Source organism: Curtobacterium sp. MCPF17_046 (assembly GCF_003224295.1).
Lineage (GTDB): Bacteria > Actinomycetota > Actinomycetes > Actinomycetales > Microbacteriaceae > Curtobacterium.
In genome coordinates this window covers 1-114,114 of the sequence record NZ_QKLB01000007.1, presented here as the reverse complement: position 1 = coordinate 114,114, position 114,114 = coordinate 1, and the positions used below count along the sequence as shown (strand labels likewise).

Annotated in this window: 104 protein-coding genes, 3 tRNA genes and 1 pseudogene (1 of these 108 only partly in view); 75 read left to right on the top strand and 33 right to left on the bottom strand. The window is 72.0% G+C overall.

The annotated features are described in order from the left end of the window. The 6 genes from DEJ32_RS08600 to DEJ32_RS08570 all read left to right on the top strand — a co-directional run. Positions 1-4,509, top strand: partial view of a DUF6531 domain-containing protein gene (locus DEJ32_RS08600; RefSeq protein WP_110900962.1) — the 3' portion only. It extends 936 nt beyond the left edge of the window; 4,509 of the gene's 5,445 nt are visible here — the last part of the coding sequence; the start codon falls outside the window, past its left edge; its stop codon occupies positions 4,507-4,509. A 67-nt stretch (positions 4,510-4,576) separates the two neighbouring features. Further along, positions 4,577-5,296 carry a hypothetical protein gene (locus DEJ32_RS08595; protein WP_110891088.1) on the top strand — a complete coding sequence of 240 codons (720 nt, stop codon included), beginning with the start codon at positions 4,577-4,579 and terminating at the stop codon, positions 5,294-5,296. A 763-nt stretch (positions 5,297-6,059) separates the two neighbouring features. After that, positions 6,060-6,290: a hypothetical protein gene (locus DEJ32_RS08585; protein ID WP_110891086.1), complete on the top strand. Its 231-nt coding sequence runs from the start codon at positions 6,060-6,062 to the stop codon at positions 6,288-6,290. A 294-nt stretch (positions 6,291-6,584) separates the two neighbouring features. Then, on the top strand, positions 6,585-9,263 hold the full coding sequence (locus tag DEJ32_RS08580; RefSeq protein WP_110900961.1) for a hypothetical protein: 2,679 nt from the start codon (positions 6,585-6,587) through the stop codon (positions 9,261-9,263). After that, positions 9,260-10,612 (top strand): amino acid ABC transporter substrate-binding protein, encoded by a 1,353-nt coding sequence (locus tag DEJ32_RS08575; protein WP_110900960.1) that lies wholly within the window; start codon positions 9,260-9,262, stop codon positions 10,610-10,612. Before DEJ32_RS08580 ends, DEJ32_RS08575 begins: the two co-directional genes overlap by 4 nt. A 92-nt stretch (positions 10,613-10,704) precedes the next feature. Next, complete coding sequence (locus DEJ32_RS08570; protein ID WP_110900959.1) at positions 10,705-14,994, top strand: FtsK/SpoIIIE domain-containing protein; 4,290 nt, start codon at positions 10,705-10,707, stop codon at positions 14,992-14,994. Positions 14,995-15,300: 306 nt separating this feature from the next. On the opposite strand, the gene DEJ32_RS08565 is transcribed toward DEJ32_RS08570, so the two are convergent. The 3 genes from DEJ32_RS08565 to DEJ32_RS08555 are packed head-to-tail and all read right to left on the bottom strand — an operon-like array spanning position 15,301 to position 19,021. Beyond that, the gene (locus DEJ32_RS08565; protein WP_110900958.1) at positions 15,301-17,469 is read right to left on the bottom strand and encodes a serine/threonine-protein kinase; all 2,169 of its coding nucleotides are present in this window, start codon (positions 17,467-17,469) and stop codon (positions 15,301-15,303) included. Positions 17,470-17,516: 47 nt separating this feature from the next. Next, entirely contained in the window at positions 17,517-18,341 is an 825-nt protein-coding gene (gene mshD, locus DEJ32_RS08560) for a mycothiol synthase (RefSeq protein WP_110891081.1), read from the bottom strand. Beyond that, on the bottom strand, positions 18,341-19,021 hold the full coding sequence (locus DEJ32_RS08555; RefSeq protein ID WP_110824120.1) for a response regulator transcription factor: 681 nt from the start codon (positions 19,019-19,021) through the stop codon (positions 18,341-18,343). The genes mshD and DEJ32_RS08555 overlap by 1 nt, the downstream gene beginning before the upstream one ends. Positions 19,022-19,119: 98 nt before the next feature. On the opposite strand from DEJ32_RS08555, the gene DEJ32_RS08550 reads away from it, so the two are divergent. The 3 genes from DEJ32_RS08550 (at position 19,120) to DEJ32_RS08540 (ending at position 21,257) form a co-directional block, all read left to right on the top strand. Then, positions 19,120-19,425, top strand: a complete 306-nt coding sequence (locus DEJ32_RS08550; protein ID WP_110824119.1) for a hypothetical protein — start codon at positions 19,120-19,122, stop codon at positions 19,423-19,425. A 153-nt stretch (positions 19,426-19,578) separates the two neighbouring features. Next, positions 19,579-20,181: an FABP family protein gene (locus DEJ32_RS08545; RefSeq protein ID WP_110891080.1), complete on the top strand. Its 603-nt coding sequence runs from the start codon at positions 19,579-19,581 to the stop codon at positions 20,179-20,181. After that, positions 20,181-21,257 (top strand): folate-binding protein YgfZ, encoded by a 1,077-nt coding sequence (locus DEJ32_RS08540; RefSeq protein WP_110900957.1) that lies wholly within the window; start codon positions 20,181-20,183, stop codon positions 21,255-21,257. The genes DEJ32_RS08545 and DEJ32_RS08540 overlap by 1 nt, the downstream gene beginning before the upstream one ends. A 119-nt stretch (positions 21,258-21,376) precedes the next feature. Here DEJ32_RS08540 and DEJ32_RS08535 read toward each other — a convergent pair whose 3' ends face one another. Continuing rightward, complete coding sequence (locus DEJ32_RS08535; RefSeq protein ID WP_110900956.1) at positions 21,377-22,165, bottom strand: class I SAM-dependent methyltransferase; 789 nt, start codon at positions 22,163-22,165, stop codon at positions 21,377-21,379. 43 nt (positions 22,166-22,208) lie between these two features. On the opposite strand from DEJ32_RS08535, the gene DEJ32_RS08530 reads away from it, so the two are divergent. Next, the gene (locus DEJ32_RS08530; protein ID WP_110824115.1) at positions 22,209-22,955 is read left to right on the top strand and encodes a phosphoglyceromutase; all 747 of its coding nucleotides are present in this window, start codon (positions 22,209-22,211) and stop codon (positions 22,953-22,955) included. Between the two features lie 71 nt (positions 22,956-23,026). On the opposite strand, the gene DEJ32_RS08525 is transcribed toward DEJ32_RS08530, so the two are convergent. After that, on the bottom strand, positions 23,027-23,569 hold the full coding sequence (locus DEJ32_RS08525) for an AAA family ATPase (protein ID WP_110900955.1): 543 nt from the start codon (positions 23,567-23,569) through the stop codon (positions 23,027-23,029). A 102-nt stretch (positions 23,570-23,671) separates the two neighbouring features. Next, on the bottom strand, positions 23,672-24,343 hold the full coding sequence (phoU, locus tag DEJ32_RS08520) for a phosphate signaling complex protein PhoU (protein WP_110824113.1): 672 nt from the start codon (positions 24,341-24,343) through the stop codon (positions 23,672-23,674). 146 nt (positions 24,344-24,489) lie between these two features. Here phoU and DEJ32_RS08515 point away from each other — a divergent pair, with 146 nt between their 5' ends. Beyond that, positions 24,490-25,656: a cell wall metabolism sensor histidine kinase WalK gene (locus tag DEJ32_RS08515; protein ID WP_110891076.1), complete on the top strand. Its 1,167-nt coding sequence runs from the start codon at positions 24,490-24,492 to the stop codon at positions 25,654-25,656. After that, positions 25,653-26,333 (top strand): response regulator transcription factor, encoded by a 681-nt coding sequence (locus DEJ32_RS08510; RefSeq protein ID WP_110824111.1) that lies wholly within the window; start codon positions 25,653-25,655, stop codon positions 26,331-26,333. The genes DEJ32_RS08515 and DEJ32_RS08510 overlap by 4 nt, the downstream gene beginning before the upstream one ends. 74 nt (positions 26,334-26,407) lie before the next feature. Here the strand turns inward: DEJ32_RS08510 and DEJ32_RS08505 are convergent, their stop codons facing one another. Next, positions 26,408-26,995, bottom strand: a complete 588-nt coding sequence (locus DEJ32_RS08505; protein WP_110900954.1) for a hypothetical protein — start codon at positions 26,993-26,995, stop codon at positions 26,408-26,410. A 185-nt stretch (positions 26,996-27,180) separates the two neighbouring features. Between DEJ32_RS08505 and DEJ32_RS08500 the strand changes: the two genes are divergently transcribed. The 4 genes from DEJ32_RS08500 to rlmB all read left to right on the top strand — a co-directional run bounded on the left by DEJ32_RS08500 (position 27,181) and on the right by rlmB (position 31,409). Continuing rightward, positions 27,181-27,663 (top strand): CarD family transcriptional regulator, encoded by a 483-nt coding sequence (locus DEJ32_RS08500; RefSeq protein ID WP_017888066.1) that lies wholly within the window; start codon positions 27,181-27,183, stop codon positions 27,661-27,663. Positions 27,664-27,714: 51 nt separating this feature from the next. Next, the gene (ispD, locus tag DEJ32_RS08495) at positions 27,715-28,890 is read left to right on the top strand and encodes a 2-C-methyl-D-erythritol 4-phosphate cytidylyltransferase (RefSeq protein WP_110891074.1); all 1,176 of its coding nucleotides are present in this window, start codon (positions 27,715-27,717) and stop codon (positions 28,888-28,890) included. A gap of 61 nt (positions 28,891-28,951) precedes the next feature. Beyond that, positions 28,952-30,361: a cysteine--tRNA ligase gene (gene cysS, locus DEJ32_RS08490; RefSeq protein WP_110900953.1), complete on the top strand. Its 1,410-nt coding sequence runs from the start codon at positions 28,952-28,954 to the stop codon at positions 30,359-30,361. A gap of 28 nt (positions 30,362-30,389) precedes the next feature. Next, the gene (gene rlmB, locus DEJ32_RS08485) at positions 30,390-31,409 is read left to right on the top strand and encodes a 23S rRNA (guanosine(2251)-2'-O)-methyltransferase RlmB (RefSeq protein WP_110824107.1); all 1,020 of its coding nucleotides are present in this window, start codon (positions 30,390-30,392) and stop codon (positions 31,407-31,409) included. Positions 31,410-31,636: 227 nt separating this feature from the next. Here the strand turns inward: rlmB and DEJ32_RS08480 are convergent, their stop codons facing one another. Beyond that, positions 31,637-32,923 (bottom strand): DUF4032 domain-containing protein, encoded by a 1,287-nt coding sequence (locus tag DEJ32_RS08480; RefSeq protein ID WP_110890963.1) that lies wholly within the window; start codon positions 32,921-32,923, stop codon positions 31,637-31,639. Between the two features lie 145 nt (positions 32,924-33,068). Next, entirely contained in the window at positions 33,069-34,169 is a 1,101-nt protein-coding gene (locus DEJ32_RS08475) for an ABC transporter ATP-binding protein (RefSeq protein WP_110890964.1), read from the bottom strand. Between the two features lie 262 nt (positions 34,170-34,431). Between DEJ32_RS08475 and DEJ32_RS08470 the strand changes: the two genes are divergently transcribed. Further along, positions 34,432-35,376, top strand: coding sequence for a thioredoxin domain-containing protein (locus tag DEJ32_RS08470; protein WP_181420620.1), 945 nt, complete (start codon positions 34,432-34,434; stop codon positions 35,374-35,376). Positions 35,377-35,467: 91 nt separating this feature from the next. Here the strand turns inward: DEJ32_RS08470 and DEJ32_RS08465 are convergent, their stop codons facing one another. Then, on the bottom strand, positions 35,468-36,364 hold the full coding sequence (locus DEJ32_RS08465; protein ID WP_110900951.1) for a neutral zinc metallopeptidase: 897 nt from the start codon (positions 36,362-36,364) through the stop codon (positions 35,468-35,470). Positions 36,365-36,443: 79 nt separating this feature from the next. On the opposite strand from DEJ32_RS08465, the gene DEJ32_RS08460 reads away from it, so the two are divergent. Next, positions 36,444-37,385: a 2-deoxy-5-keto-D-gluconate 6-phosphate aldolase domain-containing protein gene (locus DEJ32_RS08460; RefSeq protein ID WP_110900950.1), complete on the top strand. Its 942-nt coding sequence runs from the start codon at positions 36,444-36,446 to the stop codon at positions 37,383-37,385. 29 nt (positions 37,386-37,414) lie between these two features. On the opposite strand, the gene DEJ32_RS08455 is transcribed toward DEJ32_RS08460, so the two are convergent. After that, the gene (locus DEJ32_RS08455; protein ID WP_110900949.1) at positions 37,415-38,179 is read right to left on the bottom strand and encodes an NAD(P)H-hydrate epimerase; all 765 of its coding nucleotides are present in this window, start codon (positions 38,177-38,179) and stop codon (positions 37,415-37,417) included. A gap of 35 nt (positions 38,180-38,214) precedes the next feature. On the opposite strand from DEJ32_RS08455, the gene DEJ32_RS08450 reads away from it, so the two are divergent. From DEJ32_RS08450 to DEJ32_RS08440, 3 genes are all read left to right on the top strand, one after another. Continuing rightward, complete coding sequence (locus tag DEJ32_RS08450; RefSeq protein ID WP_110900948.1) at positions 38,215-39,000, top strand: alpha/beta fold hydrolase; 786 nt, start codon at positions 38,215-38,217, stop codon at positions 38,998-39,000. Positions 39,001-39,176: 176 nt separating this feature from the next. After that, positions 39,177-40,208, top strand: a complete 1,032-nt coding sequence (locus tag DEJ32_RS08445) for an aldo/keto reductase (protein WP_110900947.1) — start codon at positions 39,177-39,179, stop codon at positions 40,206-40,208. 137 nt (positions 40,209-40,345) lie between these two features. Further along, the gene (locus DEJ32_RS08440; RefSeq protein ID WP_110900946.1) at positions 40,346-41,923 is read left to right on the top strand and encodes a glycosyltransferase family 39 protein; all 1,578 of its coding nucleotides are present in this window, start codon (positions 40,346-40,348) and stop codon (positions 41,921-41,923) included. A 70-nt stretch (positions 41,924-41,993) separates the two neighbouring features. Here the strand turns inward: DEJ32_RS08440 and DEJ32_RS08435 are convergent. Both DEJ32_RS08435 and msrB read right to left on the bottom strand, forming a co-directional pair. Beyond that, positions 41,994-42,069, bottom strand: a tRNA-Thr gene (locus tag DEJ32_RS08435). Between the two features lie 71 nt (positions 42,070-42,140). After that, complete coding sequence (msrB, locus tag DEJ32_RS08430) at positions 42,141-42,542, bottom strand: peptide-methionine (R)-S-oxide reductase MsrB (RefSeq protein WP_110900945.1); 402 nt, start codon at positions 42,540-42,542, stop codon at positions 42,141-42,143. A 73-nt stretch (positions 42,543-42,615) separates the two neighbouring features. Here msrB and DEJ32_RS08425 point away from each other — a divergent pair, with 73 nt between their 5' ends. The 7 genes from DEJ32_RS08425 (at position 42,616) to DEJ32_RS08395 (ending at position 48,761) form a co-directional block, all read left to right on the top strand. Then, positions 42,616-43,092 (top strand): GNAT family N-acetyltransferase, encoded by a 477-nt coding sequence (locus tag DEJ32_RS08425; RefSeq protein WP_110900944.1) that lies wholly within the window; start codon positions 42,616-42,618, stop codon positions 43,090-43,092. Continuing rightward, positions 43,092-44,210: a DUF2332 family protein gene (locus DEJ32_RS08420; RefSeq protein ID WP_110900943.1), complete on the top strand. Its 1,119-nt coding sequence runs from the start codon at positions 43,092-43,094 to the stop codon at positions 44,208-44,210. The genes DEJ32_RS08425 and DEJ32_RS08420 overlap by 1 nt, the downstream gene beginning before the upstream one ends. Before the next feature lie 97 nt (positions 44,211-44,307). Then, positions 44,308-44,607: a DUF3263 domain-containing protein gene (locus tag DEJ32_RS08415; protein ID WP_220032726.1), complete on the top strand. Its 300-nt coding sequence runs from the start codon at positions 44,308-44,310 to the stop codon at positions 44,605-44,607. After that, on the top strand, positions 44,604-45,233 hold the full coding sequence (locus DEJ32_RS08410; RefSeq protein WP_110824094.1) for a LytR C-terminal domain-containing protein: 630 nt from the start codon (positions 44,604-44,606) through the stop codon (positions 45,231-45,233). The genes DEJ32_RS08415 and DEJ32_RS08410 overlap by 4 nt, the downstream gene beginning before the upstream one ends. Before the next feature lie 257 nt (positions 45,234-45,490). Beyond that, a complete protein-coding gene (locus DEJ32_RS08405) occupies positions 45,491-45,694 on the top strand; it encodes a cold-shock protein (protein WP_022903461.1) in 204 nt (67 codons plus the stop codon). Positions 45,695-45,906: 212 nt separating this feature from the next. Further along, entirely contained in the window at positions 45,907-47,529 is a 1,623-nt protein-coding gene (groL, locus tag DEJ32_RS08400) for a chaperonin GroEL (protein ID WP_110824093.1), read from the top strand. 305 nt (positions 47,530-47,834) lie between these two features. Then, the gene (locus DEJ32_RS08395; protein ID WP_146234111.1) at positions 47,835-48,761 is read left to right on the top strand and encodes a hypothetical protein; all 927 of its coding nucleotides are present in this window, start codon (positions 47,835-47,837) and stop codon (positions 48,759-48,761) included. 109 nt (positions 48,762-48,870) lie between these two features. Here DEJ32_RS08395 and DEJ32_RS08390 read toward each other — a convergent pair whose 3' ends face one another. The 5 genes from DEJ32_RS08390 to DEJ32_RS08370 form a co-directional block, all read right to left on the bottom strand. Next, positions 48,871-50,577, bottom strand: coding sequence for a cell wall metabolism sensor histidine kinase WalK (locus DEJ32_RS08390; protein WP_110824091.1), 1,707 nt, complete (start codon positions 50,575-50,577; stop codon positions 48,871-48,873). A gap of 83 nt (positions 50,578-50,660) precedes the next feature. After that, a complete protein-coding gene (locus tag DEJ32_RS08385) occupies positions 50,661-51,356 on the bottom strand; it encodes a response regulator transcription factor (RefSeq protein ID WP_058740468.1) in 696 nt (231 codons plus the stop codon). Positions 51,357-51,436: 80 nt separating this feature from the next. Next, a complete protein-coding gene (locus tag DEJ32_RS08380) occupies positions 51,437-53,134 on the bottom strand; it encodes a DNA repair helicase XPB (RefSeq protein WP_110900941.1) in 1,698 nt (565 codons plus the stop codon). A gap of 58 nt (positions 53,135-53,192) precedes the next feature. Next, complete coding sequence (locus DEJ32_RS08375) at positions 53,193-54,977, bottom strand: helicase-associated domain-containing protein (RefSeq protein WP_110900940.1); 1,785 nt, start codon at positions 54,975-54,977, stop codon at positions 53,193-53,195. A 28-nt stretch (positions 54,978-55,005) separates the two neighbouring features. After that, on the bottom strand, positions 55,006-55,218 hold the full coding sequence (locus tag DEJ32_RS08370; protein WP_110824087.1) for a hypothetical protein: 213 nt from the start codon (positions 55,216-55,218) through the stop codon (positions 55,006-55,008). Positions 55,219-55,361: 143 nt separating this feature from the next. Here DEJ32_RS08370 and DEJ32_RS08365 point away from each other — a divergent pair, with 143 nt between their 5' ends. After that, positions 55,362-55,739 (top strand): cold-shock protein, encoded by a 378-nt coding sequence (locus tag DEJ32_RS08365; protein WP_110824086.1) that lies wholly within the window; start codon positions 55,362-55,364, stop codon positions 55,737-55,739. A 2-nt stretch (positions 55,740-55,741) separates the two neighbouring features. After that, the gene (locus tag DEJ32_RS08360; protein ID WP_110900939.1) at positions 55,742-56,344 is read left to right on the top strand and encodes a DUF3027 domain-containing protein; all 603 of its coding nucleotides are present in this window, start codon (positions 55,742-55,744) and stop codon (positions 56,342-56,344) included. A gap of 91 nt (positions 56,345-56,435) precedes the next feature. Here DEJ32_RS08360 and serC read toward each other — a convergent pair whose 3' ends face one another. After that, the gene (gene serC, locus DEJ32_RS08355; RefSeq protein ID WP_110900938.1) at positions 56,436-57,554 is read right to left on the bottom strand and encodes a phosphoserine transaminase; all 1,119 of its coding nucleotides are present in this window, start codon (positions 57,552-57,554) and stop codon (positions 56,436-56,438) included. A 173-nt stretch (positions 57,555-57,727) separates the two neighbouring features. On the opposite strand from serC, the gene DEJ32_RS08350 reads away from it, so the two are divergent. The 7 genes from DEJ32_RS08350 to DEJ32_RS08325 all read left to right on the top strand — a co-directional run bounded on the left by DEJ32_RS08350 (position 57,728) and on the right by DEJ32_RS08325 (position 62,356). Further along, entirely contained in the window at positions 57,728-58,423 is a 696-nt protein-coding gene (locus DEJ32_RS08350; protein ID WP_110824083.1) for a metal-dependent transcriptional regulator, read from the top strand. Between the two features lie 52 nt (positions 58,424-58,475). Further along, positions 58,476-58,613 carry a hypothetical protein gene (locus DEJ32_RS16200; protein WP_181419630.1) on the top strand — a complete coding sequence of 46 codons (138 nt, stop codon included), beginning with the start codon at positions 58,476-58,478 and terminating at the stop codon, positions 58,611-58,613. Between the two features lie 191 nt (positions 58,614-58,804). Next, positions 58,805-59,182, top strand: a complete 378-nt coding sequence (locus tag DEJ32_RS08345) for a hypothetical protein (protein ID WP_110900937.1) — start codon at positions 58,805-58,807, stop codon at positions 59,180-59,182. A 140-nt stretch (positions 59,183-59,322) separates the two neighbouring features. Further along, complete coding sequence (locus tag DEJ32_RS08340) at positions 59,323-59,721, top strand: hypothetical protein (RefSeq protein WP_146234110.1); 399 nt, start codon at positions 59,323-59,325, stop codon at positions 59,719-59,721. 502 nt (positions 59,722-60,223) lie between these two features. Continuing rightward, on the top strand, positions 60,224-61,270 hold the full coding sequence (locus DEJ32_RS16615; protein ID WP_110900935.1) for a C40 family peptidase: 1,047 nt from the start codon (positions 60,224-60,226) through the stop codon (positions 61,268-61,270). A gap of 434 nt (positions 61,271-61,704) precedes the next feature. Continuing rightward, positions 61,705-62,199, top strand: coding sequence for an HNH endonuclease (locus DEJ32_RS08330; protein ID WP_110824428.1), 495 nt, complete (start codon positions 61,705-61,707; stop codon positions 62,197-62,199). A gap of 85 nt (positions 62,200-62,284) precedes the next feature. Next, positions 62,285-62,356, top strand: a tRNA-Arg gene (locus DEJ32_RS08325). A gap of 90 nt (positions 62,357-62,446) precedes the next feature. Here the strand turns inward: DEJ32_RS08325 and DEJ32_RS08320 are convergent. After that, positions 62,447-63,370, bottom strand: a complete 924-nt coding sequence (locus DEJ32_RS08320; RefSeq protein ID WP_258368946.1) for a DMT family transporter — start codon at positions 63,368-63,370, stop codon at positions 62,447-62,449. Between the two features lie 115 nt (positions 63,371-63,485). Here DEJ32_RS08320 and nadE point away from each other — a divergent pair, with 115 nt between their 5' ends. Further along, positions 63,486-64,307, top strand: coding sequence for an ammonia-dependent NAD(+) synthetase (nadE, locus tag DEJ32_RS08315; protein WP_110900933.1), 822 nt, complete (start codon positions 63,486-63,488; stop codon positions 64,305-64,307). A gap of 90 nt (positions 64,308-64,397) precedes the next feature. Here nadE and DEJ32_RS08310 read toward each other — a convergent pair whose 3' ends face one another. The 3 genes from DEJ32_RS08310 to DEJ32_RS08300 all read right to left on the bottom strand — a co-directional run bounded on the left by DEJ32_RS08310 (position 64,398) and on the right by DEJ32_RS08300 (position 65,598). Continuing rightward, positions 64,398-64,802 (bottom strand): hypothetical protein, encoded by a 405-nt coding sequence (locus DEJ32_RS08310; RefSeq protein ID WP_110900932.1) that lies wholly within the window; start codon positions 64,800-64,802, stop codon positions 64,398-64,400. 130 nt (positions 64,803-64,932) lie between these two features. Then, positions 64,933-65,217 carry a GlsB/YeaQ/YmgE family stress response membrane protein gene (locus DEJ32_RS08305; protein WP_110900931.1) on the bottom strand — a complete coding sequence of 95 codons (285 nt, stop codon included), beginning with the start codon at positions 65,215-65,217 and terminating at the stop codon, positions 64,933-64,935. Between the two features lie 117 nt (positions 65,218-65,334). Next, the gene (locus tag DEJ32_RS08300; RefSeq protein ID WP_110900930.1) at positions 65,335-65,598 is read right to left on the bottom strand and encodes a glutaredoxin domain-containing protein; all 264 of its coding nucleotides are present in this window, start codon (positions 65,596-65,598) and stop codon (positions 65,335-65,337) included. Between the two features lie 75 nt (positions 65,599-65,673). Here DEJ32_RS08300 and DEJ32_RS08295 point away from each other — a divergent pair, with 75 nt between their 5' ends. The 8 genes from DEJ32_RS08295 to DEJ32_RS08260 all read left to right on the top strand — a co-directional run bounded on the left by DEJ32_RS08295 (position 65,674) and on the right by DEJ32_RS08260 (position 73,307). Further along, positions 65,674-66,678, top strand: a complete 1,005-nt coding sequence (locus DEJ32_RS08295) for a PrsW family intramembrane metalloprotease (protein ID WP_258366022.1) — start codon at positions 65,674-65,676, stop codon at positions 66,676-66,678. A gap of 94 nt (positions 66,679-66,772) precedes the next feature. Beyond that, positions 66,773-68,512, top strand: a complete 1,740-nt coding sequence (locus DEJ32_RS08290; RefSeq protein WP_146234109.1) for an adenosylhomocysteinase — start codon at positions 66,773-66,775, stop codon at positions 68,510-68,512. Between the two features lie 62 nt (positions 68,513-68,574). Next, on the top strand, positions 68,575-69,906 hold the full coding sequence (locus tag DEJ32_RS08285) for an amidohydrolase family protein (protein WP_110900994.1): 1,332 nt from the start codon (positions 68,575-68,577) through the stop codon (positions 69,904-69,906). Next, positions 69,903-70,400, top strand: a complete 498-nt coding sequence (locus DEJ32_RS08280; protein WP_258368944.1) for a cupin domain-containing protein — start codon at positions 69,903-69,905, stop codon at positions 70,398-70,400. The genes DEJ32_RS08285 and DEJ32_RS08280 overlap by 4 nt, the downstream gene beginning before the upstream one ends. An 86-nt stretch (positions 70,401-70,486) precedes the next feature. Then, positions 70,487-70,729 (top strand): hypothetical protein, encoded by a 243-nt coding sequence (locus tag DEJ32_RS08275; protein ID WP_110900928.1) that lies wholly within the window; start codon positions 70,487-70,489, stop codon positions 70,727-70,729. A 106-nt stretch (positions 70,730-70,835) separates the two neighbouring features. After that, complete coding sequence (locus tag DEJ32_RS08270; protein ID WP_110900927.1) at positions 70,836-71,660, top strand: ABC transporter substrate-binding protein; 825 nt, start codon at positions 70,836-70,838, stop codon at positions 71,658-71,660. A gap of 7 nt (positions 71,661-71,667) precedes the next feature. After that, entirely contained in the window at positions 71,668-72,564 is an 897-nt protein-coding gene (locus DEJ32_RS08265) for an amino acid ABC transporter permease (protein ID WP_110824070.1), read from the top strand. Continuing rightward, entirely contained in the window at positions 72,561-73,307 is a 747-nt protein-coding gene (locus DEJ32_RS08260) for an amino acid ABC transporter ATP-binding protein (RefSeq protein WP_110900926.1), read from the top strand. Before DEJ32_RS08265 ends, DEJ32_RS08260 begins: the two co-directional genes overlap by 4 nt. 41 nt (positions 73,308-73,348) lie before the next feature. Here DEJ32_RS08260 and DEJ32_RS08255 read toward each other — a convergent pair whose 3' ends face one another. Next, positions 73,349-74,326, bottom strand: coding sequence for an NAD(P)H-quinone oxidoreductase (locus DEJ32_RS08255; RefSeq protein ID WP_110900925.1), 978 nt, complete (start codon positions 74,324-74,326; stop codon positions 73,349-73,351). A 153-nt stretch (positions 74,327-74,479) separates the two neighbouring features. Between DEJ32_RS08255 and DEJ32_RS08250 the strand changes: the two genes are divergently transcribed. After that, positions 74,480-74,983 carry a hypothetical protein gene (locus DEJ32_RS08250; RefSeq protein WP_110824067.1) on the top strand — a complete coding sequence of 168 codons (504 nt, stop codon included), beginning with the start codon at positions 74,480-74,482 and terminating at the stop codon, positions 74,981-74,983. A gap of 101 nt (positions 74,984-75,084) precedes the next feature. Here the strand turns inward: DEJ32_RS08250 and DEJ32_RS08245 are convergent, their stop codons facing one another. The 3 genes from DEJ32_RS08245 to DEJ32_RS08235 are packed head-to-tail and all read right to left on the bottom strand — an operon-like array spanning position 75,085 to position 77,400. Beyond that, on the bottom strand, positions 75,085-75,966 hold the full coding sequence (locus DEJ32_RS08245) for an aldo/keto reductase (protein WP_110900924.1): 882 nt from the start codon (positions 75,964-75,966) through the stop codon (positions 75,085-75,087). Between the two features lie 56 nt (positions 75,967-76,022). Continuing rightward, entirely contained in the window at positions 76,023-76,517 is a 495-nt protein-coding gene (locus tag DEJ32_RS08240; RefSeq protein ID WP_110900923.1) for a DUF6264 family protein, read from the bottom strand. A gap of 10 nt (positions 76,518-76,527) precedes the next feature. Beyond that, positions 76,528-77,400 (bottom strand): CoA ester lyase, encoded by an 873-nt coding sequence (locus DEJ32_RS08235; RefSeq protein ID WP_181420440.1) that lies wholly within the window; start codon positions 77,398-77,400, stop codon positions 76,528-76,530. 180 nt (positions 77,401-77,580) lie between these two features. Between DEJ32_RS08235 and DEJ32_RS08230 the strand changes: the two genes are divergently transcribed. Both DEJ32_RS08230 and DEJ32_RS08220 read left to right on the top strand, forming a co-directional pair. Beyond that, positions 77,581-81,333 (top strand): AAA family ATPase, encoded by a 3,753-nt coding sequence (locus tag DEJ32_RS08230; protein ID WP_375342315.1) that lies wholly within the window; start codon positions 77,581-77,583, stop codon positions 81,331-81,333. Positions 81,334-81,759: 426 nt separating this feature from the next. Further along, positions 81,760-82,347 (top strand): CDP-alcohol phosphatidyltransferase family protein, encoded by a 588-nt coding sequence (locus DEJ32_RS08220; protein WP_110900921.1) that lies wholly within the window; start codon positions 81,760-81,762, stop codon positions 82,345-82,347. A 41-nt stretch (positions 82,348-82,388) separates the two neighbouring features. Here the strand turns inward: DEJ32_RS08220 and mscL are convergent, their stop codons facing one another. Continuing rightward, positions 82,389-82,892 (bottom strand): large conductance mechanosensitive channel protein MscL, encoded by a 504-nt coding sequence (mscL, locus tag DEJ32_RS08215; RefSeq protein ID WP_110824060.1) that lies wholly within the window; start codon positions 82,890-82,892, stop codon positions 82,389-82,391. A 17-nt stretch (positions 82,893-82,909) separates the two neighbouring features. Between mscL and DEJ32_RS16610 the strand changes: the two genes are divergently transcribed. Then, positions 82,910-83,188, top strand: a complete 279-nt coding sequence (locus tag DEJ32_RS16610; protein ID WP_309146429.1) for a hypothetical protein — start codon at positions 82,910-82,912, stop codon at positions 83,186-83,188. A 14-nt stretch (positions 83,189-83,202) separates the two neighbouring features. Here DEJ32_RS16610 and DEJ32_RS16605 read toward each other — a convergent pair. Together DEJ32_RS16605 and DEJ32_RS08205 are read right to left on the bottom strand one after the other, a co-directional pair. Next, positions 83,203-83,454 (bottom strand): annotated as a pseudogene (locus DEJ32_RS16605) (FmdB family zinc ribbon protein); the annotation flags it as partial. Then, positions 83,345-83,929 carry a 5-formyltetrahydrofolate cyclo-ligase gene (locus DEJ32_RS08205; protein WP_110900919.1) on the bottom strand — a complete coding sequence of 195 codons (585 nt, stop codon included), beginning with the start codon at positions 83,927-83,929 and terminating at the stop codon, positions 83,345-83,347. The pseudogene DEJ32_RS16605 and the gene DEJ32_RS08205, both read right to left, overlap by 110 nt. A gap of 103 nt (positions 83,930-84,032) precedes the next feature. Between DEJ32_RS08205 and galU the strand changes: the two genes are divergently transcribed. The 8 genes from galU (at position 84,033) to DEJ32_RS08165 (ending at position 90,739) form a co-directional block, all read left to right on the top strand. Then, complete coding sequence (galU, locus tag DEJ32_RS08200) at positions 84,033-84,923, top strand: UTP--glucose-1-phosphate uridylyltransferase GalU (RefSeq protein WP_110890996.1); 891 nt, start codon at positions 84,033-84,035, stop codon at positions 84,921-84,923. A gap of 89 nt (positions 84,924-85,012) precedes the next feature. Further along, a complete protein-coding gene (locus tag DEJ32_RS08195; protein WP_110824056.1) occupies positions 85,013-85,672 on the top strand; it encodes a GNAT family N-acetyltransferase in 660 nt (219 codons plus the stop codon). Between the two features lie 146 nt (positions 85,673-85,818). Further along, positions 85,819-86,967, top strand: coding sequence for a hypothetical protein (locus DEJ32_RS08190; RefSeq protein ID WP_110900918.1), 1,149 nt, complete (start codon positions 85,819-85,821; stop codon positions 86,965-86,967). Positions 86,968-87,041: 74 nt separating this feature from the next. Beyond that, positions 87,042-87,114, top strand: a tRNA-Ala gene (locus DEJ32_RS08185). Between the two features lie 265 nt (positions 87,115-87,379). Then, on the top strand, positions 87,380-88,207 hold the full coding sequence (locus DEJ32_RS08180; RefSeq protein ID WP_110900917.1) for a hypothetical protein: 828 nt from the start codon (positions 87,380-87,382) through the stop codon (positions 88,205-88,207). A gap of 61 nt (positions 88,208-88,268) precedes the next feature. Next, positions 88,269-88,691 carry a VOC family protein gene (locus DEJ32_RS08175; RefSeq protein WP_110824053.1) on the top strand — a complete coding sequence of 141 codons (423 nt, stop codon included), beginning with the start codon at positions 88,269-88,271 and terminating at the stop codon, positions 88,689-88,691. Positions 88,692-88,783: 92 nt separating this feature from the next. Next, on the top strand, positions 88,784-89,854 hold the full coding sequence (locus DEJ32_RS08170) for an amidase domain-containing protein (RefSeq protein ID WP_110900916.1): 1,071 nt from the start codon (positions 88,784-88,786) through the stop codon (positions 89,852-89,854). An 84-nt stretch (positions 89,855-89,938) separates the two neighbouring features. Then, the gene (locus DEJ32_RS08165; RefSeq protein WP_110900915.1) at positions 89,939-90,739 is read left to right on the top strand and encodes a CPBP family intramembrane glutamic endopeptidase; all 801 of its coding nucleotides are present in this window, start codon (positions 89,939-89,941) and stop codon (positions 90,737-90,739) included. A 42-nt stretch (positions 90,740-90,781) separates the two neighbouring features. On the opposite strand, the gene DEJ32_RS08160 is transcribed toward DEJ32_RS08165, so the two are convergent. Further along, a complete protein-coding gene (locus tag DEJ32_RS08160; protein ID WP_258368943.1) occupies positions 90,782-91,978 on the bottom strand; it encodes a hypothetical protein in 1,197 nt (398 codons plus the stop codon). A 171-nt stretch (positions 91,979-92,149) separates the two neighbouring features. Between DEJ32_RS08160 and DEJ32_RS08155 the strand changes: the two genes are divergently transcribed. After that, entirely contained in the window at positions 92,150-93,001 is an 852-nt protein-coding gene (locus DEJ32_RS08155) for an alpha/beta fold hydrolase (RefSeq protein ID WP_110900914.1), read from the top strand. 121 nt (positions 93,002-93,122) lie between these two features. Here the strand turns inward: DEJ32_RS08155 and DEJ32_RS08150 are convergent, their stop codons facing one another. Next, positions 93,123-94,994 (bottom strand): glycoside hydrolase family 2 protein, encoded by a 1,872-nt coding sequence (locus DEJ32_RS08150; protein ID WP_110900913.1) that lies wholly within the window; start codon positions 94,992-94,994, stop codon positions 93,123-93,125. 137 nt (positions 94,995-95,131) lie between these two features. Between DEJ32_RS08150 and DEJ32_RS08145 the strand changes: the two genes are divergently transcribed. Next, the gene (locus tag DEJ32_RS08145) at positions 95,132-96,451 is read left to right on the top strand and encodes a phosphotransferase (RefSeq protein WP_110900912.1); all 1,320 of its coding nucleotides are present in this window, start codon (positions 95,132-95,134) and stop codon (positions 96,449-96,451) included. Between the two features lie 106 nt (positions 96,452-96,557). Here DEJ32_RS08145 and DEJ32_RS08140 read toward each other — a convergent pair whose 3' ends face one another. Continuing rightward, complete coding sequence (locus DEJ32_RS08140) at positions 96,558-96,938, bottom strand: DUF1844 domain-containing protein (protein WP_110824047.1); 381 nt, start codon at positions 96,936-96,938, stop codon at positions 96,558-96,560. Between the two features lie 280 nt (positions 96,939-97,218). Here DEJ32_RS08140 and infC point away from each other — a divergent pair, with 280 nt between their 5' ends. The 15 genes from infC to tyrS all read left to right on the top strand — a co-directional run bounded on the left by infC (position 97,219) and on the right by tyrS (position 113,664). Beyond that, positions 97,219-97,890, top strand: coding sequence for a translation initiation factor IF-3 (infC, locus tag DEJ32_RS08135; protein WP_110824046.1), 672 nt, complete (start codon positions 97,219-97,221; stop codon positions 97,888-97,890). Positions 97,891-97,950: 60 nt separating this feature from the next. After that, positions 97,951-98,145, top strand: a complete 195-nt coding sequence (gene rpmI / locus DEJ32_RS08130) for a 50S ribosomal protein L35 (RefSeq protein ID WP_110824045.1) — start codon at positions 97,951-97,953, stop codon at positions 98,143-98,145. A gap of 29 nt (positions 98,146-98,174) precedes the next feature. Continuing rightward, the gene (gene rplT / locus DEJ32_RS08125) at positions 98,175-98,558 is read left to right on the top strand and encodes a 50S ribosomal protein L20 (RefSeq protein WP_110824044.1); all 384 of its coding nucleotides are present in this window, start codon (positions 98,175-98,177) and stop codon (positions 98,556-98,558) included. Between the two features lie 86 nt (positions 98,559-98,644). Next, positions 98,645-99,502, top strand: coding sequence for an RNA methyltransferase (locus DEJ32_RS08120; RefSeq protein WP_110900911.1), 858 nt, complete (start codon positions 98,645-98,647; stop codon positions 99,500-99,502). 60 nt (positions 99,503-99,562) lie between these two features. Continuing rightward, on the top strand, positions 99,563-100,603 hold the full coding sequence (gene pheS, locus DEJ32_RS08115; RefSeq protein ID WP_110824424.1) for a phenylalanine--tRNA ligase subunit alpha: 1,041 nt from the start codon (positions 99,563-99,565) through the stop codon (positions 100,601-100,603). Further along, on the top strand, positions 100,603-103,095 hold the full coding sequence (gene pheT, locus DEJ32_RS08110; protein ID WP_110900910.1) for a phenylalanine--tRNA ligase subunit beta: 2,493 nt from the start codon (positions 100,603-100,605) through the stop codon (positions 103,093-103,095). The genes pheS and pheT overlap by 1 nt, the downstream gene beginning before the upstream one ends. A 73-nt stretch (positions 103,096-103,168) precedes the next feature. Beyond that, positions 103,169-104,266, top strand: coding sequence for an N-acetyl-gamma-glutamyl-phosphate reductase (locus DEJ32_RS08105; protein WP_110891005.1), 1,098 nt, complete (start codon positions 103,169-103,171; stop codon positions 104,264-104,266). Positions 104,267-104,322: 56 nt separating this feature from the next. Then, positions 104,323-105,483 (top strand): bifunctional glutamate N-acetyltransferase/amino-acid acetyltransferase ArgJ, encoded by a 1,161-nt coding sequence (gene argJ / locus DEJ32_RS08100; RefSeq protein ID WP_110900991.1) that lies wholly within the window; start codon positions 104,323-104,325, stop codon positions 105,481-105,483. Next, the gene (gene argB / locus DEJ32_RS08095; protein WP_258367615.1) at positions 105,483-106,559 is read left to right on the top strand and encodes an acetylglutamate kinase; all 1,077 of its coding nucleotides are present in this window, start codon (positions 105,483-105,485) and stop codon (positions 106,557-106,559) included. The genes argJ and argB overlap by 1 nt, the downstream gene beginning before the upstream one ends. Next, positions 106,556-107,782, top strand: a complete 1,227-nt coding sequence (locus DEJ32_RS08090) for an acetylornithine transaminase (protein WP_110900909.1) — start codon at positions 106,556-106,558, stop codon at positions 107,780-107,782. The genes argB and DEJ32_RS08090 overlap by 4 nt, the downstream gene beginning before the upstream one ends. Then, positions 107,779-108,774, top strand: a complete 996-nt coding sequence (gene argF, locus DEJ32_RS08085) for an ornithine carbamoyltransferase (protein WP_110900908.1) — start codon at positions 107,779-107,781, stop codon at positions 108,772-108,774. Before DEJ32_RS08090 ends, argF begins: the two co-directional genes overlap by 4 nt. Before the next feature lie 27 nt (positions 108,775-108,801). Then, positions 108,802-109,998, top strand: coding sequence for an argininosuccinate synthase (locus DEJ32_RS08080; RefSeq protein ID WP_110900907.1), 1,197 nt, complete (start codon positions 108,802-108,804; stop codon positions 109,996-109,998). 148 nt (positions 109,999-110,146) lie between these two features. Continuing rightward, positions 110,147-111,616, top strand: a complete 1,470-nt coding sequence (gene argH / locus DEJ32_RS08075) for an argininosuccinate lyase (protein ID WP_110900906.1) — start codon at positions 110,147-110,149, stop codon at positions 111,614-111,616. A 3-nt stretch (positions 111,617-111,619) separates the two neighbouring features. After that, positions 111,620-112,318, top strand: coding sequence for a DNA-3-methyladenine glycosylase (locus DEJ32_RS08070; protein ID WP_309146427.1), 699 nt, complete (start codon positions 111,620-111,622; stop codon positions 112,316-112,318). Positions 112,319-112,350: 32 nt separating this feature from the next. Continuing rightward, positions 112,351-113,664, top strand: coding sequence for a tyrosine--tRNA ligase (tyrS, locus tag DEJ32_RS08065; protein WP_110900905.1), 1,314 nt, complete (start codon positions 112,351-112,353; stop codon positions 113,662-113,664). Positions 113,665-114,114: the final 450 nt, after the last annotated feature.

Here is a 114,114-nt window from a genome sequence, read left to right as displayed (position 1 = left end):
TCCCTCAGGGTCTCGCGCATGTACAACTCCCTCGACCAGCGGGTCGGGGTCTTCGGCCCGGGGTGGGCGTCCGTCCTCGAGACCCGCCTGCTCCTCGACGACGAGGGCGCGTCCTTCGTCGGTGCCGACGGCCGGCTCGTCCGCTTCCCCCGGGCCGGCACCGGTTGGGCGCGCGGCGTCGGCGAGAACCGGTGGCTCACGACGGAGGCAGACCTCCTGGTCGTGCGGGACAACGAGGGTGGTCGTATCGACTTCACCCCGACTGGTCTCTGGGTCGGCGAGAGCGCCGGACCCGGAACAGCCGTGGCGGTGGAACGGGACGCTTCCGACGCCGTCGTGCGTCTCCGCCACGAACGCGGTCGCTTCGTGGACGTCGAGTACGTCGACGGTCGTGTCGCCGTGCTGCGGGCCTCCGACGGACGTCGGGTGGAGTACGGGTACGACGACCGAGGGCGCCTGGTCTCGGCCGCGACCCCGCTCGGGACCAGGACGTACGGCTGGGACGAGGACGACCTCATCGTGACGGTCACGAGTGCCGACGGCGTGCTCGAGGTCGACAACGTGTACGACGCGCAGCGTCGTGTCGTCGAGCAGACCAGCCCGCACGGCCGCCGAGTCCGGTTCGCCTACCTCCCCGGCCGCGTGACCGTGGTCTCCGACCAGGACGGGACGCGTTCGAACGCCTGGATCGCGGACCCGAAGGGTCGACTCGTCGGGATCATCGACTCGGATGACCGTCGACAGTCGATGAGCTACGACCCGCACGGCAACCTCGTGTCAGCGACGGAACGCGACGGTGCGGTCACCGTGCACGCCTACGACGCGCGAGGCCGCCGTACGCGGACGGTCACGCCGACCGGTGGGGACCTGACGTACGGCTACGACGACGCCGACCGCGTCACGACCGTGGTCACGGAGAGCGGCAGCGTCGTCACGTACGAGTACGACGGTGACGAGCGTGACCCGTCGGTCGTCATCGACCCGATGGGCGGACGAACCGAACTCACGTGGGACCACGGCCTGCTCCTCCGGGTCGTCGACCCCACCGGTGTCACGCTCAGCCTCGACCACGACGCGTCGGGCGAGCTCGTCGCCGTGACCAACGCTGCCGGGCACGTCGCACGGATCGAGCGGGACGCCGCCGGTCACGCCGTCGCGACCATCAGCCCCACCGGCGCCCGCACGGAGTACCGATACGGTGCCGCCGGTCAGGTCGTCGCTCGCCGTGACCCCGACGGCGCGATGTGGACGGTCGAGTACACCGCGGGTGGACGCGTCAGCGCCGTGACCGACCCGATCGATGCGCGGACCGTCCTCGCCTACGGGGCGGACGGTGAACTCGCCTCCACGACCGACGCGCTCGGACGGACCACCCGCCGGACCTACGACGACCAGGCCAACCCGCTGCAGGTCACCCTGCCGAGCGGCGCGTCCTGGACCTTCGCGCACGACGCCTTGTCGCGCCTCCAGTCCGTCGTCGACCCCACCGGCGCAGTGTGGCGCCGGGAGTACGGGGTCAACGGCGACCTGCACGCCGTGACCGACCCCACCGGAGTCCGCAAGGAGTTCTCGGAGGACCCGGCCACTGGCATCTCCACGTTGTCGGACGCGTTCGCGACGACCACCGTCCGGTCAGACGAGTTCGGACGGCCCGTCGAGGTGACGTCCGACGAGACCGGTTCCGAACTCGTGACGTACGACGCTTGTGGCCGACCGGTCGAGCTGGTGGACGGTGAGGGTGGCCTCACCCGTATCGAGCGCGACCCGAGTGGCCGGATCAGCGCGATCACGTCGCCGAGCGGTGGGCGGACGACCTACGAGTACGACGCCTGTGGCCGGCCTTCGGCCGCCACCGACCCACTCGGGGCGCGGACGACGATCACCTACGACGCAGACTCACGGGTCGTCGCGCGGATCTTGCCGACGGGTGACGTCGAGCGCATCGAGTACGACGTCGTCGGACGCGTCGTCGCGCGGACCGCACCCGGAGAAGGAACGGCTCGCTACCGCTGGGACGCGGCCGGGAGGCTCGTCTCCGTCCACGACGCACGTCACGGTCGACGTCGGTTCCGCTACGACGCCGCGGGCCAGCTCACTGAGGCCGAGAACGGCGTCGGTGGAGTGACCGCGTACACGTACGACGTCGACGGGCGCCTGACCAGCGCGACCGACCCGGTGGGTGGCATCACCCGGTACACCTACGACGGCGCCGGACGGCTGACCGCCATCACGGATCCGCTCGGCAGGACGACCACAGCACGACTCGACGCCGCGGGCCGCCGCATCCAGCAGACGGACCCCGACGGCGGGGTGGTCGAATGGGCGTACGACGCTGCAGGACGTGAGCGGCGGCTCTCGGTGGACGGTGCTCTCGTGGCGGAGACCATGCACGACAGGGCTCGACGGACCGTGGTCGTCACCGACCACACGCGCGGCCTCGGACGGGCAATCGAGCACGAGCTGTGCTTCGACCGGCGAGGTCTGCTCGTCCGGCGGAGCCGGGGTGGGCGGGCGATGTCGTGGGAGTACGACGCCGACGGACGTCGTACGGCGCGCACGGACCCCGACGGCAATCGCACGACCTGGCGCAGGGACGCCGCAGGCCGCGTCGTCGGCGTCGAACGGGAAGGACTCACGCCCGCCGCGTTCACCCTGGACACCCTCGGGCGCATTGTCCAGGCCTCGACCGGTGACGTCGTCCAGTCGTGGTCCTACGAGCGCGGGGCGCTCGTCGAACACACCGTGACCACGCCGGAAGGCGGCACGACGACCCGCATCGACCGCGACGAGGACGACCGCATCGCGGGGATCACCGGCGCGGACGGCCGGAGGACCTACACCCATGACGCCGCGGCGCAGCTGGTCAGTGCGCTCGACGACAGCGGCCGTGGGCGGACCTGGCGGTACGACGCCGCGGGACGCCTCGTCGCCGAGACCGTCGGCGGTGCCGAACTCCGACACGAGTACGACGCTGCCGGGCAACTCGTCGCCACCACCGGTGCTGACGGTGCGCGGACCGAGTACGTGCACGACGGACTCGGACGGCGCGTCCGGCGGACTGCTCCGGACGGTTCGACCACCGAGTACGCATGGTCGGACCTCGGGTTCCTGGCCGGCGTCGTCGAACGAGACGCGACGTACGACGAGACCGGCCGACTCGAGGTGTGGACCGACGCCCTGGGCGAGGTCGCGGAGGTCGGAGGATCCGTCACCTGGTGGGACACCGCTGCGGGTGTCCCAGTTCTGGCCTCCGTCGGCGCGACGCCTGTCCTGGAGGCTCCGGGCGGGATCGTGGCCATCGACGGGAACTGGACGGCATCGACCTGGCGCGGGGCGCGTGCGACCGATGCGACCGACCCCTGGGCGCTCCTCGCATCGACGAACGGGATCGGCGGCGGAGCTGCCCTGCCGTCCGGCGTCGGGCTGACCCCGGGCGGCAGCCTGAGCATCGCGGGGATGGAGTGGCTCGGGGCCCGGGTGTACGACCCCGTGGCGAAGGGCTTCCTGTCGACGGACCCGCTCGCTCCGGTCGTCGGAGCTGGGTGGTCGGGGAACCCCTACTCGTACGCGGGGAACGATCCGCTGCACGCGGTCGACCCACTCGGGCTGCGGCCGGCGACGGACAAGGACCTGCAGGCGTACCGGGATGCGCACCAGGGCGGTCTGAAGACGTTGATGAATGACAATGCATACCTGGTCGGTGGTGGCGCCGTTGCTCTCGGGGTACTGGCAATGGCCACCGGATTCGGTGGACCGCTCGGCATGATGCTCATCAGCGGAGGCGCGGACGTCATATACCAGAAGGCAACCACTGGCACTGTCAATTGGGTTGAGGCTGGCGCTATGACAGTCATGGGCGGAGTAGGTGCGGGGATGGGCACGTTGCTCAAAGGCGCTCGTTTCGGCGGACCAGCCACGCAGTTCGTCGCTCAGCGAGTGGCGCCCACCAGTCAGGTCGTGAAGTCCCTCGCGACGAACATGGCGGTGAACGGGGGTATTTCATCGGGCATGTCCACGGCGGTCTATGCAGGGACATCGGTTGCCAAGGGCGAGCAGGTGACCGGTCGGGGTCTTGTGGCCTCCTCAGTCGGTGGATTCGTCAGCGGCTCGCTGGGCGGCCTGAGTGGTCCCGCTGGCGGTACCATCGCGGAAACCTTGGGGCGTCCTGTGGAGGGCTTCGTGGCGAAGGGAGCAAGTTCATTGATCGGCTCGGCGAGTTCGGTCGGCGGTGCCGGCATTTCGTCCATGATCGACGGGCATGACATGACTTGGCAGGACATGGCCTTCAGTACCATCTCGGGCGGCGGGTCGGTTCACCTGCCAGCGGTACGCCCACAATTCGAACAGACGAACATGGAAGTCTTGAGGAAGATGCCCTACACACAGCCCCGAACCGCTGACGGGCTGTTCAGCTCCCAGCAGAACAGCGTTGCTCTCTGGGGTTCGACCGCGTCGGGTGCCACTGTCGGGGGCATCGGCGACGCTGTCTGGGAGATGTTCAGTGGCTAAGTCCGAACGGCGTCGGCAGAGAATGACGCCGATGTCCCGGACGACGGCAATATGGAACTCAGGGATCATGGTCGTCTTCCTCGCCCTGGCCCTTGCCTCAGCGATGCGTGGCTTCACACCGACTCACCTGGTGTTGTCAAGCGTCGTGCTCCCGTTCGTCGTCGGCGCCGTGTTTGCAGCAATGGGACGCGGATGGCTCTTGGGAGTGCTCATGCTCGTGGCGGTTGGCATTCCTCTCCTCGACGTGGCCGGGCTGACGAACTTCCCTCTTGCGAGGGCAGCGTGGTTCTTGTCTGTCCTGGCGGGGTGGTTCGCCGGCGCCATGATCGGGCAACTACGTGGCCAGCGGGGAACGGAACCAGAGGCCAAGCAGCACCACCTCGATTGGGACGTGAGGGGCAAGTCCTTCCGCGAATGGTCCCCGACTGTCCCTCAAGTTGAAGCCAAGATCCGCGCTCTTGACGGCCAGGAGCGCACATTGGTCTCGTTGGTTAAGGGCCACGGGCGCCTGGATGTTTGTCATGGAGCTGCCGGGCGATTCGTGCTCTTCGAAGCGGGAGACGTGCGTGACGATGCGTCCTGGCGAATGCCAGCGAAACCAACTGACGTCGGAGAAGTTGAAGTGCGGCTGGGAAACGTCGTCGCGCCCGTGAATCGGGGCTTGCTCATCGATGTCGAGAAAGCCGTCACGATTGCGACGGCATTCGAGCTCGGCAAATCCGTACGGCCGGAGCCTGACTGGTGGGAGGGTGCGCAGGTGCTGACAGTGCGTCCGTCGTTTGATTGAGCGGTTGCGGCGTCACCAGGACGAGGGCGGTCATCCGCCGAGGTTGAGGTCACGACTTCCGACTGCGGTCGGATTCCCGTCAGTCCGGCCGAGCCGGAGGGAGGTAAGCCGGGGATGGCGTGTGATTTCGATGTCGGCGCGGGCTCGTACTGTCTGCACCCGTTTCTCAACAGCAACCGCCAAGCTTTGTACGTCAAGGACTTTCATCGCATCTGAGCGCTGACGCCCGTGCCGATCAGGGCTCAACTCGCCGCCAGTGATCGTGTCCGCTTCGTCAGCGTGAAGTCACCGAAGGCAACAGCAACCGGGTCCCTACCGAAGATGTCGAAGGCCAAGGCGTGGGTGTTGTTCCTCGTGTGGGCCTTCGCGATCGTCTTCGCGAGTGCGTTCCTCCTCGCAGGCTCTGCGGTATTCCAGTCGTGCGACGTTGCACATCGCGTCCGTTTGTCGTGTTTCATCTCCTCAGCGGAGGCGGTTAGGGGGTCCACGCGCTCGGCTAGCGGCGTCGGAGCATCGGTTCCTCAAGAGCTCATCGAACAGGGCGGTTGCGGGCGGTTCGTGCTGCGCGAGGGCGTCACGGTGGACAACCGAGGTGACATCGCATCAGCTTCGAGACCGGAGAGGAGTACATTCTTGATGCCGGTGGCGGCTCCCTCGAGGTGAGGGCTTCGTCGCGGGTGTTCGGTGCCGCGCCGGAACTCCTCGGATACCGTCGTTCTCGAGTTCGGCGCTCGGTCGGCGCAGGCGCGACTGGAGGGACGACATGAGCTTGCTCGACCTGATCGACACCCTGGACGATCGCGGTGCTGAAGACGCGGCCTCTGACGAACAGATCCACGCGGTGCAGTCCGTCCTCACCCGGGCTCTGGTGCAGGAACACGGGAGCCCCGTGTCCCGGTCGTTGGTGCGGGAGGCCGGACGGCTGGTCGCGGATTCCTGGCCTGTCGGAAGCGAGCTCGGGGCGCTGGTGCTGACCTTCGCGCAGTCGGTGTAGCTCGGGTCTCGGTGATCGCTGCACCGAACGCCGAACGCCGAACGGCCCGCGAGTCATCGCCGTTGGTCGTGTCGCCCGAACGGGGGACCCGGGCGCCTGTGCACAGTCGTCCCTCCGCGGCGCAGCCCCGTTAGGATCGAGTCGCTTGTCGGTTCTTGAGGGGGACGGTCGCCAATGTCGTTGCGCACGCTGCATCCAGGGGTACGAACGAGGAACAGCCGCGCGCTCGCGGTGGTCGCGATGGCGGGCGCTGCTGCGGTTGTCCTGGCGGGGTGCACATCGACGGATCGCGCGGTGGAGAACCCGTCCCGTGTCCTGCAGACCGTGGACACGCGCCTCGCGGCGGACGGATCGATCACCACGATCTCCGACACCGCCATCTCGGTCGGCAAGGACGATTCGTCGTCCTCGGTCACGGAGCACGAGGCGGCGAAGGCCGCGGGTGACCTGCCGCTGCGCGTGACCACGCAGTACACGACGGCGAAGAAGAGCGGGACCGACCTCGCAGACCTGGCGGGCTACTCCGGTCGGGTCGAGATCGACCTGACCGTCGAGAACCTGACCGTCCGGTCGCGGAACCTGACCTACGACGTGGCTGGGACCTCCCGGACGACGCCGGCGCTCGTCGGTGCTCCCTTCAGCATCGCCGCGTCGACCGTGCTGCCGGGCACCCGGCCGAACAGTGTCGTCACCGAGACCGCTGACGACCGGACCGCGACCGACGGCGTCGTCAGCGCGAACGGGAACGGCGATGCCGTCGTGCAGTGGGGACGCCTGCTCGCCCCGCCCACGTCGGGTGCGAGCACGACCCTGCACCTGGTGGCGAACGTCGACGACTTCGCAGCGCCCTCCTTCGACCTGGCCGCGCAGCCGGGCATCTCGACCGACCTGTCCTCGACCGGAGTGGTGAACGCGGCCTTCGGGTCCGACACGGACTCTGAACTGGCGCTCCAGCGGCGCACCATCGACCTGATCTCGCAGGTGAACGAGGTCCTCGCGCGCGCCGGGAGCACGATCACCGAGGTCCGGTCGAACCTCGAGACGACGTCGTCCACACTCGGAGTCCGGACGGCTGACCGGCTCAAGGAGAGCAGCACGTCGCTCGCCAGCACGATGAAGTCGTTGTCCGGCCAGCTCGGTTCGCTCAAGTCCGACCTCGGTTCGACGGTCAGTGCGACGCAGTCCACGGTGTTGCAGCAGCTGCAGGAGACGACCACGAGCCTCGACGCGTTGCTCGGTGACACCTCCGCCACCGCTCCCAGTCCGGCGATCGACGGCGAGGGCTGTGCGGCAGCTCCGCAGCAGGCGGATGGTGGCGCGAGCGTCTACGGCAACCTCCTGCGGGTGTCGTCGCAGTTGGAGGGGTACGCGACGGCGAGCGAGGAGTGCAAGCAGCAGGTCAGTGTGCAGCTCGCATCGTCCGTCGGGCCCAGTGAGCCGACAGCGGAGAAGTGCGCCGCCGACGACGCGAAGTCATCTCTGACGTGCGCACTCTTCGCCTCGTCCACGACGATCACGACGGCGCTCACCGGACTCGTGTCGACCGGGGACGACCTGGCGGCCAGCCTGCAGCCGGAATTGGCGCAGCAGGCGATCGACAGCTACGACGCACTCGATTCCCAGTTGGCTGGCATCGACCAGGTCCTCGACGAGCTGGCGTCCGAGGCGTCCGGCGGGGTCGACGAGCGCGAGGTCGCGCTGACCGCACTCCGCGAGCGTATCCAGGACGCACTCAAGACGGTCGATCCGCTCGTCCGCGCGATCAGCGCGGTCCACGATCGTGCGGTCGGCGCCCGGGGCGTCATCGGCGAACTCGACGCTTCCGCCGGAGACCGGTCGTTGCAGGGGCAGAACGCCGCCCTCGCCGAGCGCATCTGCCGGTTGATCGCGCCCACTGACCCGACCGGGTTGCTCCCCACCCTGCCCGGCCTCACCGAGCAGCAGGCTGACGAACTCCGGTCGTACCTGACTCGGACGCCGTGCGTGGACGACGGTGACGGCAGGACCCTGAGCCCGCCGCTCGGGTACTCCGACCCGATGGACGAGCGGCTCGACGCGCAGGCGAGCGACTGGGACGCCGTGATCGACAGCACGGACCTCACGAAGTCGGAGAACGGGATCAGTGCGGTCATCGCGGACCTGCAGGATGCCCTCAACCGGGCGGAGAGCGCTCGCGTGGAGGCCGTGGACAAGATCGACGACAACGACACCAGCACGAGTGGGACCCTCGACGAACTGCGTGCGGCGTCCGCCGCGGCGAACACGGCGGGTGATGACATCAGCGCCAAGCTCGACACCCTCAAGACCGAGCAGGACGCTCTCGGCAAGAAGGTGAAGGACGCCTTCGCCGAGGCGAACGACGAGACAGCGAAGAAGATCGACGCCCTCATCGACCAGCAGGTCCGCGACGTGTCGAAGCAGGCCGGGACCAGCAACGCCGCCGTGCTCAAGGCGTTCGACCAGTCGATCGCCGGCCTCCGCTCCACGTCGAAGCAGGTGACGTCCGGAGCCAAGGGCACGATCGACGAGCAGCGCGGCAAGCTCGAGCGGGAGAACTCGGCCCTCGCGAGCGCAGTGGACGAGCAGACGAAGCAGAGCCTGGCGCGGATCGACGCGAGCACCACGGCGTCGACCCGCGACGTCGAGGGCGCGAGCACGCTGCTGACCGGAGACCTCAACCGCGTGATGCTCGACCTGGGTGACCGCAAGGTCAACGGCTCCGGCATCCTCGGCGCGATGGCGACGAGCGCGGCGAAGTCCGACTCCGCCGACTACCAGCTCGCCTTGGCCTCGCAGAACGCAGCTGGGTACGCCAACGTGCGCGCCGAGGACGTGGCGGGCATCCTCCTCCAGCAGGAGCAGTTCCGCGCATCGCTCGACGCGGCGACCACTCTGCCGGCGTTCCGGATGGACGTGCCGGAGAGCGCGACCTCGACGACGCTGTACACCTTCACCATCGGGGGCACACGATGACGCACGCCGTCGACGACATGCAGCACGACCGGCGGCCGCGCCAGCCGCTCGTGATCGTCGCGATCGCGGTGCTCGTCATCGCGGTGGTCCTCGCGGTCGTGGTGTTCGTGGTGGACCGGAACACGCCCGCGGCCGAGGCCGTCCCGGCGACCGTGCCGGTCCCGATCCGGGTCGCCCATGTGCCCGAGGGCACGAAGATCGGTGTGGTCGTCACGCTCGGCGACGGCGAGGGGGCCGACTGGGACGAAGCGGCGCAAGGTGCCCTCGTCGCGGAACGTCGTCTCACGCTGGGCGGGACGGACGTCGAACTCGTGACGCGGAACGACGGCGGCAGCGCCGGCGGTGGGGAGCGTGCCGTCGAGGCACTCGTCGACAGCGGCGTCTCGGGAATCGTGGTCGCCTCGTCCGGTGCACACGTCTCCGGCGCACTCGAGGCGGCCGCCGACGCCGGGGTGCCGGTCGTCCTCCCGTACGCATCCAGTGGCAGCGACTCGTGGTCGACCGCGCCGTCGCCGGCCTCCACGAGCGCCGCCATGGAACGCGCGCTCCGAGGCGCTGACTCCCCGCTGCTGGTCGACCTCGGCGGCGGTGCGCCCTCCGGGCTGGAGGTCGCCCACGTGCTCACCGCGGATGCCGCCGCCGACGACACCGCGCTCGCGACGACCGTCGCCGAGCGGACCGGTGCCGTGACGGCGGATGCCACGCCCGCGGCCGGCGACGACCAGGCCGATGCCCCCGCTCCGGCGGACTCGGACGCGGTCGTCGTCAGCGGCTCGGCGGCTCGACAGGGGGCGTTCGTCGCCGCCCTGCAGTCCGCGGACGTGACGGTGCCCGTCGTCCTCACCCCGCAGGCGACCAGTCCGGCGTTCGGCACCGCGCTCGCCGACGCGAACGGCAGCCTGTCGGGCACGTTCGTCTCCGCGGGCGTCGCGACCGACGACGCGCGTGCGCTCACCTCCGACGAGCAGGGCCGTGCGATGTCGGCGTTCCTCGGCGGCGTCCGGGTGCTCGCTGACGACCCGGATGCGCAGAACCTCACCGCGGACCAGCCGTTCTCCGCGGTGGCCTGGGCCGCTGACTCGCGGAGCCACGACGCGGTCGTGGCCTTGGTGCGAGCCGTCGGCTCGGCTCGCAGCGACGACCCGTCCGAGGTGACCGACGCGCTCGCCACACTGCGTCTGGACGCCGGCGACGGGATCGCAGGACCTGCGCTCGACTTCCGCCAGCAGCAGGCACTCCGCACGGATGCGACGGTCCTCGCAGCCTCGTCGCAGACCCTCGGGCTCCGACCGGCGACCACGGAACCGACCGCGTCGCTCGTGTGGTTCCAGGACTCCACCGCTCGCTGACCACGCACCGGCGCACGAGTCGCCGGCACCTCAGACGACGGGCAACCGGACCGCCGGTACCCGCCCCACCGCACGGACCAGGAGGAGCGAGCATGCGACTGTTGATCGAGCTCGACGACCGACGTGAAGCGGTCGAGGTCGACGGGTGGGCAGCCACGTCGTGCCTCGGCGAACTCGTCCGGTCCGCCGTGGGCATCAGCCTCGAGCCCGGCACGACCCTGGCGGTCGACGGTCACCGGACGAGCGTGGACACCCCGATCCGCGACCTCGTCCTGCTCGAGGGCTCCCGCATCGCCCGGACGCCCGAGGAACGCCCCCAGCTGGTCGACGGCTGGACCGTCACCTTGGCCGGCGGTCTCGACACCGGGGCAGTCGTCCCGATCCCCCGGTCCAGGAGGCTCGTGGTCGGTCGGGCGCCGCAGGCCGACCTGGTCCTGCCCACCGAGAGCGCCTCGTGGGAGCACTGCACGCTCGAGCTCGAGGACGACGGGGTCCGGATCCGCGACGCCGGGTCGACGAACGGCACTGTGGTGGCGGGGGAGCGACTCGACGAGGAGGGCGTCCTCGTCGAGGTCGGCACGAGCGTCATCGTGGGTGGCGCCGTGTTGCTCGTGCGCCCGGACCTGCACGAGACGCCGGTTCCTGCTCCGGGTTCGCTCCCGAACCTCACCCCCGCGGCCACGGCGCCGTTCAACCGTCCTCCGCGGCCGGGGCGCAACCGGGACGTGGAGCCCGTGTCGCCGCCGAGCAAGCGGGACGTGCCGCCGGCGTCGAAGTTCAGCTGGATCACGGTCGCCGCACCGCTGGTCCTCGCCGGTGCGATGGTCGCACTGCTCGGTGACGCCCGGTTCGCGCTCTTCGCCCTGCTCAGCCCCGTCACGGCGATCGGCATGTGGTTCGAGCAGAAGCACCGGCGCGCGAAGAACCTGAAGGAGGAGGACGAGCGCTTCGCGGAGGCGGTCCGCGACTTCAGCGGGGAGATCACCGCTGCCGCCGCGATCGAGGCCGCCCGTCGCCAGGAACTCGTCCCCGACCCGGCGACCGTGGTCCGACGCGCGTTGTTGCCCGCGACGACCCTCTGGCAGCGCCGGGCCGACGACGTCGACTTCCTCAGCCTGCACGCCGGCACGGGCGACGCGCCCTGGCGTCCCCAGCTCGACTCCCGCGCGACCCAGATGAAGCTCGAGGAAGCGGCGAAGACCGCCATCGAGGAGAGCAAGCTGACGGCGGCCCCGGTCGTCGCGGACCTCAGCGACGCCGGCGTCGTGGGCATCGTCGGCGACCGCGAGGGTGCCCTCGCACTGGCCCGGAGCCTCCTGGTCCAGGCGACGGTGCACTGCGGACCCGCCGACCTGACCGTCGGTGTGTTCTGCGACAGGGGCCGCGAGGACGACTGGTCCTGGGCCTCCTGGCTGCCGCACACCCGCGTCGCGGGGAGCAGCACCGGCCAGCGGTGGATGTCCGCGCAGCGTGACCAGGGCGCCGCGGTGCTCCGCGGCCTGCGCGAGTCCATCGACGAGCTACCGACTCCGGAGCTCCTCGTGCTCATCGACTCCGAGGTCCTCACCGAGGGGCGCGACGCCCCGGCCCGGAGCCTGCTCGGCCATGGTCGGGCAGCGCTCGGCCAGGTGCGTCGTCCGGGCGAGCGGCCCCGCCGGGTGAGCGGGATCGTCATCGCGACGAACGAGCAGCAACTCCCCGCCGCGTGCACGACGATCATCACGGTGGGGGCCGACGCGGCCGCGACGGTGTACCGCCCGGAGGACCGCACGCGCGTCGACGACGTCGTGCTCGCCGGTCTCAGCCCGGCGGACGCCGAGCAGTGCGCCCGGCACGTCTCGCACTTCGACGACCCGGAACTCCTGGTGCCGGGGGCCTCGCTGCCGTCGCTCGTGCGGCTGCCCGACCTGCTCGCGAGCGCCGCCCCCGACTCTGCTTCCGAGCCGAGCGGTCCCGCGGCCATCCGTGCCGCCTGGGAGGCCCGGACCGGCTTCTCGACGCCGATCGGGTCGTCGGAGAGCGGCGTCCTCGAGATCGACCTGGTCCGCGACGGCCCACACGGCCTGGTCGGTGGGACGACGGGTTCCGGCAAGAGCGAGTTCCTGCGCTCCTTCGTCGCCGGGCTCGCCGCGCGCAACGACCCGACGCGCCTGAACTTCCTGCTCGTGGACTTCAAGGGCGGCGCCGCCTTCGCCGCGTGTGAGCGTCTGCCGCACACGATCGGCACGATCTCGAACCTCGACGAGCAGCTGGCCGACCGCGCCATCCGGGCGCTCGAGGCCGAGCTCGGGCGACGCCAGCGGGTGTTCGCCGCCGCCGGTGCCGACATCGACAACCTCGACGCCTACCTGGCGACCAAGCCGTCCGAGCCGATACCCCGACTGCTCTTCGTGGTCGACGAGTTCGCGATGCTGGCGAAGGACTTCCCGGACGTCCTGACGTCCCTCGTGGCGATCGCCGCGGTGGGTCGTACCCTCGGCGTGCACATGGTCCTCGCCACGCAGCGGCCGGCCGGTGTCGTCAGCGAGGACATCCTCGCCAACACGAACATGCGCGTGGCCCTGCGCGTGCAGAGTCGTGAGGACTCGACGAACGTCATCGGCGTGCCGTCGGCCGCCGGCATCGGACGGCAGCAGACCGGTCGTGCCTACGTGAAGCTCGGCCAGGACGACATCACGCCGGTGCAGACCGCGCTCGTCACCGGTCGCGCCCGCGACGCCCGCGCCGAGCAGCCCGTCACGGTCCGCCCCACCGACGTCTTCGGCGTCCCCGCGCCCGTGGCGTTCTCCGCACCGGCGTCGAACGACCTCACCGACCTCGACGTCCTCATCGACGCGATCCGCACGGCCAACGACGAGGCCGGCTACGCACCGCCACGGCCGATCTGGCCGGAAGCGCTCGGCACGTCCGTCCCGCTCGACGCGCTCCTGCCGGCACCCGACACGACACAGCAGACGTCCGCACCGACCCGCGTCCCGGTGGCCCTGGCGGACGACCCCGACAACCAGCGCCAGGTCCGGACCGGGTGGGACCTCGCCGAGGGCAACCTCATGCTCATGGGCATCCCCGGCAGCGGGACGAGCACGGCCCTCGCGTCGATCGCGCTGCAGCTGGCCCGCACGACGAGCCCCGACGACCTCGACCTGCTCGTCCTCGACATGGGTGCCGGCGACCTCGCGCCCCTGGCGGACCTCCCGCACACGAGCGCCTACGTCGGGTCCGGTGCCGGTGCTGCCGAGCTGCAGACCCGCATGCTCCGACACCTCCGCACCGAGCTCGACCGCCGCCGTGCTGCGCCGGGTGGTCGTCGTGCCGTCGTGCTCCTCGACGGTCTGGCGGCGCTCCGCGACGAGTACCAGGACTTCGAGGGACAGCAGCTGCTCGACGCGCTCTACCGCGTCTACGCCGAGGGGCCGGCGCTCGGCATCTCGTTCGCCGTGTCCACCACCCGGGCGAAGGCCGTCCCCTCGGCGATGGACGAGGTGACGACGCAGAAGTGGCTCTTCCGCCTCGCGGACCCGTACGACTACGCGACCATCGGCGTCCGACCGAAGGACGTGCCGCCGCCCGTCCCCGGCCGGTTCATCGACTCGACGGCGAAGCTGCAGTCGCACGTGGGCACGCCGACGGGCTCCCTCGCCGAGGCGGTCCGCGCGGTCCGCGCGCAGTGGGGCGACGTCACGCCGAAGGCCAGCGCGGTCGGTCGGCTCCCGGGCTCGGTCGCGGTCACCGACCTCGCCGTCCCCGCCCGCTTCGACACCGAGCCGTGGCAGCTCCCGGTCGGCATCGCGGAGGACGACCTCGGCACCGCCGTGCTCGAGGTGTACGACGGCGAGCACGTCCTCGTCGCCGGACCTGCGCGCTCCGGCAAGTCCTCGGTGCTCCTCGCCCTGGCCGCAGCCGCACGGAGCGCGGAGGGCACCCGACCCGCCGTGTGGGCCGTCTGCGACCGACGCTCACCGCTCGCGAGCGCGCTCGACACCGGGGCGGTCGACCGTCTCGCCGTCGGCGCGGACGAGGTCCCGGCGCTGCTCGCCGGCCTCCGGCTCGAGCGTGGACCGGTGCTGCTGCTCATCGACGACGCCGAACGGTTCGACGACGGCGACCAGAGCATCGCGTCGCTCCTGACGTCCGAGCGCCCCGGGCTCTGCGTGGTCGCGGCCGGGCGGTCGGCGGACCTCCGCTCGATGTACAGCCACTGGACCCGAGCGGTCCGGAAGGCCCGTTGCGGGGTCCTCCTGCAGCCCGACGTCGACTACGACGGCGAGCTCCTCGGCGTCACGCTGCCTCGACGTTCCCCGGTCGCGCTGACGACCGGGCGCGGGTACGCGGCCTCGGGAGGCGCGGTGCGGCTCGTGCAGACGGCGTCCGCCGCGAGCTGACCCGCTCCACCTCTCGAGCTGCTCTCCGGCTCAGGCCAGCACGGCCCGGCACGGCCCGGCACGGCCCGGCCCGGCGCGGCCCGGCCCGGCTCGGCCCGGCGCGGTTCGGCCCGGCGCGCAGCCGCGGCCGAGGCCAGAGCCGGACTCAGGCATCGAACCGACAGATCACCGCGAGGGTTCCGCGGCGATCTGTCGGTTCCGCGCCCAGACCGACCGGGCGGCTCCCGCCGAGGCCGCTGAGGCCGCCGAGACCGCCGACACCGCCGGCCGCCGCCGTCCGCGCCCGCCGAGACCGCGGCCGGCCGGTCAGTCGCGCGTGGTGATCCCGAACGGCTGGCTCTCGAGGTTCGTGAAGTTCCCCACGGTTGCCCGCACCGTGCACGACGGCGCGACCGACAGCGCGGTCACGACGAGCCCGTCCGACGACACCGCGAGCGCCCCCGAGCAGCCGTCGGCGAACCGCACGCCGGACTCTCCACCCGCGACGTCGGTCAGCATCTCCGAGGGCTTCCCGGCGCTCGGGCTGCGGTACAGCGGGTTCAGCTCGTCCGCACCGCTCGGCCACACGGGCACGAGCGTCACGGGCAGCGTGGTCTGGCTGACGGTGCGGTCGGGGGTGCGGACGTCGACACCCTGGAGGCGCTGCACCGGGTACGCGGTACCGGTCACCTCCTGGTCGGTCACCGCTGCGGTGGTCGCCTCGCCGACGGCGTCGAGCCACTCCTGCAGACCGGAACCGCCAGACCCGGAACCGCCAGACCCGGAACCGCCAGACCCGGAACCGCCAGACCCGGAACCGCCAGCCCCCGTGACGCCCGCCTCCGAGTCACCGGCCGCCACGACGTCCTGCGGCACGGATGCCTGCACGGTGACGGAGCCTCCCGCCTCGATCTCGACCCCGGTCAGGCTCCACGCGCACGCGGTGTCGACCCCGGTCAGGGACGGCTGGTTCCGTTTGACCGTCACACCCTCGCCGTTCCACGTCACTGCCGGGCACTCGGCGTCCTCGTCCGCGCCGGGGAGGACCTCGAGCAGGGGGCCGCTGAGCGGTGCGGTCTGCGCGCTGTACGTGATCGAGACCTCGACGGTGCCGGCCTGGGGGTCGACGACGGCCTTGCGCGTGGTCGTCAGCCCGGTGGGGAGCGGTCGGTCCTGCTGGTACGCGCTCGCCGCCTGCGCGGTGCCGGTGCCCGCGCCGGGTTCCTCCCGACCGGAGCCGGGCAGCCACACGACGGCGGCGACGACGAGCACCACGACGAGGACGACCCCGACGACGCCGAGGGCGAGCATCCGGTTCGTCAGCCAGTCCGGTCGGCGGAAGCGGCGTCGGGGCGGCTCGGGTTCGGCGGCGGCGACGGCGACCGGCGGGCGGGCGAGGGGCCGGATGACGGTCTGCGAACCAGCTTGCCCGAGCTCGGGTTCGGGGCCGGCGTCGACGGCTGCGAGCGCGCTGCCCGCGTCCCCGTCACCCGCACCGGCCGTGGATGCACCCGCCGAGAGAGCGCCGCCGCCGACACCACCGGCGCCACCCGCAGTGCCGGACCCACCGCGCACCACCGTCGCCGGCCGCTCGACCTCGTCGAACGAGTCGGGGTCGTCCGCCCGCGGCAGGGCCGGCGCGTCCCGGAGCGAGCGTGCCAGCCGGCGGAGGGTGGCCGCGGCGTCGACCGCGGAGGGTCGCGCTGCCGGGTCCTTGGCCAGGAGCGACGAGAGCGTCGACCACAGCGCGTCGGGCACGTCGAGCCGCGGCGGGGTCGAGGTCACGTGCCGGTAGGCGACGGCGAAGTCGGTGCCCGGTCCGGCGAACGGTGTCCGCCCGGACAGGAGTTCGTAGAGCATGACGCCGGCGCCGTACACGTCCGAAGCCGGACCGGACCGGCCCTGGCTGATCGACTCCGGCGCCATGTACTGCGGCGTGCCGAGGAGCCCGGTCGTCTTGCGGTCCCGTTCGGCCACGACCGAGGCGATGCCGAAGTCCGACACCCGCACGTCGCCGGTCCTGCCCGCGGTCCACGCGGAGTCGAGGAGCACGTTGTCCGGCTTGACGTCGCGGTGGCTGACGTCCTGCTCGTGTGCGGCGGCGAGGGCGTCGAGTGTCTCCGCGGTGATCGTCAGCGCGTCGGCCGGCGGGAGCGTGCCGACGGCGAGCAGCAGGTCCCGGGCCGAACCCCCACGGACCAGGTCCATGACGATCGCGAGCCGGTCACCCTCGACGACGAGGTCACGGACCCGGACGATCGAGGGGTGTCGGAGGGCGAGGAGCACCGAGCGCTCACGGACGAACCGCTCGACGACGTCGGGCTCTGCGGCGAGTTCTGCGCGCAGGAGCTTCGCGGCGAACTGCTCGCCGGTCGCGGTGTGCTCGGTCCGCCAGACCTCGCCGGACGCTCCGGTCCCGAGCAGCTCGACCAGGCGGTAGGACGCACCGAGCGGCTCACCACGGCCGTACTGCGCGTGCTGTCCGTCCTCCGCCACAGATCCCCCAGACCCACGATCACCGGCGCGTCACCGGCCGCCCCATGTTACCGGCCGGACCCCGGCGCCGCGTACTGGACGTCGATCGTGTGGGCGACGAACCCCTGCCGTCGGTAGAGCGCCAGCGCGGGGGTGTTGTCGCCCTCGACGTACAGGGCGACGGCGTCGAGCCCGCGGCCGACGAGCCGGGCGGACCCCGCACGCATGAGCACGCCGCCGAGGCCCTGCCCCTGCAGGTCGGGGCGGACGGCGACCGCGTAGAACTCGCCGACGCCGTCCTCCACCTTGAGCCAGCACGAGCCGGCCAGGCGTCCGTCGGCGTCGCGCAGCAGCACGAGGTCGTCGCCGGAGAACCAGGCGTCGGACTCGCGGGCCCGCAGGTCCTCGAGCGTCATCCGGCCCTGCTCCGGGTGCGTGGCGAAGGCGGCCGCGTTGAGCGCGAGCCAGTCGGTCTCGTCCTCCGTGGAGCCCGCGCGGAAGGCGTCGAGTCGGTAGCCGTCCGGGAGGCCCGTCTCCGGTGCCGCGGTCGGCACCGGTGCGCGCAACTGCAGCAGCGTCCGCTCCGCGGACCAGCCGTACCGGGCCGCGAGGGCGCGTGCGGCCGGGTGGTCGCCGTGCGCCCACGCGCGGACCGGGGCGTCGTCGCCGAGGGCGAGCACCTGCTCGACGAGGCCGGTCCCGATGCCGCGCCCCCGGGCCTCCCGGCGGACGACGACCTCGACCTCGTCGTCCCGGACGACGGCGACGCCGGAGTCGTCACCGAGCACCCGCGCCCGGCCTGCCCGCAGGTCCACGAGCGTCTGGTCGGAGAACGGGGGAGCCTCGCCGTCCGCGACCGCGGCGTCGGCCAGTTGCTCGACGACGGCGAGCATCACTGCCCCTGCAGCCGTTCGTCGTCGTCGTGGACGTTGAAGCGGTACCCGACGTTGCGGACGGTGCCGATGAGCGACTCGAGGTCGCCGAGCTTGGCGCGCAGGCGTCGGACGTGCACGTCGACCGTCCGGGTGCCGCCGAAGTAGTCGTACCCCCAGACCTCGCTGAGCAGCTGCTCGCGGGTGAAGACCCGGGCGGGGTGCGACGCGAAGAACCGGAGGAGCTCGAACTCCTTGAACGTCAGGTCGAGCGGCCGGCCACGCACCTTGGCGGAGTAGCTCGCCTCGTCGATGACGACGCCGGAGGCCTGGATCTTCGACCCGGTCGGGTTCTTCGACGCGCGACCGGCGTTCAGGCGGATGCGGGCGTCGACCTCCGCGGGGCCGGCGGACTCGAGCACGACGTCGTCGATGTTCCACTCGGTCGTCACCGCGGTGAGGCCGCCCTCGGTGACCACGAGGACGACGGGGGTGGTCGAGCCGCTCGTGGCGAGGATCTTGCACAGGGCCTTGGCACTGACCAGGTCGGTGCGGGCGTCGACGAACATGAGGTCGCTCTGCGGTGCGTTCACCAGCTGCGCGGCCTCGGCCGGGACGTGGCGGATCCGGTGGCTCAGCAGGCCGAGGCTCGGGAGGACGTCGCCGGGCGCGGCCGAGGTGAGTACCAGGAGCTGTGCCACAGGACCTCCAGAGGGAGAAGACGTCGTTGCGCCATCCTAGTGAGCCCGCAGAACCCACCCGGACGGACGGTCCAGCGCGTGCCTGTCATGATGGGGACGTGAGCGAGACGAGCGACCCCGCGACGGCCGAGCCGCCCGTCGGGCCGAGCCAGCGCCGACTGCGGCTGGCGTCCGTCGTGCCGGTCTGGTTGCTCGCGGTGGTCGGGGCGGTGCTCGTGCTCACCCTGACGGCGAAGGACTCGTTCGCCTGGCTCCTGCTCGTGTTCGTCGCGGCGGTGTTCGTCAGCTTCGTGCTCCAGCTCGCGACGCAGACGAAGGACGGTCTGGTCGAGCGGATCAGCATCGCCTCGTCCGGGTCGTTCGTGGTCGTGCTCGTCACCGCGCTCGTCCTGCTGGCTCGCTGAGCGTCCTGCGCTGTCGGTGCCGGCCGCGTAGAGTTGCGGCATGGATTCGCTGCTTGCGCTCGAGCTCTTCTACGTGGGCCTGCTCGGCCTGGCGTCGCTCGCCATCGCGTTCATCTCGGTGACGGTCATCGTCAAGCTCTTCAAGGGCCAGCGGTGATCGAACTGCCGGAGGGCCTCTCGGCCGAACTCGTCCCGCTGTCGTGGCTGGTCGGCGTGTGGGAGGGCACCGGGGTGGTCGAGTACCCCGTGGGCGAGGACGACACCGTCCGCACGTACGAGTTCGGCCAGCGCGTGAGCTTCAGCCACGACGGTCTGCCGTACCTCAACTACTCGTCCACGACGTGGCTGCTCGACGAGGACCGCACGCCGCTCGCCGCCGAGATGGGCTACTGGCGACTCGACCGTCCGTCCGAGCCCGGTGACCGCGGTCCGGCGATGCTGCTCGGCGACGGACCGGTGCCGTTCTCGACCACGCAGAGCGTCGAGACGCTGCGCAACCAGACCGACGGGTTCGACGTCGAAGCGGCGATCATCCACCCCACCGGGGTCAACGAGCTCTACGTGGGCCGGGTGAAGCAGGGCCGCATCGACCTCGCCACCGACGCCGTGATGCGCTCCGCCAACGCCAAGGAGTACTCGGCGGCGACGCGCATGTACGGCCTCGTCGAGGGCAAGCTGTTCTGGGCGTGGGACATCGCCGCGCTCGGCCGTGAGCTCACCTCGCACGCCTCGGGGCAGCTCGCGAAGGTCGACTGATGCCGTCCCCGTTCGCCGGACACGACGGCTTCGTGGCGTCCGGGGCCGGTCCGGCCGCGCACCTCGGCAACCCGCTCGGCGAGCAGCGCCTGCTCGCCCGGGGCCGCGCGGTCGTGGAACTCGGGCTCGGGGTCGTCACGGTGTCGGGCCCGGACCGGCTGTCCTGGCTGAACTCGATCACGTCGCAGTTGCTGCTCGGCCTGGCGCCGGGCGTCAGCACCGAGACGCTCGTGCTCGACGCGTCCGGTCGGGTCGAACACGCCGCCCGTGTCGTCGACGACGGCGAGACGACCTGGCTCCTCACCGAGCCGGACGACGCCGCGCCGCTCGCCGCGTGGCTGTCGTCGATGCGGTTCATGCTCCGCGTCGAGGTCACCGACCGCTCGGCCGACCTCGCCACGCTCGGCTGGTTCGCGGGTGCGGACCCGCTCGGTGGCGCCGCTCCGCTCGCGACCTGGGTCGACCCGTGGTCGTCCGTCACGCCGGGCGGCTGGGGCTACGCCGACCTGGAGGCCCACCCCGGCTCCGACTGGACCCTCCGCATCGCCGTGGTCACCCCCGACACCGCCGCTGCCGTCGCGGCCTCGGACGTGCCGGTCGCCGGCCTCCTCGCGCTCGAGGCCCTGCGGATCGCCGCCTGGCGCCCGGCGCTCACCGACGTCGACGAGCGGACGATCCCGCACGAGCTCGACTGGCTCCGCTCCGCCGTGCACCTGTCGAAGGGCTGCTACCGCGGGCAGGAGACCGTCGCGAAGGTGCACAACCTCGGGCGTCCGCCGCGGCGGCTCGTGATGCTGCACCTCGACGGATCCGACGGCGTGGTCCCCGCGCCGGGCACCCCCGTCACGCTCGACGGCACCGAGGTCGGGCGGCTCGTCGCCTCGGCCACGCACCACGAGCTCGGGCCGGTGGGGCTCGCCGTGGTCAAGCGTTCGCTGGACCCGTCGGCGGTGCTGACCCTTCCGGCCGACGACGTCGTGGTGACCGCCGCGCAGGAGGTCATCGTGCCTCCCGGGGCCGGTGCGACCGCCGACGTGCCGCGCCTCCCGCGGCTCGGGGCCGTCCGCCGCGGCTGACGACCCGTCGGCGCCGAGCGCCGCACACCCATCGCGCCCCGTTCCGCTCATCGCGCCCCGTCCCGACGGGGCACGATGTCCGTCGAGGGGCGCAACGCCGAGGCCGACGCCGGCGTCGCTCAGGCCGGGGCGACCGCCGACCACGGGACGCTGAGCTCACCGAGCCGCCACCGGGCGACCCCGTGCAGCACGGGCCACCCGCGGTCGCGCATGCCACGCACCGCCGCGATCCATCGTTGCCGCGGGCCGTACGTGCCGAGCGGGGCCGCGACCGCCCAGGCCAGGTCGAGGTCGCGGAGGAACGCGTGCACCCGCTCCCCGGGGACGTTCCGGTGGATGAGCGCCTTCGGCAGGCGTTCCGCCACGATGCTCGGGACGTCGAGCCCGGCCAACCGCAGGGCGACCGTGAAGGTGTGCGGGGCCTCCCGGTCGAGCGTGACCCACGAGGCGACGCGACCGACCTCGTTGCAGGTGCCCTCGACGAGCTGGCCGCCGGGCTGGAGCCGGTCCTGCATGATCCGCCACGAATCGAGGACCGCTGACTCGTCGTACTGCCGCAGCACGTTGAACGCGCGGATCACGGCCGGCCGCCGTCCGCCCGGCGTCGGGGTCTCGAAGCCGCCGAGCCGGAAGGTGACGCCGTCACGGGTGCCGGCGTTCGCGAGGGCCACGCGCGATGGCTCGATCTCGATGCCGGTGACCTCGACGTCCGGTCGGACGCGGGCCAGCCGGTCGCGGAGCTCGAGCGTCGTCGTCGGGCTCGCGCCGTAGCCGACGTCGGCGACGAGCGGGTCGTCGGTCCGGCGGAGCACCGGGAGCGTGGCGATCCACCGGTCGACGCGGCGGAGGCGGTTGTGGCCGGTCGTCCCGCGTGTGACGGTGCCGATCGGCGAGGCGTTCCCGGGCATGGGACCAGGGTACGGGTGGAGCGCCGCTCGGTAGACTCGGCGCATGACCTCCACGCTCGTCCTGCTGCGTCACGGCAACAGTGACTGGAACCAGAAGAACCTGTTCACCGGTTGGGTCGACGTCCGGCTCTCCGAGCTCGGCGAGAAGGAGGCGAAGCGCGCCGGCGAGCTCATCGCCGAGTCGGGCATCGTGCCCGACGTCCTGTACACGTCGCTCCTGACCCGTGCGATCCAGACGGCCGACATCGCCCTGCTCGAGGCGGACCTCGCCTGGCTGCCGGTGAAGCGCGACTGGCGCCTCAACGAGCGCCACTACGGCGACCTGCAGGGCAAGGACAAGGCGCAGACCCTCGAGCAGTACGGCGAGGAGCAGTTCATGGAGTGGCGCCGCTCGTTCGACGTGCCGCCGCCGCCCATCGCCGACGACGCCGAGTGGTCGCAGGCCGGTGACCGCCGCTACGCCGGACTCGGCGACCAGCTGCCCCGCACCGAGTCGCTCAAGCTCGTCATCGAGCGCCTGCTGCCGTACTGGGAGTCCGACATCACGCAGGACCTCGCCGCGGGGAAGACCGTCCTCGTCACCGCGCACGGCAACTCGCTGCGCGCGCTCGTGAAGCACCTCGACGGCATCTCGGACGACGACATCGCGGGGCTGAACATCCCGACGGGCATCCCGCTCGTGTACGAGCTCGACGACGACCACCGTCCGACGAAGCCCGCGGTGTACCTCGACCCCGAGGCCGCCGCTGCCGGCGCCGCGGCCGTCGCCGCGCAGGGCGCGAAGAAGTAGGACCACCCGGGGCGACGTGCGTCGCGTCCGGACAGGAGGCCCGTCCCCGGCCGGGGCGGGCCTCCTCGCCGTCAGGCGAAGTGCGCGGCGATCTCCTGCACGAGCATGCCCACGTCGTAGGGGCGGGCGGTGTCGACCCGGACGACGGGCGTCACCCCGACCGGACCGGCCGCGTCGCCGTGCTCGTCCCAGAAGGCGAGCACCGACGCGAGGTCGCCGTGCACGTCGTGGCGCACCGGCAGCGTGCCCGGGTCGTACCGGTCGCGGAGGCGCTCCTCGGCCGTGGCGCGGTCGACGTCGCACCACACCTCGACCGCGCGCGGCGACCCGGCGGTGGTGAGTCCGGCCTCCAGGAGACCGCGGTCGCGGGACGGCAGCCAGACGGCGTCGACGACGACCCCGTTCTCGACCGCACCGGCCATCGACCACATCGTGTCCAGGGCGACACCGCCGAGCGTGCGCGAGGCGATCATCGGACCGGCGATGTCGGCCAGGGGCTCCTTGATCCGGTCCTTCGACAGGAAGGGGCAGCCGAGCACCTCGGCGAGGGCTGCCCCCACCGTGCTCTTGCCGGAACCGGGCATGCCGTTGACGATGATCGCGACCTGGGCCATGCCCTGATCCTCCCAGGTCTCCGACCGCAGCACACCGCCGGGACAGGCGTGAGCGGCAGCCGGAGCTGACGGGCAGCCGGAGTCGCCCGGCAGCCGGAGTCGTCAGGCCGGCGAGGTCGTGACCGCCGCGGCGCCGGCCCAGTCGCCGGTCGCCAGGTACTCGACCTTCTTCGCGATGGAGACCGCGTGGTCGGCGAAGCGCTCGTGGTAGCGGGAGGCCAGGGTGGCGTCGACCGTGTCGACCGGCCCGCCCTTCCAGGCCTCGCCGAGCACGAAGTCGAAGACGCTCGCGTGCAGCTCGTCGACGGCGTCGTCCTCGTCGCGGATCTCGGCAGCGAGGGCGATGTCCTCGGTCGCGAGCAGGCGCGTGAGCTTCTGCGACATCGCGACGTCGTGTGCGCCCATCTGCTTGAAGGTGCCACGCAGGCCCTTCGGGACGACCTTCTCGGGGAAGCGCTGGCGCGTGAGCTGCGCGATGTGCTCGGCCATGTCGCCCATGCGCTCGAGCGAGGAGCTCACGCGGAGGGCGGTCACGACGACACGGAGGTCGCGCGCGACCGGGGCCTGGCGGGCGAGGATGTCGATCGCGACCTCGTCGAGGTTCGAGGCCGCCTCGTCGATCTTCTGGTCGTCGGCGATCACCTCCTCGGCGAGTGCGACGTCGGAGTCGCTGAACGCCTGGGTCGCTCGGGTGATCGCGGACTCGACGAGTCCGGCGATCTCGGTCAGACGCTCTTGGACGTCCTGCAGCTCCTGCTGGAACACTTCGCGCATGGGGGAGAACCTCTCTCTGCGTACCGGACGAGTGTCGTCAGCCCAGGTGAACGATCGGTGACCTGCGGCTGAACGGTTCGCGTTCCGGCCCGGAGAGGGCGGTGAACGGGATCGGAACCGCGTGTGACCACTCCTACACTGACGGCATGGACAACGCGTGGCTCGTGCCACTGTCGATGCTCCTCGGCGGTGTGTTCGGAGCGGGCGTCGTGGTGCTGATCATCACCGCCGAGCGCACGGCACGGGCTGCCGACGTGGCGGAACGGACCCTCCCCGACGGCGTCGCCGCAGTGATCGCCACGATGCACAACCCCGCCGTCGTCGTCGACCCGTCGAACACCGTCGTCGCCGCCTCCCCGCAGGCGCTCGCGGTCGGACTGGTGGTCCGGCGCAAGCTCGTGCACGCCGAGCTCGCCGAACTCGTGGACCAGGTGCGGCGCAGCGGGGAGATGGGGTCGGAGGACCTCGAACTCCCGCGCGGGGGACGGGGCGACGTCATCGGCTACCTCAGCTTCCGCGCGGCACAGCTCGGCAACCGGTACGTGCTCGTCACGGCCGACGACCTCACCGAGAGCAGGCGGATCGACGAGGTCCGACGGGACTTCCTCGCCAACATCTCGCACGAGCTGAAGACCCCGATCGGCGCGATCGGCCTGCTCTCCGAGACCCTGGTGCTCGCCGCCGACGACCCCGCGCACGTGCGGAAGTTCGCCGCGCAGCTCGTCTCCGAGTCGGAGCGGCTCGGCGCCCTGACCAAGGACATCATCGAGCTGTCCCGCCTGCAGTCCGTCGACGCGCTCGAGGCCAGCGAGGAGACCGCGATCGACGCGGTCGTGCAGGCCGCGATCGACGGCAACGAGGTCGTCGCCCGGGCCCGCGACATCGAGCTCGTCCGTGCGAAGCGGTCCAAGCTGCGGGTGATCGGCGACCCCGGCCTGCTCCAGGTGGCGGTGTCGAACCTCATCGCGAACGCGGTGAAGTACTCCCCGGACCACACCCGCGTCGGCGTCGGCGTCCGGCGGGTGAAGGGCTTCGTGGAGATCGCGGTCACCGACCAGGGCGTCGGCATCCCGCAGTCCGACCTCGACCGCGTGTTCGAGCGGTTCTACCGCGTCGACCCCGCGCGGTCCCGCGCGACCGGCGGGACCGGCCTCGGGCTCGCGATCGTGAAGCACATCGTGAGCAACCACGGCGGTGACGTCCGCGTGTGGTCGCAGCCCGGCAAGGGCTCGACGTTCACCATCCGTCTCCCCGAAGCAGACCCCGAACTGACCACAGCACTCGAAGAGCAACTGGAAGAGCAGCCATCGTGACCAAGATCCTCATCGTCGACGACGAGCCGGCCCTGAGCGAACCCCTGGAGTTCCTGCTGCAGCGCGAGGGGTACGACACCTCCGTCGCTGCCGACGGCGTCACCGCGCTGTCGAAGTTCGACACGGACGACCCCGACCTCGTCCTGCTGGACCTCATGCTCCCCGGCCTGAGCGGCACCGAGGTGTGCCGGCAGATCCGCACGCGGTCGAACGTCCCCATCATCATGCTCACCGCGAAGGACTCCGAGGTGGACATCGTCGTCGGGCTGGAGCTCGGCGCGGACGACTACGTGACGAAGCCGTACTCGACGCGGGAGCTCCTGGCCCGGCTCCGTGCCGTCCTCCGTCGTCGCACCGAGGACGACCCGGGCGACGTCGGCATCCTGCAGGTGGGCGGCATCCGGATGGACGTCGAGCGCCACACGGTGTCGGTCGACGGGTCGGAGACGCCGATGCCGCTCAAGGAGTTCGAGCTCCTCGAGCTGCTGCTGCGCAACGCGGGCCGCGTGCTCACCCGCGGGCAGCTCATCGACCGGGTGTGGGGGTCGGACTACTTCGGCGATACGAAGACGCTCGACGTGCACATCAAGCGCATCCGCTCGAAGATCGAGCGCGTTCCGAGCACCCCGGAGGTCCTCGTGACGGTCCGCGGGCTCGGCTACCGCATCGAGGCGTAGTCGCGGACGGACAGACAGGAGGCCCGGAGCCGGTCCTGCGGGACCAGCCCCGGGCCTCCCGGGTGTCTGCTGCGTCAGTTCGTGCCGTTGTCGCCCTCGGACGAGTCGGTCTGCGAACCCTCCTGCGTGCCGGGGGCGTCGGCGCCACCGGTCGGCTGCGTGCCGCTGACGGAGGGGGAGGTCTCGGTCGGCGTCGGCGTGGGGGTCGGCGCGAGGGTCTGGTACTCCTCCTGCGCGCTCGTGAGGACCGGCACGGTGGCCGACGCGCCCTCGGCGCCCTGGTACGAGAAGTACATCTTCACGAGCGAGCCCGGCTTCGCGGTGACGTCGTCGAAGTCGACCGTGTCGTGCTGCTCGTCGTCGGCGAGCACGACGGTCGAGTTGCTCGGGACCTCGACGGTCTGGTCGGTGCCGTCGAGCTCGAGCGTGACGGTGCGGTCGCGCTCCCCGGTGTTGACCAGGGTGCCGACGAAGCGGGCGTCCTCGCCGGTGTCCGTGATGAGCAGGGCGTTGCGCACGTCGATGCTGCCCGTCGACACGTCCACGCCGTCGGTGATCTGGCGGATCTCCTTGGTGCGCGCCGGCGACAAGAACTCGCAGCCGGTGGCGCCGAGGGCGATGGACGCGGCGACGGCGACGGAAACGAGTACCCGAGCTCGCAAGAGGTTCCTCCGGAAGTCAACGATGGCGGACCGTGCGGCCCTGGCGATCATCCTACCCAGGCCCCGGCACGGCCGGAGGTCAGGGTCGGCGGTGCCCCGCGCGCCCCGGCCCGTCGCCGCCGGCCCGGCCCATTACCCGAACGGGCCTTGTGGTAAACTGAAGGTCTGGGAACGGAGCCTGATACATGCAATTCGAGGTCGGCGAGACCGTCGTCTACCCCCATCACGGGGCGGCAACCATCTCTGAAGTCAAGACTCGCGTCATCAAGGGCGAGGAGAAGGTCTACCTGAAGCTGCGCGTCACGCAGGGTGACCTCACGATCGAGGTCCCGGCGGACAACGTCGACCTGGTCGGCGTCCGCGACGTGATCGGCAAGGAAGGCCTCGACAAGGTCTTCGAGGTCCTGCGGGCACCGTTCACCGAGGAGCCGACCAACTGGTCGCGCCGCTACAAGGCGAACCTCGAGAAGCTCGCTTCGGGGGACGTCATCAAGGTGTCCGAGGTCGTGCGTGACCTCTGGCGCCGCGACCAGGACCGCGGACTCTCCGCGGGCGAGAAGCGGATGCTGGCCAAGGCTCGGCAGATCCTCATCTCCGAGCTGGCCCTGGCCGAGAAGACCGACGAGGACAAGGCGTCGACCGTCCTCGACGAGGTCCTCGCCTCCTAGCGCGAACCGCAGCTGGACCACACGACGACGACCGTCCTGCTCCCCGATCGGGTGAGCAGGGCGGTCGTCGTCGTCGCGGCGGGTTCCGGCACCCGCCTCGGGCTCGGGACGGCCAAGGCGTTCGTCCCCGTCGCCGGTGAACGCATGCTCGTCCGCGCACTGCGGACGGTGCTCGCGCTGACCGAGCCGACGTTCGTCGCGGTCGTGGCACCGGCGGACCGGCTCGACGAGTGCCGGGAACTCGTCGCCTCCGTCGCGGGCGCCGCGGTCGCGTACACGGCGGTCGTGCCGGGAGGCGCGGACCGCCACGCGTCGGTCGAGGCCGGCCTGGCAGCCCTGCCGGACTCCGTCGTCACGGTCCTCGTGCACGACGCCGCGCGGTGCCTCACCCCGGCGAGCCAGTTCGAGCGGGTCTTCGCCGCGGTGCTGGCGTCGGGCGCCGGTGTCGTCCCGGGCCTGCCGGTCACCGACACCGTGAAGCGTGTCGACGGGGACACCGTGGTCGAGACCGTCGACCGTTCGGCGCTGGTCGGGGTGCAGACGCCGCAGGGCTTCCCGCTCGCGGACCTCCGCCGCGCGTACGCCGGGGCCGCCCGCGCCGAGACCGACGACGCCGGGGTGTTCCAGGCGGCCGGCGGGACGGTCCGGACCGTGCCCGGTGACGCCGACGCGTTCAAGATCACCACGCGGTGGGACCTCGGTCGTGCCGAGGCCGTCGTCGCCGAGCGTGCGGCGGCCGCGTCGACGCCTCCGTCGCTCGACCTCAGGGTCGGGCTCGGTGTCGACGTGCACGCCTTCGACGCCGCGAGCCCCTGCCGCGTCGGTCTGCTCGACTTCCCGGGTGAAGCGGGCCTCTCCGGACACAGCGACGGGGACGCCGTCGCGCACGCGGTGTGCGACGCGCTGCTCTCCGCAGGCGGCCTCGGGGACATCGGCGGGCGGTTCGGCACGTCCGACCCGCGGTACGCCGGAGCGACCGGGGACGTCTTCGTCCGCGGGGCCGTCGAGCTGCTCCGCGCGGAGGGCCTCGTCCCCGTCCGTGTCACGGTCCAGGTCGTCGGGAACCGCCCGCGCATCGGGGCTCGTCGCGAGGAGATGCAGGACGCCCTCGCCGCGGTCGTCGGCGCTCCCGTCGCGGTCTCCGGCACGACGACCGACGGGCTCGGCTTCACCGGGCGGGGCGAGGGGCTCACCGCGATCGCCACGGCCGTCGTCCGGGCCGTCTGAACACTCCACAGGCCCTGCCCTGTTCCGTCGCGGTGGGGGCGTCCCCCTCTAGGCTTGTCCTGTGACCGTTCGCCTGTACGACTCCCGCGCCGCCGACGTCGTCGACCTCGTGCCCCTGGTCGACGGACAGGTCAGCATGTACGTGTGTGGGCCGACCGTGCAGTCCTCCCCGCACATCGGACACCTCCGGTCCGCGCTCGTCTACGACATCTGGCGTCGCTGGTTGAGTCACCGCGGGTACCGGGTCACCCTCGTGCGGAACGTCACCGACATCGACGACAAGGTGCTCGACCTCGCCGCGGGCACCGACGAGGCGTGGTGGGCGCGGGCCTACCGCGTCGAACTCGAGTTCACCGCCGCCTACGCCGCGCTCGGCATCCTGCCGCCGACGTACGAGCCCCGCGCGACGGCGAGCATCCCGCAGATGCAGGACATCATCACGAGCCTCATCGAGCGCGGGCACGCCTACCCGGCAGCGGACGGCAGCGGTGACGTGTACTTCGACACCGCGAGCTGGCCGGAGTACGGCGCCCTGACCCGTCAGCGACGCGACGACATGGTCGACGCCACCGACGCCGACCCCCGGGGCAAGCGGGACGCCCGCGACTTCGCCCTGTGGAAGGGCAGCAAGGCGGGGGAGCCGTCCACCGCCAGCTGGGACTCGCCGTGGGGTGCTGGCCGCCCGGGGTGGCACATCGAGTGCTCGGCGATGTCCCGGCGCTACCTCGGCCCGGCGTTCGACATCCACGGCGGCGGCCTCGACCTGCGGTTCCCGCACCACGAGAACGAACTCGCACAGTCCAGCGCGGCGGGGGACGCCTTCGCCTCGTACTGGCTGCACAACGGGCTCGTGACCGTCGGGGGGCAGAAGATGTCCAAGTCCCTCGGCAACTCGATCTTCGCCGCGGACTTCCTGGCGGCCGCACGCCCCGTCGTCGTCCGCTACTTCCTCGGCGCCGCTCACTACCGGTCCACGATCGACCACCACGAGGGCTCCCTCGCCGAGGCCGAGGCCGCACTCGACCGCATCGAGGGCTTCCTCGAGCGCGGTGCCGCACGACTCGAAGGGGTCCGGCTCGCCGACGCCCCGACCGTGCCGCAGGCGTTCGCCGACGCCATGGACGACGACCTCGCGGTGCCCCAGGCGCTGGCCGTCCTGCACGAGACCGTCCGGTCCGGGAACGCAGCGCTCGACGCCGACGATGCGGAAGCGCTCGGTGTCGCGTACCATCAGGTGGCCGCGATGGTGGAGGTGCTCGGCATCGACCCGCGGGCGCCGCACTGGTCGGGTGGTGCGCACGACACCGCCGCAGCACCGCTCGCCGCCCTCGTCGAACGCCTCGTGCAGGAACGCGCCGACGCCAGGGCCGCACGGGACTTCGCCACGGCCGACCGCGTCCGGGACGACCTCGCAGGCGCGGGCATCACGATCGAGGACACACCGTCCGGAACACGCTGGAGCATCGCCTGAACACGGCAGTGCCGAACAGGAGAACTGCATGAAGAACGTCTCGGGGAGCAAGAAGGGTCGTCCGGGCGCCGTCCGGACCGGCCGCAAGGGCAACAAGCAGGTCGGTTCCGGCGGGCAGGGCGCGCAGGCGCTCGAGGGCCGCAAGCCGACGCCGAAGGCCGAGGACCGCCCGTACCACCCGGCCGGCAAGCGCAAGGCCGCCAAGGAGCGCTTCGAGGCCGCGCGTGCCCGTCGTGGCGGCAGCAGCGCCTCGGCGCCGCAGACCCGCTCGGGTGGTCGACCGCCCGCCCGCAAGACCGACGACAGCGAGCTGGTGACCGGCCGCAACTCGGTGCTCGAGGCGCTCCGGACGAAGACGCCGTCGACGACGCTCTACATCGCCGCCCGGATCGAGGTCGACGACCGCGTCAAGGAGATCCTGGCGCTCGCCAACCACCGCGGCGTGCCGATCATGGAGATCATGCGTCCGGAGCTCGACCGCATCACGGGGCACGACAGCGTGCACCAGGGTGTCGCGCTCAAGGTGCCGGCGTACGAGTACGCGGTCGCCGAGGACCTCGTCGAGCGGGCGTTCTCGCGCGACCAGGTCCCGCTCATCGTCGCGCTCGACGGCATCACCGACCCGCGCAACCTCGGTGCGATCATCCGGTCGACGGCCGCGTTCGGTGGGCACGGGGTCATCGTGCCGCAGCGTCGCTCCGTCGGCGTGACCGCGTCGGCGTGGAAGACGTCCGCGGGTGCCGCTGCCCGGACCCCCGTCGCGATGGCACCGAACCTGACGCAGACCCTCAAATCGCTGAAGTCGATGGGGCTGTTCGTCCTCGGTCTCGACGGTGGTGGGGACGTCGAGCTGGACGCCCTCGAGCTCGCCGACCGGCCGATCGTCATCGTCGTCGGCTCGGAGGGCAAGGGCCTCTCCCGCCTCGTCACCGAGACGTGCGACGCGATCGTCTCCATCCCGATCTCGAGCGCGACCGAGTCCCTCAACGCGGGCATCGCCGCGAGCGTGACCCTGTGGGAGGTCGCTCGGCGCCGACGCGCCGAGTAGCGCCGCACCAGCGACATCCGGGAGGCCCGGTGCCGGTCCACGCGACCGGCGCCGGGCCTCCCGTCCGTCTGCCTGGAGGGCGCCGCCCCGCCCAGCCCGCTCACCGCGCCCGACCGCGTCTGCCGAGGTCGCACGACCTGCCGCTCACGTCCGCCGTGGTTCCGCGATCGCGGGATCTCGACGCGCGAGATGCGCGAATTCCGGAACCGGGGGGGGAGGGGGACAGCTCAGACGGACGCGCGCCAGTCCTCGTCGTCCTCGTCCTCGCCGTCGAGCGGCAGCGCGATCGACGACGTCGGCGGGTTGATGAGCGTGCGCTCGTCCCGCCGGTGCCGCAGCACGTCGTTGATGTAGGCGGTCGTGGCCTCGGGGAGCGACACCGAGCGCTCCTCCTGCTGCGACATGAACCAGCGGTGCTCGAGCAACTCGTGGAACACCTCGGCGGGTTCGAGCCGGCCGCGCAGGTCCCGCGGGATCGCCCGCACGACGGGCTCGAACACCCGCGAGACCCACTCGTGCGCGACCATCTCCTCGTCGAGCTCCTCGCGGCCGTTGCGGGCACGGTACGCGTCCAGGTCGTTGAGCAGTCGTCGGGCCTGGTTCTCCTCGGCGTCGAGGCCGGTCAGACGCAGCAGACGGCGCTGGTGGTGTCCGGCGTCGACGACCTTCGGCTGGATGCGGACCTGTGCGCCGGACTCCGCGGTGCGGATCGACAGCTCCTCGATGTCGAAGCCGAGCGCGTTGAGCCGCTCCACGCGGTCGTTGATGCGCCAGCGCTCCGCCGCGTCGAACTGCTCCGTGCCGGTGAGCTCCGTCCAGAGGGTCCGGTACTGCGCCACGATGCGGTTCGACACGTCCACGGGGTCGGCGTTCTCGTCGAGACGTCCGCCGGCCTCCAGGTCGAGGAGCTCGCCGGCGATGTTGACGCGGGCGACCTCGAGGTCGTTCTCCCGCTGCCCGTTCGACAGCCCGCCCGGGTAGAGCTTCCCGGTCTCGGCGTCCACCAGGTACGCGGCGAACGAGCCGGCGTCGCGGCGGAACAGCGTGTTCGAGAGCGAGACGTCGCCCCAGTAGAAGCCGATGACGTGCAGCCGGACGAGCAGGAGCGCCAGGGCGTCCACCAGGCGGGTGGCCGTGTCCGGGCGCAGCGTCTGCGAGTACAGCGCGCGGTAGGGCAGCGAGAAGCGGAGGTGGCGGGTGACGAGGACGGGCTGGAGCTCCTCGCCCTCGCGACCGACGCGGTTCGTGATGACCGCGACGGGGTCCACGCACGGCACGTCCATGCGCTGCAGGGTCCGGAGCATGTCGTACTCGGAGCGCGCGAGTTCGGCGCTCGTCTCCTTGACCGCGACGACGTAGCCGCTGAGGTGCACGAACCGCACCAGGTGCCGCGAGATGCCCTTCGGCAGCGCGACGATCGTCTCGTCGGGCCAGGCCTCGAGCGGCAGGTCCCAGGGAAGGTCGAGCAGGCCGGGGTCGACGGTGGCGGCGGTGATGGTCATGGAGTCGGGCACGACGGGTCCTCAGGTGCTCGGCGGTGGGTCTGGAGGACGGGAGGCTCGGTGCGGGCCCGCACCGAGCCTCCCGTCCCGCAGGTGGGAACGACGGGAGCCCGCCAGGCGCCGAGGACGGCGGATGACGGGCTCCCGGGGGTGGTGATCAGGCGCTGACGACGGCCTTGTCGTCGAGGCGCTCGCCCGACTCGGCGTCGAACACGTGCACGTGACCCTGCTTCGGGCTCACGACGATCGTGTCACCGATCGAGGGGTGGTTGCGACCGTCGACGCGCGTGACGATGTCGGTGCGCGTGCCGTTCACGTCGGCGTGGCCGTAGAGGTAGCCGTCCGCGCCGAGCTCCTCGACGACGTCGACCGTGACGGGCAGGCCCTCGCCGGACTGGGACACGATGATGTCCTCGGGGCGGACGCCCACCGTGACGGCACCCGAGCGGGCGTTCGACAGGGTGTCGCGGTCGATCGGGTGGTTGAGCGACCCGAAGCTGATGCCGCCTTCGAGCACCGACGCCGGCAGGAGGTTCATGGCCGGCGAGCCGATGAAGCCGGCGACGAACACGTTGTTCGGCTTCTCGTAGAGGTCGCGCGGGGTGCCGACCTGCTGCAGGATGCCGTCCTTGAGCACCGCGATGCGGTCGCCCATCGTCAGCGCCTCGGTCTGGTCGTGCGTGACGTAGACCGTGGTGACGCCGAGACGACGCTGCAGCGACGCGATCTGGGTACGGGTCTGGACGCGGAGCTTGGCGTCGAGGTTCGACAGCGGCTCGTCCATGAGGAACACCTGCGGCTGACGGACGATCGCACGGCCCATCGCGACGCGCTGACGCTGACCACCGGAGAGCGCCTTCGGCTTGCGACCGAGGTACTGCTCGAGGTCGAGGAGCTTGGCGGCCTCCTGCACGCGGGTGGCGCGCTCCTCCTTGCCGACGCCGGCGATCTTGAGCGCGAAGCCCATGTTCTCGGCGACGGTCATGTGCGGGTACAGCGCGTAGTTCTGGAACACCATCGCGATGTCGCGGTCCTTCGGCGGGACGTCGGTGACGTCACGGTCGCCGATGCGGATGGCGCCGGAGTTGACCTCTTCGAGGCCGGCGAGCATGCGCAGGGACGTGGACTTGCCACAGCCCGACGGGCCGACGAGGACGAGGAACTCGCCGTCGGCGACGTCCAGGTCGAGGGAGTCCACCGCGGGGCGGTTGCCCCCGGGGTAGAGACGGGTTGCCTTGTCATAGGTGACGGACGCCATGAGCGTTCGGTCCTCTCCACCGGCAGGTACGTGCCGGACGATCCGTGGTGAAGCGGCGGCCCAGTCGGGCCCCGGACGGTCGCCGTCGACCGTCACGCCTCATACAACACGAGTTCTCCGGCTGGCGCCAGTGCGGGGGGCACGCGGGCTCCGGGCGTCGTCTGCTGGTTGGCTGGTTCCCATCGGCCGCCACTACAATCGCCGGGTCCGTCCGCCGACCGGGGGGAGGCCGGCGGACACCGACCAGGAGGACGACCGCACGATGACCAACCGCCCCGAAGGCGACGCCCGCGCCGAGCGCAACGCGCGTCGTGCCGCCGCGCGCGAGCGAGCTCAGCGAACCCGTACCCAGCAGAGGCGACGCCAGCGGGGTGTCCGCATCGGGCTCCAGGTCGGACTGGGCGTCGTGCTGATCGCCGCCGCCGCCATCGTCACGCTGGTGCTCGTGAACTCCTCGCGTCCGGCCGGCCCCGGGCCGGACACCATGGCCGACGGCGGGATCACGATCGGCGCCGGGCTGAAGGCCGTCGAGCCCGGCGCTGCGTCCACGCCGTCGCCGAGCTCGACCGCCTCGGCCGAACAGGTCCGGATCACCCTCTACGTGGACTACCTCTGCCCGATCTGCGGTTCGTTCGAGCAGACGAACAGCGAGTACATCGAGGGGCTCGTCGACTCCGGTGCCGCGACCCTCGACGTGCACCCCGTCGCGATCCTGACGAACCGCTCCCAGGGCACGAAGTACTCCCTCCGTGCCGCGAACGCGGCGGCCTGCGTCGCGCAGGAGTCCCCGGACTCGTTCTTCGCCGTGAACCGCGCACTGTTCGCCGCGCAGCCGGAGGAAGGCACGCCGGGCCTCACCGACGAGCAGCTCGCCGACGTCGTCACGACCGTGCCCGGTGTGCGCAAGGGCTCGACGATCGAGCAGTGCATCGAGGACCAGCGGTACGGCAAGTGGGTCGACGAGCGCACCACCGCCGTGACGGGCGGGGACATCCCCGGCTCGGACCTCACGACCTTCCCGGGGACCCCGCTCGTGCTCGTCAACGGCCAGCAGTACCCGTACTCCACCGCCTCGACGAACGACGAGTTCCGGACCTTCGTCGTCAGCGCCGCGGGCAGCACCGAGACGACCCCCACGCCGACCCCGAGCGCGACACCCACCGCGTCCGCGACGCCGTCCGGGTCCGCGTCGCCGACCGCCGGCTGACACCGCACACGAGCTGACCAGCACGACCGACCACGTGTCGGACGCGCACGACGGCCGGGACGCCTCCACGAGGCATCCCGGCCGTTGCCGTTCAGAGGGCCGACGCGGGCACGGTGAGCGTGTCGCAGCTCGTCGCACCCCGCTCGTATCCCCGCTCGAACCAGTCCTGACGCTGCTCGCTCGTGCCGTGCGTGAACGAGTCGGGGTCGACCCGGCCGGTGGCGCGCTCCTGGATGCTGTCGTCGCCGACCGCGCTCGCCGCCGACAGCGCGTCCGCGACCTGGGCTCGGGTGACGGGCTCGAAGAACGTCTCCCCGTTCGCCGACTCCGTGGTCGCCGCGTCACCGACCCAGGCGCCGGCGTAGCAGTCCGCCTGGAGCTCGACGCGGACGCTGTCCGACGCGGCCCCGCTGCCGCTGCGGTCGGTCTCGGCGAAGGTGCCCTCGAGCTGCTGGACGTGGTGGCCCCACTCGTGCGCGACCACGTACATCTCGGCGAGCGGTCCGCCGGACGCCCCGTACGTGGAGCGGAGCTCGTCGTAGAAGTCCGTGTCGACGTAGAGGGCACGGTCGGGCGGACAGTAGAACGGCCCCGTCGACGCCGAGGCCGTCCCGCACCCGGTGTCGGTCGACCCGGTGAACAGGAAGAACTCCGGCGTCGAGTAGCTGACCCCGAGCTGCTCGGCCTCGGCGGACCAGTACGCGTCGAGGGACTCCGCAGCGCCCTCCATGCGGCAGTCGATGCTCGCGTTCGCGTCGCGACCGGTGCGGCACTCGGCGACCGGCGAGGCCTCCGCGCCGCCCTGCTGGATGGTCGTCAGTCCGCCGCCACCGCCGACGACGCCGCTGAGGTCGACCCCGGTGAACTGTGCGATGAGGAACACCACGATCACGGTGCCGATGGACCCGCCACCGATCGCCACACCACGACCGGGGCCGCGCCGCTTGACCTTGCCGCCACTGAGCTGCGAGTCGTCGTTGAACGTCATGGCGTCGAACCTACGGACGTGCAGCGGGGGACGTGTGCACCGGCGCGACCGTCGGGCGTGGCGCGAGTAGACCGGGGGCATGCCGATCCTCGACGAGACCCACCCCCTGTTCCTGCTCGCGATGGACCAACGGTCCTCGCTCCTCGAGCACACCTACGACGAGGACTCCGGAGAGCCCGCGGACGAGGCCGAGGCCCAGCGCGTCCGTGCCGGCAAGCAGCTCGTCTACCGTGGCCTGCTCACCGCCCTCGCCGCCGGTGCAGCGCGCGAGCACACGGGTGTCCTCGTCGACGAGCGGTACGGCGCCGACGTGGCCCGGCTCGTCAAGGAGGCCGGGCTGCAGCTCGCGATGCCGGTCGAGCGCTCCGGCCGCGAGTGGTTCGAGCTCGAGTACGGCGACGACTGGGTCGCCCACGTCGACACGTTCGACCCGGACTGGGTGAAGGTGCTCGTGCGGGACAACCCGGCGTTCGACGCCGAGCACCGCGCGCAGCAGGCCGCCGCGCTCGCCGACGTCGCGGCGACCCTGCACGACGCGGGCCGGCCGTTCCTCGTGGAACTGCTCGTCCCGGCGACCGACGAGCAGCGCGACGCGGTGGAGGACTACGACCGCGACCTCCGCCCGGACCTCGTCGTGCAGGTCCTCGAGTACCTGCAGGACCACGGCGTCGAAGCCGACGTGTGGAAGCTCGAGGGGCTCGACCGCACCGAGGACGCCGAGCGCGTCGTCGCCGCCGCCCGCCGCGGTGGTCGGGACGCCGTCCGGTGCATCGTCCTCGGGCGGGACGCCCCCGAGGAGCAGCTCGACCACTGGCTGCGCACCGCGGCGCCGGTCGACGGGTTCGTCGGCTTCGCGATCGGACGGAGCAACTGGGAGGAGGCGCTCGAGGACGTCGTCCGCGAGCACCTCGACACCGAGGCCGCCGAACAGCTCATCGCGGCCAACTACCGCCACTTCGTCGACACCTGGCTCGAGGCCCGCAGAGGGATCGAGCACGGTGTGGACGCGGGCGCCGTCTGAGCTGACCGGACCCGGTCGGTCGACGCGGGTCAGGTGCGGACCAGCGGCTCCACGGACGCCAGGTCCGCGCCGATCCCGACGTCCACCAGTTCGATGCGCCCGGCGAGCGTCGCCGCCGGGCCGCGGAGGAGCCCGGCCTTCACCCCGCCGAACGTCACGGTGACGTCGGCGTGGAGCACGTGGTCGTCCGCGATGCCGCCGGTGTCCACGTCGATGCCACTCGGCACGTCGACGGCCACGACGAACGGGGCCCGCTGTTCGCGTGCGAGCTCCCGGAGCGCCGCGACGACGTCGCGCGCGGGGGAACGCAGCGGTCCTCCGCCGCCGATCCCCAGGATCCCGTCGAGCACCAGGTCGGCCTCGAGCGCCGCCTCCCGCGCGACCGACGCGAGCCGTTCCCCCGCCGGGGGCGTCGCCGCACGCAGGATGTCGGCGGCACCCGCCGCCGAGGGCACCGGGCCGCCGTCCGCGGGGTCGTCCAGGAGGCGTGCCCCGGCCTCCCGGGCTGCGGCCAGGCCCGCCTCGTGGACACGGGAGCCGACGCGGAGGACCGTCACGTGCCTCCCGGCCGCCGCCAGCCGCGCAGCGGCGAAGAGCGCGTCACCGCCGTTGTCACCGCTGCCGACCAGGACGAGGACGGAGCCGGGGTCGTCCCCCGGGCGGATCGCGGGGTCGCCGAGCAGGTCCGCGACGATCACGGCGAGCCCGTCCGCGGCCCGCTGCATGAGCGGCTCACCCGCCTCGAGGTGGGGGCGTTCCGCCGCTCGGATCTGGTCGCCGCCGTAGCCGTCCATACCGGCCACTGTGGCCCCACTACCCTGGACGGGCCATGTCACTCGTCCCCGAAGCGCCCCGCCCCCGCGTCGTGATGTCCCCGGACGGTCTGCCGCTCGCCACCTACGACTTCGGCGATCCCGACGCGCCCGCGGTCCTCGCCGTGCACGGCTTCGCGTCCGGGGCCGTCCTCAACTGGCACGCCTCGGGCTGGACCCGCGACCTCGTCCGCGCCGGCCACCGCGTCGTGGCGTTCGACCAGCGCGGGCACGGCGCCAGCGGGAAGCCGCACGAGCCGCACAGCTACTCCATGGACCTGCTCGTCGACGACGTCACGGCGGTGGTGGACACCTACCTGCTCGACGACGTCGCGTTCCTGGGCTACTCCCTCGGTGCTCGGGTCGGGTGGCACGCCGCCGAGCGGATGTCGGACCGGATCTCGCGCGCGGTGCTCGGCGGGATCCCGGACGCGGACCCGATGCGGCGCGTCCGCGTCGACCAGGCGTGGGCGTTCATCACCGACGGCACCCCGGTCGAGGACCGCGTCACGAACGGGTACCTCACGATGGCGGCGAACGTCGAGGGCAACGACCTCCGCGCGCTGGTCGCGATGGTGGAGGGGATGCGCGACAGCGTCGAGCCGACGCCGGCGAACGCGCCGACGCAGCCGCTGCTGCTGGCCGCCGGCAGCGAGGACGGGATCAAGGACAGCGCGCTCCGGCTCGCCGAGACAGCGCCGCACGCGACCTTCGTCGAGATCCCGGGGCGGAACCACTTCAATGCCCCCACGTCGCGGCACTTCCGGGAGGCGGCGATCGCGTTCCTGGGGCAGGGGCGGTAGCGGGGCGGAACCACGCAGTGTCACCAGTTCGGCGCCCCCACGTCGCGGCACTTCCGGGAGGCGGCGATCGCGTTCCTGGGGCAAGGGCGGTAGCGGGGCGCTCGCGTCTGCAGACCGTTGACCGCCACTCGGTGGACCCTCCCGCCGTCGAGGGGGCGCGGCGTAGCGTCCGCCGCATGGACTACAGACTCCTCGGCAACAGCGGGACAGTGGTGTCGTCGCTGACCCTCGGCACCATGACGTTCGGCAGCGAAGCCGACGAACCGACCTCCCACGCCATCATCGACGCCTTCGTCGCGGGCGGTGGCACGTTCATCGACACCGCCGACGTGTACTCGGGCAACGACTCCGAGCGCATCATCGGACGGTGGCTCCGCGACCACCCCACCGACGCGCAGCAGGTGGTGCTCACCACGAAGGGGCGCTTCCCGCAGGGCGACGGCCCGAACGACCTCGGCCTCTCGCGCCGGCACCTCCGCGTTGCCCTCGACGCGTCGCTGGAGCGGCTCGGCGTCGACCACATCGACCTCTACCAGATGCACGCGTGGGACGCCCTCACCCCGATCGAGGAGACCCTGCGCTTCCTCGACGACGCCGTGTCGGCCGGCAAGATCGGCTCCTACGGGTTCTCGAACTACCTCGGCTACCAGGTCACGAAGGCGGTCTACGAGGCCCGCCTGCACAACTGGGCACCCCCGGTCACGCTCCAGCCGCAGTACAACCTGCTCGTCCGCGACATCGAGCACGAGGTCGTGCCCGCCTGCCTCGACGCCGGGATCGGGCTGCTCCCGTGGTCCCCGCTCGCCGGTGGTTGGCTCTCCGGGAAGTACCAGCGCGACGAGGCCCCGACCGGGTCGACCCGACTCGGTGAGGACCCGAAGCGCGGCATGGAGGCGTGGGAGGCCCGCAACGCCGACGAGCGCACGTGGAAGGTGCTCGACGCGGTGTCCGCCGTCGCGGACGCGCACGGCGCCTCGCGCTCCCAGGTCGCCCTGGCCTGGCTCCTCGCCCGGCCGGCGGTGACGAGCGTCATCCTCGGCGCACGGACCGTCGAGCAGCTGCAGGACAACCTCGGCGCCGCGGACCTCGTGCTCGACCAGGCCGAGCTGCAGACGCTCACCGAGGCGAGCGCTCCCCGCATCGACGACTACCCGTACGGCACGGCCGGCGTCGCGCAGCGCGAGCGGAAAATCACCGGCGGTCGCTGACGGCGCCAGGCGGTCACCGGGGCCCCGCCTTCGCGGCGTGCCCCGGTGACGCGTGGGGCCTACCGCCGCACCGGGCCGCCACGCCGCCGCCCGGCCTCCTCGGCGGGAGACGCCCGGGGGCTGCGTAGGATCTCGGGGTGCCCAGTCGCCGAGCCCCCTGGTCCCCGGACCGCCGGTCGGTCGACGACCCCGACCCGGCACGAGCGCTGACCGACGATCGCGCCACGGACGGTCCGGTCCAGCACCGCGGAGCACAGCACCGCGGGGCAGCGGTCCGGCGAGCGCTCGACCGCGGCGTGCTGGACCGGGCGTGGCTGCGCGTCACGGCCCTCGTGCTGCTCGCCGTCGCGGCCGCCTACCAGTGCTTCTGGCGCATCGGCGCCGGCAACATCGGCGGGGACGAGGCCACCTACGTCAAGGCCGGCCTCGCGTACGTGCACGGGGCGTTCGACCAGAACCGCGAGCACCCACCGACCGCCAAGTACCTGTTCGGCCTCGCGCAGCTGGTCGGTGGGCCGGGCGCCGTCGCACCCCGGGTCCTGGTCGCGTCGCTCGTCGTCCTCGGTGCGGCGGTCATGTTCGTCTGGCTGCGCGCGGAGGTCGGCTTCTGGTCCGGGTTCGCGGCCGCCGCACTCTGGACCATCACCCCTCGCGGCGGTGCCGGTGCCCGCCTGGACCGGGTGGCGCTGCTCGACCCGGTGATGGTGTTCTTCGCCCTGGCGGCACTCTTCGCGATCTGGGTGTGGATCCGTACCGACCGCTGGTGGTGGGTGCCCGTGTCGGCGGTGCTCATGGCGGCGTCGGTCACGTCGAAGGCGTCGACCCTCGTGCTGCTGCCGGTCTTCGTCCTGGCCCCGGTGCTGTTCGGCCGGTGGCGTGCGCTCCTCGTCGGCGGAGCGGTGTGGGCGGCCACGTTCGTCGTCGCCGTCGTCGCGCTCTACGCCCCCATGGGGATGCGCTCCGCGGTGCAGTACATGCTCACCTTCCAGTCCGGACAGAACGAGCACGGACACCTCATCTCGATCGCCGGCCGCACGTACCAGTTCGCTCCGTGGTGGGCGAACTGGTGGTTCCTGCTCCGCGGGGTCGGCACGCCCGTGGTGGTGGTGCTCGCCGTCGCCGTGCTGCTCGCGGTGGTCGTGCGTCCGGGCAGGCTCGTGGTGTTCCTCCTCGCGCCGCTGGTCCTGCTCGTGGCGTTCTACTCGCTCGCCGCCGAGATCGCGCTGCCGACCTACTACGCGGCGTGGATGCCGTTCATCGTGATGCTCGCCGCCGTGGGGCTCGGGCAGCTCAGCCGCCTGCGACCACGGTGGCTGACGAGCAGCATCGCCGTCGTGCTCGTCCTGGTGGCACTGGTCGGGAGCATCCCGACCGCCCGGACGATCTGGGAGGCACGTGCCACCGGCGTCGCCCGGCTGCTCCCGCTCCTGCGGCACGAGGGCATCCGGGACGGTCAGGTCTTCTTCGGCGCGATCACCCCGAGCGACTACGACCAGTACGTCGGGGACCGCGGGGTCCGGGACGTGGTCGATGCACCGTTCGTCGCGATCGTGGTCGGCCGGGACCGTCGCTTCCCGCTGCCGCCGGAGGTGCAGGAACTGCTGACGTCCGAGCGGTCGTCGTTCGAGCGGGTGCGACTCGACCGCGTCGTGGCGTGGATCCCGGACGGGGAGATCGTCCGGACGTCCGACGGCGGGCTGACCGTGCAGCGCTGACCGTCGGGCGCCCCGGTGCGGGTGGCCGTGAGCGACGGCTCCACCTTCGGCTGCACGGGAAGCCGTGATCTGGGGCCGGCAGCGGGACTTGAACCCGCAACCCCCGTATTACAAGTACGGTGCGCTACCAATTGCGCCATGCCGGCTGACCCGCCCATCGTACCGGGCGGACACGACGACGGCGCCCGGGCCGCAGCCCGAGCGCCGTCACACCCGCCTACTCCTGCGCCGAGAAGTTGAGCGAGATCGAGTTCATGCAGTAGCGGTCGCCCGTGGGCGTCCCGAAGCCGTCCGGGAACACGTGGCCGAGGTGGCCGCCGCAGTTCGCGCAGCGGACCTCGGTGCGGGCCATGCCGAGCGAGTTGTCCTCGATGAGCTGCACCGCGTCGGGATCGACCGACTCGTAGAACGACGGCCAGCCGCAGCCGGAGTCGAACTTCGTGCCGCTCTTGAACAGCTCCGCACCACACGCGGCACACGTGTAGACGCCGGCACGCTCCTCGTCGAGGAGTTCACCGGTCCACGGGCGCTCCGTCCCGGCCTGGCGCAGCACGGCGTACTGGTCAGGGGAGAGCTCCTCGCGCCACTGGGCGTCGGACTTTTCGACCTTGTAAGCCATGTGCGTACCTCCTGGTTCCGACCGGGGCTCGTGCCCGCCGGTCATCGTGCGTCACACCAGTAAACTCCGACCGATGTCCGAGCATTCCGTCCGCCGTGCCCGCTGGGAGCACCTGACGACCGACGAACTGTACGACATCGTGCGGCTCCGGAACCGGGTGTTCGCCCTCGAACAGCGGGTCTCGGCCGAGGACTTCGACGGCCGTGACCGCGACCCGGACACCGAGCACTGGTGGGTCGGCGTCGGGGACGGACCGGTCGTCGGGTACCTCCGCCTGGTCCGGCCGGCACCGGACGAGCCGCACCCAGCGGGGACCGCTGTGCCGACCCGCGTGATCGGCCGCGTCGCCACCCACCCCGACCACCGCGGCCAGGGGATCGCCGGCGGCCTGGTGGCGGCGGTGCTCGGGTCGCACGGCGCCGAGCCGTTCGTCCTGCACGCCCAGCAGTACGTCGCCGGACTGTACGAACGGCACGGGTTCGTCCGCTTCGGCGCCCCCTACGACGAGGCCGGCATCACCCACGTCGGCATGTACCGCCCCGGGGCCTGATGGACACGCGGGACCGCTACCGCGCCTACGCCGACCGGATCGACGGGGTCTCCCCGACGTACGCCGCCTGGGCGCGCTCGGTCGAGGGTCCGCTCGTCGACCTGCTCGACGCGGTGCCGGAGCCGAAGCGCCAGCCCGAGCTCCTGTTCGCGGTCGCGCGACGGTTGGGCGCCGACCCCGCTGACCCGGCAGCGCTCCGCGCACTCGGCCGGGAGGCCCGCCCCGCCCTCGTCGCGGCCCTCACCAGCGCCACGGTGCAGGCCAACGACCCGCGACGGCTCGCCCCCGTCGTCCCGGTGCTCGCCGCGCTCTCGGCGGCCTCGGCGCGACCCCTCGGTCTGCTCGACGTCGGAGCGGCGGCCGGACTCTGCTCGATCCCGGACCGCGTGACGCTCGACCACCGGCTCGTCGACCGTGCGCGTCCGGCCGGTCCGGTCCCGGGCGGTCCGGTCCCGTCCGGTCTGTTCCCGTCCGGCCCGGGGTCAACGCAGCGCGGACGACGGAGCGCGACGGCGGGCGACCTCGTCCGGGTGCACACGGCGGTCGAGGGGCCCGCGGTGCACCTCGTCGCCGAGGTCGTGGGGACACCACCCGCTCCCGCGACGACCCCGATCCGGATCGGTGCCCGCGTCGCCCTCGACCCGAACCCGATCGACCCCGCGGCGCCGGACGCGTTCGCCCGACTCGCCGAGGCCGTCCCGCCCGAGGCGACGGACCGGACCGCCCTGATGCGGGACGCGCTGCGGGCGACGCTGGTCGAGCCTCCCGTCCGGGTCCGCGGCAGCGTGCCGGACGACCTCGACCGGGCCCTCGACGCCCTGCCGGACGACTGCGAGCCGGTCGTCATGACCACGGGGACGCTCGTCTACGTGCCGGGCGCTGGGCGGCAGCGCTTCGTCGACCGGCTCCGCGAGCGGGGCGTCCGCTGGGTGGCGCTCGAACGCACCGGTGTCCTCACCGGGGTCGCGGCGACCCTGCCGGAGGACGTCGACCCCGCGGACCCGGACGCCTTCGCGACGCTCTCGCTCGACGGCCTGGCGCTCGCCGTGTCCGACGCCTTCGGCACCCGCGTCCGGTGGTCCGCCCCGCCCGAGGTGCTGGCGGAGACCGTGGGGTGAGCGGGTTCCGCGACAGTCCAGCACCGTGCCAGGGTCGACATGCCGCGCACCCCTACGATGTGCGAGACCTGCAACCCGTTCGCGATCGGACCAACCTGTGACCGCCCTCCCCGCCGACGAGCTCACCGAGCTCGCCAAGCACGTGCTCGCGTTCGAGCACGACCGGGCGCGGCACGACCGGACCAAGGAAGCGGAGATCCGGGTCGAGTTCGACATGTCGCCGACGCGGTACTACCAGGTGCTCAACCGCGTGATCGACACACCGGCCGCCCTCGCGTACGACCCGCAGCTCGTCACCCGGCTGCAGCGGCTCCGCAGCGCCCGGACGAGCGCACGCGCTGCCCGCAGTTTCGTCGCGCCCCCGGCCGACCCCGAAGGACGTGAAGAGGAACGATGACGAGATTCCCGCGAGACCGGTTCGACGACGTCGCAGACGGCCCCCGGGTCGGCGCCCACCGTGGTGCTGCCCGCCGGGGTGGCGGCTGGGTCGTCTTCGCGTGGGCCGCACTCGCGACCGGCGTGCTGGTCGGCATCGGGGTCCTCGTCCTCGCCCTGCTGAACGGCAGCGTGCAGTTCACGGAGGGGAGTGGTGGGTCGACGGCGTCCGCGACCTCGACGCCCTCGGCCAGCGCATCCTCGGACTCGGACTCGGACTCGGGTGCCGGCGCTGACGCGGACTCCGGGTCGGACGACGGGGGAGCGACGCAGTCGCCGTCGGCAGCGGCCGGCGCATCTGCTGCCGACCAGGGTGCGACGACGCTCGTCGTGCTGAACGGGACCTCGACGACCGGTCTGGCCGCGAACGCCTCGACGCGGCTCGGGACCGCCGGGTGGACCGTGAGCTCGACCGGGGACGCCGGGACGACCGGGGCGACCCAGACGATCGTCTACTACCAGCAGGAGTCGCAGGCGGCCGTCGCACAGGGCGTCGCGCAGGCGCTCGGGGTCAGCGCGGTGCAGCAGTCGGCGGCGTTCCCGAACGCGGACGTCTCGGTCGTGCTCGGCTCCGACTACACGGGCTGACCGGGGTCCGCGGCGGTCCTCCGTGGTCGTCGTGTTTCCGTCACGTTGCGGATCGGGGTGCTCCGCGTGAAATGCGTGTCACACCCCTTGCCGAAATGCCGTCCTTCGGTCAGAGTCACCAGTGGTCACCCCGTGATCGCGACGACGCCTCATGTTGCCGTCCGGGAGCGGGTGAGTCGACATGCGCTCGGACCCGGCGGCCACCTCGCGCGAGGGGGCCGTCGTTCGCAACAGCAGTACCGCAGGGAGCAAGGATCATGGCCAACGGAACCGTGAAGTGGTTCAACGCCGAGAAGGGCTTCGGCTTCATCACCGTGGATGGAGGGGGCCAGGACGTGTTCGTGCACTACTCGGCCATCGACATGAGCGGCTACAAGGTCCTCGAGGAGGGCCAGGCGGTGACGTTCGACGTCGGCACCGGGTCGAAGGGCCCGCAGGCCGAGTCGGTCCGTCCCGCGTAGTCGTCCGGAACCACTCGCGAACGCGCCGTCCCCTCGGGGGCGGCGCGTTCGTCGTCCGCCGGGACGCGGTGGGTCGACCTGTGGAGTGGGGCAGAGCCTCCCCACTGTGTTGCACTCTCGGGTGGCGAGTGCCAGAATCGGGCTTGGCACTCGGCCAGGCTGAGTGCCAGAACGACCCCGATGACGACGTCCGGGAGGGACGAAGAACTCACATGGCAAAGATCATTGCTTTCAACGAAGAGGCCCGACGCGGCCTCGAGCGCGGCCTCAACCAGCTGGCCGACGCCGTGAAGGTGACGCTCGGCCCGCGCGGCCGCAACGTCGTCCTCGAGAAGAAGTGGGGCGCCCCCACGATCACGAACGACGGTGTCTCCATCGCCAAGGAGATCGAGCTCGACGACCCGTACGAGAAGATCGGTGCGGAGCTCGTCAAGGAGGTCGCCAAGAAGACCGACGACGTCGCCGGTGACGGTACGACCACCGCGACCGTCCTCGCCCAGGCCCTCGTCCGCGAAGGCCTCCGCAACGTCGCCGCCGGCGCCGACCCCATCTCCCTGAAGCGCGGCATCGAGAAGGCCGTCGCGGCCGTCTCCGAGCAGCTGCTCGCCGACGCCAAGGAGATCGAGACCAAGGACCAGATCGCCGCCACCGCGTCGATCTCGGCCGCTGACCCGACCATCGGCGCGCTCATCGCCGAGGCAATCGACAAGGTCGGCAAGGAAGGCGTCGTCACCGTCGAGGAGTCGAACACCTTCGGCACCGAGCTCGAGCTCACCGAGGGCATGCGCTTCGACAAGGGCTACCTGTCGCAGTACTTCGTCACCGACCCCGAGCGTCAGGAAGCCGTCTTCGAGGACGCGTACGTCCTGATCGTCAACTCGAAGATCTCGAACATCAAGGACCTCCTGCCGGTCGTCGACAAGGTGATCCAGGCGGGCAAGCAGCTCCTGATCATCGCCGAGGACGTCGACGGCGAGGCCCTGGCCACGCTCGTCGTGAACAAGATCCGCGGCATCTTCAAGTCCGTCGCCGTCAAGGCCCCGGGCTTCGGCGACCGCCGCAAGGCCATGCTGCAGGACATCGCGATCCTCACCGGCGGCCAGGTCATCTCGGAAGAGGTCGGCCTCAAGCTCGAGAACGCGACGCTCGACCTGCTCGGTCGTGCCCGCAAGGTCGTCATCACCAAGGACGAGACCACGATCGTCGAGGGTGCCGGCGACGCCGACCAGATCGCGGGCCGCGTCAAGCAGATCCGCGCCGAGATCGAGGCGACCGACTCCGACTACGACCGCGAGAAGCTCCAGGAGCGCCTCGCGAAGCTCGCCGGTGGCGTCGCCGTCATCAAGGCGGGTGCCGCGACCGAGGTCGAGCTCAAGGAGCGCAAGCACCGCATCGAGGACGCCGTCCGCAACGCGAAGGCCGCCGTCGAAGAGGGCATCGTCGCCGGTGGTGGCGTCGCCCTCATCCAGGCCGGCAAGGTCGCGCTCGACGGTCTCTCGCTCGAGGGTGACGAGGCCACGGGTGCGAACATCGTGCGCGTCGCCATCGACGCCCCGCTCAAGCAGATCGCGCTGAACGCCGGTCTCGAGCCGGGTGTCGTCGCCGCTCGTGTCCGCGAGCTCGAGGCCGGCCACGGCCTCAACGCCGCGACGGGTGAGTACGTCGACCTCATCGCCGCGGGCATCATCGACCCGGCCAAGGTCACGCGCTCGGCGCTGCAGAACGCCGCGTCGATCGCCGGTCTGTTCCTCACGACCGAGGCCGTCGTCGCCGACAAGCCGGAGAAGACTCCGGCCATGCCGGCCGGCGACCCCACGGGTGGCATGGACTTCTAGTCCGTCCTGCCGGCAAGGGCCCTCGTACGCTGCGCGTGCGGGGGCCCTTCCGCGTGCGCGGCCGCCCCTCCGCGTGCGTGGCCGCCCCTCCGAGGTTCCGTAATACGCGCATCTCGCGCGTCGAGATCGCAGATTTGCGGAACCGCGACGAATGCAGACGGCACGTCGTGGAACCGGCGGTGTCGGGCACGCGCCGAGACTCCGTCGCCTTCACTCCGTCGCACAGGAGGCCCGGCTCACCTCCGTCTCCACAAGCGGGATCCACGTCCTGTCCACGCTGGTCCTCGTCGACGAGGCTGCCCGCCATGAGCAGACCAGCCCCACTCCCCGTGCCCGACGACGGTCCGTTCCGCGTGCGCGACGCGGTGGCCGCTGGCGCGACCCGCGCACGGCTCAGTCGGACGGACCTGGAAGCACCCATCCACGGGGTCCGCGCTCCCTCTGGCCTCGGTGTGTCCACGGTCGAGGCGCTCGCACTGGTGCTCCGCGATGACCAGTTCTTCAGCCATGGCACCGCGGCACTGCTCTGGGGAGCGCCGGTGTCAGGCCACTTCGGAGACGAGGCGGTCCACGTGACGTCCGTCGGAGTTGCTCCGGTCATGCGGCGCCCGCACGTCGTCGCACATCGCGTCCGGGACCCGACCGTCGACGTGCGGTACCGGAACGGGTTCCGGCTCAGCGCGCCGGCGCGCTCGTGGTACGAGTGTGCCGGGTCGTCGATCCTCGAAGACCTCGTCGTGCTCGGCGACTACTTCGTCGGTCCTGCGGGTCTGGCGACGCTCGACGGACCGCGAGCGGCGATCCCCCCGAGAGGACGACACGTTCGGCGAGCGCGAGCTGCGCTGGCGCGGGTCCGGGCCGGATCGGAGTCACCGATGGAGAGCAGGATGCGAGTCCGGGTCGTCGATGCGGGGTTCCCGGAGCCGGAGGTGAACCACGACGTCTTCGACGCGTCGGGCTCGTTCCTGGGGCGGGCGGACATGGCATGGCCAGACCTCCGGATCGCCCTCGAGTACGACGGCGACCACCACCGTGAACAGCAGACCTTCCGACATGATCGACGGCGATCGAACGGCTTCGTCGTGAACGACTGGATCGTCGTGCACGCGACTGCGCTCGACGCGGACCGTCCCGCGGTGCTGTTCGAGCGTCTCCGACAGGCGTTCGAGCAACGACGTGTCGAACGGCCGGCAGGTCCGATGCGCGCGGCGGTTCCGCGACGCGCCGCATGAGTTCTGACGAGGTTCCACGATCGGCGCATCTCGGCCGTCGAGGTTCCAGAATTGCGGAACCTCGCGCCGACCGCCGCCGCCGCCGGGCAACGGGCGCCCGGCGCGCGCGTCAGGACAGGGTGGGGGCCGCGGGGTCAGCGTCGCGGGGCAGGAGCGGGAGCCAGACGCGGAAGGTCGCGCCACCGCCCGGGGTGTCGAACACCTCGACCGACCCGTGGTGCGCGTGCACGATGCCCGACACGATCGCGAGACCGAGCCCCGAGCCGCCGGTGTCCCGCGCGCGCGAGGTGTCGGCACGCCAGAAGCGCTGGAAGATCTTGTCGCGCAGCTGCGGCGGGATGCCCTCGCCGTGGTCGATGACGTCGATGTGCGCCATGCCGCGGTCGTCGTCCACGCCGATGCCGATCTCGATCGGGTCGTCGTGCTCGGTGAACCGCATCGCGTTGCCCATCAGGTTCGTGATGACCTGCCGGATCTTGTTCTCCTCGGCCAGGACGATCGGCGGGCGCTTCGGCAGCACGATCGTCGGCAGCGGGGTGGTCTCGTCCGTCGGCTTCGCGTCGACGTTCATGGCCCGGGTCCGTCGAGCACGCAGTCTGGCGATCGTCTGCCGCGAGAACGCGATCGGCCCGGTGGTGTTGAGCGACGGCGACACCGGGGCGGGACCACCGGCCTCGCCGTCCGCTGCCGGCCCGAAGGAGCTGGCGGGGCGGACGGCCTGCGGGACGTTCTCGCCGGTCACGGCGTCCTCGACGAGGACCTGGATCTCGCGGTCCGGGTTCGAGGCCATCGTGTCGAGGGCCGAGTCGCGGGCGATGGCGACGAGGTCGACGGGCCCGAGCTCGAGGGGCTTCGACTCGTCGATGCGGGCGAGCTGGAGCAGGTCCTGCACGAGCAGGCCCATGCGCTGGGCTTCCTTCTCGATCCGGTCCATGGCCTGGGCGACGTCCTCCTCCTTGCGGAGGGCGCCCATCCGGTAGAGCTCGGCGTACCCGCGGAGCGACACGAGCGGCGTCCGGAGTTCGTGGGATGCGTCACCGACGAAGCGGCGCATCTGGTCGATGGTGCGCTGCCGGTCCTCGAAGGCGTCGTCGATGCGTTCGAGCATGGCGTTCAGGGACCGGTTGAGGCGCCCGACCTCGGTGTTCGGGGTGTCGGCGTCGAGGCGCTGGTTGAAGTCGCCGGCGGCGAAGCGGGCGGCCGTGTCCTCGACGTTGCGGAGCGGGTCGAACGTCGCCGTCACGAGGAGGCGCGTGAGCATCGCCCCGAGCAGGATCACCGCGATGCCGAAGAACAGGAAGATGACGGTGAACCGGAGGATGGTCTGGTCGGTGTCCGCGCTGGACACGGCGACGAGGACGTACCCGGTCTCGGTGGCGCCGTTCGACAGGTTCTGCAGGTTCGCGGGGATGACCTGGGCCCGCCACTCGTGGCTGTGCTGCCGGTCGTACAGGCTGAACGGATGCGCAGCCGACGCGGCGGCCGTGAAGTCCACGCGGGAGATGTCCGGCTGGGACGAGGACTGGGTGTCGCAGATCTGCTCGCCGTTGCCGTCGTACGCGGCCACGTAGGAGCTCTTCTCGAGGACGACGGACAGGTTGCAGTACTGCTCGCCGTCGCTGACGTTCTGCCCCTCGAGCTGCGAGCTCGTGGTCTCGACCTGCGTGTCGAGTCGCAGGTTGAGGTATGTGCTCAGGACGGTCATCGTGCCGAGGCCGGCGACGAGCAGGCCGAGGGCGACCAGGAGGACGGTGATCCCGGTGATCTTGGTGCGGAGGGAGATCCCGTCCCACCAGTGGCTCATTCGCTCGTGCATGCTTCCCCAACAGTAAGCGGCGGCCGTCGGGAAGATCCCGACGGCCGCCGACAGTCAGCTGTGCGACCTGCGCGGTCCGACGCTCAGGAGGCCTTGGTCGCCTTGAGCATGTAGCCGAACCCGCGCTTGGTCTGGATGATCGGCTCGGACGAGTACTGGTCGAGCTTGCGGCGCAGGTAGGAGATGTAGGACTCGACGATCCCGGCGTCGCCGTTGAAGTCGTACTCCCACACGTGGTCGAGGATCTGCGCCTTCGAGAGCACGCGGTTCGGGTTGAGCATGAGGTAGCGGAGGAGCTTGAACTCCGTGGGGGAGAGTTCGATCTGCGCGTCGCCGATGGTGACCTCGTGCGTGTCCTGGTCCATCGTGAGCTCACCCGCGCGGATGATCGCGTCCTCTTCGTCGTTCATCGTGCGACGGAGGATCGCCTTGATGCGGGCGACGATCTCGTCGAGCGAGAACGGCTTGGTGACGTAGTCATCACCTCCGACCGTGAGACCGGTGATCTTGTCCTCGGTGTCGTCCTTCGCCGTGAGGAAGAGGATCGGCGAGGTGTAGCCCGACGAGCGGAGGCGCTTGGTCACGCCGAACCCGTTCATGTCGGGGAGCATGACGTCGAGGATGATGAGGTCCGGCTCCTCCTCGAGCACGGCGGAGATCGCCTGTGCGCCGTTCCCGACCGCACGCACCGCGAATCCGGCGAAGCGCAGCGAGGTCGTGAGGAGATCGCGGATGTTCGGCTCGTCGTCGACGATGAGGATCTTGGGTCCGTCGGTCATGCGACCATCCTCTGACTGTTCCCTGGTTGCTTCCTGGGAGCACTTCGTGTGTTGGCCAGAGGTGGTCTGGAGTCCGGGTACTACGCCACGGCCGGGGCGATCTGGTCCGCGTCGAGGATCGTGTACGAGTACCCCTGCTCCGCGAGGAACCGCTGCCGGTTCTGCGCGAAGTCCTGGTCGACCGTGTCCCGCGTGACGAGCGTGTAGAACGACGCCGGGACGCCGTCCTTGTTCGGGCGGAGGAGGCGGCCGAGCCGCTGTGCTTCTTCTTGGCGGGACCCGAACGAGCCCGACACCTGGATCGCCACGGTCGCGTCCGGCAGGTCGACCGAGAAGTTCGCGACCTTGGACACCACGAGCACGTCGATCGAGCCCTCGCGGAACGCCTGGTACAGCCGCTCCCGTTCCTCGACCGGCGTCGCGCCCGTGATCTCGGCGGCGTCCAGGGAGGCCGCGAGCTCGTCGAGCTGGTCGATGTACTGGCCGATCACCAGGATCTGCTCACCGTGGTGCTTCTCGATGAGGTCCCGCACGACCGGGGTCTTGGCCGGTGAGGTCGCCGCGAGCCGGTACCGCTCGTCGTCGCTCGACGCCGCGTACTCCAGCCGGTCTTCGTGTGCGAGGTCGATCCGGACCTCGTAGCACTCGGCGGGGGAGATGTAGCCCTGGGCCTCGATCTCCTTCCACGGTGCGTCGTAGCGCTTCGGCCCGATCAGGGAGAACACGTCCCCTTCGCGCCCGTCCTCGCGCACGAGCGTCGCGGTGAGCCCGAGGCGACGACGTGCCTGGAGGTCGGCGGTCAGCTTGAACACCGGGGCGGGGAGCAGGTGCACCTCGTCGTAGACCACGAGCCCCCAGTCGAGGGCGTCGAGCAGCGACAGGTGCGTGTACGCGCCCTTCCGGCGGGCGGTGAGGATCTGGTAGGTCGCGATCGTGACCGGCCGGATCTCCTTGACGCTGCCCGAGTACTCGCCGATCTCGTCCTCGGTGAGGGTCGTCCGCTTGAGCAGCTCGGTCCGCCACTGCCGGGCGGAGACGGTGTTCGTGACGAGGATGAGCGTCGTCGCCTTCACGGTCGCCATCGCTCCGGCACCGACCAGCGTCTTGCCGGCACCACAGGGCAGCACGACGACGCCGGACCCCTGCTGGAAGAAGCTGTCCACGGCGTCGTGCTGGTACGGCCGGAGGTCCCAGTCCGTGGTGTCGAGGTCGATGTCGTGCGGCTGACCGGGCGTGTAGCCGGCGAGGTCCTCGGCGGGCCAGCCGATCTTCACGAGCTCCTGCTTGACCTGCCCGCGGGCCCAGGCCTGCAGCTCGACGGCCGTGTCCGAGCGGCGCTCACCGAGGAGCGGCTGGATGCGCTTGGACCGGGTGACCTCGGCCAGGAGCGCGGGGTCCGACGCGGTCAGCACGAGAGCGGGCTGCTGCTCGAGCTCCTCGGTCGGGGAGTTCGCGATGACGGGGGCGTCCTCGCGCTCCTCGCGCCGGATCACCAGACGGCCGTACCGGGAGACGGTGTCCTCGATGTCGACCGTGACGCTCTGCGGCACCGGGAACTTGGCGAACCGTTCGAGGGTGTCGACCATGGACGCGGCGTCGTGTCCGGCCGCCCGGGCGTTCCAGAGGCCGAGCCGCGTGATGCGGTACGTGTGCACGTGCTCGGGTGCCCGCTCGAGCTCGGCGAACACCGCGAGCGCGTGGCGGGCGTCCTCGGCGTCGGGGTGCGCGACCTCGAGCAGCACGGTGCGGTCACTCTGCACGATCAGCGGTCCGTTCATGACGGATCAGCCTAGGCGGCGCAGCTGGTGCGTCGCCCGGTTGTCCACAGGACGGCCGTCAGGCATCGCTCTCGATCGTGACCACGAGGGAGAGCGGGAGGGTCCGCTCGACGTCGACCGCGGTGTCCTTCCCCCGCACCCGACCGGCCGCGACCGAGGTCGGGACGATCGAGAACGGCTTCTCCGACCCGTCCGGCATCCGGACGGTCACGCGGATCGGGGTCCGGCCGCGCACGGCCATGTCGATCTGGCGGGCCATCCACTCCTGCTCCGGTTCCGCGTCGCCGCGTTCCGTCGTCAGTCGCAGCCGCTCCACCAGGGCGCGGGCCGCCTGCTCCGGTGAGCGACTCGGCGTCCGCCGCCGGACGGGAGGCCCGGATCGCGTCTCCGGGCGGGCGTCGGCTGCGAGCACGGCCGGGTACCGCTGGTCCTCGAGTGCACTGGCCACGACGTGCGGCGGGTACTTCGTCACGAGGGTCGTGAGGTCGGGTCGCTCCCACGCCAGCTGGCGGAGCTCGGCATCGACCCCGACGAGGTCGAGCTGCTCGGGCGTCCCGTGCACGACCGACCCGAGGTCGCCCTCGCCACGGCCCACGACGACACTGCCGTCCCGGGTCGCGACCTGGTCGATGAGGTACGTGAGGGGCTGCGGGACGTCCGTGGCGCCGAGCCGGGTGAAGAGCGCCACGACCTCGTCGCGGGTCCGTCCGGCCCGGAGCGCCCGGCGGAGCGAGTCCTCGGACACCCGGTACCGAGCGGCGAGCCCCGGCGCCTCCAGGTCGGCGACGGCACGGAGGTCGTCGTCGTCGGCGGGCGACAGCGGACCCGGCGCGATGACCGTCAGGTCCGGCTGGAGGTACACGCCGTCGACCGTCCCCGGCAGGTCGGCGACCGCCGCGGCCAGGGCGGCGTCGCGGTCGTCCCCGAGCAGTGCGTGCCCGGTGGACGTCAGGCGCCCGGCCACCGCGAGCCCGAGGACGCCCGCGGCGCCGGCCGCGTCGAGCAGGGCCGCGTCGAGCCAGCGCGAGCCGGCCGGGTACGCCCACCGGCCCAGCGTCACGAGGTCGGTGAGGTCGTCGTCCGCGAGCGTGAGGACCTCGACCACGGCGGGGGCGAGGGCGTCGCGCCAGTCGTGCACGAGCGATGCCCACCGCTCCGGCCACGTGGCGTGCAGCCAGGTCCGGCCGCGGTCCGAGACCGTCCAGGACCCGTCCACGGGGTGGGCGGCACCGATCCGGTCGAGCAGGGCGAGGCGGTCCGCGACCACGGCGGCGTCGGCCCCCGTGCGTTCGGCGAGCTGTCGGGCGAGGGGCGCCCCGATCCCGCCCTTCGCGAGCTCGCGGACGGCGCCGTCGTCGGCCGCGCGGAGGAGCTCCGCGAGCACCGTGAGCGTCTCGAAGGCGTGCTCCGCTCCGGTCGCGCGGGCGCGGGCGTAGTCGGTGCCCCCGTCAGCATCCCGCTGGGCGGCGGCTGCGGGGCGGACCGGAGCCGGGCCTCCCGGGCCGTCGGGGACGAGGTCCGGGCGGGCCGCGAGCCGGGAGGTGACCGCGTCGTCGACGGCGCCGTCACGGCCGACGAGCCCGAGTGCGACGGCCGGCGCGAGGTCCTCGGCGGGGCCCCCGTCGCGGAGTGCGACGAGCGTGCGGCGCGGGAGCCGTTCGACGGCGGCGTCCACCGCGTCGTCGGTGCGGAGCGCCTCGGCGAGGTCGAAGAAGTCCGCGATGTGCTGCGGTCCGGACTCGCCGAGCGCGGCGGTGGGGAGGGCGCGCGCGAGCACGAGCTGCTCGAGTGCGTCGTCGGGGAGCTCGCGCAGGCGTGCGGCGAGGTCCGTCGTGGTCGTCATCGTCCTCGGCCGGCGTCCGTGGCGGACGTCAGCGGGCCTCTGCGCGGTGCTGCCGGGCCTTGCGGGTCCAGGTGAGGGCCAGGAGCGCCAGCATGAGGACGAAGGCGACCGGAGGGCCGAAGTAGACGACGCCGAGGGCGACCGGCCATATGCCGTCCCCGGGGATCTGCTTCATCGTCAGCCACCCGGTGATCATGACGATGAAGCTCGCCAGGATGAGGAGGACGATCCCACCGACCATGAACGCGAGTGTGCGTTCGGTACGATTGGACGTCGCCGGGGGTTCCGCAGCAGTGCGGGGGTCCCCGGTGGATCGGGTCGGCTTGGCCATCGGCCCAGGATATCCGACGCACCGCGGCCGTCCATGTATCGAGGAGTCCCAGCATGCCCACCGGCAAGGTCAAGTTCTACGACGACCAGAAGGGCTTCGGCTTCATCACCGGAGACGACGGCGACCAGGTCTTCCTGCACGCCTCCTCCCTGCCCGACGGTGTGGCCACGGTGAAGGCCGGCACCAAGCTCGAGTACGGCGTGGTGCAGGGCAAGAAGGGTTCGCAGGCGCTGACCGTGCGGATCCTCGAAGCGCCGGCGTCGCTCTCCAAGATGACCCGTCGCTCCGCCGACGACATGGCCGTCATCGTCGAGGACCTGGTGAAGGAACTCGACCGCATCAGCGGTGACCTCAAGCGGGGCCGCTACCCGAAGAACGGTGAGCGGATCGCCACCATCCTGCGACACGTCGCCGACCAGTTGGACGCGTGAACATGACCACCGACCTCACCGAGCTCGCCCGCGGCGCACTGCTCGAGATCACCCCCGAAGCCACCGTCGGGAGCCCCGTCGGCACCGTCGACGAGGGCGACGGCGTCGTCTCCGTCCTCTTCGCCAACCGCATGCCGGGGTACCCGGGGTGGCGCTGGACCGTCAGCATCGCCCAGGTCGAGGGTGACGAGCCCACCGTGCTCGAGGTCGAACTGATGCCGGGTGACGGCTCGTTGCTCGCGCCGGAGTGGGTGCCGTGGTCGGAGCGACTGGCCGAGTACCGGGCCGCGCAGGACGACGAGGAGTCGGACGAGGACGACGAGGAGTCGGACGACGAGGACGACGAGGACGACTTCGACGACGAGTCTGATGACGACGAGTCGGACGACGACGAAGACGACGACGGCGACGATGACTCCGACGACGGCGACGAGTCGGACGAGGACGAGGACGACGACGAGGACGAGGACCAGCCGGCCGCCCCGCCAGCCCGCACTCGCGGCCGTCGCCGCACCCGCCGCGTCGGTCCCGTCGACCCGGACGACGACCTGGATCTGGACCAGCTCGACGCCGGCGAGACCGACCCGGGCTTCCACCGGTCCTGACCCGTCGGTCCACCTCACGCAACGAGGGCGGTGTCGCGCAACGGAACACCGTTGCGTGACACCGCCCTCGTTGCGTCTCGCGGCGGCGGGGTCAGCTCGCCAGGGCAGCCACCACGTGGTCGATCGCCCGCGTGAGCTTGGTGACGTCGTCGGGGTCGATCGCCGTGAAGGTCGCGACACGGAGCTGGTTCCGGCCGAGCTTCCGGTACGGCTCCGTGTCGACGATGCCGTTCTGCCGGAGCGTCGCGGCCACGGCCTTGGCGTCGATCGAGTCGTCGAGGTCGATCGTCACGACGACCTGCGACCGGTGCTCCGGGTCGGTGACGAACGGCGTCGCGTAGTCGGAGGCCTCGGCCCAGTCGTAGAGCGTCGAGGACGACGTCTTCGTGCGGCCGTCGGCCCACGCCAGACCACCGGACTGGTTCATCCACCGCACCTGGTCGTCGAGGAGCAGCAGGGTCGTGATCGCCGGGGTGTTCAGCGTCTGGTCCAACCGGGAGTTGTCCACGGCGTTCTTCAGCGAGAGGAACTCCGGGATGTAGCGGTCGGACGCGGCGATCCGCTCGACACGCTCGATCGCCGCGGGGGAGAACAGCGCGAGCCAGAGCCCGCCGTCCGAGGCGAAGTTCTTCTGCGGGGCGAAGTAGTAGACGTCGGTCTGGTCGACGTCGAACGCGGCACCACCGGCAGCGCTCGTGGCGTCGACGACGGTCAGTGCACCGGGGTCGCCCGCGGCCCGCACAACCGGGGCCATGACGCCGGTCGAGGTCTCGTTGTGCGGGTAGGCGTAGACGTCGACACCCTCGACGATCTCGAGTTCGGCGCGGGACCCGCCCGGGGCCTCCACGACGTGCGGTGCCTCGAGCCACGGGGCGGCGGCGGCCTTGGCGAACTTCGACCCGAACTCACCGAAGGACAGGTTCTCCGCCCGGCGCTCGATGAGACCGAAGGCGGCGGCGTCCCAGAACGCTGTCGACCCGCCGTTGCCGAGCACGACCTCGTAGCCGTCCGGCACCTGGAACAGGTCGGCGAGGCCCTGCCGGACGGAGCCGACCAGGTCCTTGACGGGCTTCTGGCGGTGCGAGGTCCCGAGGACGGTCGCTCCGCGGGTGACGAGGGTCTCGAGCTGCGCTCCGCGGATCTTCGACGGACCACATCCGAAGCGGCCGTCGGTGGGGAGGAGGTCGGCTGGGATGACGATGTCTGCCATGGGCCGATCCTACCGACGGCCCTGCGGTCGCCCCCATGGACCGGCCGGACGGGGCGGGGCCGGGACGGGGCTCCCGGCCGGCGTCCGCGCAGAGCGCACGGTGTCGGTCCCGGTGCGTCGGCGCCAGCAAGTAGTGTGGGTCGGGCTGGGTCCACATCAGGAGAGGCGGAGGCGTGACCGATCTCGTCGACACCACGGAGATGTACCTCCGCACCATCCTCGACCTCGAAGAAGAGGGCATCGTCCCGCTGCGCGCCCGGATCTCGGAGCGCCTCGGGCACTCGGGCCCCACGGTCTCGCAGACGATCGCCCGCATGGAGCGTGACGGCCTCGTCGTCGTCTCGGGCGACCGGCACCTGGAACTCACCGACACCGGTCGGTCCCGCGCCACGCACGTGATGCGCAAGCACCGTCTGGCCGAGCGGTTGCTCGCCGACGTGATCGGCCTCGACTGGGCCTTCGTCCACGACGAGGCCTGTCGGTGGGAGCACGTGATGAGCGAGCAGGTGGAGGTCCGCCTGCTCGAGATGCTCGGGAACCCGACGGAGTCCCCGTACGGCAACCCGATCCCCGGCCTCGCGGAGATCGGTGGACCCACGGCGGCCGGCTTCCTCGACGGGGTGCGCAACATCGTGGTGGCCACCGACGACACCGACGCGATCGCGACCGGCGTCATCCGCCGTCTGGGCGAGCCGGTGCAGTTCGAGCCGGAGCTGCTGCACCAGCTCCGCGCCGCCGGGGTCATGCCCGGACGCACGGCCAGCGTGCAGCGCGCGGGCGCCTACGTGGCGGTCCGCGTGGACGGCGAGGACGCCGGGATCGAGCTGCCGACCGAGGTCGCGCAGCACGTCTACATCAGCACCGACTGACGTCTCCTCGCCCGCCGCACCCAGGGGCAGGAACGGTCTGCCCTGTCCGGGCGTGCCCGTCCGTTCCCTGGACGCCCGTCGGACGCGGGTCATCGTCGGCGAGGACGTGCCGACGGCAGGACCGGACGGGCGGCGGGTGAAGGACGTGGTGGGCTCGCTCGAGATCAGCGGCAGGGACGACGTGCTCTGAGCGCCGTGCTCCGGCGATCGGAGCGGCGGTCCTGCTCACCGGCACACCGGTGAGCAGGACTGCGTCGCGGGGGAACTGCAACGCCGACCGGGGGAGGGACAGCGACGGACATCGAGTTCGACGCAGGCGACGCGAAGGCGGTCGCACTGGGGTCCGCCGGCCTGCCGAACGCGGTCGACTCGGCCGGCAAGGTGCACGCCGAGCACGTCTACGTCGGCCAGGCACGGAACGTCCTCCCCGACGAGGCCGGACAGGGCGACCACCTCGCAGCGCTCGGACGCACGGCACCCGGGCACCACGTGGATCCGTCCCGAGAGGCCTTCGGTGCGACGGTCTTCGGGACGGACTCGAACCCCGCCGACGCGGCGGACCGCAGGCCGGTCCTCGACCACGACCCGCTCACCGGTGACAGGTCCGGCTACCTGGACGCCGACACCGAGTCCGTGTACAACGTGGGGCGGGTCACGACGGGGCACGAGGACGATGCGACCGCGTACCACCCGGAACCACCGACGAAGCGAGACCAGGACCTGATCGACGGGAAGCCCTGGTGGATGGCGGGACAATGACGACGACGACCACCGCTCGGTGGACCACGGCGAGGCGCGCCGTCGCGGGCGTCCTCGTCATGACGGCCACCACCACCGTGCTCGCAGGCTGTGTCCTGCGGGGATCCGACACCGCAGCACCAGGACGAACGGAGCCGACCGTGGACGCCGACACCGCGAAGCAGCAGATGATCGAAGCCGTCGACGACGCCACCGAGCGACTCGGTGGGGAGTGGAAGGCGCGCACCGGCCCGGACTACCCGGAAGACTGCGAACTCGAGGACGGCACGGGAGGGGCGCAGTGGCGCTACCTGACCGGGAGCACGCTCGAGGGGTCGCCCGACGAGGACGCCACGCGCATGGAGGAGCACTGGAAGTCCCAGGGGGTGCAGGTCGTCCGCCGCGAGTCGAGCGACGGTCCCGCGGTCATCGGCAGCGGTGGCGGGAAGATCGCGTCGATCAGCGTGTACGCGTACCCCGGGAACTACACCGTGCAGGCGGTCTCGCTGTGCTTCCCCGGCAACGCCGACGACATCGCCGAGGACCTCTCCGGCGAGTGACCTGTCACCCGCCGACACAGCCCGGGCCAGGCGCTGCGTCGGGGTGCACCGGAGCCCGCGCTCCGGGGTACCTGCATCCCGTCCTCGTTCGCTGCGATCGCTCGGTGCAGGTGCCGGGCGTCACCGCACGAGGGTCCGTTGGTGGACCGGGATCGCCGCGGTGAGCTCGCGCCTGGGTCCTCGTGGTGGGCGAACGATAGGGGGTACGGCCCCGGGGGACAAGACCTGAGTGGACGTACAAGAAGCAGCAGGCCATCGTGGTGACCAATTCCCTCGCTCTGACCAGGGGTTCTTCACCTATCCGTTACCAGGTCACGGTTTCGTCTCGACATGTCCGCGGTGCGCCCGTACACTCGTCGAGTCCCGCGAGCAGCGATCTCGGGACCCGTGGCAGGACGTCTCGTGACCCGTCTCCTGCCTCGATCGGAAACGATGACGAACGGATGGGGTTGCACGCGACCGTCCTCGACCGGGCGCGTGTCACGAGGCGCCGGAGACCCACTTGACCCACACCGGAACCGCCGCGGACGACCCGACCGCGAACCCGACGACCACCGGTGACACCGTCGCAGCTCCCCTGACCCGCAGGGCAGCACGCGAAGCAGCCGAGCGTGCCGCACGTCGCCCGCTCGCCCGCACGGCGTCCGCCCCGACCGCACCCCGTACGAGCGCAGCCCGTCCGGCCGCCGCCCGGACGCCCGCCACCCGCGCTGCCGCGACCCGTGACGGCCGCGCCCTCGGCGTCACCCGCGCGGCCGCTCCGTCAGCGTCGTCCCGCAAGCGCCGGTTCATGGCTCCCGTCGTCCTGGCCGTCGCGGCGGGGATGTTCGGCACCATGGCCGTCCCGGCCGCCTTCGCGACCACCTCCACGTCGCAGGCCGGAGCTGCGCAGACCGACGCGGCCTCCGACCTCGCGGTGCAGGCGCAGCAGTTCGACGTGTCCGCCGCGGCCGGCGCAGCCGACACCTCGCGCGACGGCTTCAGCGCCACCTCGACCGCGACCCTCGAGGCGCAGGCCGCCGCGAAGGCAGCGGCGAAGGCCGCCGCCGAGCTCGAGGCCGCTCGTGCCGCGAAGGCAGCGGAGTACGCCTACGACGGCAAGACGGCCGAGGACTACCTCGCCGACGACACGACCGGAGCCGCCACGACCGCCTCGGCCGCGGACGCCGCCGCGACGAGTGCGGCCCCCGCCGCGGGGACCCCGTTCTCGCTGCCGGCCGTCGTCGCCACGGCGAAGCAGTACATCGGGACGCCCTACGTGTTCGGAGGCGCCACCCCCGCCGGGTTCGACTGCTCGGGCTACGTCATGTACGTCTACGCGCAGCACGGCATCAGCCTCGCCCACTCGGTCACGCTGCAGGACCAGGTCGGCACCACGATCCCCGAGTCGGAAGCGCAGCCGGGCGACGTCGTCGTCTTCAACGACGACTCGCACGACGGCTTCTACATGGGCAACGGCATGATCATGGACGCCCCGAAGCCCGGCGGCTCCGTATCGATCCGCCCGATCTGGTCGAGCAACTACCACATCGTCCGCTTCGGGATCTGACGACCCGGAACGACACCCTGCGCGCGCGCATGTGAACAGCGTCCGAACCGGCCCCGCACCCCTCGTGCGGGGCCGGTTTCTGGGTTAGCCTGCACGCATCGGATCGCCTCGACCCGAACGGGAGACCACATGTCGACGTCACGCACGACCCGCACCATGGGTCGGCGCGCGCATGTCGACATACGGACGACCACAGCCTGCGAGCCGCAACTCGCGCGCGACTGACCGGAGCACCGCCCTGACGGGTGGTGCTCTTCGTGTATCCGGCCCGCCACGACGGTGGGACCGCCCCGCTCCGGCAGGACGGCCCGCTCCGACGGCGTGGGCCGGCCGGACCCGCCCTCGGGCCCGGAGGCCGTGACCACCCGTTCCACGCCGACCGACCCGGTGCCCGCACCGCCTGGAAGCCGTCCAGGCACGTCGGAAGGGAACCCATGCGCACTCTCGTCCTCAACGCCGGTTACGAGCCCCTCGCGGTGATCTCGTTCCGTCGAGCCCTGGTCCTCGTCATGAACCAGAAGGCCTCCGTCGTCGCCGCCGACACCCTGCACCCCGTCACCGGTGCCGCCGTCAGCTACGACCGTCCGTCCGTCATCATCCTGACCCGGTACGTGCGCATCCCGCAGTCCCGGCTGATCCCGGTGTCCCGGCGCGGTGTGCTCCGCCGAGACGCCAACCGGTGCGCCTACTGCGGTCGGAACGCGACCACGATCGACCACGTCCAGCCGAAGTCCCGTGGCGGTCGAGACTCGTGGGAGAACCTCGTCGCCTGCTGCCTCGCCTGCAACAACGTCAAGGGCGACCGCACCCCGCGTGAGATGGGGTGGACGCTGCGGTTCCCGCCGAAGGCCCCGCACGGTTCGGCCTGGGTCGTCCGCGGCATCGAGCGGCCGCAGCCGGACTGGGACGAGTACCTGGTCGCCGCGTAGGTGGGGCCGGACGGGAGGCCTCGGGTACGCCCGCCCCACGCCTCTCGTCCGGCGCGTCCCGGCTCCCGCTAGAGTGGTCGGGCCGGCCTCTGTAGCTCAATGGAAGAGCAGTTCCGTCCTAAGGAAAGGGTTGGGGGTTCGAGTCCCTCCAGGGGCACCTCGGTGGTCCGTCCGGTCCCGTCCTCAGGAACGGGTTGGGGGTTCGAGTCCCTCCAGGGGCACCTCGGTGGTCCGTCCGGGCCCGTCCTCAGGAGCGCGAACCAGCCCGGGTGTTCGTCGGCGCGACCGCCAGGACGACGAGCACGATCGCGATCACGCCCAGCCCGGCCCACCCGACCGCGGTGAGCCGCTCGCCGACCACCAGCACCGCGAGCACGGCAGCGACCGCCGGTTCGGTGAGGGTGACGGCGGTGGCGGTGCTCGCCGGGATCCTCGCCAGTCCGTACCCGAACAGCAGGTACCCGAGGAACATCGGCACGATCGCCATGTACACGCCGACCGCGGCGTTCTGCGGCGACGCGAGCAGGGGCGCTCCGGTGACGGCGAGCACCGGCATGAGGAGCAGCCCACCGCCGCCGAACACGGCACCCATCGCGGCCGCGCGGGGGACCCCGTCGACCATGAGCCGACGCGACGTCCACGAGTAGACCGCGTACGTGGTTCCGGCCACGAGGCCGAGCACGACCCCGAGGACCGTCGACCCAGGCGACCCGACGCCGGCCGGGTCCGCCGACCCCGCCAGGCTGGACAGGCAGAGCAGCACGCTCCCGACGACACCGAGCGCCGCGGCGAGCACCCACCACCGGCTGAGCGGCCGCCGGTCGACGACCCGCTCCAGGACCCCGGACGCCAGGGGAGCGGACGCCAACGACACCACGGAGCCGACGGCCACCCCGGCGGTGTGCATCGAGCTGTAGAACGCGAGCGGGTACACCGCGACGGCGACCGCGCCGACGAGGACGAGTGCGCGGCTCCGCACGAGCAATGGAGCAGCCGCTCGGAGGGCCCGCGCGCCGACGACCGCCTGCAGGATCCCGCCGACGCCGAGCGCCGCGGCACCGATCGCGAGCGGGCCGACGTCGGGCGCGAAGGTCGCGGCGGTGCCGGTGGTGCCCCAGAGGAAAGCGGTAACGGTGACGGCGAGCAGTCCGGCGCGGCGCTCGTCCCTCACGATCGACCTCCGTCGTCCCCGGTGCGGGTGCGGCTCCGACCGGTGTGGCCGCCACTCTAGTGAGCACCTCCACGGTGTCCGTGCGCCCGGCGCGGCTCGGGCGGATACTGGGTGCGTGCGAGAACTCCAAGCCGCCATCGCCGCGGACCTCAACGTCCAGCCGACCATCGACCCGGAGCAGGAGATCGCCCGACGCGTGGGCTTCCTGCGTGACTACCTGCTGACCACCGGCGCGAACGGCTACGTCCTCGCCGTCAGCGGCGGGCAGGACTCCACGCTCGCCGGCCGCCTGACGCAGCTCGCGGTCGAGTCGCTCCGCTCCGAGGGGCACGCCGCCGAGTTCGTCACCGTGCGGATGCCCTACCGGGTGCAGGCCGACGAGGACGACGCGCAGCTCGCCCTGCAGTTCATCGCCGCGGACCCCGGCATCGTCGTGAACATCGAGCACGGGGTGGACGGCGTGGTGCAGGACACCGCGGAGGCCGGCGTCGCCCTGAGCGACTTCGTGAAGGGCAACGTGAAGGCCCGCATGCGCATGGTCGCGCAGTACGCCGTCGCCGGGCAGCGCGGGCTCCTGGTCGTCGGCACCGACCACGCGGCCGAGGCCGTGACCGGCTTCTTCACGAAGTACGGCGACGGCGGCGTCGACCTCACGCCGCTGACCGGTCTGACGAAGAGCCAGGGGCGCCAGCTGCTCGAGCACCTCGGTGCGCCGGCCCGCCTGTACGAGAAGGCGCCGACCGCGGACCTGCTCGACGACCTGCCCGGCCAGACCGACGAGGCGAACCTCGGCCTCACCTACGCCGAGCTCGACGCCTACCTGCAGGGACACGACGTCCCGGTCGAGGTCGCCGAGGCGATCGAGGCGCGGTACCGCTCGACCGAGCACAAGCGTCAGGTGCCGGCGTCGCCGTTCGACGAGTGGTGGCGTCGCTGACGTCCCAGCGCGGTCGCTGAGGTGACCGGAGACACACGGGAGGCCCGTCACCAACTGGTGACGGGCCTCCCGTGTGTCCGTGGTCCCGGATCAGGCGGAGGGGCGACCGTCCTGGTCGTCGCGGCCGGCGTCCTGCCGTCCGCGGTCCTGGGGGCCGGCGTCCTCGCGCTGCTCGGTGAGTCGCTCCTGCCAGACGATGCTCCGGGCCGCGCCCTCGAGGACGTCGTCGACGCTGTTGCCGGTCCGTGCGGCGAGTGCGCCGCTGAGCCCGGCGGTCAGGGTGCCGCCGGCCTGCGCGAGCCGCTCCACGACCTCCTCCTGCCGGTCGGTCAGGGGCACGTCGACGAGTTCGTCGATGGTCTCGCGGATGTTCGCCTCGCTCGCGTCCATCGCGGCCTCGTCGCCGGACTGGAGTGCGGCGGCCTCACCGACCACGACGAGGCCGAGCCGTGCTGCGTCCTGTTCCGGGCGACGGGTGTCGTTCGCATCAGTCATGTCGTGGACCGTACGCCGGGTGCCTGCGCGCGTTCCGGACTTCCGGGGCACAGGACGACGGGAGGCCCGGAACCAGCTGGTCCCGGGCCTCCCGGCCACCAGCGCGTCGGCGCCGGTGTGTGTCCGTGTGTCAGCGGCGGTTGCCGCCACGACCCGCGACGCGGGTGTAGATGAGCACGACGATGATCGCGCCGATGATCGACCCGATGAGGCCGGACGGCTGGAAGAAGCCGTCCGCGAGGTCGTGGCGGAAGATCAGGAATCCGAGCAGGCCTCCGACGAACGAGCCGACGATGCCGAGGATGATGGTCATCAGGATCGACATGTGCTGCTTACCGGGGATGACCAGCCGTGCGATGGCGCCGGCGATGAGGCCGACGACGATGAGGCCGATGATGGTGCCGAGTACACCCATGTTGTTCTCCTTGTTCTGCGGCCGGTCCGAGGCTGCGGCGGATCACCGAGCTCAGGGCCGACACCCGAGTGAACACGCGCCCGGCCCAGCACGTTCCCAGCAAGCGCAGGCGATCGGTCAGAGCGCCCCCGACGACTCCAGCTCCGCCTGCAGCTCGGCGTCGGACGGCTCGACGAAGTGCTTGCCGTCCGGCAGCACCACGACGGGGATGTTCTTCCGGCCACTGATCGCCTGCGCGCGGTCGGCGGCGGACAGGTCGGCCTCGACGTCCACGTACTCGTAGTCCACGCCCAGTCGGTCCAGCAGCGCCTTGGAGCGGCGGCAGTCGCGGCACCAGTCCGCGCCGAACACGGTCACCTTGTCGAACGTCTCATCGGTCATGCGGGGGACTACGCGAACCGCGTCATCCGTATTCCCGGAGACCCTCGGCATGCGGCGCGGAGCACGATGAGGCACATGACGCTCGAGACCGCGCACGTCGGCGCGCACCCCCACCACCGGCACGGCTGGTGGTGGAAGACCCTCCTCAGCGGGTTCCTGCTGTGGGTCGTGACGATCATCGTCACCGTCGCCACGCAGAACACGAACCTGGTGCCGACCATCATCCTGCTCGGCAGCTTCCTCGTGCCCTTCACCGTGGTGCTGTTCGTCATCGAACGGGTCACCGGCACGGTGAGCACGATGCAGCTGGTCACGGCGTTCTTCGTCGGCGGGGTCCTCGGGGTGCTCGGGGCGTCCCTGCTCGAGTCCGACCTGCGCCCCGGGGCGACCCTGTACCTGCTCGTCGGCTTCGCCGAGGAACTCGTGAAGGGCCTGCTGCTGGTCGTGGTCGGCTGGCGGGTCCGACCGAAGACGGCACGGCAGGGCGCACTGCTCGGGGCGACGGTGGGTGCCGGGTTCTCGGCGTTCGAGTCGGCCGGGTACGCGTTCAACGCGGCGATCACCACCCGCGGCATCGACCTCGTGTCGCTCCTGCAGACCGAGGTGGCCCGCGCCGTGCTCTCGCCGGTGGGGCACGTGCTCTGGACGGCGATCCTCGGGGCGGTGCTCTTCGGGGCGGCGCACGGTCGTCCCCGGTTCCGGTGGACGTGGTCGGTGCTGGTCGCCTACGTCGTGGTGTCGGTGCTGCACGGGCTGTGGGACTCGAACTCGACGATCTCGACCCTGCTCGCGTTCGTGATCACCGGGACGCCGTTCTCGGCGGCGCAGGACGGGACCGTGCCCCCCGCGCTCGCCGGTGTCGTGACGACGCTGTACGTCGCCGGCCTCGCCGTCGTGAGCGTGATCGGCGTCGCCGTCCTGGTCGGGGTGCTCCTGCATCACCGGCGGCTGACGCGGCGGATCGAGGCGCAGCAGGTACCGGCCGTCGGTTCGTGGCAGGTCCCCGCCGGACCGTGGGGTGTCCCCGACGACGGTGCCGAGCAGGTCTGGCACCGGACGCCGCCGCCGCACGTGCTCTGACCGGGCGGGCCCGGCGCGCCCGTGCGCCACGGCCAGCCTCGACCGCCGGCACCACCGGCACCGCCGGGCCACCGGCCCGCCCTACGATGTCCCCATGCCGCGCGCCGACCCGACCCGCGCTGATCCCGCAACGTCGGCCTGGGTGTCCGCCGCGGTCCGGCACACCGCCCGCGTGACGAACACGCTCCTCGCCGCCCGGCGCTTCCGCGTCGTCGGCGGTGATCCCCGGGACGCCGCCGCCCTGCACGCATCGCTCGTCGGGCTCGGAGCCCGACCGGCGGACGCCGGTGACGGCGCGGCCGTCGACCAGCTCTGGTGTCTCGGCACGCCCGAACAGAGCGCCGCTGCCGTGGAGGACGCCACCGCGGACCGTCCCCGCGGCGCGCTGCTGCTCGTGGTCGATGCCGGCCGCCACGTCCCCGCCGTCGACGAGGACGCCTTCGGCCCGACCGTGCTCGCCCGCCCCGGCGTCCGCGGCGTGCCGACGCTCTCCGACGACGTGTTCCTCGTGTCGACCGGCCGCGAGCCCGAGGACGACCCCGCCGCCGAGGCCCGCATCCGCTGGGCCCGCCGCTCCATGCCGGTGTCCCGTGCCGTCGCCGACGAGCTCCGGCAGGGCGGCCTGCTCCGGGGCACCCGCGTCGGGGTGAGCCTGTTCCTCGAGCCGAAGACCGCCGTGCTGTCCCTCCTGCTGCAGGACGCCGGCGCCGAGGTGGTCGTCTACGCGCATGCGGACGAGACGGACGACGCCGTCGCCGCGGTCCTCCGCCGGGCCGGCGTCCCCGTGCACGCGAGCAGCACCGCGACCGTGGCGGAACAGCGCGCGCTCGCGCTCGCGATGCTCGACACCCGGCCGCACGTGCTCGTCGACGACGGGTCGCACGTCATCCGGCTCGTGCACCAGGAGCGCCCCGACCTGCTGCCGACGATGCTCGGAGCTGCCGAGGAGACCACGAGCGGCCTCCGCCCGCTGCGCGTGATGGCGGCCCGCGGCCAGCTCGGGATCCCGGTCGTCGCGGTGAACGACGCCCGCACCAAGACGTTCTTCGACAACCGGTACGGCACGGGGCAGTCGACGGTGTTCGCGACACTCGACCTGGTCGACGCGCTCGACCCCGGCGTCCGGCCCGACCTGACGGGAGGCCGGGCGGTCGTCGCCGGGTTCGGTCACGTGGGGGAGGGGGTCGCCCTGGTCCTCCGGGCGCTCGGGTTCCGGGTCACCGTCGCCGACACCGACCCGGTCCGGGCGCTGCAGGCCGTGTTCGCCGGGTACGAGGTCGCTCCGCTCGTCGACGCCGTCCGCACCGCCGACCTGGTGGTGAGCGCGACCGGGGTGGCGGACACGGTCAGCCTGACGGTGCTCCGTGCGTGCGCTCCCGGAGCGGTCCTGTCGGTCGCGGGCGGGGTGGACCAGGAGATCGCGGTCGAGGACGCCGTCGCAGCGGGGGCCGAGCGGACGACGGTGGGTCGACGGGTCGAGCGCCTCACGCTCCCGGACGGTCCCGGCGTGCTGCTGCTCGACGGCGGCGGGTGCATCAACATCACCGCGGCCGAGGGCAACCCGATCGAGGTGATGGACCTGTCCTTCGCGGCGCAGCTCGGTGCCGTGCGGATGCTCGTCGAGCGGGGCGACGAGCTGGACCGCGCCGTCGTGCCGATCGACCCCGAGGTGGACGAGGCGACCGCCCGCGTGGCGCTCGCCGCGTTCGGGGCGCGGGGTGGGCCTCCCGGCGGTGGTACCGACCTGGGCGGCACGTCCGCCGCGACGCTCGCCGCGCAACCCGTGGACCGCGAGCCGGACGTCCGGACCCGACGCTTCGGGGACCCGACGTGACCGGTCGGCGGCCGACCGCACCCGCGCAGACGACGGTGCACTCCGCTCGGATCGTCGTGCCGATGACCGCGCCGCCGATCGCGGACGGCGCCGTCGCGGTGCGCGACGGCCGGATCCTGCACGTCGGCGAACGCTCCTGGGTGGTGGACCAGCTCGACGGCACCCCCGTGACCGAGCGGCGGTGGCGGGGTGCGCTCCTCCCGGGACTCGTCAACGCGCACACGCACCTGCAGTACACAGGCATGGCCGGTGTCGGGCGCGGCCGGTACGCCGGATTCGAGGACTGGGCCGCCGCGTTCAACGCCGTCTACGCGCAGCCACACGACTGGCGGGCCGAGGCCGCGGCCGGTGCGGCACAGTCGGTGGCGGCCGGGGTGACGAGCATCGCCGACGTGGTGACCGACATCGAGGCGGTGACCGCGCTCGAGGACGCCGGTCTCGGCGGCATCGCCTACTGGGAGGTGATGGACTGGGAGAACGCCGCCTGGCAGGAGCGCGGGCGCGACCAGGTCCTCGCCGAACTCGAGCGGGTGCCCACCACCCCCGGCGCCGGGCTCTCCCCGCACGCCCCGTACTCGCTCGACGTCGCGCCGCTGCTCGAACTGCCCGACATCGTCCGGCAGCGCGGACTCCGGCTGCACCTGCACCTCGGCGAAGCGGCCTTCGAGGGTGAGCGCACCGCGATCGAACCGATCCCCGGCTTCGCGGGCGTCGTCGGCGTCGGCCACGGTGCGGACTGGCACCTGGCGAACGTGCCGTCCTTCCGGGCCATGCGCGCGCTCGGGTTCGGCGCGAGTGCGACCTCGTTCGTGGACCGCCTCGGCGTGCTCGGGCCGGACTGCCACATCGCGCACGGCGTCTACATGACCGCCGCCGACCGGGCACTGCTCCGCGCGCGCGGCACCGCGGTCGCGCTCTGCCCGCGCTCGAACGCCGTCATCGGGCTCGACCCGCCGCCGGTCGCCGACTACCTGAGAGAGGGCAGCCCGATCGCCGTGGGCACCGACTCGCTGTCGTCCTCGCCGTCGCTCGACCCGATGGCGGACGTCACCGCACTGCACCGCATCGCCCGCGCACAGGGCTACAGCGGACGCGACCTGCACGAGCGGCTGCTCGCGGCGGCGACCCTCGGTGGCGCCCACGCGATGGGACTCGCGGTCGGACCGGACCGGATCGGACACCTGGCCGTCGGAGCCCGCGCCGACCTCGCGGTGTTCGACGTCGACGCCCGGACCGTGCCGGACGCGCTCGCCGAACTCGTGGAGGACGGAGCCGGGCGTGCGGTGGCGACCGTCGTCCGCGGGGTGGTCCGGACCACCGAAGCTGCTGCCCGTGTCCCCCTGGCCCCGTCCGCCGCAGGCGCGGCACCCACCCCGAGCAAGGAGTCCCGATGACCGACACCGCACCCCGCCCCGGCATGGCCGCTCGCCGCACCGTCGCCGGCGACGTCGTCGAGTGGCTCGACGTCCCGCAGCGCGCCGCCGCGCTCGGCATGGAGCCGCACCCCGAGGGTGGCTGGTTTGTCCGCACGTGGACGTCGCCCGCAACCGTGAGCACGCCCGCGGGTGAGCGCCCCGCCGCGACGCTCATCCACTTCCTCCTGCCGCCGGGCGAGGCCTCCGCGTGGCACCGCGTGACGAGCGACGAGATCTGGATGTGGCACGGGCCGGACGCCGTCGAGCTCGAACTCGGCGGGTCCGGCGACCAGCCGGAGCCCGGCGCACGCATCACCCTCGGCCCGGACGCCGGCCGTGACCGCGTGAACGACGCACAGGCGTTCGTCCGCGGAGGCGTGTGGCAGCGGACGCTCCCGGGTGACGGCGAGGTGCTCCTCAGCTGCCTGGTGTCGCCCGGGTTCTCGTTCGACGACTTCACGATGCTCGACTGATGTACTGTACTTGACCCCGTGAAGGAGGCGGTCCTACGTTGGCATCGCTGGCCGTCCGGCCAGGATCACAACGGGAGGAACCGCCCATGGCACGACTTCGAACCGGTGCTGCAGCCGTCGCTGCTGCGGCGCTGATCGCCGCCGTCGGCCTGCTGCTCCGGCTCCCGGTCGCACTCCCGGTGAGCGCGTCGTTGGTCGCGGCCAGCGTTGCCGTCATGACCACCCCGCCGGCGTCCGACCGTTGGGTCACGGGACTCGCGGCGAGTGCGGCGATGTTCCTGGCGATCACCTACACCGGCGCGGCGATCAACGAGCGTCGGCGCCGCTGACACCAGCCGAGCGTCGGCAGGGCAGGAACCGCGTCGACCGGTCGTTGGTATCCCACGGCCCAGTACACTCGGGTCCTGCCCTGTTCCCCCTGACGAAGGCCAGACCGTGACCCGTCCCCTCCGCCTGACCATCGCCGTCGCGACCACCACCGTCGCCGCGCTCGCCCTCGCCGCATGCTCCGCAGGGGGCAGCAGCGACAACGCCGAGGGCACCGTCACCGACGGCAAGCTCACGATCGCCACCGGCGACCCGGCGTACTCGCCCTGGGTCGAGGACAACCAGCCCGAGTCCGGCAAGGGCTTCGAGTCCGCCGTGGCCTACGCCGTCGCGGAGGAGATGGGCTACGCGAAGAGCGACGTCGTGTGGGAGCGCAGCACCTTCGACAGCGCGATCGCCCCTGGTGCGAAGGACTGGGACCTCAACATCCAGCAGTTCTCGATCGACGCCAAGCGCAAGAAGGCCGTCGACATGTCGACGCCGTACTACACGACCACGCAGGCCGTCGTGACGACCACCGGGTCGAAGGCCGCCGGTGACACGACGATCGCCGCGCTGAAGCAGGACACGATCGGCGTCGCCGCCGGGTCGACGAGCATCCAGAGCGTCAAGTCCGTGCTCGGCGTCACCCCGCAGGTGTTCAACTCGAACGACGACGCCGTGCTCGCGCTCAAGTCGGGCCAGATCGACGCGATCGTCACCGACCTGCCGACCGCGTTCTACATGTCCGCCGCCCAGCTCGACGACGGCACCGTGTCGGCGCAGTTCCCGTCCGACGACGCGGGCGACCAGTTCGGCTTCGTCCTGCCGAAGGACTCGGCGTTGACGAGCAAGGTCGACGACGCCCTCGAGTCGCTCGAGGAGGACGGCACGCTCGAGCAGCTGCAGACGAAGTGGCTCTCCTCCGAGACGAACACCCCGGTCCTGAAGTGACGCGGGCATGACCCTGCCCGCCGGTGCGGGCGGTCCGGCGGGCGTGGGCGCGCCCGTCGCCGCCCCGGCACCCAGCCAGGTCGAACGCGAGCGGCAGCTCTACCGCCAGCAGCGCGGCCGCCGTTCCGTCGTGGTGTCCGTCGTCTCGACGCTCGTGGTCGTCGCGCTCGTCTGGGTCGGCGTGGTCAACACCCCCGGGTGGGCCGCGGTGCAGCGGTCGTTCTTCGACCCGCAGGTGGCGTGGGAGACCCTGCCCGACATCCTGCTCGGGCTCTGGCTGAACGTCCGGATCCTGTTCGCCGCCAGCATCGGCGTCGCCGTGCTCGGCACCCTGCTCGCGGTCGTCCGCGGACTGCGGAGCCCGGTGTTCTTCCCGCTCCGGATGCTCGCGACCGGGTACACGGACCTGTTCCGCGGCCTGCCGCTCATCATCGTGCTGTACCTGGTCGGGTTCGGCCTGCCCGGGCTCGGGGTCTTCCCGCGGCTGGCGCCCGAGTTCTGGGGCACCATCGCGATCGTGCTGACCTACTCGTCGTACGTCGCCGAGGTGCTCCGCGCCGGCATGGAGGCGGTGCACCCGTCCCAGCGCCTGGCCGCCCGGTCGCTCGGCCTGTCCCACGCGCAGACGCTGCGGCTCGTCGTGCTGCCGCAGGCGATCCGCAAGGTCACGCCGGCGCTCATGAACGACTTCGTGTCGATGCAGAAGGACGTCGGGCTCGTCTCGATCCTCGGCGCCGTCGACGCCGTCCGCAGCGCCCAGATCGCGCAGGCGGAGCAGACGAACTTCACGCCCTACCTGGTCGCCGGCCTGCTCTTCGTCCTCATCAGCCTGCCGCTCATCCGGGTCACGGACGCCGTCGCCCGGAAGCAGCAGCAGCGTGAACAGATCGGAGGCACGGTGTGACCGAGCAGACCGCTCCCGTCCTCGAACTGCGTGGATTGCGCAAGTCCTTCGGCGACCGCCCCGTCCTGCGCGGGATCGACCTGACCGTGCACCGACACGAGGTGATCTGCGTCATCGGGGCGTCCGGCTCCGGCAAGTCGACGTTGCTCAAGACCGTGAACCTGCTCGAGGGCATCGACGACGGGCAGGTCCTCCTCCAGGGCGAGGACGTCTCGGACCCCCGCGTCGACGTCGACGCCACCCGCGCGCGGATCGGCGTCGTCTTCCAGCAGTTCAACCTGTTCCCGCACATGAGCGTCCTCGACAACGTGACCCTCGCATCGCGGAAGGTGCACCGGGCCTCCCGTGCGGACGCCGAGGCGACGGCTCGCCGCCTGCTCGACCGGATCGGGCTCGGCGACTTCGCCGGCTCGTACCCGGACCGTCTGTCGGGTGGGCAGCAGCAGCGCGTCGCGATCGTCCGGGCCGTCGCGTCGGACCCGGAGCTGCTCCTGCTCGACGAGGTGACGAGCGCCCTCGACCCGCAGCTCGTCGGCGAGGTGCTCGACCTCGTCACCGAGCTCAAGCAGCAGGGGTCGACGATCCTCATGACGACGCACGAGATGCACTTCGCCCGGAACGTCGCCGACCGGATCGTCTTCCTGCACGAGGGCGAGGTCGTCGAGCAGGGCGCTCCCGCGGCCGTCCTCGACGCCCCGCAGCACCCGGCGCTCCGGGCGTTCCTGGCGCGCGTGCACGCGTAGCGGCGACACGGCCGTCGACGGTGTGACCGCCGCCGGCACCGCTACACGGCGAGCAGCAGCTTCCCGACGACGTCGCCGGACGCCAGACGCCGGTGCGCTTCGGCCGCGTCGGCGAGGGGCAGCACGGTGTCCACGACCGGACGGACACGGCCGTCCTCGACGAACGGCCACACGTCCCGCCGCACGGCAGCGACGATCTCGGCCTTCTCGGCAGCCGGTCGTGCCCGCAGGGTCGTGCCGCTGACCGAGGCGCGCTTCCGCATGAGCTGGCCGATCGGCAGGGTCGCGTCCGGCCCGGACCCGGCGGCGATGATCGCGAGGTGCCCGTTCGGCGCGAGGACCTCGAGGTTGCGGTGCAGGTACGACGGACCGACCACGTCGAGGACGACGTCCACGCCGACACCGTCCGTGAAGGCCAGGGCACGCTCGACGAAGTCCTCCTCGCGGTGGTCGACGACCAGGTCCGCGCCGAGCTCGCGGGAGGCCGCGACCTTCCGCGCGCCACCGCTCGTCGCGACCACCCGGGCGCCGAGGGCCTTCGCCCAGAGCACTGCGTGCGATCCCATGCCCCCGGTCCCACCGTGGACGAGCAGGGTCTGCCCCGGCCGGAGTCCGGCGAGCATCCCGATGTTCGAGTACACCGTGCAGGCCGCTTCGGGGAGCGCGGCGGCGGACACCAGGTCCAGCCCGTCCGGCACCGGCAGGAGCTGTGCCACCGGCACCACGGCGAGCGACGCGTACCCACCGCCGCTGAGGAGCGCACACACGCGGTCTCCGACGGACCAGCCCGTCACGCCGGTGCCGAGCGCACGGATCGTCCCGGACACCTCGAGCCCGAGCACGTCGGACGCTCCGGGCGGCGGCGGGTAGTTCCCCTGGCGCTGCTGCAGGTCCGCGTTGTTGACGCCGGCCGCCGCGACCTCGACGAGGACCTCGCCCTCGCCGGGCACCGGGTCGGGGAGCTCACCGAGGGACATGACGTCGACGTCGCCGGGCTGGGAGATGGTGATGGCACGCATCCCTCGACCGTACGCGCGTCCCCGGTCGGGACGGGGCGGACGGGGCTGGGCGGACGGGGGTGGCCGTCCCGCACTCCCTGAGCATCCGATCAGTACTGTCGGGGCGGAACGGGGCCTCCGGCCGGCGGCCCCACACCGACCAGGGGGGATCCCATGTCCACGAAGCACGTCTCCGTCCTCGCGACCGCAGCGCTCGCCGCGGTCCTGCTCGCCGGTTGCTCCTCGGGCGGCAGCACGACGGCCGAGGGGACCCAGGGTCAGGGCGCCACGAGCGGGTCCTCGAGCGCACCGTCGAAGGCCGCCGAGGAGCAGTCGGGCTCGCAGTCCAAGGCCGACGCGTGCGCCGCCTTCGAGAGCAAGGTGCGGTCGGCCGCCGAGGGGCTGCAGTCCGAGGCCACGAAGCTGCAGTCCGACCCCGACGCCGCGGTCGCCAAGCTCAAGGAGCTCGACGCGGACATCGACGCCGGTGTCGACGCGGTGAGCAACACCGAGGTCAAGGGCAAGGCCGAGGCGTTCCAGAGCGCCTACGGCGACATGGTGACGCGACTCGAGGCGATCACGAAGGACCCGCAGTCGGCCGACCTCGGCGCGTTCCAGGACTCGGCCACGGCGGTCCAGACGGCCGGGACCGACTTCGACTCGACCTGCGCGTCCTGAGCGGCACCGTCCGCTGACGGACGCACCACGGGCCTCCCGTCATCCGGACAGGAGGCCCGTGGTGCGCGAGCCGGTCGGCTCGCTGTGGCGCGTGGCGGGACCTACGCGGCCTGCTCCGGACGCGACGCGTCGAGACGCTCGACCTCTTCCGGACGGAGCTTCACGGTCGCGGCCGTCACCGAGTCGAGGATCGACTGCGGGCGGGACGCCCCCGGGATCGGGATGACGACGTCGCTCTTCGCGAGCTCCCACGCCAGCGCGATGACCTGGGGGGTGACGTCGCGCTCCTGGGCGAGGACGGCGAAGTCCTCGGCCGTGGTGCCGAGGTCGGCCGCGCCGGCGATGCCGCCGAGCGGGCTCCACGGCAGGAACGCGATGCCGAGCTCGTCGCAGAGCTCGAGCTCCGGCTCGCTCGAGCGGAACACGGGGGAGAACCGGTTCTGCACCGATGCGAGGCGGCCGCCGAGGACCTCGTTCGCCTGCCGGATCTGGTCGACCGTGGCGTTCGAGATGCCCGCCATGCGGATGACGCCCTCGTCGAGCAGTTCGGCGAGCGCACCGACCGAGTCCGCGTACGGGACGGCCGGGTCCGGGCGGTGGAACTGGTAGAGGCCGATCGCCTCGACGCCGAGACGCTTCGCCGAGGCCTTCGCGGCCTCCTTGAGGTAGGCCGGGTCGCCGTTCTGTGCCCAGGCCCCGGGTTCCGGCCGCAGGTGGCCGCCCTTCGTGGCGATGAGCACCTCCGACGTGTCCCCGCCGTACTCGCGGACGGCCCGGGCGATGAGCTCCTCGTTGTGGCCGACCTCGTCGTGGGCGGCGAGGTCGTACGCGTCGGCGGTGTCGATGAGGGTGACACCGGCTTCGAGGGCGGCGTGGACGGTGGCGACGGAGCGCGCTTCGTCCGGCCGGCCCTCGATGGACATCGGCATGCCGCCGAGTCCGATGGCGCTGACGGACGTGTCTCCGATGACTCGTTGCTTCATGGGCCCAGCATGCGCCGCGCCGGTCGGCGGACGTCCAGCCGTGGACGCAGGGCGGCTCAGGGGACGGGGAGCTGTGCGGTGTCGAAGCCGCGCCCCGGGCCGACGCCCTGCTCGTCGAGCGCCTGCACGACGAGCACCGTCCCCCACGTGACGACGGCGACGGTCAGGACGAAGCCGATCCCGGCGATCCACCACGACGTCCGTCGCCGGATCCAGGCGCGGATCGCGAACACGAGCGTGACGACCCCGATGACGAACGCTCCGCCGACCGCGATCGCCGCACCGCCGACGGTCCCGCCGGGGGAGCAGCCGTCGTCGGCGCCGCAGGACGCGGTCGTGGAGGCCACGGCGATCACGCCCGCGACGGCGGCGATCGCGGTGAGGACCGCACCGGCCACCAGGAGCAGGACGGTGGACACCCGGTCCGCGATCTTCGCCGGCGGGAACAGCGACGTCGCACCCTGCTCCCACGCGACGCGCTCGGCCTCGCTGTGCTGCCGGGCGCCCGGGTGCTGCTGCGGTCCGGATCCGGGGACGTTCGACCAGGTCATGGCACCGTTCCTACCGCGCCTCCACCCCGAACGCCTGGGCGAGGCGCTGGATCTTCTGCGCCCGTCCGAGTCGCGGCAGGTCCGACCCGTCGCGGATCACGCGTCCGCGCGCCTCGAAGTCGTCGAGGAAGTCCTGCGCCCAGGCGACGTCGGTCGGGGTCGGCGAGATGACCTCGTTGATGACGGGGAGCTGCTCGGTGTCCAGGCAGAGCTTGCCGGTCAGGCCGAGCGACACCGCGACCTGTGACTGCTCGCGCAGGATCGGGTGCGAAGAACCGACGGTGGGGCCGTCGATGGGCCCGGGCAGGTCGCCGACACGGGACGCCACCACCAGGCGGGACCGCGGGTACGCCATCGCGAGGGTGTCCGCGCTCGTGCCGGTGTCGCGGCGGTAGTCGCCGCTCCCGAAGGCCAGGCGGAACGCCCCCTGCGCGCGGGCGATCGACACCGCTTCCTCGATGCCCAGCGCCGATTCGACCAGCGCGATCACGGGGGTGTGTCCGCCGAGCCGGTGCCACGTGTCGGTGACCTGCGCCGGGGACTCCGTCTTTGCGAGCATCACGCCCTGCAGCCCGGGCAGGCCGCGGAGCTCCTCGACGTCGTCCTCCCAGAACTCGGTCGTGACGTCGTTGATCCGCACCCAGGCCTCGCCGCCACCGGCCAGCCAGGCGGCGACGGTGGTGCGGGCGGACGGCTTCGCGGCGGGGTCGACGGCGTCCTCGATGTCCAGGATCACCTGGTCGGCACGGGAGCGGGTGGCCCGCTCGAAGCGTTCCGCGGCGGTGCCGGCGACGAGGAGCCAGGAGCGCGAGATCTCGGCGGGGACCGATCGACGCCGGGACACGGCAGGGGTGGGCGGAGCAGGACGGTCGTCGGTGGCCATGCACCGTTGGTACCACACCCGCGCCTCCCGGCCCCGGCGCGGCGGCGGGGCGGTCCACCACAGCGCATCCGGGCCGGGTGAAACGCCGAAACAGCGGGCTCATTGCCAGAGTGCCGCAGCGCTTCCGCCTACAGTGGGCGGGTGTGGAGAGTGGACAGGGCGACCGACGATGAGGACGACGTGAACGACGACGCCCCCGTCGAGGGCACCGACCTGCCCGACGAGCAGTCCCCGCTGCGCCCAGAGCTCCAGGTCACGAGCCCGCACGCGATCAGTCTCGGCGACCCGCGGCTGACCGCGGGCAACGCGGCCGAGCCCGCGTGGGACGCGTGGCGCGAGCAGCTCGCCGGCGTCGGTGGGACGAGCCCGCTCGTGCACTTCGCCGACCACCCCCGCGCGCGCATCGAACTCTCGACGACGCATCCGGGCGGTCTGGCCCAGTTCATCACCGGCAAGACCACGCTGCTCTCGAGCCTGATCCGCGACGAGGTCGCGCTGCGGGCCGCCCGCGTCGCCGCCGGACACGTCGAGGCGAAGGGCACCGAGCTCGCCACCGTCCGCGGGATCGACGCCGTCAAGCTCGGCATCGGCATCGCGGACTGGGAGCACGGCGACGAGCACCACCGGGGCCCGGTCCTGCTCCGCCCGCTCGCGATCCGACGACACGGCCGCGACTTCGAGGTCCGGCTGCTCGGTGAACCGGTGCTCAACCCGGGCCTGGCCGACGCGCTCCGCGAGCAGTTCGGCATCACCCTCGACGCGCAGTCGTTCGTCGCCCTCGCCCAGCAGGACGGCTCCTTCACCCCGAACCCGGTGATCGACCGGCTCCGCGGCCTGACGGCGCACATCCCCGGCTTCTCGGTGCACGCCCGGCTCGTCGTGTCGACGTTCGCCGAGGTCGCGACCGGTCTCGTCGAGGACACGAAGGACCTCGCGCACCCGGTGCTCGACGCCCTCGCCGGCAACCCGAGCGCCAAGTGGCAGGTCGAGCAGTCGTACCACCCGGTCGAGCAGACGCCGTCGGACGAGCGCAGCCCGGAGACGGACACCCTGCTGCTCGACGCCGACGACGAGCAGGAGAACGTGATCGCGCAGATCACGGCCGGCAACTCCATCGTCGTGAAGACGCTCCCCGGCACCGGCGGCACGCAGACGATCGTGAACGCCCTCGGCGGCCTGGTCGCCGCGAACAAGCGCGTCCTCGTCGTCAGCCCGCGCCGCGCCACGCTCCGTGGCATCGCGGCCCGCTTCGGCGAGGTGCACCTGCCCGGCGTCGCCGTCACCCCGGCGACGCTCCGCCGTGACGTGGTCCGTGCGATCGCCCGCAACGAGAAGGCGAGCCGGCCGAACCTCCGCGAGGTCGACGACGCCCTGGTGCGGCTCCGCAAGGTCCTCACCGACTACCGCGGTGCCCTCACCCGCACCGACCCCGACTTCGGGGTCAGCGTGCTCGACTGCCTGGTCGAGCTCTCCCGCCTGTCCCTGCTGCCGGTCGCCCCGTCCACGACGGCCCGGCTGTCGAAGCAGTCCGTCGTCTCGATGGTCACCGGTCGCGCCCGCGTCGCCGAGACCATGGTCAGCGCCGCGAACCTCGGCGAGTTCCGCTACGGCCCCGACGACTCGCCCTGGTACGGCGCGCGGTTCACCTCGAGCGACGGCGCCCAGCGTGCCCACGCGACCGCGCGGGAACTCGACGGCGGCGCACTGCCGGCCCTCCTGCAGCGCGCACACGACCTCGTGGCGTCGACCCACATGCGGCAGTTCACGACGATCAACGAGCTCGGCATCTACCTCCGCCTGCTCACCGAGATCCGGGACACCCTCGACCGCTTCCTGCCGATCGTGTTCGACCGGTCGGTGTCCGAACTCGTCGCCGCGACCGCTCCCCGGGGCGAGGGCGCGCCGATGTCGAGCACGAACCGCCGTCGGCTCAAGAAGCTCGCCCGCGAGTACGTCCGTCCCGGCGTGCACGTGTCCGACCTGCACGAGGCCCTCACCCGCGTCCAGCAGCAGCGCGTCCTCTGGCAGCGCTACGTGGCCGCGGGCGTGAACCCCGAGGTCCCCACCGGCATCGCCGACGTCCAGGTGCTGTTCTCGAACGTCGTCGAGGACCTGGCCCGACTGGACGAGCCGCTCGGTCGCACCAGCCGCGACCAGCAGCTCGCGAACCTGCCGATCGACGAGCTCGTCCCGACGATCGCCGAACTGGCCGCCGAGTCCGACGTCCTGCACAACCTGCAGGAGCGCACCGAACTCATGCAGACGCTCCGCGACCTGCAGCTCGAGCCGCTGCTCACCGACCTGGCGAACCGGCACGTGCCGGACGTGCAGGTGCCCGCCGAGCTCGAGCTGGCCTGGTGGCAGTCCGCGCTCGAGACGATGCTCGAGTCCGACCGGGCCCTGCTCGGTGCGAACACCGACATGCTCGACCGGGTCGAGGCCGACTTCCGACTCGTGGACGACGCGCACGCGGCCGGGGTGTCCCAGGGCTTGGCGTGGCAGCTCGCCGAGAACTGGAAGGTCGGGCTCGTCGACTGGCCGGAGGAGTCCTCCGCGCTGAAGACGCAGCTCAAGGAGGGCGCGATCACGTCGCGTCTGCTCCACGACTCCGCACCGCACCTGTCCCGCGCCATCGCCCCGGTCTGGCTCGCCTCCCCGTACGAGGTCGCGCAGATCGCCGACACGATGCCGTTCGACACCGTGATCCTCGTCGACGCCGGCGCCGTGACGATCGCCGAGACCGTCGGCGCCGTCCGCCGCGCTCGGCAGACCGTCGTGTTCGGTGACCCGGTCACGCAGACGCCGTCGCCGTTCCGCATCGCCGTCGACCCGGACCACCGCGCGCTGCAGGTGGACGAGGAGACGCTCGACGCCCTGCACGCCGACTCGGCCCTCGCGAAGCTGTCCACGCTCCTGCCCACCCTGTCGCTGACCCGGTCGTACCGGGCCGGCGGCGAGGACCTGGCGGAGCTGGTCAACCGTCGCTTCTACGGCGGACGGATCGAGTCGCTGCCCTGGGCCGGCTCGTTCCTCGGCCACGGCTCGATCGCGCTCGACTACGTCAGCGAGGGCAAGGCCGTGCCGGACCCCGAGTCCGGCGCCGTCGAGAGCGTCGACGCCGAGGTGGACCGGGTCGTCCGGCACGTCATCGAGCACGCCCGCACCCGTCCGACCGAGTCGCTCATGGTCATCACGGCCTCGGCGAAGCACGCGGTCCGGGTCGAGCAGGCCGTGCTCGCTGCCGCGCAGGGCCACAAGGACCTCACCGAGTTCGTCATCGGTGACCGTCCGGAGCCGTTCATCGTGGCCACCCTCGAGCAGTCCGTGGCGCAGAGCCGCGACCGGGTCGTGTTCTCCATCGGCTACGGCCGGACCCCGCACGGTCGGGTCCTCCGCGACTTCGGTCCCCTCGGCAAGCCCGGGGGTGAGCGGCTGCTCGCGGTCGCGATGACCCGTGCCCGTCGGTCGATGGTCATCGTCACGTGCTTCCAGCCGTCCGACATCGAGGCCGAGCGCATGGGGCACGGCACGGTCGCCCTCGCCGAGATCCTGGCCGAGGTCCGCGCCCGGACCACCGCCGAGTACGTGCCGGACGACTCCGACCCGCTGCTCGTCGACCTGGCCCGGCGGCTGGAGATGCGCGGCATCCCGGTCGCGCTCGGCCACCGCGGCAAGCTCGGCCTGGTCGCCGCGCACGGCGGGGTCTGCGTCACCATCGAGACCGATGCGTCGCTCGTCAAGGGGTCGCTGCGTGAGTCGCTCCGGCTCCGTCCCGAGGTGCTCCGTCGTCTCGGCTGGCACTACGTCCGCGTGCACGCGTTCCAGCTGTTCTCCGACCCGGACCGGGTGGCGAACACGGTGGCGCAGGTGCTCGGGGTCGACCGCGGTGCCACCCAGGAGATCTCGATCCCGCCGGTGCCCGCACGCCGATGACCGCCAGGGTCCCACGCCGGGCCTCGCGGCAGGCAGGACCGGTGACCTCGACGACGGACCAACTGACGGGGACGTGGACACCGGACGCGGGTGCGTCCCGGGCAGGAGATGCGTCGGGGGCGGCCACCGACCCCGCGGCGACCCCGGAACCCGCCTTGCCGCGGTCGACCGGGCCGGGAGGCACGTCCCGCTCCGGCAGGCGCGTCACGACCCGTGCGGTCCCCGGCAGCGACCCGACACCGGCGCCGGAACCGGCGCGCCACGGCGCGGGCGAGAACGACGACCGGCTCCTCCGCGACCGGCCGCCGCACTGGGGATGACCGTCCCGGCTGACGGAGGACGGCCTGCCGCCGGTCGGGTGCGACCGACGAGTGCACGGGTCGGACCGGTACCCTTGCAGTGACCCACCCCGAACGGAAGCGTGTGATGACGGAGCCCTCCCGGCGGACCCGGCCCGACTGGCAGACGCTGCCGAACCTCATCACGCTGGTGCGCTTCGCCCTCATCCCGGTCTACGTCGGGCTGGTCGTCGCCGGACACCCGGGATGGGCGTTGGCCTCCCTGGTGGTCCTCGGCGTGAGCGACTGGGCCGACGGGTTCCTGGCGCGACGACTCCACCAGGAGTCCCAGCTCGGCAAGACGCTCGACCCGATCGCCGACCGGTTGGCGATCGTGGCGATCGTGCTGTCGCTCGTGCTCGTCGGGCTGCTGCCGTGGATCGTCGTCGTGGTCGTGGTGGCCGTCGACCTGGCGCTCCTGGCGCTCTCGAGCGCGTGGTTCCGCGGCAACCCGGACCTCCGCGTGACGTGGACGGGCAAGATCCGGTCCGCGCTGCTGTTCGTCGGGCTGCCGGTCCTGCTGTTCTCGTCGACGTCGGTCGCCGCCGACCACCACTGGGTCCGGGGCGTCGGTCTCGTCTTCGTCTGGCTCGGCACGGTCGGGCACGTCCTCGCCGGGCTGCAGTACGCGGGGGAGATGGCCCGGAAGCACCGGGCGCATCGCGCTCCGGCGTAGGCCGACCCTCCCGGCACCGGCACCGGCACCGGCACCGGCACCTACAGCTTCGTCGTTCCGGCGATGCCGGCGCCCTCGGGTGCGTCCGCCGGAGCGACGTGCGCTCCGTGCCCGCCGACACCCGGCTCGGCACCCTGCTGGGCGCGCAGCAGGTCGCGGATCTCGAGGAGCACCTCGACGTCCGTCGGCGGGACGTCCGCGGGCGGTTGCTCCTCGTCGTGCTTCGTCCGGTCGAACGCGACCTTCTTGAGGTGGTTCACCGGCACGACGAGCGCGAAGTAGACGACCGCTGCGACGATCACGAAGTTCAGGACGGCGCCGAGCACCTTGCCGAACAGCAGCTCGGTGTCGCCGCCGGACACGGTCGGGAACGACACGATCAGGGCCTTGTCCAAGCTGGAGGCGTTGAAGACCGCACCGATGAGCGGGTTGATCAACGCCGTCACGACCGCCGTCACGATGGCGGTGAACGCGGCTCCGATGACGACCGCCACCGCGAGGTCGATGACGTTCCCGCGGAGCAGGAACTCCCTGAAGCCCTTCACGCGAGCCCCCTTCTGTCGTGGACGGCCACCGCGCGATGGCCCGGTCCAACCTATCCAGCAGGCGCGGGGCCGGTCAGGACGCGGACGACCCCGACCCGGAGGACGACCCGGACCCGGAGGACGACGCCGAGCCGGACGAGGACCCGGAGCCGGACGAGGACCCGGAGCCGGACGAGGACCCGGAGCCGGACGAGGACCCGGAGGAGCCGGACGACCCCGACCCGGACGACGACCCCGACCCCGACGATGAGCCGGATCCCGACCCCGACGGCGTCGCGCGCGAGTCGGTCCGGTAGAAGCCACCTCCGTTGAAGGTCACACCGACGGGCGAGAACACCTTCCGTAGGACCCCGCCGCAGACCGGGCACTCGGTGAGCGTGGCGTCGGAGAAGGCCTGCTTGATGTCGAACGCGTTGCCGCACTCGGTGCAGCGGTACGAGTAGGTGGGCACGTCAGCTCCGGAACGTGATGATGCGCGACGGCGTGATGATGCCGTCGACGGGTTCGTCGTGGGGTTCGCGCGGGACCTCGTCGAGGTACTCCGTGTCGAACACCACAGCATAGACGGGCGGGCGGTTGGCCATGGACCCGAGGGTCTTGTCGTAGTACCCGCGTCCCCAGCCCATCCGGACGCCGTCGTGCCCCACGGCGGCGGCCGGCGTGATGATCACGTCGACGTCGTTGATCGCCAGGGGGGAGAGCACCTCGCCGACGACCTCCGGCATGCCGAACGGTCCCTCGCGCTCCGAGGACCCGTCGCCGACCGCCCAGTCGAGCAGCCCGTCCTCGCGGGTGATCGGCAGGAGCACCCGGATGCCCCGCGCGAACGCCCAGTCGAGGAAGGGACGGACGTCGGGTTCGTCGGGCGCCGACAGGTAGAGCGCGACCGAGGTGATCTGGCGTTCCTCGACGAAACGCTGCAGCGTGGCGGTCAGGGCGAGGGAGTCGGCGTCACGGACGGTCGAGGTCCGGCTGCGTCGCCGCTGCCGGAGGTCGGCTCGGAGGGCGCGCTTCTCGTTCCCGAGATCGGCGGTCATGGCGAAGAGTGTAGCGAGCGCCGGTGCTGCGGCTTCCCGCTGATCTGCCTGTCCTCCTATCAGTTGACATGCCCGCGAAATGCGTTTCGGATACGGTCTGTCCATGGGCTTCCAGATTTCGAAGGCAGTGATCCCCGCCGCAGGGCTGGGCACGCGCTTCCTCCCCGCGACCAAGGCGATGCCGAAGGAGATGCTCCCCGTCGTCGACAAGCCGGCCATCCAGTACGTGGTGGAGGAGGCGGTCGACGCCGGACTCACCGACGTGCTGATGATCACCGGGCGCAACAAGAACGCGCTCGAGAACCACTTCGACCACGTGTCGGAGCTCGAGGAGACCCTCAAGAAGAAGGGCGACCACGAGAAGCTGCAGAAGGTCAACCAGTCCACGGACCTGGCCGACATGCACTACGTGCGTCAGGGTGACCCGCTCGGCCTCGGTCACGCCGTGCTCCGCGCGAAGATGCACGTCGGCCGCGAGCCGTTCGCCGTGCTCCTCGGTGACGACATCATCGACGCCCGCGACCCGCTGCTCAAGCGCATGATCGAGGTCCAGGGCGAGAAGAAGGCCACGGTCGTCGCCCTGCTCGAGGTCCCGGCGTCGCAGACGCACCTCTACGGCATCGCGACCGTCGAGGAGACCGACACCGACGACGTCGTGAAGATCACCGGCCTGGTCGAGAAGCCGGCCCAGGGCGAGGCCCCGTCGAACCTGGCGATCATCGGCCGCTACGTCATCCGCCCCGAGGTCTTCGACGTCCTCGAGAAGCAGGAGCCCGGCAAGGGCGGCGAGATCCAGCTCACCGACGCGCTCATGAAGATGGCGAGCGCCGAGGAATGGACAGGTGGCGTGTACGGCGTCGTCTTCCGTGGACGCCGCTACGACACCGGTGACAAACTCGACTACATCAAGGCGATCGTGCAGCTCGCCTCGGACCGCGAGGACCTCGGCCCGGACCTCAAGTCCTGGCTCAAGGAGTTCAACGCGGGCGAATGAGTCGACCCATCCCGCACGGGTCCGGTGACCCCGGCCACGTGCGGGACACCCGTCCCGCCGAGCGCGGGACCCCGGAGGAACCAGAAGCGATGACGACGATCCCGACCCTCACCCACGGGCGGGTCACCATCCGCCCCCTCCGGATCCGCGACGCCCGTGAGCTCGACCTGGCGTTGGCCGGCAACCGCTCGTGGCTCCGCACGTGGGAGGCGACGAACCCCTCCGGGTTCGCGTCCGCCGACGTCAAGGGGAGCATCCGCGCGCTGCAGGCCAACGCCCGGGCCGGGTTGGGCCTCCCGTTCGCGATGGAACTGGACGGACGCTTCGTGGGCCAGCTGAACGTCTCCGGGATCACGTACGGGTCGCTCGCGAGCGCCTCCATCGGGTACTGGGTGGTGCAGGACGCCGCCGGCCACAACGTGACGCCGACCGCGGTCGCGCTGGCGACCGACCACTGCTTCCGCTCCGTCGGCATCCACCGTCTCGAGATCTGCATCCGTCCCGAGAACGCCCCGAGCCTCCGCGTCGTGGAGAAGCTCGGGTTCCGGTACGAGGGCCTGCGCCGCCGGTACATCCACATCAACGGCGATTGGCGCGACCACTTCTGCTTCGGCCTCGTCGCGGAGGAGATCCGCGAGGGCGTCCTCGACCGCTGGGTCCGTGGGCAGGTGCCGCACGGTGCCGGCCGCGTGCCGCAGGAGGCCTGGGACGAGGCGGGCGTGCCGCTGCCCGTCTCGCCGCGCGGCTGACGACCCACGGGACGGGTCGCGTCGCGGCCCGGTGACCCCGGCGTGGCCGGGAGGCCCGCCGAGCCTCCGACGGATCCGTCACGACTCGCTCGACACGCTCCCGGCAATGGGCGTCCGGGCGGCGCGCTCCCCCTACCGTTGCCCCCATGGGAATCGGGACCTGGGGCGGCGGCGTCGTGCTGCTCGTGGCGGCCGTGCTCTGGGTCGTGTACCTGATGCCCGCGTGGGCGGCCCGTCGTGAGTACCTCGCCACCGAGCGGAACGCGATCCGACTGCAGCAGACCCTCCGCATCCTGGCGCAGACCGCCGAGCTGCCGGACGAGGTGCGCGTCGAACTGAACGCGAAGTCCCTCGCCGAGGCGCAGCGCGTCGCCCGGTCCGAGGAGGCGAAGCGTGCCGCGATCGTCCGCGCCCACGAGGCCGCACGGCAGCGGGAGATCACCCGTCGCCTCGCCGCCCAGGCGCCCGTGCTCGAGAAGGCGTCCTCGGTGCCCGCCCTGACCGCGATGCGCATGCGTCGCTCACGTCTCGGTGCCACGACGCTCGGCACGCTCGGGCTCGTGCTCGCGGTGGTCGTGCTCGTCGTCGCCCCCGGCGCCTGGTTGCTCGCGGTGGCCGGACTCGTCGCGGCCGGTGGTTCCGCGGCCGTGCTCGCACAGCTGCACCAGGTCGCGACCGCGCGCCGTCGACGGGCCGCGGCCGGTGCGGCGGAGCAGACCCGGGCCTCCCGGCCGAGCACCGCGTGGACCGATCCCGCGCCGCCGCTCTCCACCGACCAGCCGACGGCCGCGCCCGCGGACCGCACCTGGACGCCGGGGCCGATCCCGAAGCCGCTGTACGTGCAGACGCCGACCCGACCCGATCCGTCCCCGGAGTCGTCGGCCGAACTCGCCGCCCGGCTGCGTGACCGCGTGGCCCAGGCGAAGGCCGAGGCGGAGGCAGAAGCGGCTGCCGTCCGAGCCGCTGCGGCCGACCCGTCGCTCGCACGGGTGTCGCGGATGCGTGCCGACGTCGAGGAGGCCGCCGCGGCGCTGTCCTCGCACGACCAGGGGCGGCTCGCGGAGCGGCTCGGGCTCCGTGCCGCGACCGCCGGGTCGCCGGCTCCCCGGAGTGCGCCCGCGGCCGGTGCGTCGGCTGCGCCCGGTCCGGTTGCGCCCGGTCCGGCTGCCTCCGCGACCGACGAGGCCGCCGCCCCCGCCGCCCCGAGCCGCTGGGCCGGGATGGGCGTGATCGGCGACGACGCGTACGGACAGACGGACCTCGACGCGATCATGCGACGCCGTCGAGCGGTCTGACCGGACGGCACGCCCGACCGCCGCGGCCCGATTACCGGATCGCCGCGACCCGGTGCTATCGTTGTCGAGCACTCGGGGCTATGGCGCAGTTGGTAGCGCGTCTCGTTCGCAATGAGAAGGTCAGGGGTTCGAATCCCCTTAGCTCCACCGAGAAGCACGACGGCCCGGAACCGATTGGTTCCGGGCCGTTCTCGTTGCCGGCCGTCCACAGCCCGCAACGGGGGGTGTCGGTGCCGGGTGCTCGGCCCCTAGACTCCCCGAGCGCCACAACAGGTGGTCCCGAGGGGGAGCCGCCACTCGGCCGGGCACCGTCGCCAGACCGAGCACCATCGTCCGCTCGGGCAGGCGTGCCCGATCGGGCACGCCGCCCGCTCGGGCACGTCGCCCGCTCGGACACATCAGGGGGAGAAGCATGAACCGCGTGCGTCGTCTCGTCGCCACCGTCGTCACCGCCGTCGTCATCACAGCAGGTGTCGCCGTCGCAGGCCCGACCGCCGCGGCCTCCGCCGCCGTCACCCCGACCGGGGTGGACATCTCGTGGCCGCAGTGCGGGAAGACGGTCCCGACCGGACAGGCCTTCGGCATCGTCGGGGTGAACGGATCGCTCGGCAACACGACGAACCCGTGCCTGGCCGAGCAGCTGGCCTGGGCCGCGGGCTCCGTCGGCGGATCGACCCAGCCGAAGACCCAGCTCTACGTCCTGTTCGCCAACCCCGGCCTGCAGGCGTCGGTGTGGCCGAAGTCGAACACCTACAAGGGCACCGCGCCGACGAACCGGTTCGGTCGGTGCTCGACCAAGGGCGGTGCGAAGCAGCTCACCCTCGCGTGCTCGTTCATGTACGGGTACGCGCGCGGTTACGACGACGTGACGATCCGCGGCATCGGCCGCCCCGCCGCGTACCGCTGGTGGCTCGACGTCGAGGAAGGGCTCTCGTACCAGAAGGACACGGCGCAGAACCGTGCCGCGATGGAAGGCATGATCGCCGGACTCAAGGCGGGTGGGGTCCGGATGTTCGGCATCTACTCGACGCCGTCGCAGTGGAAGACCATCGCCGGGTCGGTCAGCTCGTCGAGCACGCTGTACGGCCGGTCGAACTGGATCGCCCTCGGCAAGAGCACGACCACGAAGGCACGTCGGGCCTGCTCGGGGACCCCGCTGTCCGGCGGCACGATCGTGATGACCCAGATCGAGGCCGCGTACGGCTCCACCACGATCGACCGCGACGTCTCCTGCCGCTGATCGGTCCTTGCGGGGCTCCGTGTCGGCTGTCACGATGAGGCGACGGACGAAGGAGCCCATCATGACCTCGCGACTGAACCCCTACCTCGGCTTCCGGGACGACGCCCGACAGGCGCTCGAGTTCTACCAGTCGGTGTTCGGCGGTGAGCTGCGGATCGGTACCTTCGCCGAGATGGGCGCCGACGGGGACCCGGCCGACGCGGACAAGGTCATGCACGGGCAGCTCGAGACGACGCGGGGGTACGTGCTCATGGCGTCGGACACCCCGGCGTCGATGGGGCGGTCGGAGACGAACAACATCTCGCTGTCCGTCTCCGGTGACGCTGACGACGCCGAGGACCTGCGCGGGTACTTCGCGGCCCTGTCCGTCGGCGGGAGGGTGCTCGAACCACTCACGCAGGCGCCGTGGGGCGACGAGTTCGGCATGGTCACCGACCGGTTCGGGATCACCTGGCTCGTGAACGTCAGCGCTCCCGCTGCCTGACCCCGCTGCCTGACCCCGCTGCCTGACCCCGCGCTGCTCCCGGCGGTGCGGTCGGCCGATCCCGGGACGACGTCGCATAGCCTGGTCCGGTCATGACTGCTCCGATCACGCGCCGCACCCTCCTGTCCCTCGCCGGCATCACCGGTGTCGGCCTCGTCGCCGCGGCCTGCTCCGCGGACGGGCCGGGGCTCCGGTCCTCGTCGACGCCGGGGTCGTCCGGCGCGGCACCGGCCGGCGGGACGTCGTCGGGCTCGTCGTCGACCGGAGCCGCGAGTGCGCGCCCCTCGGCCACGACGGTCGAGCCGGCGGAGCTGCCCCTCGCCGGCGGCGTCACCGTGACCGTCACCGGGTCGGGGCTCGCCGTCGTCAAGGGCGTCACCGTCGGCGGGGTGGCCGCACGGGACGTGGTCGCCCGAGCGGGCAAGGTCACGTTCACGGCGCCGCACCAGGCCATGTACACCGCGGGGCCGGCCGACGTCGCGCTGTTCACCGAGCCCGTGGAACCGGTCCCGTCGGCGAACCGGACCTCGGACGGCAACGGCAGCCAGGCGAACGACGGCCAGGTGGGTGCCACCCAGGACGGTGCCGCCAGCACGCCGACCCCCACGGCCTCGGCCACTCCGGACGCGAGCACCGCGGTCGCCACCACGACCGTCGCCTACGCGGCCCAGACCGCGGTCGACCGCCAGCTCGAGTACGCCATGCGGCACTGGGCCGACTACAACACCGCCGAGTACGGGACGATGAACCCCATCGGCGGGGACTGCGCGAACTACGTCAACCAGACGCTCGAGGCCCGCGGCTGGGAGCAGCGCGCCGACTGGTACAACCGGGCCGGCGGTGCAGAGCACTCCTCGACGTGGACCTACTGCCCGGCCATGGACCCGTGGCTCGACCGGAACGCGGCCACGTTCGGGCTCACCCGCCGGACCTCGGACGAACGCCAGCACGTCGCGGTCGGCGACATCGTCATGTTCGACTGGAACGGCAACGGCTCGCCGGACCACACGACCATCGTGTCCGAGGTGTTCACCGAGGCCGACGGCACGATCCGCATCAAGTCGGCGAGCCACAACCAGGACGGGCCGTACCGTGACCTCGACGAGATGATCACGGTGCAGCACCCGGGCGGCACCGCCTGGTTCCACACGATCGCGGCGTAGGGACCGGAACCTCCGCACGGCACGGAGGGTGCGGCGCGTCGGTACCATCACGGGTGTCCTCGTACCGCGACGAGAGGGGATCCCGTGCCCGCACCTGCACTCCGCGAGACCGACCGCGGTCCGGCCTTCCCCGCCCGCGTCCGGTCCGACGTCGTGGCCGCCGTGGTCAGCGCGGGGCTCGCCGTGCTCCTGCCGGTCCTGTTGCTCGTCGTCGGCTCGCTGCTCGGCGGGGCAGGCGGCAACCCGCTCGGCTCGACGGCCGGACTGCTCCGACAGGCCCTGGGCGACGGGGTCGTGCTGGTGGTCCTCGTCGTGGTGGTGTCCGCGCTCGGCGGGTGGCGGTCCGTCCTGGCCGAGCCCGCTCGCGCGCGGTCGTGGTGGGGTGTCGGCGTGCTCGTCGTGTTCACCGCGGTGACGCTCGTCGCGTTCACGACACCCCTGCGGGCCGATGCCGGTGGGTACCTCGGCGCGCTCCTCGTCGGTGTGCTAGCCGTGGCCCTCGTCGAGGAGCTCGTCTTCCGCGGGGTCCTCGTCGCGGGGTTCCGCCGGGTCGCGCCCGAGTGGGTGGTGTGGCTCGTCGCCACCGCGACCTTCGCCCTGGCACACGCCTTCAACGCGGACGGCAGCGCGTTCCAGGTCCTCACGACGTTCCTGCTCGGTTCCGCCTGTCACCTCGCCCGTCGGGTCACCGGGTCGCTCCTCGGGGCCGTGTTGCTCCACGTGCTGTACGACGCGTTCCTCGGCTTCCGGAGCCAGACGGTCGACGGGATGCCGTTCCTGCTCAACGCCGGGGCCACCCTGGCGGTGGCCGTGGCAGCCGTCATCGGCTTCGTGGTCGCACTCCGCACCCCGGGACCGCGCCGCGGGTCCGGCACCGGCGCCTGAGGCACGAGGCCCGCGTCCGTGGTCGGGCGCCGGTGCCCGGGTTCAGGGGAACCCGAGGAACCAGAGCAGGACGACCGCGACCGCCTGCAGGCACACGCCGACCACGAGCCACCCGGTCGCCCGTCGCCGGGTCGCGGTGAACGTGTCGGCGGCGAGCAGCGGCGCGACCGGCATGAGCAGTCGGGGCAGGCTCTGCTGCGGCAGGAACACCGCCACCAGGTACGCCACGTAGGCGACCGCGAAGCCGAGGACGTCGGGCCCGAGCGCGCGGACGCCCCGTCGGCAGGACAACCACGCGGCCCCGGCGAGCACGAGCACCACGAGCACGATGCCCGCGGGCCCGAGCCACGTCCCCGCCATGAGGAACCACGGCGTCAGCGGTGCGAAGTGCTGCCGGCCGACGAACCCGACCCACCACGACAACTCCGTCTCGAGGTACGCGTCCGGACGACCGGTCACCGCGCTCGCGACCACGGGCCACGCGAGCCCCGCCGCCGCGACGACGAGCCCTGCGGCGACGACCGCGCCGCGATCCCGCCACCGGAACGGCTCCCCGCCGGGTCGGCCGCCTCCCGCACGCCGGGCGGCGACCTCCCGCACGACGAGGTGCACGGCGAGGGCGACGGCGAGCGCCAGCACCCCCGGGCGGGCGGCCGCCGCGAGCACACCGAGGACGGCGACCAGCCAGTACCGCCGGCGCACGAGCGCGAGCAGTGCGCCGAAGAGCAGGACCAGGAACATGCTCTCGGCGTACGCGACCTGCAGCAGGAAGCCCGTCGCGCCGAACGCGAAGAACGCGGTCGCCCACCGCGCACGTCGGGCGTCCGCGACCGCGAGGACGAGGCGGAACAGGACCACGCACGCCCCGGCACCGCACAGGGTGGCGACGACGAGCCCCGCCACCCAGAACGACGACCCCGTCAGCGCCATGAGGACCCGGACGACGCCGGGGAACAGCGGCAGGAACGCCCACGGGTTCGGGAGGACGTGCCCGTCGCCGTCGGTGGGCAGGTCGCGCGGGTACCCGTGCTCGGCGATGGTCCGGTAGAAGGACGCGTCCCACGAGCCCGAGAAGGTGGCGAACGACGGGTCACGCCGGTACGAGGCGAAGTGCCACCCGTTCGCCGTCGCGAGCCAGTAGACCGAACCGAGGAGCACCGTGCTGACGATGCGCGAGGCCAGCCACAGGAGGAGGGGAGTCGTCCACCCGCTGTGGCGGGCCTCCAGGACGGCCGTCACCGTCCGCCCCACGCGGGCCCGCCGGGAGGCTCGGGTCGTCGCCGCCGGGTCCGTCACCTGCCCGATCCTGGCAGACGGTCCGCTGTCCGTTCGCCGCACCGGCCAGGTCGCGTCCAGAGGCCGGGCGTTGCATCGCGGTCGTTCCCTGGAAACCACCACCACGGAGGCAGCATGCCCTTCATCACCGTCGGAGCCGAGAACGGGCACGACATCGACCTGCACTACGACGACTTCGGCACGGGTGACCCCGTCGTCCTCATCCACGGCTGGCCGCTGTCGGGCCGCTCGTGGGAGGGCCAGGTCCCGGCCCTCGTCGCCGCGGGGCACCGCGTCATCACCTACGACCGCCGCGGGTTCGGTCAGTCCTCGCAGCCGTGGAACGGGTACGACTACGACACGTTCGCCGCGGACCTCGACAAGCTCATCACGGAGCTCGGGCTGACGGACGTCACGCTCATCGGGTTCTCGATGGGCGGCGGCGAGCTCGCCCGCTACGTGTCGACCTACGGCACCGGCAAGGTCGCGAAGCTCGTCTTCGCCAGCGCCGTCCCGCCGTACCTGTGGAAGTCCGACGACAACCCCGAGGGCGGCGTCGACCAGGACCTCGCCGACTGGTTCGCGACGGGCATCACGGGCGACCGCCCGGCGTTCCTGCACGAGTTCGTGGACATGTTCTACACCGCCGGCGGCAAGGTGTCGCTGACCCACAAGCCGCTCGTGAGCGAGGACCAGCGCGCCTACGACCTCGCGATCGCCGAGCTCGCCTCGCCGAAGGGCACGCTCGACTGCACGGCGGCGTTCGCGACGACCGACTTCCGCGACGACCTGACGAAGGTCGACGTCCCGACGCTCGTCATCCACGGCGACGCCGACGGCATCGTGCCGTTCGAGGTGTCCGGCAAGCGGACCGCCGAGGCGATCCCGGACGCGCAGCTGCACGTCATCGAGGGCGGCCCGCACGGCGTGCTCGCGTCACACCGCGACGAGTGGAACGAGGCGGTGCTCCGCTTCCTCGCGGGGTAGTCGCGTCCGTCGGCGCCTCGGTGCCGGCAGACGGACGGGAGGCCCGTGACCGACTGGTCACGGGCCTCCCGTCCGTTCCGCCACCCGTCGGTTCCGCCACCCGTTCGGCGGACCGCCGCGGTCAGCGGCCGAGCACGGCCCGGCGGATCCGCTCGATCGGCTCCTTCGGGCTCCGGTCCGCGTTGAGCAGACCGTTCGTCTCCTGCATCGTGTCGGTGAGCTGGGTCCAGCAGCTGCCGGCGAGGAACGAGCTCGCGCGCACCGCGTCGTAGAGGGCGGTGATCCTGGCGATCCAGTCGTCGCCGTCCGCCGCGGTCGTGTACCCCCAGGCGTCGTCGCGCTGCACGCCCGGCTGGTGGTTCACGCCGCCGAACTCGGTCAGCATCACCGGCTGGCCGCGGTCCACCGCCCCACCGACCAGGATCGGACGGTCCGCCGGACCGATGCCGGCGAGCAGCCGGGCCCGCGCGGTGTCGTCGGCGTACGTGCGGGCGAGCCGCTCCCCGTCGCCCTCGTAGTCGTGCACCGACAGGATGTCCGAGTCGGGGTGCTCCCACCCGTCGTTCGAGATCACCGGCCGGGTCGGGTCGAGCGCCCGCGTGACGTCCGCGAGGGCACGGGCGTACGCCTGCTGCGCGGGGTCCGTGGCGATGTGCTGCACGCCCCAGCTCTCGTTCGCCGGCACCCAGGTGACGACCGAGGGGTGCGAGGCGTCCCGCTCCACCGCGTCCATCCACTCGCGCATCAGGCGTTGCACGGCCGTGGGGGAGAAGGCGTACGCACCGGGTGCCTCGCCCCAGACCATGAGGCCGAGCCGGTCGGCCCAGTACAGGAACCGTGGGTCCTCGATCTTCTGGTGGTTCCGCGCCGCGTTGAAGCCGAGCTCCTTGATGAGCTCGACCTCGCGGCGGAGGGCCTGGCGGGTCGGTGCGGTCAGGTGCGACTCCGGCCAGTAGCCCTGGTTCAGCACGCTGCGCACGTCGATGCTGCGGTCGTTGAGCAGGAACCGGCCACTGCCGACCGCGGTGGTGCGGATGCCGAAGTACGAGCTCACGGCGTCGAGCGGCGCGCCGTCGGCGGACACCAGGGACACCACCGCGTCGACGAGGTGCGGTGCGTCCGGGCTCCACTGCAGCTCCTGCTCGGCCTGCCCGTTCGCCTGCCGGGCGATCGGCACGACGAGGTCGACCTCGTGCGCGGTCGGCTGGACGGCGACCTCCACCGTGGCGAGGTGCTCGTCGTGCTCCGCCCAGTGCGCCTCGACCCGGAGCCGCGTCCCGGCCGGGTGCGGGCCCGCCAGCCGGACGGTGAGCCGCATCGTCTCGTGGTCGACGTTCGTCCACCGGACGGACCGGACGGCCGTGCTCGGGACCGCCTCGAGCCAGACGGTCTGCCAGATCCCCGTGGTCCGGCGGTACCAGATGTCGTGCGGCTGCTCGTGCCAGTCCTGCTTGCCGCGGGGCTGGGTGAGGTCGTGCGGGTCGTCCTCGGCGCGGACGACGAGCGTGTGGTCGTCGGTGTCGGTGCCGGTGCCGGTGTCGGTGCCGGTGCCGTCGCCGGTCAGGGCGTCGGTGACGTCGAGGGTGAACGGGGTGTGGCCGCCCTCGTGGTCGCCGACGAACCGGCCGTCGACCCAGACGCGTGCGCGGTGGTCCACGGCGCCGAAGTGCAGGAGGAGGCGCGGGGCGTCGGCGCCGTGGCCGGCGGCCGCGAGGTCGGCGGCGGTGATCGTCCGCGCGTACCAGACCACGGGGTGGAACCCGGGCTCGTCGATGCCGGACGCCGCGGACTCCGGCGGGAACGGGACGACGATGTCCCGGGCGTCGGGGAACCCGTCCCGCCACGAGGGGTCGTCCCCGGTGTTCCGGAACGACCAGGTGCCGTCGAGGTCCGCCCAGTGGGACCGCATCATCTGCGGCCGCGGGTACTCGCCGTCCTGGCGGGTCGCGACGGGGAGTGCGGGTGCGGCGTCGTTGCCGGGGTACGCGTTCATGGCTCCATGCTGGTCGTGCGGTACATCGATGTAAAGGTGGTGTCGGCAGACCGGACAGCGCCCGGGAGTGGCGGGCGGACGGCACGGAGTGGCCGAACCCCCGGACCGGTGCAGCCGCGACGGGTACCGTCCCCGACATGACCGACGCCGTGCACGCCGACCCCCTCGAGACAGCCGTCGCCGGCTGGATGGCCGACCAACGCTGGTACGCGGCGAAGGGCGGGACCCCGCGGGTCCGCGTCCTCGCCGAGGACAGCGACGACACCGCCGACGCCCGCATCCGCACCCTCTACGTGCTCGACGACGCCCCGACCGGACCGGTCCTGTACCAGGTGCCGCTCACGATCCGGCAGACGCCCGTCCCCGAGCTCGCGCACGCCCTCGTGGCCGAGGTCGACGGCGCACACGTCTACGACGGCCCGCACGACGTCGCCTACGCACGCTGGTTGCTCGGACGCATCGAGGCCGACGGCGACCACATCGGCCCCGTCACCGACGCCCGTGTCCTCAGCGGCGAGCAGTCGAACACCTCGGTGATCTGCGGGACCGAGGAGAGCGGCCAGGTCATCACGAAGGTCTTCCGTGTGCTGCACGACGGCGCCAACCCCGACGTGACCACGCAGCGGGCGCTCTCGGCGGCCGGGTCCGAGCGTGTGCCCCGGACCTTCGGCGCGCTCGCCGGGGAGTGGCCGGACGACGGGCAGCCGGGCGGCACCGCACACGGCCACCTGGCCTTCGCGCAGGAGTTCCTGCCCGGCCTCGAGGACGCCTGGCGCGTGGCCCTGACCGCGGCCCGTGGCGGCGAGTCCTTCGCGAGCGCCGCGGACCGCCTCGGTGCGGCCCTCGCCGAGGTGCACACCGTCCTCGCCGACGCCATGCCGACCGCGACCGCCGGCCCGGAGCAGGTGGACGAGGCCGTCGCGACCATGCGCCGCCGACTCGAGACCGCCGCGGCCGAGGTGCCGCAGGTCGCCGACCACGCCGCCGCCGTCGCCCGCGTGTACGACCGTGCGGCGTCCGTGCCGTGGCCGACCATGCAGCGCATCCACGGTGACCTGCACCTCGGGCAGGTCCTGTCGGCCCCGGAGCCCCGCGGCTGGGTGTTCCTCGACTTCGAGGGCGAGCCGCTCCGCCCGATGCCCGAACGCTCGCGTCCGGACGTCGCACTCCGGGACGTCGCCGGCATGCTGCGCTCGTTCGACTACGTCGCGGGTGCGCTCGCACACGACGACGATCCCGTGGACACCGGCGACTGGGCGCAGGAGGCGCGGAACGCCTTCCTCGACGGCTACGCGCGGGGCAGCGGTGCGGACCTGCGCGCGCACCGGGCGCTGCTCGACGCGTTCGAGCTCGACAAGGCCGTGTACGAGGTCGTGTACGAGGCGCGCAACCGTCCGACGTGGGTCGGGATCCCGGTCGCGGCCGTGGACCGACTGGTCGCACGCTCGGCGGGCTGACCGCACACCGGACGGGAGGCCCGTGGCGACACCGCCACGGGCCTCCCGTCCGTCCGCGTCCGGTCCGTCCGCGTCCGTGCCCGGGTCCGACCGGGGAGGTCCGGGGCTAGTTGACGGGACCGGTGTACTTCTCGCCCGGCCCCTTGCCCGGCGCGTCCGGGATGGCCGAGGCCTCGCGGAACGCGAGCTGCACGGAGCGCAGCCCGTCGCGCAGCGGACGGGCGTGCTGGTCGCCGATCTCGGTGGCCGCAGCGGTGACCAGGCCGGCGAGCGAGGTGATGAGCTTGCGGGCCTCGTCCAGGTCGGTCTGTCGCTCGGGGTCGTCCGCCAGGCCGACCTTGACGGCGGCGGCACTGAGCAGGTGGACGGCCACGGTGTTGACGAGCTCGATCGCGGGGACCTCGGAGATGTCCCTGGCGGCATCGCCCGCGCCGTCGAGCCCGTCCTCGTCGGATCCGGGGGCCTGGTTGCTCGGGGTGTCGGTCACGGTGCTCCTCTGCTAGACTGGCCGACGGCAGACGCTGTCCGCGCGCCCGGATCCTTCCGGGAGTCAGGACGGTGTCACGAAAGAGGAGTTCCTCCCACCCGTGGCTGCACCAAGGCTACCGGGTCACCACCGCTCCGCCGGTGCTCACGACGTGGGCCCCGGTCGGCCGGACCGCAAGGGTCGGCGTCGGGCGGCTGCCGAACGGATCTGCGATCCGTGCGTCAGATCTCCTCTCTCGTGCCGTCGTCCCGGGCACACGCCCCGGACGGCCACCACCTGATTGAAGGAGCTCCGCATCACCGATCCCCGTACCAACGACCGAATCCGCGTCCCCGAGGTCCGACTCGTCGGTCCCCAGGGCGAGCAGGTCGGCGTTGTCCCCATCGCCGTCGCACTGCGCCTCGCGCAGGAAGCCGAGCTGGATCTGGTCGAGGTCGCGCCGAACTCGAAGCCGCCCGTCGCCAAGATCATGGACTACGGCAAGTTCAAGTACGAAGCCGCTCAGAAGGCCAAGGAAGCCCGCCGCAACCAGGTCAACACCGACCTGAAAGAGGTCCGCTTCCGCCTGAAGATCGACGTGCACGACTACGAGACGAAGCGCAAGCGTGCCGAGGGGTTCCTCCTCGGTGGCGACAAGGTGAAGGCGATGATCCTCTTCCGCGGTCGCGAGCAGTCGCGTCCCGAGCAGGGTGTCCGACTCCTCCAGAAGTTCGCGGAGGAGATCGCCGAGTTCGGCGTCGTCGAGTCGCGTCCGACCCAGGACGGCCGCAACATGACGATGATCATCGCGCCGCTGAAGAACAAGTCGGACGTCAAGGGCGAGCTCAACGCCAAGCGTGCCGCCGAGAAGGCGGAGCGCAAGGCCTCCGAGCACTCCGCGAAGACCAAGCCGGCGGACGAGACCACGTCCGGGACCGCCGCAGCAGCTCCGGCCGACTCCTCGGCCGAATAGGTCCTCCCAGACCGATCCCGCGCTCGCGCGGCCCCCATCCACCCCACGGAAAGGCACACGATGCCCAAGCAGAAGACCCACTCCGGGTCGAAGAAGCGCTTCAAGGTCACCGGCAGCGGCAAGATCATGAAGCAGCAGGCCGGTATGCGCCACAACCTCGAGGTCAAGTCCGCCAAGCGCAAGGCCCGCCTCAACGAGGACCAGGTCCTCGCCAAGGCCGACGTCAAGGCCGTCAAGAAGCTCCTCGGCCACTGAGCCGTCCCGGAACGTAAAGGAACAGATCAATGGCAAGAGTGAAGAGAGCGGTCAACGCCGCCAAGAAGCGCCGCGTCATCCTCGAGCGCGCCGAGGGCTACCGCGGCCAGCGTTCGCGCCTGTACCGCAAGGCGAAGGAGCAGGTCACCCACTCCCTCGTCTACGCGTACCGGGACCGTCACGCGAAGAAGGGCGAGTTCCGTCGCCTGTGGATCCAGCGCATCAACGCCGCGTCGCGTGCGAACGGCCTGACCTACAACCGCCTCATCCAGGGTCTCAACCTGGCCGGCGTCGAGGTCGACCGTCGCATCCTCGCGGACCTCGCGGTGAACAACGCCGAGACGTTCGCGGCGCTCGTCGAGACCGCCAAGAAGGCCCTGCCGGCCGACACCTCGGCGCCGAAGGCAGCCTGAGCCACGTCACCGTGCACCGGGACCCCCACTCCGTCGGAGTGGGGGTCCCGTCGTTCCCGGGGTCGGGTCGTTCCTAGACTGAGCACGTGAGCGATCTCCTCGAGAACCCCCGTGCCGGCCGTGTCAAGGCCGTGGCCGCCCTGGCCAAGAAGGACGTCCGCGCCGAGACCGGGCTGTTCCTGCTCGAAGGGCCGCAGGCGGTGCGCGAGGCGATCGAGTACCGCCCCGAGCTCCTCCGTGAGCTGTACGTCACCCCGACCGCTGCGGCGCGCCACGGGCTGGACGACGCTCCCGTGGACACGTGGTTCGTCACCGAGCAGGTGCTCGACGCGATGGCGGACACCGTCACGCCGCAGGGCGTCGTCGCCGTGTGCCAGCAGTTCCCGACGTCCGTGAAGGACGTCTTCCCCGACGCCCGCGCGGAGGCCCGCGTCGACGCCGACGCGTCGGACGCCCTGCCCGGACTGGTCGCGATCCTCGAGGAGGTCCGCGACCCGGGGAACGCCGGCACGATCATCCGGGCCGCCGACTCCGCCGGCGCGGACGCCGTGGTGCTGACCGGACGCAGTGTCGACCCGTACAACCCGAAGGTCGTGCGCTCGACCACGGGGTCGCTGTTCCACGTCCCGGTCTCCGTCGGGGTGACCCTGGCCGACGCGGTCGAGCGTGCCCGCGGGCTCGGCTACACGATCCTGGCCGCCGACGTCTCCGGCGACGACCTGCCGGACGTCCGCGCCGACGGCATGCTCGACGGACCGACCGTGTGGGTGTTCGGCAACGAGGCCCGCGGACTGACGGCGGAGGACCTGGCGCTCGTCGACCGCGCGGTCAAGGTGCCGATCTACGGGCGGGCCGAGTCGATGAACCTCGCGAGCGCGGCGTCGGTGTGCCTCTACGAGAGCGCGTTCGCACAGCGGACCCGTCCCTCCACAGCCACGGACTGACGGCGACCGTCCGCCTGGTGCAGGACGGCGGTATCCCGACGGCCGGTAGGCTTGGGTCTCGTGTCAGAACCTCTCGAGATCAGCGAATCGGCGGTCGCCGACGCCGTGGACGCGGCCCTCGCCGCCGTCCGCGCCACGACCACCGTCGCGGAGCTGAAGCAGGCCCGTGCCGAGCACACCGGTGAGCAGTCGACGCTCGCCCGGATGAACGCGTCGATGCGCAGTGTCCCGCCGGAGCAGAAGGCCGCGGCGGGCAAGCTCGTCGGACAGGCCCGCGGGCAGGTGGCCCAGGTGGTCGCCGCGCAGGAGTCCGTGCTGGCCGAGGCCGAGGAACGTGCGCGGCTCGAGTCGGAGCGTGTCGACGTGACCGCGCTGCCGTCCCGCCGGACGCCGGGCTCGCGCCACCCGCTCTCGCTCCTCAACGAGACCGTGGCCGACGTCTTCGTCGGCATGGGGTGGGAGGTCGCGGAGGGGCCGGAGCTCGAGCACGAGTGGTTCAACTTCGACGCCCTGAACTTCGACCAGGACCACCCGGCCCGGGCGATGGCCGACACCGTCTTCGTCGAGCCGGTCGACCGGCACCTGCTCATGCGGACGCACACCTCGCCGGTGCAGATCCGCTCCCTGCTCACGCGTGCGCTCCCGCTCTACGTGATCGCGCCGGGTCGTGTGTACCGCGCCGACGAGCTCGACGCCACGCACCTGCCCGTCTTCACCCAGGTCGAGGGCATCGCGATCGACAAGGGCCTCACGATGGCGCACCTGCGCGGCACGCTCGAGCACTTCGCGCGTCAGGTCTTCGGGGCCGAAGCGCAGATCCGGCTCCGCCCCAACTACTTCCCGTTCACCGAGCCGAGCGCCGAGATGGACGTCTGGCAGCCGAACGCCAAGGGCGGCGCGCGGTGGGTCGAGTGGGGTGGCTGCGGCATGGTCAACCCCAACGTCCTGCGCGCCGCGGGCATCGACCCGGACGAGTACCAGGGCTTCGCCTTCGGTATGGGCATCGAGCGGACGCTCCAGTTCCGCAACGGCCTGAACGACATGCGTGACTTCCTCGAGGGCGACATCCGCTTCTCGCAGCAGTTCGGAACGGTGGTCTGATGCGCGTCCCACTCCGCTGGCTCGGCGAGTCCGTCGACCTGCCCGACGACGTCTCGCTCGAGCACGTCCACGCCGCCCTGGTGTCGGTCGGGTTCGAGGAGGAGTCCGTGCACACCTTCGACCTGACCGGGCCCGTCGTGGTCGGTCGGGTGCTCGAGCGCGTGCCCGAGCCGCAGAAGAACGGCAAGACCATCAACTGGTGCCAGGTGGACGTCGGCGAGTCCGAGCCCCGCGGCATCGTGTGCGGTGCCCACAACTTCGACGTCGGCGACCTCGTCGTCGTGACCCTGCCCGGCGCCGTGCTCCCCGGTCCGTTCCCGATCGCGGCCCGGAAGACGTACGGCCACGTGTCGGACGGCATGATCGCCTCCGCACGGGAGCTCGGCCTCGGCGACGAGCACGACGGCATCCTGCGCTTCGCCGACCTCGGCATGGAGCCCGAGGTCGGGGCGGACGCGATCGCGCTGCTCGGCCTCGACGACGCCGCGGTCGAGATCAACGTGACGCCGGACCGCGGCTACGCCATGAGCATGCGCGGCGTCGCCCGTGAGTACGCGCACGCCACCGGTGCGACCTTCTCCGACCCGGTCGACCGGGTCCTGCCGCGCACCGGCGACGGCTTCACGGTGACCGTGGACGACGCCGCCCCGATCCGTGGTCGTGTCGGCGCGCACACCTTCGTCACCCGGGTCGTCCGCGGCATCGACGCGACCCGGCCGACCCCGGCGTGGATGGTCGCCCGCCTGACCCTGGCCGGCGTGCGTTCGATCTCGCTGCCCGTCGACATCACGAACTACGTCATGTTCGAACTCGGGCAGCCGTTGCACGGGTACGACCTCGCGACGCTGCAGGGCGGCCTGACCGTCCGTCGGGCCACCCCCGGGGAGCGCCTGACCACCCTCGACGACGTCGAACGCACGCTCGACGCCGAGGACCTCGTCATCGCGGACGACGCCGGCGCCGTCGGTCTCGCGGGCGTCATGGGCGGTGCCCGGACCGAGATCACCGCGGCGACCACCGACGTCCTCATCGAGGCCGCCGGCTTCGACCAGGTGTCGATCGCCCGCTCCGCCCGGCGACACAAGCTGCCCAGCGAGGCCTCGCGCCGGTTCGAGCGCGGCGTCGACCCGCTCGTCGCCGAGGCCGCGGCGAACCGGGCCGTCGAGCTCCTCGTCGACCTCGCCGGCGGTACGCCGGACCTGCTCGGGTCGACCCTGGTCGACGACCGCCCCCGTCCGACCGTCGCGATGCGCGCCGGTCGGGCCGCCGAGCTCATCGGTGTCGCCTACACCGACGCCGAGGTCCTCGACACGCTCCGGGCGATCGGCGCCACGGTGGAGGTCGACGGCGACGTGCTCGCCGTCACGCCGCCGACCTGGCGCCCCGACCTGGTGGACGACGTCTCCCTGGTCGAGGAGATCGCCCGCATCGTCGGCTACGACCGGATCCCGAGCGTGCTGCCCGTCGCGCCTCCCGGCCGTGGTCTCACGCTGCACCAGCAGGCCCGCCGTCGGGTCGCGGCAGCCCTCGCCGCCGCCGGGCTCACCGAGGTCGTGACCGCTCCGTTCGTCTCCGCCGCGACCGCTGCCGCGTACCCGGGCATCGACGCCGCCGGCGGACCGAGCGTCGTGCTCGCGAACGCGCTCGACAGCGCGCAGGACCACCTCCGCCGCAGCGGCGTGCCGGCCCTCGTCGACGTGGCGCGTCGCAACGTGTCGCGCGGACTCGTCGACCTCGCCGTGTACGAGACGTCCCGTGTCTTCCTGCCCGAGCAGGGTGTCGCGCTCGGGACCGCGGAGGTACCGGTCGGCGCGCAGCGTCCGACACCCGAGACCCTCGCCGCGCTCGACGCCGCCCTGCCCGCGCAGCCGTTCCACCTGAGCGCGCTCCTGCTCGGCAACGCGGTCGTGAAGCAGCCGGGCGTCGTCGCGGAACCGTTCGGCATCGCCGACGCCCTCGACGTCGCGCGGACCGTCGCCTGGGCGGTCGGGGTCGAGCTCACCGTGGCGCAGACGACCCACCCCTCGCTGCACCCCGGTCGTGCGGCGTCGCTCCGGGTCGGCGACACCGTCGTCGGCGTCGCCGGCGAGCTGCTCCCGGAGCTGGCGGCGGACGCCGACCTGCCCCGGGTGGTCGCGGTCGTCGAACTCGACCTCGACGCCCTCGTGGCCGCGGCGCCGGACGTCGTCGAGGTCGCGGCGATCGTCTCCTACCCGGCGGCGACGCAGGACCTCTCCCTCGTGGTCGACGTCGCGACCCCGGCCGGCGACGTCCTCGCCGAGGTGCGCGCTGGTGCCGGGGAGCTGTTGGAGTATGCTCGGCTCGTGGACGACTACCGCGGCGCCGGCCTGGACGAGGGACAGAAGTCCCTGACGTTCGCGCTGCGCTTCCGCGCCACGGACCGCACGCTGACCGCTGCCGAGGCCTCCGAGGCCCGTGACGGCGCTGTCCGACGTGCCGGCGAGCGATTCGGGGCGACCCTGCGCGACTGATCCACGACGGATCACCGCCCGGGGTCGCCGCCTCCGACTCCCTCGACGAACAGTCCGACCAAAGGTGGAACCCATGTCCGTATCCGTCGCCGTGGCTGGTGCCAGCGGCTACGCGGGTGGCGAGTTGCTGCGCATCCTCTCCGCTCATCCCGAGTTCGACGTGCGGACGGTGACGGCGTTCTCGAACGCCGGACAGCCGCTCATCGCGACGCAGCCGCACCTGCGGTCGCTCGCGCACCTGACCCTCGTGGAGACGACCCCGGAGAACCTCCGTGGGCACGACGTGGTGTTCCTCGCCCTGCCGCACGGCCAGTCCGGCGCGATCACGGCGGAGCTCGACGCGGACACGCTCGTCGTGGACTGCGGCGCCGACCACCGGCTGACGGACGAGGCCGCGTGGGCCGCGTTCTACGGCGGCGAGTACCACGGCGCCTGGACCTACGGGCTGCCCGAGCTCCTGCACGCGCCGCCCGCCCCCGGTGCCGCGGACGAGTGGCGGGACGTCGACGACATCGTGCCGCAGGGCCGACAGCGCACCGAACTGGCGGCCACCAAGCGGATCGCCGTCCCCGGGTGCAACGTCACCGCGGTCACGCTCGGCATCCAGCCCGGGGTGCAGGCCGGCCTCGTCGAGTCGGACGACATCGTCGCGGTCCTCAGCGTCGGACCGAGCGGTGCCGGCAAGAAGCTCGAGTCCACCTACCTGGCGGCGGAGATCATGGGGTCCGCCAGCGCGTACGCCGTGGGCGGGAAGCACCGCCACGTCCCGGAGATCCAGCAGAACCTCCGCGTGGCCGGTGCGTCGGACGTCCGGGTCTCGTTCACGCCCGTCCTCGTGCCGATGGCCCGCGGCATCCTCGCGACCACGACGGCTCGGCTCGCCCCCGGGGTGACCGCGCACGACGTCCGGCTCGCCTGGGAGCAGGCCTACGCCGACGAGCCCTTCGTGCACCTGCTGCCCGAGGGCGTCTTCCCCCGGGTGGCCGACACCATCGGGGCGAACACCGCCCTCGTGGGCATCGCAGTCGACGAGGCCGCCGGCCGGGTGGTCGCCGTCTCCGCACTCGACAACCTCGCCAAGGGGACCGGCGGTGCCGCCGTGCAGTCCGCGAACATCGCGCTCGGGCTCCCCGAGACCCTGGGCCTCAGCGTGGACGGAGTCGCCCCGTGACCGACCGCAACGACAGCGCCGACGCGACCACGGGCCTCCCGGCGACCGACGGCGCCCTGCAGGGCGTCACCGCCGCCGCCGGCTTCCGTGCCGCCGGCGTCACCGCCGGCCTGAAGACGAGTGGCAAGCCGGACGTGGCGCTCGTCGTCAACGACGGCCCCTCGGACGCCGTGGCGGCCGTCTTCACCACGAACCGTGCGCAGGCGCACCCGGTCATCTGGTCCCGCCAGGTGGTCGGCGACGGCATCGCCCGTGCCGTCGTCCTCAATTCGGGAGGCGCGAACTGCTTCACGGGTCCCTTCGGCTTCCAGACGACCCACCTCACCGCGGAGGCGGTCGGCGACGCGCTGGGCATCGGAGCGGGTGACGTCGTCGTGTGTTCCACCGGGCTCATCGGCAGGGGCGACCAGACCTTCCGTGACGGCGTGCTCCGCGGCGTGACGCTCGCCGCCGACGCCCTCGACGGTGCCGGCGGACCCGACGCCGCGGCTGCCATCATGACCACCGACACGAAGCCCAAGCAGTCCGTCGTCTCGGTCGACGGCTGGACGGTCGGCGGGATGGCGAAGGGCGCGGGCATGCTCGCACCCGGCCTCGCGACGATGCTCGTGGTGATCACCACCGACGCGGCACTGCCCGCGGACGAGCTCGACCGGGCCCTGCGCGCGGCGACCCGCGTGACCTTCGACCGCGTCGACTCCGACGGGTGCATGTCCACGAACGACACCGTCGTGCTCATGGCCTCCGGTGCTTCGGGCACGACCCCCGACGCCGAGACCTTCCAGCAGGCCCTGACCGGCGTCTGCGCCGACCTCGCCCGCCAGCTCCAGCAGGACGCCGAGGGCGCAGCGCACGACATCACGATCGAGGTCGTCGGCGCGGTCAGCGAGGACGAGGCCGTGACGGTCGGCCGGAGCGTCGCCCGCAACAACCTGTTCAAGGCGGCGGTCTTCGGCAACGACCCCAACTGGGGGCGGGTGCTCGCCGCGATCGGGACGACCGACGCCGAGTTCGACCCGTACGCGGTCGACGTGTCGATGAACGGGGTGCGGGTGTGCCACGCCGGTGCCCCGGACCAGCCGAGCGACGACGTCGACCTCAGCCCGCGGGACACGCACGTGCTCATCGACCTCGGGGTCGGCACGGCCGCGGCGACGATCCTGACGAACGACCTGACGCACGACTACGTCCACGAGAACAGCGCGTACTCCAGCTGATGAGCGACGCGGACCTCTCGAAGGAAGAAGAGCACGAGCTCGCGACCGTCAAGGCCGCGACCCTCATCGAGTCCCTGCCGTGGTTGAAGCGGTTCTCGGGCAAGATCGTCGTCGTCAAGTTCGGCGGCAACGCGATGGTGAATGACGACCTCAAGCGGGCGTTCGCCGAGGACATGGTCTACCTCCGGTACGCCGGCCTGCACCCGGTCGTCGTGCACGGGGGCGGTCCGCAGATCTCCGCGGCGCTGAAGGAGCAGGGCATCCAGTCCGAGTTCCGCGGCGGCTACCGCGTCACGACGACCGAGGCGATCACGGTCGTCCGCGACGTCCTGGCCGGCGAGGTGAACCGCGAGATCGTCGACCTCATCGACGAGCACGGCGACGGCCTCGGCGTCGGGGTGTTCGGCGACGGCGGGTCGCTGTTCACCGGCGAGAAGAAGGGCGTCGTCGTCGACGGCGAGCACTTCGACCTCGGCCACGTCGGCGACATCACCCACGTCGACCCGTCCGGGGTCCTCGCCGCGATCCGTGCCGACCGCATCCCGGTGGTGTCGAGCATCGCGATCGACGACGCCCACCCGGACCAGGCGCTCAACGTGAACGCCGACGCCGCGGCGGCCGCACTCGCGATCGCGCTGAACGCGTCGAAGCTGATGATGCTCACCGACGTGCCCGGGCTGTACCGCAACTGGCCGGACCGCGACTCGATCATCGACCTCATCGCGGTCGAGGAACTCCGCCAGCTGCTGCCGTCGCTCGAGTCCGGGATGATCCCGAAGATGACCGCGTGCCTCGACGCCGTGGTCGGCGGCGTCGGTGGTGCGACCATCATCGACGGCCGCATCCCGCACTCGATCCTGCTCGAGGTCTTCACCCTCCGCGGCGCCGGCACCGAGGTCATCCCGGACCCGAGTCGCCGGACCGAGAACCAGAACACCCACGCCGAGATCGGCCGACGCGCGGCGGTCCACGCCCCGGGCAGCGGCCACGACGACGTCCCGGGCGGCCAGCACGTCGCCCGACGCGACGACGACTCCACGACTCCGCACGACGACGAGAAGGGCACAGCACGGTGAGCACCGAGACGCAGACCGAGACCTGGAACGACCGGTTCGGGGCGTCGCTCATGCGATCCCTGACCCCGCCGAAGATCATGCTCGAGCGCGGCGAGGGCTGCCGGGTGTGGGACGTCGACGGCAACGAGTACCTCGACTTCCTCGCCGGCATCGCGGTGAACTCGCTCGGCCACGCCCACCCGGCGCTCGTCGAGGCGATCAGCGACCAGGCAGCGAAGCTCGTGCACGTGTCGAACTACTTCGCGACGCCGCCGCAGCTCGAGCTCGCCGAACGCCTCAAGCGGATCTCCGGCGCGGGCGACGCGGGCCGCGTGTACTTCGGCAACTCCGGCGCGGAGGCCAACGAGGCGGCGTTCAAGCTGGCTCGGCTGAACCGCGGCGCGGACGGGCGCAAGACGAAGACCCTCGCGCTGCAGCAGGCGTTCCACGGCCGCACCATGGGCGCGCTCGCGCTCACCGGCAAGCCCGCCCTCCAGCAGGACTTCCTGCCGATGATCCCGGGCGTCGAGCACATCGAGACGTCGATCGAGGCCCTCGAGCGCTCGATCGACGACACCGTCGCGGCGCTCATCCTCGAGCCGATCAAGGGCGAGGCCGGCGTCGTCGACCTGCCCGAGGGCTTCCTGCAGGCCGCGCGGGCCCTGACCGAGCGGCACGGCGCACTGCTCGTCCTCGACGAGATCCAGACCGGCATCGGCCGCACCGGCGCCTGGTTCGCCTTCCAGAACACGGGCGTGGTCCCGGACGCGATCACGGTGGCCAAGGGCATCGCCGGTGGCTTCCCGATCGGGGCGCTCGTGACCTTCGGGTGGGCGTCCGACCTGTTCTCGGCGGGCCAGCACGGCTCGACCTTCGGCGGCAACCCGCTCGGCACCCGCGTCGCGAACGCGGTGCTCGCCGAGATCGAGCGCGCGGACCTGGTGGCCGGTGCGGTCGTCAAGGGTGAGCGCATCCGCACCGGGATCACCGCACTCGGCTCCGACCTGGTGGAGGAGGTCCGGGGGAGCGGCCTGCTCATCGGTGTCGGCCTCCGTCGCCCGGTCGCCGCCGCGGTCTCGGCCGCCGCGCTCGAGCGCGGCCTCATCATCAACGCACCGAACGAGTCGAGCCTGCGCATCGCGCCGCCGCTCATCGTGTCCGACGCCGAGATCGACGCGTTCCTCGCGATCCTCGCCCAGAGCATGGCGGCCGTCGAGGGCGCCGACGAGGAGACCTCCGCATGACCCGCCACTTCCTCCGGGACGACGACCTCACGCAGGCCGAGCAGTCCGCGATCCTCGACCTCGCCGTCGAGATGAAGCGCGACCGGTGGGGCGCCAAGCCCCTCGCCGGTCCGCAGAGCGTCGCCGTGATCTTCGACAAGTCGTCCACCCGCACCCGGGTGTCCTTCCACGTCGGCATCAGCGACCTCGGCGGCAGCCCGCTCATCATCTCGACCGCGAACAGCCAGCTCGGCGGCAAGGAGACCCCGACCGACACCGCCCGCGTGCTCGAGCGCATGGTGTCGGCGATCGTCTGGCGCACCTACGGCCAGGCCGGGCTCGAGGAGATGGCGGCGAGCACCACGGTGCCGGTCGTCAACGCGCTGTCCGACGACTTCCACCCGTGCCAGCTCCTCGCCGACCTGCTCACCATCCGCGAGCACCGCGGCGCGTTGGCCGGGCAGACCATCGCGTTCGTCGGCGACGGCGCGAGCAACATGGCGCAGTCGTACCTGCTCGCCTGCGCGACGGCCGGGATGCACGTGCGTGTCGCGTCACCGGTCGAGTTCTCGCCCGCACCGCAGGTCGTGACGGACGCGGAGCACCGCGCCGCCGAGACCGGCGGGTCCGTGCTCGTCGTGACCGACCCGGTCGCCGCGGTGGCGGGTGCCGACGTCGTCGTGACCGACACCTGGGTCTCGATGGGCAAGGAGGACGAGAAGCAGCAGCGGCTCGCCACCTTCGCCGGGTACCGCGTCGACGACGACCTGCTCGCGCACGCCGCGGACGACGCCGTGTTCATGCACTGCCTGCCCGCCGACCGCGGCTACGAGGTCACCGCCGAGGTCATCGACGGACCGCGCAGCATCATCTGGGACGAGGCGGAGAACCGCCTGCACGCCCAGAAGGCCCTGCTCGCCTGGCTCCTCGCCGCCAACGCCCCGACCGCCGCAGACGGGGCGACCGCCGCAGACGGGGCGACCGCCGCAGACGTGGCGACCCCCGGCAACTGACAACCACCACCACACAGGAGAGAACCCATGGCAGACCGCGTCGTACTCGCGTACTCAGGAGGGCTCGACACCTCCGTCGGGATCGGTTGGCTCAAGGACGCCACCGGCAAGGAGGTCGTGGCGCTGGCCGTCGACGTCGGCCAGGGCGGCGAGGAGATGGACGCCATCCGTCAGCGCGCGCTCGACTGCGGCGCGGTGGAGTCGGTCGTCATCGACGCGAAGGACGAGTTCGCGGACGACTACCTCGTCCCGGCCCTCAAGGCCAACGCGCTCTACCAGAAGCGCTACCCCCTCGTCTCGGCGCTGAGCCGGCCGCTCATCGCGAAGCACCTCGCCACCACGGCGAAGCAGCTCGGCGCGGACAGCGTCGCGCACGGCTGCACCGGCAAGGGCAACGACCAGGTGCGCTTCGAGGCCGCCGTGGCCGCGATCGCCCCCGACCTGACGAGCGTCGCCCCGGTCCGTGACCTCGCGCTGACCCGTGACAAGGCGATCGTCTACGCGCAGGAGCACGACCTGCCGATCCTGCAGAGCAAGAAGTCGCCGTACTCGATCGACCAGAACGTATGGGGTCGCGCGGTGGAGACCGGGTTCCTCGAGGACCCGTGGAACGCCCCGATCGAGGACCTGTACGCGTACACGCAGGACCCCGCCGTCGACCGTGAGGCCGACGAGGTCACGATCACGTTCGAGCAGGGTGTGCCGGTCGCGATCGACGGTCAGCGCTTCAGCGTCCTGCGCGTCGTGCAGGAACTCAACGCCCTCGCCGGCAAGCACGGCGTCGGCCGCATCGACGTCGTCGAGGACCGCCTGGTCGGCATCAAGTCGCGCGAGGTCTACGAGGCCCCGGCCGCGATGGCGCTCATCGCCGCGCACGAGGAGCTCGAGAGCCTGACCCTCGAGCGCGACGTCAACCGCTACAAGCGCGGTGTCGAGTCGGAGTGGGCCGACCTGGTCTACGACGGCCTGTGGTTCGGTGGCCTGAAGCGCAGCCTCGACGCCTTCATCGACTCGACGCAGGAGTACGTGTCCGGCGACATCCGCATGCAGCTCCACGGCGGTCGTGCCACGGTGACCGGTCGTCGCTCCGAGCAGAGCCTCTACGACTTCGACCTCGCCACGTACGACACCGGTGACACGTTCGACCAGTCGCTCTCCAAGGGCTTCATCGAACTGTGGTCGCTGCCGAGCAAGATCTCCGCCCGCCGCGACCTGGCGAACTGACCGACCGAGGGCGGCGGGACCGGTCGGTCCCGCCGTCCTCGCCGGACGGGAGGCGCGTCACGCGCCCGTCCCGTCGCCGCCGGTCCGGCAGGCGCACCGCCCGGACCGCTCCGACCCCCGACCCGACCCGAGACGACGCAGGACCCTCATGACGGACGCCCCCCGAGCCTCCCGGCCGGACGACAGCAGCAGCAAGACCGACGCGACGAACACGGGCGCCCTGTGGGGTGGCCGGTTCGCGGACGGTCCGAGCGCGGAACTCGCCGCCCTGTCGAAGTCGACGCACTTCGACTGGCAGCTGGCGCCCTACGACATCGCCGGCTCCCGCGCGCACGCCCGGGCGCTGCAGGTGGCGGGGTACCTGACGGCCGACGAACTCGAGCGGATGCTCGCCGGCCTCGACCGGCTCGAGGACGCGCACGCCGACGGCTCCCTGCAGCCGGACGAGTCCGACGAGGACGTGCACGGCGCACTCGAGCGCCTGCTCATCGCCGACGTCGGCCCGGAGCTGGGCGGGAAGCTCCGCGCCGGCCGCAGCCGCAATGACCAGATCGCGACCCTCGGCCGGATGCACATGCTCGACCACGGCCGTCGGATCGGCCGGATGGTCATCGACCTCGTCGACGCGATCAGCCAGCAGGCATCTGAACACGAGGGCGCCATCATGCCCGGCCGGACGCACCTGCAGCACGCGCAGCCGGTCCTGCTCGCGCACCACCTGCTCGCGCACGCCTGGCCCCTCGTGCGGGACCTCGAGCGGCTCCGCGACTGGGCGGGCCGCGCGAGCGTCAGCCCCTACGGCGCCGGTGCGCTGGCGGGCAGCTCGCTCGGACTCGACCCGGCCGCCATCGCGCAGGAGCTGGGCTTCGACCGGCCCGCCGACAACTCGATCGACGCGACCGCCGCTCGCGACGTCGTCGCCGAGTTCGCCTTCGTCCTCGCCCAGATCGGCATCGACGTCTCCCGCCTGGCGGAGGAGGTCATCCTCTGGAACACGAAGGAGTTCGGCTTCGTCCGGCTCCACGACGGCTTCTCGACCGGGTCGAGCATCATGCCGCAGAAGAAGAACCCGGACATCGCCGAGCTCGCACGCGGCAAGTCCGGTCGGCTGATCGGCAACCTGACCGGCCTCCTCGCCACCCTCAAGGGCCTGCCGCTCGCGTACAACCGCGACCTGCAGGAGGACAAGGAGCCCGTCTTCGACTCGGTCGCGACGCTCGAGGTCCTGCTCCCCGCGTTCACCGGCATGATCGCGACCCTGTCCTTCGACACCGCCCGGATGGCGGAGCTCGCACCGCAGGGGTTCTCCCTGGCGACCGACGTCGCGGAGTGGCTGGTCCGACAGGGTGTCCCGTTCCGTGACGCGCACGAGGTCTCGGGCGCGCTCGTCCGGTACTGCGAGGAGCGCGGCATCGACCTCGACGACCCGACGGACGCGGAGTACGCCGCGGTCTCGGAGCACCTCACCCCGGAGGTCCGCACGGTCCTCACGATCGAGGGCAGCGTCGCGTCCCGTCGGGGCGTCGGCGGCACGGCACCCGAGCGGGTCGCCGAGCAACTCGCCGCCCTGACCCGGTCCGTCCGGGAGATCGCGGCCGGGACGCCCTTCACCCGGTGAACCGTGTCCCCTGAGCCGACGCCGACGCCGACGCCGACGCCGTCGGATGCGCTGCTCGCGCTGCTGCGCGAGCCCGCGCCGGTGTGCGCACCAGCGCTCCTCGGCGCGACGATCACGGGCAAGGGCGTGACCCTGCGGATCACCGAGGTCGAGGCCTACTCGGGCGCGGTCGACCCGGGTTCGCACGGACACCGCGGCATGACACCGCGCAACCGGCACCTGTTCGGTCCGCCCGGGACGCTGTACGCCTACCGGTCGTACGGAATCCACACGTGCGTGAACGTCGTGAGCGGCCCCGCCGGCCAGTCGTCCGGGTCCCTGCTCCGCGGGGCTGCGGTGGTGGCGGGCACGGACGTCGCCCGCGAGCGTCGCGGACCAACCGTGGCCGACGTGGCGCTCGCGCGCGGACCGGGGAACCTCGGCGTCGCGCTCGGCGCGGTCCTCGGTGCGGACGACGGCACCTCGGTCCTCGACGGTTCCGGTCCGTACACGCTCCGGTTGGCTCCCGCCCTGGAGGCCCGGCTCGCCTCCGCCCCGGTGGCGCAGGTCGTCGACGACCTCCTGTCCGGCGGCCTGGTCGCGAGCGGTCCACGGACCGGCGTGGGCGGGGTGGCCGGGGGAGCGGCGTTCCCGTGGCGGTTCTGGCTGCCGGGCGACCCGACCGTGTCGGCGTACCGCCGGCACAAGGGCGCCATCGGCTGAGGGGGCGCCGAGCGCGCCGGTACGATGACGGGGTGTCCAGCGATACCGATCCCGACGTCCTGACGCGCCAGCAGAACGACCCCACCTTCGCCTCGGTGTGGGACGAACTGCGCTGGCGTGGTCTGGTGCACGTCTCCACCGACGAGACCGCACTGCAAGAGGCCCTCGACGCCGGACCGGTGACCTACTACTGCGGGTTCGACCCGACCGCCCCGTCGCTGCACTGCGGGAACCTGCTCCAGCTGCTGACCATGCGTCGACTGCAGCTGGCCGGGCACAAGCCGCTCGCGCTCGTCGGCGGGTCGACCGGTCTCATCGGGGACCCGCGTCCCACGGCCGAGCGCACGCTCAACACCCGCGAGACCGTCGAGGAGTGGGTGGGACGGCTGCAGGGCCAGGTGTCCCGGTTCCTCAGCGCCGACGGTGACAACGGCGTCCGGCTGGTGAACAACCTGGACTGGACCGCGCCGCTGTCCGCGATCGACTTCCTGCGTGACATCGGCAAGTACTTCCGCGTCAACTCGATGCTCAAGAAGGACGCCGTCGCCGCCCGGCTGAACTCGGACGCCGGCATCAGCTACACCGAGTTCAGCTACCAGATCCTGCAGGGCCTGGACTTCCGCGAGCTCTACCGCCAGTACGGGTGCACGCTGCAGACCGGTGGCTCCGACCAGTGGGGCAACCTCACCTCGGGCACGGAACTCATCCGTCGGACCGAGGGTGTGTCCGCGCACGCGCTGGGGACGCCGCTCATCACGAACTCGGACGGCACGAAGTTCGGCAAGAGCGAGGGCAACGCGATCTGGCTCGACGGCACGATGACCTCGCCGTACGCCTTCTACCAGTTCTGGCTCAACACGGCGGACGCCGACGTGGTCGCGCGCCTGCGCGAGTTCACGTTCCTGTCCCGCGCCGAGGTGGATCGCCTCGAGCAGGCCGTCGCCGACGAGCCGTTCCGCCGGGAGGCCCAGCGCACCCTGGCCTTCGAGGTCACCGCACTGGTCCACGGGGAGGCCGCGACACAGGCCGCGATCGACGCGTCGGCAGCGCTGTTCGGGAACGGCGACCTGACCGCGCTCGACGCCGACACCCTGCGCGCCGCGATCGCCGAGCTGCCCGGGACGGTGTCGCTGGGCGGGGACGCCGATGTGGCGCGAGCCCTCGTGGAGACCGGACTCGTCAAGTCCCTCGGTGAAGCACGGCGTGCGGTCGGCCAGGGTGGCGTCTACGTCAACAACGAGCGTGCCGAGGACGCGGCCGCGACGCTGGCGTCCCTGGCCATGCCGGGTGGCGTGCTCGTCCTCCGTCGCGGGAAGAAGACGCTGGCCGGCGTCACGCTCGGCTGACGCAGCCGGTCCCGACCACTCCCGACGCCCGGTCCCGAGAGGGGCCGGGCGTTCGGCGTCCCGGGGAGCGGCACCGGTGTTGCATGGTGCGACACGCCCGGGATGTGGGGTGGGTTGGTGGTGGGTGTGGGGGCTGCGTAAAGTAATCCCTCGTCACCCCAAAGGTGCGGCGGAGCGGCTGGAGCGGAAGCCCAGAGCACGTCGGCCCTCAAGCGGGACCATCCTCCACTGGAGTTCAGATCTGGCCTTGTGCTGGGTCGCTTCGACGCTTAGGATGACTACTCCACCGGGCCTCTCCTTCGGGATGAGCCACTGGATCTGACTGCACGGTTTGTGTTGGCGGGTTCGACGACATCGGTGGGATCGAGAGCGACAGCCTCTCTGGCGAAGCATCCTGGTGGTGTGGAGTGGGGAGTGCGTCTGGTCCTTGAGAACTCAACAGCGTGCACA

Coding starts and splice junctions, on each gene's coding strand:
- DEJ32_RS08445 (WP_110900947.1), top strand. CDS start 39,177: ATGGACTACAGACTCCTCGGCAACAGCGGGACAGTGGTGTCGTCGCTG.
- DEJ32_RS08540 (WP_110900957.1), top strand. CDS start 20,181: ATGCCGTCCCCGTTCGCCGGACACGACGGCTTCGTGGCGTCCGGGGCC.
- DEJ32_RS08535 (WP_110900956.1), bottom strand. CDS start 22,165: ATGCCCGGGAACGCCTCGCCGATCGGCACCGTCACACGCGGGACGACC.
- DEJ32_RS08170 (WP_110900916.1), top strand. CDS start 88,784: ATGACTGCTCCGATCACGCGCCGCACCCTCCTGTCCCTCGCCGGCATC.
- DEJ32_RS08455 (WP_110900949.1), bottom strand. CDS start 38,179: ATGGACGGCTACGGCGGCGACCAGATCCGAGCGGCGGAACGCCCCCAC.
- DEJ32_RS08370 (WP_110824087.1), bottom strand. CDS start 55,218: ATGGTCGGTGGGATCGTCCTCCTCATCCTGGCGAGCTTCATCGTCATG.
- DEJ32_RS08105 (WP_110891005.1), top strand. CDS start 103,169: ATGTCCGTATCCGTCGCCGTGGCTGGTGCCAGCGGCTACGCGGGTGGC.
- DEJ32_RS08575 (WP_110900960.1), top strand. CDS start 9,260: ATGACGCACGCCGTCGACGACATGCAGCACGACCGGCGGCCGCGCCAG.
- DEJ32_RS08410 (WP_110824094.1), top strand. CDS start 44,604: ATGACGAGATTCCCGCGAGACCGGTTCGACGACGTCGCAGACGGCCCC.
- DEJ32_RS08570 (WP_110900959.1), top strand. CDS start 10,705: ATGCGACTGTTGATCGAGCTCGACGACCGACGTGAAGCGGTCGAGGTC.
- argH (WP_110900906.1), top strand. CDS start 110,147: ATGACGGACGCCCCCCGAGCCTCCCGGCCGGACGACAGCAGCAGCAAG.
- DEJ32_RS08180 (WP_110900917.1), top strand. CDS start 87,380: ATGAACCGCGTGCGTCGTCTCGTCGCCACCGTCGTCACCGCCGTCGTC.
- argB (WP_258367615.1), top strand. CDS start 105,483: ATGAGCGACGCGGACCTCTCGAAGGAAGAAGAGCACGAGCTCGCGACC.
- DEJ32_RS08080 (WP_110900907.1), top strand. CDS start 108,802: ATGGCAGACCGCGTCGTACTCGCGTACTCAGGAGGGCTCGACACCTCC.
- DEJ32_RS08425 (WP_110900944.1), top strand. CDS start 42,616: ATGTCCGAGCATTCCGTCCGCCGTGCCCGCTGGGAGCACCTGACGACC.
- groL (WP_110824093.1), top strand. CDS start 45,907: ATGGCAAAGATCATTGCTTTCAACGAAGAGGCCCGACGCGGCCTCGAG.
- rplT (WP_110824044.1), top strand. CDS start 98,175: ATGGCAAGAGTGAAGAGAGCGGTCAACGCCGCCAAGAAGCGCCGCGTC.
- DEJ32_RS08300 (WP_110900930.1), bottom strand. CDS start 65,598: ATGACCGATGAGACGTTCGACAAGGTGACCGTGTTCGGCGCGGACTGG.
- DEJ32_RS08515 (WP_110891076.1), top strand. CDS start 24,490: ATGGACAACGCGTGGCTCGTGCCACTGTCGATGCTCCTCGGCGGTGTG.
- pheT (WP_110900910.1), top strand. CDS start 100,603: ATGCGCGTCCCACTCCGCTGGCTCGGCGAGTCCGTCGACCTGCCCGAC.
- DEJ32_RS08195 (WP_110824056.1), top strand. CDS start 85,013: ATGACGACGATCCCGACCCTCACCCACGGGCGGGTCACCATCCGCCCC.
- DEJ32_RS08285 (WP_110900994.1), top strand. CDS start 68,575: ATGACCGCGCCGCCGATCGCGGACGGCGCCGTCGCGGTGCGCGACGGC.
- DEJ32_RS08190 (WP_110900918.1), top strand. CDS start 85,819: ATGGGAATCGGGACCTGGGGCGGCGGCGTCGTGCTGCTCGTGGCGGCC.
- DEJ32_RS08380 (WP_110900941.1), bottom strand. CDS start 53,134: ATGAACGGACCGCTGATCGTGCAGAGTGACCGCACCGTGCTGCTCGAG.
- DEJ32_RS08585 (WP_110891086.1), top strand. CDS start 6,060: ATGAGCTTGCTCGACCTGATCGACACCCTGGACGATCGCGGTGCTGAA.
- argF (WP_110900908.1), top strand. CDS start 107,779: ATGACCCGCCACTTCCTCCGGGACGACGACCTCACGCAGGCCGAGCAG.
- DEJ32_RS08255 (WP_110900925.1), bottom strand. CDS start 74,326: ATGCGTGCCATCACCATCTCCCAGCCCGGCGACGTCGACGTCATGTCC.
- DEJ32_RS08450 (WP_110900948.1), top strand. CDS start 38,215: ATGTCACTCGTCCCCGAAGCGCCCCGCCCCCGCGTCGTGATGTCCCCG.
- DEJ32_RS08375 (WP_110900940.1), bottom strand. CDS start 54,977: ATGACGACCACGACGGACCTCGCCGCACGCCTGCGCGAGCTCCCCGAC.
- serC (WP_110900938.1), bottom strand. CDS start 57,554: ATGGCAGACATCGTCATCCCAGCCGACCTCCTCCCCACCGACGGCCGC.
- DEJ32_RS08530 (WP_110824115.1), top strand. CDS start 22,209: ATGACCTCCACGCTCGTCCTGCTGCGTCACGGCAACAGTGACTGGAAC.
- mshD (WP_110891081.1), bottom strand. CDS start 18,341: ATGCTCGCCGTCGTCGAGCAACTGGCCGACGCCGCGGTCGCGGACGGC.
- DEJ32_RS08280 (WP_258368944.1), top strand. CDS start 69,903: ATGACCGACACCGCACCCCGCCCCGGCATGGCCGCTCGCCGCACCGTC.
- DEJ32_RS08295 (WP_258366022.1), top strand. CDS start 65,674: ATGACGCTCGAGACCGCGCACGTCGGCGCGCACCCCCACCACCGGCAC.
- DEJ32_RS08365 (WP_110824086.1), top strand. CDS start 55,362: ATGCCCACCGGCAAGGTCAAGTTCTACGACGACCAGAAGGGCTTCGGC.
- DEJ32_RS08405 (WP_022903461.1), top strand. CDS start 45,491: ATGGCCAACGGAACCGTGAAGTGGTTCAACGCCGAGAAGGGCTTCGGC.
- DEJ32_RS08175 (WP_110824053.1), top strand. CDS start 88,269: ATGACCTCGCGACTGAACCCCTACCTCGGCTTCCGGGACGACGCCCGA.
- DEJ32_RS08150 (WP_110900913.1), bottom strand. CDS start 94,994: ATGAACGCGTACCCCGGCAACGACGCCGCACCCGCACTCCCCGTCGCG.
- DEJ32_RS08595 (WP_110891088.1), top strand. CDS start 4,577: ATGGTCGTCTTCCTCGCCCTGGCCCTTGCCTCAGCGATGCGTGGCTTC.
- DEJ32_RS08220 (WP_110900921.1), top strand. CDS start 81,760: ATGACGGAGCCCTCCCGGCGGACCCGGCCCGACTGGCAGACGCTGCCG.
- DEJ32_RS08240 (WP_110900923.1), bottom strand. CDS start 76,517: ATGACCTGGTCGAACGTCCCCGGATCCGGACCGCAGCAGCACCCGGGC.
- DEJ32_RS08460 (WP_110900950.1), top strand. CDS start 36,444: ATGCCGATCCTCGACGAGACCCACCCCCTGTTCCTGCTCGCGATGGAC.
- DEJ32_RS08465 (WP_110900951.1), bottom strand. CDS start 36,364: ATGACGTTCAACGACGACTCGCAGCTCAGTGGCGGCAAGGTCAAGCGG.
- DEJ32_RS08475 (WP_110890964.1), bottom strand. CDS start 34,169: ATGGCGTCCGTCACCTATGACAAGGCAACCCGTCTCTACCCCGGGGGC.
- DEJ32_RS08145 (WP_110900912.1), top strand. CDS start 95,132: ATGACCGACGCCGTGCACGCCGACCCCCTCGAGACAGCCGTCGCCGGC.
- DEJ32_RS08310 (WP_110900932.1), bottom strand. CDS start 64,802: ATGACTGATGCGAACGACACCCGTCGCCCGGAACAGGACGCAGCACGG.
- DEJ32_RS08245 (WP_110900924.1), bottom strand. CDS start 75,966: ATGAAGCAACGAGTCATCGGAGACACGTCCGTCAGCGCCATCGGACTC.
- DEJ32_RS08250 (WP_110824067.1), top strand. CDS start 74,480: ATGTCCACGAAGCACGTCTCCGTCCTCGCGACCGCAGCGCTCGCCGCG.
- DEJ32_RS08205 (WP_110900919.1), bottom strand. CDS start 83,929: ATGACCGCCGATCTCGGGAACGAGAAGCGCGCCCTCCGAGCCGACCTC.
- DEJ32_RS08385 (WP_058740468.1), bottom strand. CDS start 51,356: ATGACCGACGGACCCAAGATCCTCATCGTCGACGACGAGCCGAACATC.
- galU (WP_110890996.1), top strand. CDS start 84,033: ATGGGCTTCCAGATTTCGAAGGCAGTGATCCCCGCCGCAGGGCTGGGC.
- DEJ32_RS08525 (WP_110900955.1), bottom strand. CDS start 23,569: ATGGCCCAGGTCGCGATCATCGTCAACGGCATGCCCGGTTCCGGCAAG.
- phoU (WP_110824113.1), bottom strand. CDS start 24,343: ATGCGCGAAGTGTTCCAGCAGGAGCTGCAGGACGTCCAAGAGCGTCTG.
- DEJ32_RS08275 (WP_110900928.1), top strand. CDS start 70,487: ATGGCACGACTTCGAACCGGTGCTGCAGCCGTCGCTGCTGCGGCGCTG.
- DEJ32_RS08470 (WP_181420620.1), top strand. CDS start 34,432: ATGACCAACCGCCCCGAAGGCGACGCCCGCGCCGAGCGCAACGCGCGT.
- DEJ32_RS08290 (WP_146234109.1), top strand. CDS start 66,773: ATGCCGCGCGCCGACCCGACCCGCGCTGATCCCGCAACGTCGGCCTGG.
- rpmI (WP_110824045.1), top strand. CDS start 97,951: ATGCCCAAGCAGAAGACCCACTCCGGGTCGAAGAAGCGCTTCAAGGTC.
- DEJ32_RS08395 (WP_146234111.1), top strand. CDS start 47,835: ATGAGCAGACCAGCCCCACTCCCCGTGCCCGACGACGGTCCGTTCCGC.
- DEJ32_RS08500 (WP_017888066.1), top strand. CDS start 27,181: ATGCAATTCGAGGTCGGCGAGACCGTCGTCTACCCCCATCACGGGGCG.
- DEJ32_RS08420 (WP_110900943.1), top strand. CDS start 43,092: ATGGACACGCGGGACCGCTACCGCGCCTACGCCGACCGGATCGACGGG.
- DEJ32_RS08390 (WP_110824091.1), bottom strand. CDS start 50,577: ATGCACGAGCGAATGAGCCACTGGTGGGACGGGATCTCCCTCCGCACC.
- DEJ32_RS08265 (WP_110824070.1), top strand. CDS start 71,668: ATGACCCTGCCCGCCGGTGCGGGCGGTCCGGCGGGCGTGGGCGCGCCC.
- DEJ32_RS08235 (WP_181420440.1), bottom strand. CDS start 77,400: ATGGCCACCGACGACCGTCCTGCTCCGCCCACCCCTGCCGTGTCCCGG.
- DEJ32_RS08305 (WP_110900931.1), bottom strand. CDS start 65,217: ATGGGTGTACTCGGCACCATCATCGGCCTCATCGTCGTCGGCCTCATC.
- msrB (WP_110900945.1), bottom strand. CDS start 42,542: ATGGCTTACAAGGTCGAAAAGTCCGACGCCCAGTGGCGCGAGGAGCTC.
- DEJ32_RS08360 (WP_110900939.1), top strand. CDS start 55,742: ATGACCACCGACCTCACCGAGCTCGCCCGCGGCGCACTGCTCGAGATC.
- DEJ32_RS08330 (WP_110824428.1), top strand. CDS start 61,705: ATGCGCACTCTCGTCCTCAACGCCGGTTACGAGCCCCTCGCGGTGATC.
- DEJ32_RS08155 (WP_110900914.1), top strand. CDS start 92,150: ATGCCCTTCATCACCGTCGGAGCCGAGAACGGGCACGACATCGACCTG.
- rlmB (WP_110824107.1), top strand. CDS start 30,390: ATGAAGAACGTCTCGGGGAGCAAGAAGGGTCGTCCGGGCGCCGTCCGG.